Genomic DNA, 115,343 nt, shown 5'->3' with positions numbered 1-115,343 from the left:
GTGTATGTTTTCATTTTCTGTTATTTAAAATGTGGAAGTAAAAAGTTTATTGGTAGCAATATTAGGCATTTCGGACGACAGAAACAAAAAAAAGGAAAGCTATTTCCAAAAAAACATGCAGATTACAATGGAAAAAACATTGCAACCTGCATATAAATCGGGAGAAGCGGGAATTATAAGTTAGCTTCCGTCACTACCTGCCCGTCAAACAGATTGATGATGCGTCCGGCAAATCCGGCATCATGTTGTGAGTGTGTCACCATGACAATCGTAGTGCCTTCCTTATTCAGTTCATTCAGTAGTTCCATTACCTCTTTTCCGTTCTTTGAATCGAGGTTACCGGTAGGCTCATCGGCAAGTATCAGTTTAGGGTTTGATACGACTGCACGGGCGATTGCCACGCGTTGCTGTTGTCCGCCGGACAGTTGTTGCGGGAAGTGCTTGCTGCGGTGCATGATTGCCATACGCTCCATAGCGGTTTCCACCCGGCGCTTGCGTTCGGTGGCAGGAATGCCCATGTAGAGTAGCGGCAGTTCGATGTTCTCGTATACATTCAGCTCATCAATCAGGTTGAAACTTTGGAATACAAAGCCGATGACTCCTTTACGCAAGTTGGTACGTTGGGCTTCTGTATATTTGGATACTTCCGTCCTATTCAAGTAATATTCTCCGGATGTAGGATTGTCCAACAGACCGAGGATATTCAGTAAAGTGGATTTTCCGCAGCCTGAAGGTCCCATGATAGCAACAAACTCCCCTTCTTTCACTTCAATGTTTACGTCGTTCAAAGCCAGAGTCTGTACTTCCTCGGTCTTGAAAATCTTCTGTAAGTTTACTGTCTTAATCATAATGCTTTGTTTTTATGGGTTATAAATATATTATTTCTTACTCGGATTTGATGCAGTCAATCGGATTTGTTTTGTTCAGCAAATAACTTTGCAGACACACTGTGACGGCAGATATTATCCAGACAATACATAGTGGCAATAGAAAGTCCATAACGGTGAAGGGGCTTTATAGGCAAACTGTTCATGCCAATGGTGCATGAGCCAATAGACAATGGGGACAGCTAGAATATATGCAAGCAGAATTTGCAGGCAGAATGGTTTATTCAGCAACAGCACGATTTGTCGGGATGTTGCTCCATGAATCTTGCGAATGCTGATTTCGCGGATACGCTGGCGAGTGGCATACCATGAAATGCCGAATAAGCCGAAGCAGGTCAATATCAAGCCAATCAGAGAATAGGCGATAAGGAGTTTGGAGAGAGACAAGACTTTACCATTGCGTTTCATAAAGTCTTGGTGCATGTCTGTGTATTGAAATATCTCCCCTTCATTCATCTTTTCCCATATTTGGGCTATTTGATGTAGTGTTTCTTGTTTATTGCTTTCAATCAGCTTAATCTGCAGATAGTTGGCACCCGACATTCTCTCTGTAGGTGGAAGGTAAAGTATGACCGGGGTAATTTCATTTTCCAATGAACTGAACGGGAAGTCCTCTAATACACCGCCGATGATGTATAAAGAATCGGCAGACTGGTCAAATTCTTTCAAAGGTTTTCCAATGGCATTTATTCCTGCTGGAATCAGCATTCTGACATAGCTTTCGTTGACCAGTGCAGGATAGGCATATTGTTTTTGCAGTTGTTCGGGAGCGTTGCCGGACAAGAGTTTGAACCCCATCGTTTTTACCAGATTGGCATCACTATACAGCATTAATAGGTAGGAACTTTTTTCCGTACCGTCGGCTTGTTTGATGGATAGCTCACGTATCCATGAATTCAATATGGAGCCTTGTGACAGGGCGATGGACTCTATTCCTTGTACATGTTTCTCCAGCTCTTCTTTAAGTATTGTAGCCGGTGCGGCATTGAAATCTCCTATTTCAATCCGATTTTCGTAACAGTAGGCCCGTTCCTTGATGAGATTGATTTGTTCATTGGCAACGAGAGTAGCGAATATCAGCCCTATAGAAATGGAAAACTGAAGAATGACCAGCAAAGCTATGAAACGTTGTTTCTTTTTACCTCCGTAAAGTGTCTTGTATTCGCTGAATGAGAGTTGTGAAAGTCTATGGCTGATATACCAGGCAGGGACAATGGACATAACTAGTACAAAGAGCACTAACAAGGGTAGCATCTGTAGGCTGAAAAAGAAATGTACGTTTAAATGGGATGCAAATAATCCATTGAAAAAAGACAGACAGTCGTTGATGATGAGTAAAGATAATCCGAATGCCAGCAGCACAGTGAGGAATGCATCACCAAACAGTTGGATGCGGATATCCTTCAAGCTGCTTCCCATCAGTTTCTCCACATGTATCATTTTGAGCTGTTGCAATACACGGCTCAGGCTCATGTTGGTATAGTTGCAGCAGGCTATGATAAGTACCAACAAGGCGGCAGCAAGGCTGATATACAATAATTGCACATTACTTTGATTGATATACGGCAGAGGTTGTTGTGTATCGTAGTCCGGTGTAGTAAAGTAGATGTCGGACAGAGGGTCGACGTAATATTGTGTCTTTTCCGGAATCAAAGTGGGAATCTTGTCGTGGTTGATTTTTTCGGTAAACTGTTGGGCATCGGTATTTGGAATTAGTTTCAGAAACGTCATTCCACCCCAAAAGTCTTTGTTATTCCCGGTAATCATGTCGAATTGGAGCAATGATTGTGACCGTGACTTTAATATGGCTGCCACTTCATAACTTTGGGTATCAGTCATGGTTTTTATTTCCAGCAATTCTCCTAATGGATTTTTATCTCCAAACAGTTTATGTGCAAAAGCTTCACTGAGTGCTACTTTGCCCGGTTGTTCCAATACTTGCTTTAAACTACCGGCAATGGGATGATAGTGGAAGAAATGTTGCAAAGTAGTATCGGCAGATATAAAGGTTATATCGTGGTAAATCTCCCCTCCATATTTACAATATTGTGGAACCAGAGAATTGATACGCAGGTAGTCTTCCACTTCTGCATATTTTTCTTTCAGCATAGGGGGAATATTGGCATCAGCATAGGCCACCTTGCTTCCGTCCTGCATCGGATTATCCTGACGCAGACAGAAAATACGGTTCTTGTCCCGATTGCCACTCTCTATATTGTAATCATGTACATAATAGGTGAACAGCAAGTTTGTACATGCTAGCCCTATAGCCAGACTGACTATAGAAATGAAGAAGAAAACTTTGTTTCTCCACCAACTGCGGGTAATTATTTTTAGGATTGTAAGTATGGTCATAATCTTTAGGTAAATATATTTTCTTATTCGTTTTTAATGACTTCTGCCGGATTTGTCCTTGCTATTTTCAGAATACGGAAAATAATAGTCAGAGTAGTAATGACAGCTACGATTATGAAGATTGAAATCCAAAATAGCGGGCCGTCATTAAAGAATACGATATACATGTTTTTCCATAACTGCAGTATGGTATAACATAAAGGAAATGCCATTGTTGCCGAGAGTACAAGCTGATAAATATACGTACGGGCAAACAATATGATAATCTGTTTCAATCCTGCACCATTTACTTTACGAATTGCCACTTCCTTTTGTCTGCGTTCCGTATCCAGTGTGATTGCCGAATAGACGCCTAATAAAGTGATTATAAGGCTGACAAATGAGAAGAATAAGATTATCCCTTTCATGTTGTTCTCGATGGCTTGCGCTTGGTGAATGTCTTCCTGCAAGGTCGAAATGTGTAATTGTATACTCGGTGGAAGATTCTCTTCCAGCATTTTCTTAACGAAAGCCTCTACTTCTTCTGCTTTTCCGGGTACACACTTCAAATAGCAATGACCTACATAATATTTGAAATCACAAGGCAGAAAGACGAAGCCCTGGCTCTGATTGTAAGTGTCGGCTACAAAATCGGAACAAATGCCGCATACCGTGTAGCTATCTTGATAATTGTACAAGGTGGTTCCCAGTAAATCCTTCTTTATACGTTCTACCAATTTACGGTCTGCTACCATGTCACTATTTGTCTTCAGGACATGCCCGGAGAGAATGGGGATATTCATAAACTCGAAAAAGTTATTAGGAACATTCATTATATTGACTTCAAGGCTACTTTCCCGGTTATCTTTTTCTGTCTGCATGCTTGTTCCCGAAATACCTTTCAGATAATTAATATCTGTCAGCATTTTATCTTTTATATCCGGATGTTGACTGATGCGCTCTATGAGAGCAAGCTTTTCGTCATTTTTCATAAAACGGTAATCCATAGGAATACTGATGATTTCGGACTTTTCTTTTTCTGTCAGTGTGTTGAACAGTGTGGAACCGGTCTTGTTAGCCTGCAAATATAAAGCGACTGTAAAGACTATGAATAACCAACAGATGAAAAATTGGATACCCAAAAGACAATTTCGTATCTTCTGTTTGTGGCGTTTGGATTTGTTCTTGTAAATACTTGACTGGATGGAGGCATGCTTCATCCTCCATACGGTAAACAAGCAGAGTAATAAGCATAGTAAAATAACGCCTGCCATATATTCTATTGTCTGTATCAATAATAGGTCCCGTTCAATGACTAATGTGAAATCAAATAAAGAGAATGAAAGGTAAGGGGTAAATATTTCTATCAGACAGAAAGTCAATAAGAAGGCTATGAACGAAATGATAATGGCTTGGGTAAAAAGTAACCAAAATAGTTTGTTGCCATTACTTCCATTCACTTTACGAATGCCGAACTCGTGCGAACGGTTCAGATAACTCCCCGTCAAAAAATGAAAAAAGTTGAGTAGACCAGTCAGTAGAATCAAAAGGCCGACAATGAATGTGATTCCGGCAAAGTAAGGGGCAACGGATTTCTCCCGAAAAAGTTTTCCGAAATTCGAGGCTGATACGGTATTTTTCTCATTGAATATTGTGTGCTTCAAGTCCATTGCACGGAAACTGGCTTCAAGTTGCGCGGATGTTTTGCCCGGACGAAGAAGAGCAAAAGTAAGTCCACCGGTCATACTGTCTCGTCCATCGAATTGTATAAGTCCTTCGCTGTCGTTCAAGATTAACATATCAATCTTTTGGAGAAAGCTAAGGCTGGTATTCAATGGAATATCTTCTATTATCGCTTGTATGGTATAGATGGTACCTCCTGTTCGTGGTGTGGTATTAGGTGAAGAGAAAAGCCGTTGTGCTAAGGTCATTCGCTTTCCTATCGGATTCTCTCCGAGACCAAATATTTTGTGTGCCAGAGAGCGTGTCAGTATCACGGCATTGGGAGTTTGCGATGCTACAGCCCATGAACCTTGTAATACTTCCGGGGTGAACACGCTATGGTAGGCTGTATCTACTTCCATAGCATATAAATCTTCGTAAGGCAGTTCTTCCTTGTCGATAGTTTCCACATTGTAGCTACGTGGGCGGGGATAGGCAACAAAAGTAAATGCTTCTACTTCTTGGAATTGCAATTGGCGCAGACTCTCAAACAACGTAGCGGGAGTTCCGGAATAAGGTTCTTCTGCTGGAGTGTATAGGTTTATGTCTGCAATGCGTTCCCAGTGGGTAAAGCACTTGTCGGTAGAATTTATATAGCGGCTGCAATATAGGCAGATACTAAAACAAAGTATACCTACCGACAGTCCGATGATAGAGATGATATTCTGTGCCTTGTACTTTAATAGGTTTCTGAATGCTGTTTTAATATAATGTCTTATCATAATAGTATCATTATTGTATTATTCGCTTTTGATTACTTCCGCCGGATTCTGTCGTGCAGCCTTTTTTACTTGATAAACCAATGTTAATATGGAAATTAATGATATGATGATTGCTGCAATAATGAACAACCAACTGCTGATGTTGGCTTTGTAGGCAAAATCTTTCAGATAAATGGTTATTCCCCAATAAGATATAGAAATGGCAATCAAAAATGACATTGCTAATATGATAATGTATTTTTTGAGTAATAACAATAAAATTTCCTTATGTGTAGCGCCATGTACTTTTCGTATAGCTATTTCCCGGTATCTTTGTTGTATGTCAAATAAGGACAATCCAAACAAAGCTATTGAGGATATTAGAATGGCCATAAAGGCGAAAAAGGAATAGGTAATAGTTATTTGCTTGTCTGACTTATAGAGATTCTCAACTTCCTGTTTTGCAAAAGTATAATTGAAGGCTCCATCAGCATTGTCGTTGTGTAGGTTTTCCAGGAAGGCAACGGCATCTTTTTGATGTCCTGGAGCAATTTTAGCTTGCAAAGGAATTTGTGAAAGATATGTTTCACCGTATATAAAAGCTATAGGAAGAACCGGTTGGGATAAATGTCCGCAATAAAAATCTTCGACGATACCTATAATCTGATAAGGGCTCAAATCCCTACGCGGCCATAAAGGTTGTTGGGGTTCCAGCCGGGCATTGATTGCGCTTTCGAGTCCGAAGAGTTGCATGGCTTTTTGATTGAGAATCAGTTTTGCTTCACCTTCATGGTCGATGTCGGCATCCCATAAACGTCCCTGGGATAAACGGAAGCCATGAAATCTTATTTCTTCTTCTGTTATGGGAATGCAATACAATTGTTTGAAATTGGCTTCTCCGAGCTTACGGAAAAGTACCGGAGATTCTGTGAAATATTCATAAGGGGATAAAGAGTAATTCCATGCCGTGAATAAAGGAGAGGCATTCATTGCAGTGGATATATTTTCTTTGGAGGCTTTGCGCAAGGAGGTCTGTTTCAGATATTCTGCTTCAGTGGTAGGCTGTTTGCGTTCATAGCGTTCAAAATGGACTTTAACGATAGAGTCTGTGTCATAGCCTAAATCTATATGAGTCATTTCATACAGTTGTTTGGCGAAGAACATGGAAACAACTATTAGAATGAATGCCACGATATACTGAATACTCAGATAGAGGTTTCTTACAACAGACGATTTTTCACCACTGCCTATTTTCCGTAATGAATGGATAGGCGTGTTGTATTTGAATTTAAAAAACGGATAGATTGAAGCTGTCAATGGCTGTAAAATCAGGATAGCTATGGTTATTCCTATGTCAAATATACCATTAGGTTGTTGAATGACATCAAAATATTTATTTAAGGGAAAGACGGAAATCTCGACAAGGAACCAGGCTATAAATAATGATACAAGTGTCAGACATAAATTCTCGATATATAGTTGGGAGAATAGCTGTGCTGAATTGTTTCCAAAAACCTTCTTTAGTCCGAATTCTTTGCTTCGTTTCAATAATACAACCGTATAAAGACTCATAAAATTGAAGATGCCTACAATTAAAATTAGTACAGCAACAAGTGCCAATAGATGTAGCTGTGGTAAATTCCCCCTTTGCAGCATGTCCTGCCAAACATCAATGGCTGGATGAAAATACACTTCACGCATGGGAAGCAGTTGATACCTGAATTCAACATCCGCAGCACGTGGAGATTGCCGGAACGCTGCATGCCGTGCATTTATCTTCGTAAAGGAAGCCCCTTTATGAATTAATGCCATTTTCATCGGGAAACGGAACTCCCAATCCTTCTGCAATGTTTCAGGAACAAGCAAGTCGAAATGAAGCGAGCGTTTCCCTCTGTCTTTGCCGATAACTCCGGTCACCGTAAGAGGGTCACCGGTAGAGTATTCAATGGTTTTGCCGATAGGATTTATGTTCCCGAATAGTTTCTCACTCAGCTCTTCTGTGATAAAGGCGGTTTGTGGAGACGCCGCCCATGATTCGGCTTTTCCATATTTCATGGGAAAATCAGTCACTATTAGAAACAAGCTGTCTGCTACAATCGTTTCTACATCAATATGTTTTTCTTCCTTTATGATATAGTCTTTATTGAACCATACGAAAGTGGACATCGCTTCTATGTCTGCATCTTCGAGGGGACCTCCGATAACTGCCGTTTTATTGTTGTCATCTTTGTATTCCTGCACCATGATGCCTATCCGGTCTTTGTTGGGACTATAACAATCTACATCATTTTCCTGCTTCACGTAGCGGAATATAATAATGACACAAGCCAAGCTCAGTGCCAGTCCGATAATATTGATTACCGTATATACTTTAAACCTACTTAATGTTCGGATATATAATAGTATGAGTTTCATATTCGTGTCTTTTATTCGTTTTTCATAATGCTTGCCGGATTGATGTTGGCAGCCTTGCGGATTTGCCAGAACAATGTACTCATCGAAATGAATGTAACGACAGTCAGTCCGATAGCAAATATTCCAATTGAAAGAGGGGCCTTTACTGCAAAGTCTCTTGTGTATTCATTGATGGTATAATAAGCAAGAGGAGTTGCTAAAAGGAAAGCGATACCCAACACTACCATATATTTCCGAAAAAGTAAAGAATAAAGGTTATTTAGTTGTGCACCATTAATCTTACGGATGCCGATTTCCCGATAGCGCTGTCTGATGTCAAACAATGAAATGCCAAACAGCCCGAGGCAAGAGATGGCAATGGCTGTACCGGAAAATATGATATAGATAGTAGCGACTTGTTTGTCTTTCTGGTAAATCGCTTTCACGTCGTTTTCCAGCAATGAATATTCGAATGTTTCACTGCCATAAATCCTGTATTCCAAATCACGGAGAAACTTCAGTAAATCGCTTAACCGTCCCGGAGTGTAACTTATCTGAAAAAGATCGCCGCTTTGAATCGGATAGATTTCAAAGATGGTGGGCTGTATGCCGGAACAGAGATGTCCGTTGTAATAATCTTCCACTATGGTTGAGATAGGAATCATAGTCGCGTCCGTGCTATTCCTTTCCTTGTAGTCCTCTATAATCATGGCACCATCTAAATTGTCATAATGCAAAGCCTTTAGTGCCGAACGATTGACGGCAATTGTTTTTCTTCTATCATCTTCATTATCTTTATATTCCGGCATTTCTCCTTCTACGACCTTGATTCCGTATAGTTTAAAGAAATCGGGCGAAACATATTCATGTTTCAATGTCGCCTTTTCTCCTTTGCTATTTTGGTAGGTGACATTGAAGGTAGGCGAAAGTATATTCTCGTAATTGGAGTACCAGCATTCTATGAAAGGGCATTGGGACAAGGCGTTTCCGATTTCTTGTTTACGTTTGCGCTGTGCTTCGCGGGCATCCGGACTTCTGTAAGTATTCATATCGCTGGATTCATATATTAATTTGGCTATCAATATGTTTTCCGTACGGAATCCCGGATTGGTATGGAGTAATACGGACAGTTGCTTGTTGAAGTATAACGAAAGTGTTATCAATAAAAAAGTAAGTATATACTGTACAGATAAGAATATCATGCGAATTCGTACAGAACGAAAGCTTGTACTGATATTGCGGATAGAAACCGTAGGCGGTGTGCAACTGTATTTTATAAAAGGATAGAGTGAGGTCAACAGCGGCAATGCCATTATTATTGTCAACGACAGCCATACATCGAAAGACGTGTATGGGAAAGGAGCGTTGAGCAACCTTGCAATAGGCATGGATATGATTTCTATGATAAACCAGGCTATCAATAGTGCAAGGCAGGCTATCAGAAAATTCTCTGTCCATATCTGGAGAAACAGTGTGCCTCTGCTCAAGCCAAATACTTTCTTAATGCCATACTCTTTGCTGCGCATCATCATGAATATCAGGTAGATGTTTACAAAATTGATGATTCCTACCAATAGCAACAGCGCGCATACGCCCGAAAGGATATAAATATGGGAAGAGTTGCCGGAAGATAACATCGTAGGGCATTCTGCCGATTCTACGATTACATTGTTCCAATAGATGCCGCCCACGGGGATAAAAGAAAATGTATATTGCCTGTTGTCGTACTCCTTGTAATGGGGATTTACCCACCGGGGATGGCTGCCTATTTTATTCATTAGGTCGATGTTGACTCCCGGCATGAATTTGACGAACTCTATGGGGAGGCGTTCCCAACGCTGGGTCAAGAAAGAGGAAAGGACCACGTCAAACTGCAAGGATGTCTTGTTGTGTGGAGCTGCCAGTACGCCCGATATTGTGACATCCTTTCCATTTGTATAGCGCAGTACCTTCCCTATCGGATTTTCTTTTCCGAAGAGCTTTTGGGCATAAGACTCTGTCAACAAAGCCGACTCGGGAGCATTGAGCGAAGAACTTCCTTGAACTACCTGATAAGGAAATAATTGGAAAAAACAACTGTCCGCCACCAATACCCGGGCAGAATAGCGGTTGTGGTCATAAACTACATAGTCTTTTTCCAACAGGATGATTGAAGTCTGCTTGTCAATGTAGCGTTTGTCTATATAGATGCTGTCTTTTGCATGCGAAATATATCCCAAATGTCGATCTCCTTCCATCTCTCTCGCCACTCCATAGACATGTTCCCGGTCTATGCAATGTGTATCTACCGTCAGTTCTCTATGTATATATCGCATCAGCATGATGCAGCAGGCAAGGCTGAAGGCGAGCCCCAGCAAGTTTATAACCGTGTATGATTTTGAGCGTATCAGGAAACGCCAAGCGTATTTCGGTGTTTTCATTATATGTCAAATTTATAATTTTTATGTCTTTTATTCGTTTTTCATAATGCTTGCCGGATTGATGTTGGCAGCCTTGCTGATTTGCCCAATAATAGTCAACAAGGAGATGGCAGTTGTTATGGCTACTGCTACGGCAAACAAGTCGAATGTCAAAGGGGCTTTGTGGGCAAAATCCTGCAAATAGAGGGTAATGGCAATCCATGACAAGGGTATGGATAGCAAAGTGGCGACTCCCATGACCGAGAGATACTTTTTAATGAGTAAGGGATAAATATCCTTTGCTTGCGCACCGTTCACTTTGCGTAAACCTATCTCACGGTAACGTTGCCGAATATCGAACAAGGATATTGACAATAATCCCAATGAAGAGATGAAAATGGCTATTCCGGCAAAGAGCGTATAAATGTTCACCACTTGACGGTCTTCACGATACATCTTTTGGAGTTCATCTTCTATCAGCGTATATTCAAAGTCGGTTCTTCCCGTAGATTCTTCGTATAAGCGGCGCAGGAAATCAATGACTTTGGCTTTATTCTCGTGCTTATACGAGGCTGTAACAGTATAAATTCCGCCTATGCTTGCATCGTGATAATAGATGACAACCGGTTGGATGGATTGTGAAAGGTGCCGAACATTGAAATCCTTTATGACCCCTACTATCTCGCAAGGTGGATTGTAGAAATCCGGTAAGCTGCTTGAGGCGTAGTGTGGTTCTTCAGGTTGCAGCTTGTCTTTGGTGATGTCTTTTATTCCATAGACTCTTTTAGCGGTTTCGTTGATAATTACCTTGAAACTGTTTTTGGTGAACGCTTCATCTATGGAGTCGTTCCATAGGCGCCCCTCTACAAGTTGAAAATCGTATATTGCCATGGAGTGGGTCGTTAAATGTGCAGATAATGCCGGATGGAAACCGTTTTCGGCTCTGTTGAGCGCAAAACTGTCAAAACGGAAGTCGGTGAACAGCAAGTCGTTTCCTCTGCTCCAATGCTCAAACAGAGTGCTTTCACTCATTCGTTTATTGACCAAAGCATTACTTATATATTGTCTTTTTCCTTCATCCAATCCCTCCTCTTTAGTTGTTTTATATAAGCCCAATTTATCGACATACATCCGGCAAGTTATCACATCGTGCGAGCGGAAACCGAGGTCGGCGCAGAGCATATACTCCAACTGCCGTACAAAGAATAGAGAAACGGTTATTATAAAGATGGTTACGACATATTGAAAACACAGTAATATCATGCGTGACCGTGTGGAAAAGCGTGAAGATGCCAGCTCGCGTATGGAGTTGACGGGTCTGCTACATGTGTATTTCAAGAACGGATAAACAGTAGTCAGCAATGGCAATCCTAAAAGTACGATGGCAGAGACCTTCCGGTCAAAGCCGGAGTCTGTTGTGGTAGGTATATAAAGTTCATGGAAAAAGAAAAACCTGGTTATTTCTATTAAAGCCCAGCAAAGGAGTAATGCCAGTCCCGTCAATAAGATGTTCTCGGCATATATTTGCAGGAAAATGTCTGTCCTGCCTGCACCGAACACTTTTTTCACCCCAAACTCTCTTGACCGCTTGGACATGATGACAGTGTAGATGTTGATGAAGTTCAGCAGCCCTATGATACCTACCAGGAAGGCTACTACCATCAATACCCGGACATAGCTTTGGTTGCCATATTGATAGTTCTTGTTTTCTTTTCCGTGGTCTTTATCGTAATATAAATCTTTCAAAGGCAAATACTGATAGCGTACTGTCTCATAAGTGCTCCATTTGCTGCGGGGGTGTTCTTTTGAATACTTTTTATTCAGCAGTGCAATGTCTGTATCCGGTGCCATCAGCATGGCGTATATAGGGTCGAAAAAAAGGAATTCATCCAGTTCATCCGACATAAATATATCCGGCATCCATGATGTCTTGGTATCGGGGTCGTCCACCACTCCTATAATAGTGAATTTATTCCCTTTTGTGTTTTTGAAAGTAGCGCCTATGGCATTCTTCCCTCCCAGCTTCTTCTTCCAAAAAGAACGGGTGATGACAACATCCCTCGGGCGGACTATTCTTCCGCTTCCGGCAATCACCCTATATGGAAAGATTTTGAAGAAGGTGCTGTCTACAGAAAAAGCGTTCGCTGCAATTTCTTGTTCACCGAACAGAACGGGCATATCCGATATTTGATAAATCACCGTAAATTGTTCTACGTCAGGATTCTTTTCCAATCCCGACCGGTAGCCTCCCAAGAAGTTCTCACCACTGCTGGTAGAGGTTTTTATCAGGCAAATGCGTTTATATTCGGGAAAGCATTGGTTCACTGTATTTTCTTGGTGGATATATCGGGCTACGGTGAGTACGCAAGCCAAACTGCACGCCAGTCCCAATACATTGATAAGGGTGTATGCTTTGAATTTCAGCAATGCATTGATGGCTAAGATTATTTGTCTCATAGTGCGTAGTTTTATTTCATTATCAATTCTTCCGCCTCGCCAAAGGTATCATATCCCGTTGTAATTACCCAATCTCCGGGCTGCAAACCTTCCGTAATCTCGTATTGTTGCGGGTTTTGGCGACCGATGCCAAGCGGCACACGCACGGCTTTTGTCCTTGTGGCGTTCAGTTTGTAAATCCATTGTCCGCCGGTACTCTGGTAGAAGTTGCCGCGCGGGATGATGAGCGCCTCTTCCGGCTGGCCTAACTCAATCTGTACCCGGAAGCTCTTGCCTACACGTACGTTGTCGGGCATGTCACCGGTGAAGACGAGGTCTACGTCGAACGTGCGGTCTTTGACTTCGGGAACCACTTTCGTGATGCGCAACGGGTATTTTCTTCCCTGATAATTGATGGTGGCAGGCAATCCGGTGATAATGCGGTCGATGTAGTATTCGCTCAGGGAAGTATGCACTTTATATTGGTCCAGCACCTTGATTTCCGCAATGCTTTCGCCGGAAGCGACCTGCTGTCCCGGAGTCACCTTGACAAAGCTGAGCTGGCCGGCGACGGGAGCTTTCACCACCAGGTTGCCGAGTCGTTCGCAGGCGCGTTCATACTTCTTCCGTTCCCGTTCGCGGTCGTTCTTGATGAGGTCTTTGCGGATGACGGTGACGGCAGAGTCATGACGGAGGCTTTCCCTTTGAAGATGGGCATTTTTCACTTTATAGTTGTATTCGTCCTCGGAAACTTCGAGCTGCGCCTTGCTCTTGATGCCCATGCGGTACTCCTCCTTGTCAAGGGCAAAACTCTTGCGCAGGCGGTTGAGGTCATAATCGGTCTGCAGGGCTTGTTGTTGCAGGTTCAGGCTTTTCTGCTCCATTTCAATTTCTTTTTCGCGGTAGGTGATAAGTTGCTTTTCCCAGTCGTCGCGCTGGTCTTCAATGCTGCGCAGCAGGTCGGGGTTTTCCATGACGAGGATGGTATCTCCTTGCCGGAGCAGGCTCCCCTCCTCTCCTATGATGCGTTCCACGCTTCCGGTTTCACGTGCATTGACCTTGATGGTAAGGATGGGCTGAATCACTCCCTCCACATCTACATATTCCATAAATTTGCCGTTCTTGACTTCGGCTATCTGTATGTTGTCTTGCTCGATGCGCAGTTTGCTGGGACCCAGCGAAAGGGTGACTACATAAATCAGGAAGGTAAGGAAGGTAACGCCTCCCGCCAGATAGTAGCGGTAACGGATGTACCAGGGTTTCTTTTCAAGTTTTATATCCATAATGCAATATTTTATATACTCTTTTTTTACTTTTCAGATACTCCCTTCAGAAGTACTTCTGAATAAGGGTTCCGAGTTTTACTAAAACTTCACCGGAGATTTAGTAAATCGTCACCGGAGTTTTAGTAAATCTCCGGCCAGCTTTTACTAAAACTATTCCACGATTCTATTATTGTATAGATTCTTCATTAGTAACCCTTTCCAAGTCTTCTGCCAGTGGCCTCTCTTTTTCAAAGTCATATAGCGTGATGCTTCTCAGTGTATAGTACAGACTCCAATAGTTGTACAAAGCCGTTATATAGCTTCTCCGGGCCGTATCTTTTTCCGTGATGGATGCATTGAGGTCGAGTACCGAGGACTTTCCGAGCAGATAGAGTTTTCGGGCTACTTCGGCGCGTCGTTGGGCTGTATGGTCTGTGCGGGCGGCTATGTTTACCCGTTGCGCCTGCAGGTTGAATTGCTTTACGAGTTTCCGTACGTTCAAGTCGAAATCCGTCTTGTCCTGCTCTACCTGCGTGTAGACAAGGTCTCGGTTGGAACGGGCCACGCGTACTTGTCCCCTTCCGCGCCCCCAGTCCAGGATGGGGAGGGTAATGCCCAGGCTGACGTACTGCTGGTCCAGTGGATTCCGGTAGGCATCTTTCAGCTTGTCGGCAGTTTGTGTCAAGCCGAAGCGCAGGTAGATGTCTGCCTTCAGTCCGGCATTGGCCTTGGCGCGCGACACGGCACTCTCGCTTTCCACCTTGCGGCGCAGCATGTTCTGTATCTCCGGACTGTTTTCGTTGGCAAGCATCAGTGCGGCATCCAGGTCGATGTGCAGGTCGGGCACGCGGTTGTCTATTCTCACCTTTATAAGGAGGTCTTCTTGGATGCCGAGGTAGGAACGGAGTTCCTGCATGCAGTTTTCCACTTCGATGCGGGCATTCATGCAGTTGGTTTCTTCGGTCAGTTTGTTGAGTTCGAGTTGCAACATTTCGTTTTCGCTGATGGTGCCGATGTTATATCGTCCTTGCGCATATATATATAAGGTGTCTGCATTGGCGTAGTTGGCGTTGGCTATTTCGTAGTTGCTTTGTGCTTTGGCCAGGTTGAAGAACTTCTCTGTGGCATTGGCGGCAACAAGTTCAAGGGTTTCTACGTAGGTTTTCTTGGCTTCGCGATAACGGATAGGTTCGATGCGCCGATCCCACTTCAGGCTGTTGTAGCCAAACAAGGACTGGCTGTATCCGATGTTGACGGGTGAAGTCTGCCAGGAATAAGTGTCGCTGCTGAAAAGGTCGAGACGCTGCGCAGCCGTTTCAATGAAAAAGGTTCCTCCGGTCCACGGCACGTTTTGTGTCAGACTCAGTGTCAGGTCGGTACTCAGCAGGTTCTGCTCTATGAACTTGACGTTGCCATCGCTTTGGGTCACTTTGTTGATGGCACGGTCCAGATAAGGATTGGAAGTAAGCTTGAGCGTCGGCAGGTAGTTGGCACAGTAGTATTTGTAGTTCCAATAAGCGGAACGGAAGCTATGGCGGGCGTTTTGGGCGTCGGGCGACTGCTGGCGGGCCTGCTCGATGGTTTCTTCCAAAGTCAGCTCCAGTGTGTGCTCTTGGGCAACGGCACTCGACATCAGACTGAATGTAATAAGCAATAAAAATATATTCCGGTGCATAGTTGTTTTCTTTACTCTATAAAGTTCAAATTCTATGCCATAAGTATAAGTTATTGTATTATAAGTGTTTGTTGTGGTTCGAAGCTTTCCAAACGTGTGCAGTTGCGCACAAAAATAGTGCGATAATGCACGCACAACACATGGATATTATACTTATCTTTGCCCGTACAAGAGATGTGGGATTGTGTAGGCCTTGCCTGCACGAAAAGAAAACAGATATGGAGCAGTTTGGTAAAATATTGATTGTAGATGATAACGAGGATGTCCTTTTTGCGCTGAACCTTCTTCTCGAACCCTACGCCGAGAAGATAAAAGTGGCAGTGACTCCCGACCGCATCGAGCATTTTATGACCACTTTCCGTCCGGACATTATTCTGTTGGATATGAATTTCAGCCGTGATGCCATCAGTGGTCAGGAAGGTTTCGACAGTTTGAAGCAGATTCTCAGTATCGACCCGCAAGCAGTGGTCATCTTCATGACTGCCTACGCGGATACGGACAAGGCAGTGCGTGCCATCAAAGCGGGGGCTACGGATTTCATTCCCAAGCCGTGGGAGAAGGAAAAATTGTTGGCGACCCTTTCTTCGGGCATGAAGCTGCGTCGTTCGCGGACCGAGATAAATCTGCTGAAGGAGCAGGTGGAAGTTCTGAGCAATGCCACAGCGGGAGGCTCCGAAGAGGTTATTATCGGTGATTCTCTTGTCATGCAGCAAGTCTTCTCTACAGTGGAGAAGTTGCGCGATACGGATGCCAACATACTTATATTGGGTGAGAATGGAACCGGAAAGGATGTGATTGCCCGCCTGCTGTACCGCAATTCTCCCCGCTATGGAAAGCCGTTTGTTACGATAGACCTCGGCAGTATCCCCGAACAGTTGTTCGAAAGCGAGTTGTTCGGCTACGAGAAAGGCGCCTTCACCGATGCACGGAAAGCGAAAGCTGGACGTATGGAAGTGGCAACCGGCGGCACGCTTTTTCTGGACGAGATAGGTAACCTTTCCCTGCCCATGCAGGCCAAATTGCTGACTGCCATCGAAAAGCGTTGTATCAGTCGTTTGGGAAGTACGCAGGCTACGCCCATTGATGTGCGGCTCATCTGCGCCACCAATGCAGACATCCGTCGGCTGGTGGACGAAGGAGACTTCCGCCAAGACCTGCTGTATCGCATCAACACCATCGAGTTGCATATTCCACCTCTGCGGGAACGCGGAAACGACATCCTCCTGCTGGCAGAGTATTTCCTGCAACGGTATGCCCGCAAATATCAGAAAGAGATGCGCGGGCTGACCCGGGAGGCGAAAAACAAGTTGTTGAAATATGCCTGGCCGGGTAATGTACGTGAGTTGCAGCATACAGTGGAACGTGCTGTCATATTGGGAGACGGTTCTCTGCTTCGTCCGGAGAACTTTATGTTCCAAGCTTCTGTTTCCCGTCAGAAGAAGGAAGAAGAAGTCCTCAACTTGGAGCAATTGGAACGGCAGGCTGTGGAACGTGCCATGCGGCTCAGTGAAGGAAATGTGACCCGTGCCGCCGAATACTTGGGCATTACTCGCTTCGCCTTGTACCGGAAACTTGAAAAACTGGGCTTATGAAACGATATTCATTGATTGTGGCACTGCACATCATCGGCATAGCCTTCCTTTCGGTCGGCGTTTATCTGCTGGTGGATGCCGGACTGTGGTTCAGTGCACTGATGGCTTTTTTGATATTGCTGGCGATTGCCGTTCATCTGTACCGCCTGCAGATGATGCAGGTGCGCATGATGCGCCATCTGGCAGAGAGCCTGCGCTATGACGACATGATGCTGTCATTCCGTTCTCCCTACAAGAACCGGTCTATGGAGGATATGGTGGACGAGCTTTCCGAAGCGATGAGGAATTTCCGTACCCGCGTGCTGGAACGCAATGAGATGGAAGCGTGGCAAAAGCTGATACGTGTGCTGACGCACGAAATAATGAATTCAATCACTCCCATCATCTCCCTCTCCGAAACCTTGAGCGAGCGGGAAATGTCGGAAAAGAACTATCCCGTCATGCGGCAGGGAATGCAGACTATCCACCGCCGTAGTAAGGGGTTGTTGGAGTTTGTGGAGAATTACCGGAAGCTGACAAGACTTCCCGCCCCCGTCCGTCGTCCGGTTGCCGTCCGCGAGCTGTTGCAGGATTTGCAGAAGCTGTTTTCGGAAGAGTATATCCGGATAGAGCTTCCGGAGGCCGACCGCATACTCCAGATAGACCGGACACAGATAGAACAAGTACTGATTAATCTGATTAAAAATGCCAAAGAGGCATGTAGCAGGAAAGAGCATCCCCGGATAGAAGTGAAGATGCTACCCGCCCTCTCGTGGCAATGCCTAATCACTGTCAGTGACAATGGTGAAGGCATTCTGCCGGAAGTGCAAGATAAGATTTTTGTACCGTTCTTCACCACCAAGCCTTCCGGTTCGGGCATCGGGCTCAGTTTATGTAAACAAGTGATGAACCGGCATGGAGGGAATATCACGGTGCAGTCTGCTGTGGGAAAAGGGAGTTGCTTTACGCTGCTATTTGGATAAGTGGGAAAGAGGGTATATACAAAAATAAGCTACTGAAAAATCAGTAGCTTATTAATTTCTGTCGGGGTAGCGGGATTCGAACCCACGACCCCCTGCTCCCAAAGCAGGTGCGCTAACCGGACTGCGCTACACCCCGAATACTTTACTTCTGAAAAGCGAGTGCAAAGGTAAAAACAATTCTGATACCAACCAAACATTTAGGCAAGTTTTATGCAATTAAAATTACATTTTCAGATAGAAATCTTTCGTTAAAGCTACATATTCAGGGGTAAACTCATTGTGATTCACCTCAATACAGAGTTTCTCTTCTCTACACTCTTTTGCTTCAAAACCAAAGTTCAGCAATACCCGTCTGCACGGTTTTCCGGGCTTGGTGAAGACTTGCACACGATGCAATGGAAACAACTTATGGTTCCAAGCTGTATCCACAACCGTTTTTTCAGCTTCCGCTGGAATAATGATGCTTACGACTCCTTGCTCTTCAAGCAAAGATGCCGAACGATGAAACAGTAAATCGTAATTCAAATTGCCCGCATGCCGTGCTGTGCACCTTTGTTCGTCAGGACATTTCAACGCATCTATAAAATAGGGAGGATTGGAAACGATGAGGTCAAATCTGTTTTCCGGCTGATAATCTCGGAAATCATGACATATGACCTCTACTCTATCGGCCCATGGAGAGTGAGATACATTTTCTGTGGCTTGTCCGGCTGCAGCCGCATCTATCTCGATTGCAGTAATCCGGGCATGCGGATTCCTTTGCGCTAACTGTAAGGCTATTAATCCGGTACCGGTTCCAACGTCCAGTATACGCTTTGCTTTGTCTGCCGGGGCCCATGCCCCAAGTAGTACACCATCTGTGCCGACCTTCATGGCGCATTTATCATGAAATATGGTAAATTGTTTAAACTTAAAAGATGATTTTGGCATGTTTATCTTCTTTAATTGGGCTCAAAAATAATCAAAGCCTGCATATTTGTCATAAAATTGGCACTGTTTTTGTCTTTTTAAAGGGTGAAGAACGTTTATTTATGAAGAAATAGCTTAACTTTGCAGGCGCTTTATTGGCCTGCCAATATGACATAAACTAAAAAGAAAGAAATGAAGAAAAGAAATTACCTGAGTGATGTCGAAGATAGAAGCGGAAACGCTTTCTCTGTAATTGCTGATTTTGAGGGGAATGAAGAACAATTGATGGACATTGAGGTAGAAGAGGTTTTACCGATATTGCCTCTCCGAAATATGGTATTGTTCCCTGGGGTGTTTATGCCGGTATCTGTAGGAAGAAAATCTTCCCTCAAATTGGTGCGTGAAGCAGAAAAGAAAAATTCTTATATAGCTGTTGTATGCCAAAAGGTGGCTGAAACAGAGACACCTCTGTTTGAGGATTTACATACCATCGGTACAGTTGCCAAGATAGTACGTGTGCTTGAAATGCCAGACCAGACAACTACAGTCATTCTGCAAGGCTCCAAACGTATGGAACTGAAGGAGATTACGGATACGACTCCTTATCTGAAGGGACGGATAGCTACGCTGAATGAAGAACTTCCGGAGAAGAATGACAAGGAATTCCATGCATTGGTAGAGGCGTGTAAAGACTTGACAGTACGCTACATCAAGTCATCCGATATGTTTCCGCAGGATTCGGCATTTGCCATCAAGAACATTACCAATCCAATGTTTTTGGTAGACTTTATCTGTACGAACCTGCCACTCAAGAAAGACGAAAAGATAGAACTGCTCCGTATCGACTCTTTGCGGGCGCGTACCTACCGCCTGCTTGAGATTCTGAATCGTGAAGTGCAGCTTGCCGAAATCAAAGAGTCTATCCAGATGCGTGCACGTGAGGATATAGACCAGCAGCAGCGTGAGTATTTCCTGCAGCAGCAGATTAAAACCATTCAGGATGAGCTGGGTGGCGGCGGTCAAGAGCAGGAAATAGAGGAGATGCGTAAGAAGGCGGAGACCATCAAATGGAATGATGAGGTGAAGGCTACGTTCCTGAAAGAGGTGGATAAGTTGGAACGTACCCATCCCCAGTCTCCCGACTATAGCGTGCAGCTGAACTATCTGCAGACGATGCTTAGTTTGCCGTGGGGCATTTATACGACGGATAATCTGAGCCTTGTCAATGCAGAAAAGACACTAAACAAAGACCATTATGGTTTGGAGAAGGTGAAGGAACGCATTCTGGAACATCTTGCTGTATTAAAGCTGAAAGGCGATATGAAATCACCCATCATCTGCTTGTATGGCCCTCCGGGTGTGGGAAAAACCTCTTTGGGGCGTTCCATTGCTGCCGCCTTGAAGCGTAAGTATATCCGTATGTCGCTGGGAGGCGTGCATGATGAAGCTGAGATTCGCGGTCATCGTAAAACCTATATCGGTGCCATGCCGGGACGGATTATCAAGAATCTGATAAAGGCAGGTTCCTCCAATCCGGTATTTATTCTGGATGAAATAGACAAGGTGAGTGCCGACCGCCAGGGAGACCCCTCCTCTGCCCTCCTCGAAGTGCTCGACCCGGAACAGAACACTACATTCCATGATAACTTTCTGGATGTGGACTATGATTTGTCCAAAGTGATGTTCATCGCTACTGCCAATAATCTGAATACCATCCCCGGACCGTTGCTGGACCGTATGGAGCTGATTGAGGTAAGCGGCTATATCACGGAAGAAAAGATTGAGATTGCCCGCCGCCATCTGGTTCCGAAGGAATTGGAGGCAAACGGTATGAAAAAGAATGATATCAAGATTCCGAAGAACACACTGGAAGCCATTATAGAGAATTATACCCGTGAGAGCGGCGTGCGCGAACTGGAAAAGAAAATCGGAAAGATACTCCGTAAATCTGCACGCCAATATGCTACGGACGGTTATTTTGCGAAGACCGAAATAAAACCGGGAGACTTGTATGAATTCCTGGGTGCACCCGAATATACCCGGGACAAGTATCAGGGTAATGAGTATGCAGGGGTGGTGACCGGTCTGGCGTGGACTGCCGTAGGTGGTGAAATACTTTTCGTGGAAACCAGCCTGAGCCGTGGCAAGGGCGGACGTTTGACATTGACCGGTAATTTGGGTGATGTAATGAAAGAGTCGGCCATGCTGGCACTGGAATACATCAAGGCGCATGCCTCCCTGCTGAATCTTGACGAAGAGATTTTTGATAACTGGAACATCCACGTCCATGTGCCCGAAGGTGCCATTCCGAAGGACGGTCCTTCTGCCGGCATCACGATGGCTACTTCCCTCGCTTCTGCCCTCACCCAGAAAAAGGTGAAGGCAAATCTTGCCATGACAGGCGAAATAACACTCCGTGGCAAGGTACTTCCGGTAGGAGGCATCAAAGAGAAGATACTGGCTGCCAAGCGTGCCGGTATCAAGGAGATTATCTTGAGCGACGAGAACCGCAAGAATATAGAAGAGATACAGGATATATATCTGAAAGGACTGACTTTCCACTATGTGAAAGATATTAAGGAAGTGTTTGCCATTGCGCTGACTGATGAAAAAGTAGCCGATGCCATCGACTTGTCCGTAAAGAAAGAAAAGACCGAAAAGAAAGAGGAATGACATTCGAGTTACAATATACAGACAGCAAGACCAATGCACGTGCCGGACTGATTACTACTGACCACGGGCAGATTGAGACACCTATCTTTATGCCGGTAGGTACAGTGGGAACAGTGAAAGGCGTGCATCTGCCTGAGCTGAAAGAGGATATAAAGGCGCAGATTATATTGGGTAATACCTATCATCTTTATCTGCGTCCGGGACTGGAAGTGATAGAGAAAGCCGGTGGACTGCATAAGTTCAACGGCTTTGACCGTCCTATGCTGACAGACAGCGGCGGTTTCCAGGTATTCTCGTTGTCCGGTATCCGCAAGTTGCGCGAAGAAGGTGCGGAATTCCGTTCACACATCGACGGTAGCAAGCATATCTTTACACCGGAGAAGGTGATGGATATAGAACGGACTATCGGTGCAGACATCATGATGGCCTTTGATGAATGTCCTCCGGGGGATTCGGACTACGAATATGCCAAAAAATCACTGGGATTGACACATCGCTGGCTGGACCGTTGTATCAAGCGTTTCAACGAAACAGAACCGAAATACGGTTATCAGCAATCCTTATTTCCCATTGTGCAGGGGTGCGTCTATCGCGACCTCCGCGAGCAGTCAGCAGAGTTTGTTGCCTCTAAAGGTGCTGACGGTAATGCCATTGGTGGTCTGGCTGTGGGCGAGCCTGTAGACAAGATGTACGAGATGATTGAGCTGGTGAACGGTATTCTTCCCAAAGACAAGCCTCGCTATCTGATGGGAGTCGGGACCCCGGTAAACATTCTAGAGGGCATTGAACGCGGTGTCGATATGTTCGACTGTGTGATGCCTACCCGCAACGGACGCAACGGCATGTTGTTTACCAAGGACGGCATCATGAACATGCGCAACAAAAAATGGGAAATGGATTTCTCTCCCATTGAAGCAGACGGTGCCTCCTACGTAGATACCATGTACAGCAAGGCATACTTGCGCCATCTGTTCCATGCACAAGAGCTGCTTGCCATGCAGATAGCATCTATCCACAACTTGGCTTTCTATCTGTGGCTGGCAGGCGAGGCACGTAAGCATATCATTGCAGGCGACTTTGCTACCTGGAAACCGATGATGGTGAAACGCGTATCGACAAGATTATGAGAAAAATGAACTGGAGGATATGGAAGAATATAAAGCTGCCGAGAGGTAAATTCCTGAAGCGGCTGGACTGGTACATTATTAAGAAGTTCCTGGGTACATATGTCTTTGCCATCGCATTGATTATCTCCATTGCGGTGGTGTTCGACTTCAACGAGAAGATGGACCGCTTCATGTCTCATGAAGCGCCGTGGAATGCTATTGTCTTTGATTATTATCTGAACTTCATCCCCTACTTTGCCAATCTGTTCAGTCCGCTGTTTGTATTTATCGCCGTAATCTTCTTTACTTCCAAACTGGCGGAGAACTCGGAGATTATTGCCATGTTCTCTACGGGAATGAGTTTCAAGCGTATGTTGCGTCCTTATATGGTATCTGCGGCAATCATTGCGGTAGTGACGTTCTGCCTCGGGTCTTATGTCATTCCCAAAGGCAGTGTGACACGTATCAATTTTGAGGACAAGTACTACAAACCCCGTAAGGCGAATACGGCACGGAACATCCAGCTGGAAGTGGATTCGGGGGTAATTGCCTATATCGAACGTTTTGAAGACTACAGCAAGACCGGTTATCGCTTTTCTTTGGACAAGTTCAATGACAAGCAACTGGTCTCCCACCTTACAGCCCGTTCCATTACCTACGACACGACGGCCGTGCATAAGTGGAAAATCAAGGATTATATGATTCGCCAGATGGATGGCATGAAAGAGAGTATCACGAAGGGTGACCGCATAGACACTACCCTTTTTATGGAGCCTGCCGACTTCCTGATTATGAAGAACCAGCAGGAGATGTTGACCAGCCCTCAGCTAAGCGAGTACATCAACAGGCAGCGGCAACGCGGCTTTGCCAACATTAAGGAATTTGAGATAGAGTACCACAAACGCATTGCCATGTCGTTTGCCTCCTTTATCCTGACGCTGATTGGAGTGTCTTTGTCTTCCAAGAAAACGAAAGGTGGAATGGGATTGCATTTAGGTATAGGCTTGGCATTGAGTTTCTCTTATATTCTGTTTCAGACCATTGCTTCCACATTTGCCGTGAACGGCAACATGCCTCCGGTCATCGCTGTGTGGATACCGAATATAATGTATGCCTTCATTGCATTCTATCTATATAGGAAAGCGCCGAAATAAGCATTCTAAACCTCTACTTCAGCTTGCTCAAGTTGAGGTTTGGCGTACTAAAGCAGAGGTTTAGGATGTTTGTCTCTGGAAGCCCATTAAAATAAGAAGCCCCTCCCACTCTTGCGTTGTACAAGTGCGGGAGGGGCTTTTTGTTGTATTCATTTTCCTCTTTTGTTCTGTTCCCTTTTTTGCCGGAAAGAGACGTCGGTTTCTAGGGAACACCCTCACTTTCGTCTTACAGGTTTTTTAAGTTGCTGTTGTATGCACCGGGCATCAGCAAGCTTAATTCAAGTAAGCGGAAAGTTCTGCAGCAGAGATGTTTTTGGCAATAATTACACCATTATCATCTAGTAAATAGTTAGTGAATCCGCGGCCTAAGCGATATTTCTTAAAGAGGCCGGAATATTCGCCTTTAGTTTCCACGAAACAAGTGGGCGTAACTATTTGGTCCTTACGGATGGTTTCTTCAAAGATTGACTGATACTCATCGAATGAAACTGAAACCATCTTCACATTGTTGCGGGCAGTAGAGCGAAGCGCATTGCTCAAACTTGCGTTTTGCATCCGGGACTGCGCGTCGTAACTTGCCCAAAAACTGAGCAATACATACTTTCCTTTCAAGTCTGAAAGTTCGGTTTGGGATTGCTCTGCCGACATGGTTTGGATTTTGAAATCCGGGGCCATGTCACCCACATTCAAACCTCCGGTAGGTTTGTCTTTTTCTACAAAAGAAGTCAAGGAACTTATTAGTAATACAACAAAAATCCATTTTGCATATTTCATGCGGCACGGTTTTGGTTAATACTATCCGGGACTGTCCTTCAACAGTGATTTCTTCCCGGAACATCGTCTTGTCAAAGCCTTGAATAGTGATAAAGACACTGATAATCAAAGCTTTTAATTGTGAAATCGGGTGCAAAGGTAAGTAATTCCTAAACAAACTTCCAAATAAACAAGCATTTTTCTCACTTTTTAGAGGCATATTTTTATGTTATTTAGCATAAATAGCGGGAATTTTCCTTACTTTTGTAGCCTATTATTCTATCAAAAAGATGACTTATGCAACCATTGAACACTGAACTCATCCTGATACGTATTACGGGTGAAGACCGTCCGGGACTGACAGCTTCCGTGACGGAAATTCTGGCGAAATATGATGCTACCATTCTGGATATTGGCCAGGCAGATATTCACAATACTCTTTCGTTGGGCATTTTGTGCAAGACGGAAGAACAACACTCGGGGTTCATTATGAAGGAACTGCTTTTCAAGGCTTCCTCCCTGGGAGTGACTGTCCGTTTCTACCCCATTACTACCAAAGAGTACGAGGATTGGGTGAATATGCAGGGAAAGAACCGCTATATTCTTACTTTATTGGGGCGTAAGTTGTCTGCCCGTCAAATATCTGCCGTTACCCGTATTCTTGCAGAGCAAGGCATGAATATCGATGCCATCAAGCGCCTTACAGGACGTATCCCGCTGGACGAATGCGAATCGCGTACACGCGCCTGCATCGAATTTTCCGTTCGTGGCACTCCGAAAGACCGTATTGCCATGCAAGAACAGTTAATGAAACTGGCAACCGAACTGGAAATGGATTTCTCTTTCCAGTTGGACAATATGTACCGCCGGATGCGCCGCCTCATTTGCTTCGATATGGACTCTACGCTGATTGAAACGGAAGTGATTGATGAATTGGCCATACGTGCAGGTGTGGGCGACCAGGTGAAGGCCATTACCGAACGTGCCATGCGTGGTGAGATAGATTTCATCGAGAGCTTTCGCGAACGAGTGGCTTTGTTGAAAGGATTGGATGAGTCCGTGATGCAGGAGATTGCAGAGAATCTTCCCATTACGGAAGGTGTGGATCGCCTGATGTATGTTTTGAAGAAATACGGTTACAAGATAGCTATTCTTTCGGGAGGGTTTACCTACTTCGGGCAGTACCTCCAGAAGAAGTACGGTATAGACTATGTGTATGCCAACGAGCTGGAAATAGAGGATGGCAAACTGACCGGCCGCTATCTCGGTGATGTAGTCGACGGTAAGCGTAAGGCGGAGTTGCTGCGTTTGATAGCTCAGGTGGAGAAAGTGGATATTGCGCAGACTATTGCTGTGGGCGACGGTGCCAACGACCTGCCCATGCTGGGAATTGCCGGCCTTGGAATCGCTTTCCATGCAAAGCCCAAAGTAGTTGCCAATGCCAAGCAATCCATCAACACCATCGGCTTAGATGGCGTACTTTACTTTCTGGGATTTAAGGATTCATACATTGATATTCCCCGTTGAAGGCAGATGCTTGAAACAAATTTGCAAGCCCTTGAGATAATTATTGTCCCAAGGGCTTATTTTTTTACTGTAAGAGTCTATTTTATAAGTCTTTTTCCTATCTTTGTACGCAAATTTAAAAGAGATACATGAAGTTTTCAGAACTACATTTAAATGGCGATGTGCTGGAGGCACTGGATGCCATGCGCTTTGAAGAGTGCACCCCCATACAAGAAAAATCAATTCCCGTCATACTCGAAGGTCGAGATTTAATAGCAGTGGCACAAACCGGAACGGGAAAAACAGCCGCATATTTGTTGCCTATATTGAACAAGCTTTCAGAGGGCGGACACCCTGCCGATGCCATCAATTGCATTGTCATGGCTCCTACCCGCGAGTTGGCGCAACAGATAGACCAACAGATGGAAGGTTTCTCTTATTTCATGCCGGTTTCCAGCGTGGCTGTGTATGGCGGTAATGACGGAATACTGTTCGAGCAGCAGAAAAGAGGGTTGACACTGGGTGCTGATGTCGTTATTGCTACCCCGGGGCGTTTGATAGCCCATCTTAGCCTTGGTTATGTAGATCTTTCCCGTGTCTCTTATTTTATTTTGGATGAAGCAGACCGGATGCTGGATATGGGATTCTATGATGACATTATGCAGATTGTCAAGTTTCTCCCTAAAGAGCGGCAGACCATTATGTTCTCTGCTACCATGCCTGCCAAGATACAACAGTTGGCTGGCAACATTCTGAACAATCCCGCCGAAGTGAAGTTGGCGGTTTCCAAACCAGCGGAAAAGATTGTGCAGGCAGCCTATGTCTGCTACGAGAATCAGAAGCTGGGCATCATCCGTAGCCTCTTTGCAGAGGAGACGCCGGAACGCGTCATCATCTTTGCTTCTTCCAAACTGAAAGTGAAGGAAGTGACCAAAGCCTTGAAGCAGATGAAACTGAACGTTGGTGAAATGCACTCCGATTTAGAGCAGGCACAGCGCGAAGAAGTGATGTACGAATTCAAGGCAGGACGTATCAATATCCTGGTAGCTACAGATATCGTTGCGAGAGGTATTGATATCGATGACATCCGTCTGGTGATAAACTATGACGTTCCCCACGACAGTGAAGATTATGTGCACCGCATCGGACGTACGGCGCGTGCCAATAATGACGGCGTAGCCATCACTTTCGTTTCCGAAAAGGAGCAGGGGAACTTTAAGAATATCGAAAAATTCCTGGATAGGGACATCTATAAGATACCGGTTCCCGAGGAGCTGGGCGAAGCCCCCGAATACAAGCCGAGAGCATTTGACGGAGGAAGACGGGGCGGCCGTGGAAACGGACGTAAGCCAGGAGGAAACAAGAACGGCCGTAACAACAGTAAAGGTGGAAAGCCCAGAGCCAAACGTCCACAGAATGGCGGCGAGAAGAAATAAACATTGTGGTGAAGAAAAGAAATAGAAAAAGCGGATTTATTCCGCTTTTTCTATGTTCATTGTATTGTCAAAACCAATAATCATATTTACCAAATTGTATACGGAACTTTCGGGTATGCCGAGGGTTGCCTGATAATGGTACCCCTTACTATCCACACCCATGAAATTCATATCGGCAAGAATGGCCTGGTCCAGCATTTCGGCAGGGAATATATCCGCAAACATCTTTTTAGTGATGTCCTGGCCATAAAGCATCTTCTTCCCTTCGTATACACAGATGTGGATTACATTATCATAATACACATTGTCCACACTGATTCCATTTTCAGAATAGGAAGTCTTGAAAACCTTCATCTTTGAGGGGTTGATATATACATATCCCCTATATCTTGTATTCTTGTATGTTACGATACTGTCTTTCTTTATCACTTCCGGAGTAGTAGAAATGACCTCCACTTCTCGACTGGTGAAAACCAAAGAATCTTCCGCATTCTCTGATTTATGCAGTTTAATTACTTCGTCGGCCAGCGAGTGGAACCAGAAGCTGTATTCCGTTTGACGGTCTATCTTATAGGCCACCGGTTCATTGCTGTATATGTAGATTGTATCGTGAACAACCTTGAAAGGTACGGGAGCGCTTTGCGGGTTGGCATAATATACCGTATCCCCTTCGATGCGCATCAACGGCATTTCTGTTTCATCGTTCACCCAGATGCCTTGTAACAGTTGTTTTGCAATGAGGTCTTCCTTTACGGAAACCTCTCCTGTTTGTCTGTTGCTGCATGAGGCCAATGAGACAACAAGTACAATGAGAATCGCACTTCCTTTTATTGTCATAACGTCCCTATTTATTTCTTTTCTTTTTTCTGCAACTTTATTTTCCGATGCAATGATATGTGAAACCTTGTTCTTCCATATCTTTCTTGTCGTAAATGTTACGTCCGTCCAATACCAACGGCTGCTCCATGGTTTTCTTGATGACTGCCCATGAAGGCAGGCGGAATTCTTTCCATTCGGTCACCAGCATCAGTGCATCTGCATCCAGCGCAGCATCATACATATCTGTCGCATAATAAATACTTTCTCCTATGCGACGCCGGCATTCGTTCATGGCAGCCGGGTCGTAGGCACGTACTTTACAACCGGCCTTCAGTAGCTTGTCAATCAATACCAGAGCCGGGGCTTCACGCATGTCATCTGTTTCGGGTTTAAAGGCCAGCCCCCAAATGGCAATGGTCTTTCCCTCCAAATCATTATTGAAATGCTTCTGCAGCTTTTCGAATAAGATGCTCTTCTGTTTCTCGTTCACCTCCTCTACTGCATGGAGTACGCGCATCTTGTAGCCGTTCAGTTCAGCCGTTTTAATCAGTGCCTTTACATCCTTAGGGAAGCATGAACCGCCGTAACCTATCCCCGGATAGAGGAACTTGCGTCCGATACGGGTATCCGAACCGATACCACTGCGCACCATGTTTACATCCGCTCCCACCAATTCGCACAAATTGGCAATGTCGTTCATGAAGCTGATGCGGGTGGCAAGCATGGAGTTAGCTGCATACTTTGTCATTTCTGCAGAAGGGATGTCCATAAAGATGACACGGAAGTTGTTCAGCAGGAATGGTTTGTAGAGCTTGCTCATTATCTTCTTGGCTCGTTCGGACTCTACTCCCACCACTACACGGTCGGGACTCATAAAATCGTTGATAGCATTACCTTCTTTCAGAAACTCGGGATTCGAAGCGACATCGAAGTCAATGTTCATCCCTCTCTTATCAAGTTCTTCTTGAATGGTAGCCCGCACTTTTCTGGCAGTACCTACGGGAACGGTACTTTTGGTTACCACCAACACATATTTCTGCATATTGCGTCCAATGGTGCGGGCAACTTCCAGCACATAGCTCAAGTCGGCACTTCCATCCTCATCGGGTGGTGTACCTACGGCACTGAATACCACTTCCACCTCATTCAGACAACTCTCCAGAGACGTGGTGAATTGCAGGCGTCCTGCTTTCACATTCCGGCTAACCATTTCTTCCAGTCCATTTTCATAGATAGGAATAACACCCTTTTTCAGTGACTCTATCTTTTCACTGTTCGTGTCTACGCAAATAACGTTGACACCGATTTCCGCAAAGCAGGTTCCGGTTACCAAACCGACGTATCCTGTACCGACAATGGCTATTTTCATATTTTATTCATAATAGACCGCATCCTTGAACGATACGGCATGTCCGTCTTTATCTGATAATAGAAGCTGTTCCGTAGCAACGGGCCATTCAATACCGATGGTTTCGTCGTCAAAACGGATGGATGCCTCGGATTGTGGTGCGTATACGTTGTCTACCTTGTATGTAAAGACAGCTTCATCGCTCAGCACCAGAAAACCGTGGGCAAAACCACGCGGAATGAAGAATTGTCTTTTGTTCTCCTCACTTAGCTCCACACTGACATACTTTCCGAAAGTGGGAGAAGATTTTCTTAAGTCGACAGCCACGTCCAGCACTTTTCCCTTAATGACACGTACCAGTTTGGCCTGGCTGCAATCACCCTTCTGGTAATGAAGACCACGTAATACACCGAAAGAGGATTTGGACTCATTGTCCTGGATGAAGTGAACGTTTCCGACATGTGCACGGAACTCTTCTTCCTTAAATGCTTCCATAAAGTATCCGCGGGCATCATGGAATACTTTCGGCTCAATCAGCCATACGCCGTCAATCTCTGTTTGTATGTAGTTCATTTTCTTAAAATGTTTTATGTACTTTCAGTTGGAATCCAAAATTGTCTCCATATATCTCTCCCATATCCAATGCAAGGGACGCGTTGAAGCACCAGCCCTTCCATTTACGGGGAATATAGTAAAACGATGCAAAAGTAGAAAAATTTTCTAATATATCGGGTATTGGACGATGAGGAGTTCCCCAAGTTCTGTTGTGGGACAATTTTGCCACATATCTCCACTCACTGCTGATGTCGCCGCTCCATCCCAGATGCAGGGCCTTAACGCGATTGTACTTGAAACTCATATCGCCATCCTTATTATAGATAGGCGATGCTATCAACGGATTGGCTATCGCCATACCCCAATGTGCCCATCCTGGGTAGTAACCGTTGTTGTAGTAGTTGTCGGCTCCTCCGGTCTTACCTACTACAGAATTTTGCAAACCGTGCAGTGGACCGCTCATATTGGTAGTCTGGAGATATTCGATAACGATTCCGTTGATGGCTTGTCTATGGTTGGATTTATATTCCACACCCCATAAGCCATCCCAACCGTTGAGTTTGGCCATGGCGGAGAAGTCATCAAAATGATTGTCCAGATAGGCGCTGATGGAGAAATCTTCCTTAGGACGATAAGTCATTTTGATATATTCGCTACCCAGAAAATTGCCTTGGAAAGCCAGATGTTCACCTACCGGTCCGTCCTCACGCCCGTGGCCGGGGAAGAATACGCGTACGTAATCCTTCCATCCGTTGCCCAAGTCTCCCGATTCGGAACCTCCAATCTTGTATCCTCCGAATTGGGTGTCGAGGGTCATTCCGAGTTCCAGTTGCCATTTTCCTTTGGGTATACCGATACGCAGGAACCCTTCTTTATGATGGTATTTGATACTCTTGGTGTACCAGTATTTTTCTCCGACTTGCTCCCGCTGGTATTTGTTATCTGTAAACCATCCGTACGAGATTTCTCCTTTCAGGCCTAAACGGGGTAGCAACTGTACATACTCGGGTATGCCTATCTGTACTTGTGGGATGGGACGCGCATTACCCGACCAGGTCATGCCGCCACTGCTCAGCTCTTGATTCAGCAATGGAGAATTCTGTTCCCGGCTTCCGGCAAAGAATCCAAACCACTTGTAACGGATGTCTACGTAAGCCTGCTGTACAATGAAGGAGGTCGTGCTGAATCCGGCTGCTGCAACCAAATCCAGTGCTTCTTCAAACTTCCATTTTCCAAGTTGGTGTTTGTAGGATATTCCTCCACGTATGTAAGTATTGTTGTCGAGCGAAGTGAGTCCTTGCTGGTTGCTGACCTGCCAAAGAGGAGTATTGTCACCGGTATGCAGGGCTGCTCCATATTCTACGAATGAGGACAGCTGCTGTGCCAGCATCGTGTTCTTTCCTATGAACAAGAAAACCATCAGACAGAAAATAATACGCATAATAGTCTTTTGTTAAGTGTTTAGGTTTGTATACTCTTGCGAGGACAATTGTCTTTCTATTCTTGACGAGTATAGTTAAACGGTACAAAAGTAGAAATTTTTCCGGTAAAAATTCCTTCTCTTGCCAAAAAACCTTTTTCAAATACATTTTCAATGTGCAATGTTCATAATTTGTTGATAAGAAAAAAGCTCTGAAACTAGCGTATATCCGATATTTCCGCTACTTTTGTAGCATGATTGAATTAGCACAGCACATAGAAGTATTGTTATTGGAGAACGATTGTGTCATTGTTCCCGGTTTGGGAGGATTTGTAGCTCATTATACTCCGGCAATGAGAGTAGCGGAAGAGAATGTTTTTCTGCCCCCTACCCGTATTATCGGTTTCAATCCTCAACTGAAGATGAATGACGGCTTACTTGTACAATCCTATATGGCTGTCTATGATACTGATTTTTCTGATGCTACGCGGATTGTAGAAAAAGAAGTGGCGCATATATTCACTGCTCTCCATGAAGAAGGTAAGGTGGATTTGCCCAACATTGGCGAATTGCGTTACTCCATTCATGGTATTTATGACTTTGTTCCCTATGACCACAAGATAACCACTCCTTACTTATATGGGTTGGATAGTTTTGAAATGCAGGAACTGGCGGAACTGAAGAAACCGTACATGGAAAAGACCATCCGTTATTCTGTTCCAGTTGTGCCGGAAGACAAAAAGCGAAGGTTTGAGATTAAATTCAACCGTTCCTATTTGTCGAATGCGGTTGCCATGATTGCAGTGGTTGCCTTGTTTTTCTTTTTGTCTACACCGATAGAGAATACGGAAGTGGTTGAAGGAAATTATGCGCAATTACTTCCGAATGAACTTTTTGAGATGATAGAAAAGGAATCCCTTGCCATTAATCCGATTGTTGTTAGCCGGAAGGCCGACACTCCGAAAGCGTCGGCTCAAAAAAACACGGGGCAGAAGGCAAAGAAAAAGGTGGTTCCGGTTGCCGTAAGAGAGGTTAAGGTGGGCCAAGCTAACGCGCAGAATGCTCCGGTTGTTTCTCAGCCTAAGCAGCAGGCGGCAGAAGTGTCCTCTTCAACATCTGTAACAACAAAGAGTGAAATTCAAAAGACCACAGCAGGGACTGTCGCCCCGTCACTTGTCTCTGCACAGAAATACCACGTCATCATTGCCAGTGTAGGTACTGAGAAGGATGCCGAAGCAATGGCAAAGCAACTGATTGAAAAAGGTTACCCTCATGCAAAAGCAATTGTTGGAGATGGTAAAATGCGTGTCAGCATTGAGTCTTGTGGCACAGAAACAGAAGCATATCAGGCATTGAACAGAGTTCGCCAGAATGAAACGTATAAGAACGCTTGGGTATTAAAGAAGTAGAAAGTAATCTACCCTTGCTTTATTTTTTAATTCTTTAATTTTTAACTATCATGAAGCGTATCCGTTGTCCCAAATGTGAGAATTACTTAACATTCGATGAAACCAAGTATACCGAAGGCCAATCACTGGTCTTTGTATGTGACCAGTGTAAGAAGCAGTTCAGTATCCGTTTAGGTAAATCAAAGATGAAAGCCCCTCAAAAGGAAGAACGTCCGGATGAAGCGGAGTTTAAAGAGGCTTTTGGCAGCATCACGGTCATTGAGAACGTGTTTGGTTTTAAGCAGGTACTTCCATTGCAAGAAGGTGACAATATCATAGGCCGGCGTTGCGTGGGGAATGTTATCGATGTGCCGATTGAGACTTCGGATATGAGTATGGACCGGCGTCACTGTATCATTAATGTAAAGCGTAATAAGCAGGGAGTGTTGATTTATACCTTACGCGATGCTCCCAGCCTGACGGGAACTTTCCTTAATAATGAAATTTTGGGTGACAAAGACCGTATTCGCATTGAGGATGGAGCCATTGTAACTATTGGTGCCACTACTTTTATATTGCGGGCAGCAGAGCAGGAAAGCCTTTAGACAAAAAAGAAAACTGTGGCTTAATTATTTCCCATCAAATGTGGTATAAATAAAGCAGACCGTATAAAAACTCCTTTTGTACGGTCTGCTTGTTTAAAATCATAGGAATTAAAGAATACCTTTTACTGTTTCCTGCATGCCTTTTTCTTGGATGGATTTTAAGAAGCAGGTAATCATGTCTGTCAATCCTGGAACGGTATTCAAGTCTCCGTGTTCCCCCCAGATAAGGTCTTTGGCTGCCAATACGCCTTCTGCCACTTTGCGGGTATCCCCCGTTGCCCAAAGGTCTTTCAATAACTGCATGATTTCGGGAGCATCATTCGGGATGATTTCTGTGCCGTCTGCGCGGGTACCTCCTTTGTAGTACGTGATGATGGCAGCCAGTCCCAATACCAGACCTTTCGGCAGTTCTCCTTTACGTTTCAAGTAGGTTTTCAGGCCAGGAAGGTCACGGGTTTGGTATTTAGGGAAAGAGTTCAGCATAATACTGGTTACGGCATGGTCAACAAACGGATTGTTGAAGCGCTCCAATACATCTTCTGCAAACTTTTTCAATTCGTTTTTCGGCAGGTTCAACGTTTCCATCAGCTCGTCAAACATCACTTTATGGATGTATTGTCCGATTATAGGATGCTGGCAGGCATCGCGTACAATATTTACCTCCGACAGATAGGCTACTGGAGACAATACGGTATGAGGTCCATTCAGCAAGGTTACTTTTCTTTCGTGGTAAGGTTCTTCAGAAGGAACAAACAATACATTCAGTCCGGCTTTGTCGGCAGGGAATTCTTCGGCGACTTCTTGCGGAGCCTCGATGACCCATAAATGGAAAATTTCAGCCTGCACTACCAGATTGTCATCGTACTGTATCTTTTCTTTTATAGCGGCAATGTCTTTGCGGGGGAATCCTGGAACGATACGGTCCACCAGTGTTGCATACACACCGCAGGCTTCCTCAAACCAAGCTCTGAACTCATCACCCAATTGCCATAATTCAATGTATTGATAGATTGTCCCCTTCAACTTGTGGCCATTCAGGAAGATGAGTTCGCAAGGGAAGATAATCAGTCCTTTGCTCTTGTCGCCGTTGAATGTCTTGAAGCGGTGATACAACAGCTGTGTCAGTTTGCCCGGATAAGAAGACGCCGGTGTATCTGTCAGCTTACAAGCAGGGTCAAAGGCTATACCTGCTTCCGTCGTGTTGGAAATGACAAAACGCATTTCCGGTTGTTCGGCCAATTTCATGAACTCATCGTTTTGAGTATAGGGGTTTAAGGCACGGCTGATTACATCTATCATAGTCAGACTGTTGATGGTTTCTCCTTTATCCAGACCTTGCAGATTTACATGATAAAGGTCATCCTGGGCATTCAGCATGTCAACCATACCTTTATCAATGGGTTGGACTACTACCACATTGCTGTTGAAATCGGTCTTTTGATTCATGTTATAAATAATCCAATCCACAAATGCGCGAAGGAAATTACCTTCGCCAAACTGGATAATGCGTTCCGGGCGTTGTGCTTTGGGAGCAGTTTCTTTGTTTAATGCTTTCATTTAAAAAATGATTTAAATGGTTGATATGTAATTTTTTAATTATTCAAACTCAAAGTAAAAGTCTATGTTTTCCTTCATCAATATGTCGATGGGCATGTATTTCACTGCAGTGACCGGTCTTTTAAATACCACGTGGTTGCATAAAGTCTTTACGCCACAATAGCCTTGCAGGCTTGGACGTTGACCGATGAGAAAGGTTACTTCACCGGTTTTCAGGAACTCTGTATTTTTGTGTAAAAGGTCATATCCCACAAGTCCTGCCAGCTTCCACCCCTTTTCGTGCAGATAACTTGCCACTTGATAAACACGGGAATTAAAAACAGCTCCCAGTACGGCTTGGGGATGTTCTTTAAAAAAAGCATCCAATATCCGTCTGTTGCCGTCAGTATCTTCCTTGTGCAACACAATGTCATGGATAGTCAAATCCTTATGTTCCTCGGAAAGGTATTGCATGAACCCCTCGAGGCGGCGTTGCATCTGGATTTCTGCCGGATTGTTTTTCTGATTGCTCAGGAATAACACAAGCTCCTGCCCTTTTTCATAGCTACGCATCAGAATCTTGGCAGCAATGTATCCGCTGGTTTTGGAATCTTGTCCGATATAACACAAGGCATGCGTCTGTTCAATATTGAAGTCTATGAATGCATAGGGAATATCCGCTTCCTCCAAATAAGTAGTGAGTTTTATGGTCTCCTCTCGGAAATTCGGGGCAACAAGTACGGCGTCGGCATTTTCCTCCCGGAGCACAGCACATGCTTCTTTATAGGAGGATTTGTCCGCATGCCGATAGTACAGATAGCTAACCCCAACATTGAACGGCCGTAATTCTTGTGCGGCACGGTCAATTCCCGCTGCTACAGCATGCCAATAATCATGTTCTATATAATAAGGTATAATGCAGACAATATGATAGCGCTTTTTAGCCGCCAGCCCGATGGCAAACATATTGGGATGATAATCTATCTCGTCGAGTACTTTCTGGACTTTTTCCCTACTGGAAACGGATACGTCTCCGCGGTTGTGCAGTACGCGGTCTACAGTGCCGGCAGAGACGCCGGCCATGCGTGCTATGTCTTTAATGGTATAGTTCTTGTTTTCCATCTTGAGGTATGCTGCCTAAGGCGGTAAAGGTGAGACGTCTGAAGCTTAAATATTATAAATATTCGCCGCAAAGATACGAATTATTTTGTTTCTCCAAGTAAAATTTCTACTTTTGTGTTCGATAACGGTTAATAAAACTAAAAACAATTATACGACCTATTAGCTTTACAATCAATACTATATAGGTGTAATAAATAGAAAGTAATATTTTTAGATACTTAAAACACAAGAAGATGAAAAACTTTATGGACGGAAACTTTCTGTTGCAAACGGAAACATCACAGAAGTTGTACCACGAGCATGCGGCTAAAATGCCGATTATCGACTATCATTGTCACTTGATTCCTCAAATGGTGGCGGAAGACTATCAGTTTAAGTCACTGACTGAGATTTGGTTGGGAGGTGACCACTACAAGTGGCGTGCCATGCGTACCAATGGTGTGGACGAACGTTTCTGTACCGGTAAGGATACTACAGATTGGGAAAAGTTTGAAAAGTGGGCCGAAACGGTACCTTATACTTTCCGTAATCCGTTGTACCACTGGACCCACCTTGAATTGAAGACCGCTTTTGGAATCGATAAAATTCTCAATCCTCATACGGCCTGTGAAATTTATGATGAATGTAATGAGAAGCTGAAACAGCCTGAATATTCCGCCCGTGGCATGATGCGCCGTTATCACGTGGAAGTGGTTTGTACTACAGATGATCCTATTGATTCCTTGGAATATCATATCAAGACACGCGAGAGCGGTTTTGAAATCAAGATGTTGCCTACTTGGCGTCCGGATAAGGCAATGGCGGTGGAAGTTCCTGCCGATTTTCGCGCATATGTAGAAAAGTTGGCCGAAGTGAGCGATGTGGCTATTTCCTGCTTTGACGATATGGTTGCTGCCTTGCGTAAGCGTCACGATTTTTTCGCGGAACAAGGATGTAAACTGTCTGACCACGGAATTGAAGAATTCTATGCCGAGGATTATACAGGAGCGGAAGTTAAGGCTATCTTTAACAAGGTATATGGCGGTACTGGATTGACGAAGGAGGAAATTCTGAAATTCAAGTCGGCCATGCTGGTTGTGTTCGGCGAAATGGATTGGGAGAAAGGTTGGACACAACAGTTCCATTATGGTGCTATTCGCAACAACAATAGTAAGATGTTCAAACTGTTAGGTCCTGATACCGGTTTTGATTCCATTGGCGAATTTACTACAGCAAAAGCTATGGCTAAATTTCTCGACCGCTTAAACTCCAATGGTAAGCTGACCAAGACTATTCTTTATAATTTGAATCCATGCGCCAACGAAGTCATTGCTACTATGCTGGGTAACTTCCAGGATGGTACGGTTGCCGGTAAGATTCAATTCGGTTCCGGTTGGTGGTTCCTTGACCAGAAGGATGGTATGGAAAAGCAGATGAATGCCCTTTCTGTACTGGGCTTATTGAGCCGATTTGTTGGTATGCTGACCGATTCCCGTTCCTTCCTCTCCTATCCGCGCCATGAATATTTCCGCCGTACATTGTGTAATCTTGTAGGCCGTGATGTAGAAAATGGTGAAATTCCTATTTCCGAGATGGAACGCGTAAACCAGATGATTGAAGATATCAGCTATTATAACGCTAAGAATTTCTTCCAATTCTAAAAAGCAATAGTAAGCTATAAGTTATGCAGTTTCACCCATAACTTATAGCTTATCTAATATTCCTTTGATACTATCCAATCGTATAAAATTGGGATGTCGTATTTCCCCTTCATGTTGCTCGTATGCCCAAGTCACGTGGTATGGTACATGGGCAGCGTATCCCCCAAGTTCCAATACCGGAAGTATGTCTGATTTTACAGAATTACCTATCATCAGGAGTTTTTCAGGCGGACAGCCCAATGTATCAATCAGCCTCTGGTAATCATCGATTTTCTTGTCACTCATAATTTCGATATGATGGAAATATTCTCGCAGTCCGGAAGCTTCTATTTTTCTTTTCTGGTCGAACAAGTCCCCCTTAGTGGCCAACACCAATTTATATTTCCCATGAAGTGACGATATGGTCTCCTTCACGCCTTCCAGTAGTGTAACCGGTTTCTGCAGAAGCTCTTGTCCCCATCCTATTACTTCATCTATAAGATGCATATTCCCGTTTCCGTCTGTCACTTTGCAGATGGTTTCAGTCATACTGAGCATTATGCTCTTCAGCCCATAGCCATACATATGCAGATTCTTCATTTCTGTTTCAAAAAACCTTTGTGATATGGATGAAGCAGGCAGATATTGCCTTAAAAGGTTACAGAATTTGTGCTCGAACTCCTGAATATAAAGTTCGCTTTCCCACAGTGTGTCATCAGCGTCAAAAGCTATAAATTCGATTTTATCTTTCATGAATGGTCGTTTTATAAAAGCGTCCAAAGATACGGAGTATTCTATATAAATGAAAAGATAAATAGTGATAAATGGGAAGTTAATATCTTGTCTGCAACTTATTAATATTGTGTTTGCAGAAAATTAATATCTTGCAAACACGATATTAATTTCCTATTTTTGCATTTATTTTTTCATTTAATACATAAATTTTAATCGTACAAAAGGATGATGACATCACCCCAACCCGCTTCCAAAGGCTTCAGCAGAGCTTTTTGGGTAAGCAGTACAGTAGAACTGTTCGAACGCATGGCATATTATGCTGTATTTATTGTTCTTACCATTTATCTTTCCAATATTTTAGGTTTCAATGATTTTGAGTCAAGCATGATTTCCGGTCTGTTTTCGGGAGGGCTCTATTTGTTGCCTATCTTTACGGGCGCATATGCTGATAAGATAGGTTTCCGAAAGTCGATGATTATTGCTTTCTCACTGCTTTCCATCGGGTATTTGGGCTTGGGATTGCTTCCCACCCTACTGGAAACAGCCGGTCTGGTGGAGTATGGCGAGACAACCCGTTTTTCAGGATTGCCGGATAGTAATGACCGCTGGATGATTGTCCCCGTATTGTTTGTTATCATGGTAGGAGGTTCGTTCATCAAGTCTATCATATCGGGATCGGTGGCTAAGGAAACAACAGAGGCTACCCGTGCTCGCGGCTATTCCATCTTCTATATGATGGTGAATATAGGAGCTTTTACCGGAAAAACGGTGGTCGACCCTCTACGGAATGTTATCGGTGAGCAAGCTTATATTTATATCAATTACTTCTCGGCTACCATGACGGTGCTGGCATTATTGGCTGTCATCTTATTGTATAAATCGGCACATACAGCAGGTGAAGGGAAAAGCATGCGTGAAATTGGGCAAGGTTTTCTGCGTATTATCACTAATTGGCGTTTGTTGATTCTTATCCTCATCGTAACCGGCTTTTGGATGGTGCAGCAACAGCTCTATGCAACTATGCCCAAATATGTCATCCGTATGGCGGGTGAAACAGCCAAACCGGGGTGGATAGCCAATGTAAACCCGTTTGTAGTGGTTTGCTGCGTAAGTTTTATCACCCGGTGGATGGCAAAGCGCACAGCTATTACTTCTATGAATATAGGCATGTTTCTTATTCCGGTATCGGCATTGCTGATGGCATGCGGTAATTTGCTGGGCAACGATATTATTTCCGGCATGAGCAATATTACTTTGATGATGGTGTTTGGTATTGTTGTGCAAGCTTTGGCAGAATGTTTTATCTCACCGCGTTATCTGGAATACTTCTCTTTGCAGGCCCCCAAGGGCGAAGAAGGTATGTACCTCGGTTTCAGTCATCTTCATTCATTCCTCTCTTCTATTTTCGGATTCGGTATTGCGGGGGTGCTTCTGACAAAATATTGTCCTGATCCAGTCTTGTTTGAAACCCGCGAAGCGTGGGAAGCAGCTAGTGTCAATGCACATTATATCTGGTATTATTTCGCTGTTATAGGATTGGTTGCGGCAATAGCATTATTCGTTTTTGCCAAAACTACCGAATTCATCGACAAAAAGAAGAAGGCATAAGGTTTATATATTGCATACTTTTTGTATATTTGCCGTCACTTTTTTTAAAAGCGACGGCTTTTTTGTAATTAAGGAGATTAGGATGAAAGTAAAATTTATAAGCCTTGCCAGTGGAAGCAGCGGTAACTGTTATTATATAGGCACAGAAAAATATGGAATACTCATCGACGCCGGCATTGCAGTACGGACGATAAAAAAAGGACTGAAAGAAGCAGGTATCAGCATGGAAATGATACGTGCGGTATTTGTTACGCATGATCATGCGGACCATATCAAAGCAGTAGGCGGATTGGGTGAGAAACAGAATATTCCTATTTATACAACTGCCCGGATTCATGAGGGTATCAACCGGAGCTATTGCATGACAGAAAAGTTATATTCGTCTGTCCGTTACCTGGAAAAGCAGCAACCCATGCAGTTGGAAGATTTTCATATCGAATCTTTCGAGGTACCTCATGATGGCACGGACAATGTGGGCTATTGCATTGAGATAGACGGAAAAGTGTTTGCCTTTCTTACAGACCTTGGTGAAATTACTCCTACGGCCGCAGAATATATCAGAAAGGCCAATTATCTGATATTGGAAGCCAACTACGATGAGGAAATGTTACGCATGGGTACCTACCCCCAATACCTGAAAGAACGGATTACCAGCCGCACCGGACACATGAGTAATATTGCTACTGCTGAATTTCTTTCGGAAAATATGACGGAACATTTACAGTATATTTGGCTTTGTCATTTGAGCAAGGACAACAATCATCCTGAATTGGCATATAAAACAGTGGAATGGAAATTAAGGGAAAAAGGAATTATCGTAGGAAAGGATGTACAGTTGTGTGCTTTGAAGCGTACTACTCCTTCTGATTTATACGAGTTTGAATAAAAAATCCCATTTCATCGCAAAAAATACACCGTTTTGTTTGCACGAATAAAATAAAAGGACTACTTTTGCACCCGCAAACAAGAAATAAGGAATGCACTCTTAGCTCAGTTGGTAGAGCAACTGACTCTTAATCAGTGGGTCCAGGGTTCGAATCCCTGAGGGTGTACTTAAAAAAGGAACAACTACTGTTGTTCCTTTTTTAATTTGTCTTAACAAGAACATGCTTTGATGGGTATAAGCTCCTCATACGGAATCACTAGTAAATCTATATGGGGATGATACATTATTTTTCGTTAGTCCGCATCATAAATTCTTCAGAAGTTTGTTTTTATACCTTTGCCCTCACCCGCTTTCCGCCTCTTTCGTCACATTCGAAAATATATGTCAGAAAATGAAAGTAGGAAGAAAACTTTTATTTCCTCCTACTCGTATATCTATATTTTGTATATTTGTACACACATCAATGATTTTAAACTAAAAGAAAAACAATATGGATAAAGATTCAAAGCAAGTAGTAGTTCTTCTGACACATCCCAATATAAAAGAGTCGCGAGCTAACAAGGCATTGATGGATGCTATTAGTGACATGGGAGAGGTAGCCATATACAATTTATATGAGATGCGTATGGAAGATGCTTTTAATGCAGAGATATGGAGCACTATCATATCGCATGCATCTGCGCTTGTATTTCAGTTTCCGTTCTATTGGATGTCGGCTCCTTCTTTATTGAAGAGATGGTTGGATGAAGTATTTACTTATCTGGCAAAAACTCCTGCTGTGGCTGGTAAGACATTGATGGTGGTCACTACTGCCGGCTCTGAACATGATGCTTATAGAAGCGGAGGAAGAAATCGTTTTACGGTGGATGAGTTGTTAAGACCTTATCAAGCAAGTGCTGTACATGCTGGAATGATATGGCAAACTCCTCTTGTAGTCTATGGAATGGGGACTTCGGAAGCTAGTAAAAATATAGCAGAAGGGATAAATTGCTATAAGCAAAGAATTGAAGCATTGGTGAAGAAAGACATTTTCAGTGATAATTGGTAATAGTAGGACCATATCGAAATGGAACATTCTTTTTCATTTTTGAATGTTTGTTTTTCTCTTTATCTTTTTCTAAAATACTGATTTTAAGCAATAAATAAAATATTGTATGAATTGGCATATTTCTTGTATTAACTCATACATGAAACTTTATATTATATCAAACAGATTACCCGTTAAGGTTACCAAAGAGGATGAAACGTTCGTGTTTTCACGAAGTGAAGGCGGACTGGCTACCGGTTTGGACTCACTTCAGATTTCCTACGAAAAACATTGGATTGGATGGCCTGGAATATGCGTTGACAACGAAGAAAGTAAAGAGGAAATCACTTCTAGATTGGAAGGAATAAATTTCCACCCAGTATTCTTGTCCGAAATACAGATAAAGAATTATTATGAAGGCTATAGTAATAGTACTATTTGGCCATTATGTCACTACTTTTTTGTTTATACGCTGTATCGGAACTCTTTCTGGCAATCGTATCAGGAAGTGAACCAGTTGTTCTGCGATGCCATTTGCCGCGTGATACGTCCAGGTGACAAGGTGTGGATTCAAGACTATCAGCTAATGCTGCTTCCCGGAATGCTTCGGAAGGTTTACCCGGATTTGAATATCGGATATTTCCATCATATCCCTTTCCCTTCCTATGAACTTTTCCGGATATTACCGGAGCGTGCAGAAATCCTGAAAGGATTATTGGGTGCTGACTTTATAGCTTTCCATACTCATGACTATATGCGGCATTTTATCAGTGCTGTCGAACGGGTATTGCGTATTGACTTTAAACTGGACGAAGCACAACTCGGGAATAGAGTAGTTAGGACCGATGCTCTTCCTATGGGAATCAACTACGGACTGTATCACAATGCTTCTTCCAGACCGGAAGTACGGCGGGCGATAGACCGTACACGGAAATTTTTCGGGAATCATAAGTTGATTCTTTCTGTAGACCGCTTGGATTATAGCAAAGGCATTCTGCACCGTTTATGGGGATTTGCTGCTTTTTTAGAATGTCATCCTGAATATTGTGGAAAAGTTACATTGGCAATGGTCATTGTTCCATCACGTGACCATGTAGATAGTTATGCTGAGCTAAAAACCAAGATTGACGAAGAAATAGGTTCTATAAACGGACAGTATTCTACGATGGACTGGACTCCGGTTTGCTATTTCTATCACGGTTTTTCATTTGAAGAACTGGTGGCAATGTACTATATAGCTGATGTAGCTTTGGTAACTCCACTTCGTGATGGCATGAATTTGGTTGCCAAGGAATATGTAGCCTCGAAAAATAATAATCCGGGTGTTTTGATTTTGAGTGAAATGGCAGGTGCAGCTATTGAGATGACGGATGCATTGTTGATTAACCCCAATGACACTGAGGAGATAAAGCAGGCCATTTGTCGGGCTTTGGAGATGCCCGAACAGGAACAACTGAAACGCTTGCAACACATGCAGAAAATTATTTCCGTACAAACGGTTAATAAGTGGGCGGCAGACTTTGTAAGTGAATGGAGCGATACGTGCCGTAAGAATGAACAGCTTCGTAAGAAAAGGATATCCGCCGGTATTATTGGTGCCATCAAAATGAAATATAACCAGGCTAAGCAACGGCTTATCTTGCTGGATTATGACGGAACGTTGGCGTCGCTCAAGACACGACCGGAAAATGCTAAGCCCACCCCTGAACTCATTGCCACATTGCAGAAGCTGGTTTCCGACCCGGCCAACCATGTTGTTGTGAATAGTGGTCGCGACCATTTTACTTTAGAAAAATGGTTGGGAAATTTACCTATTGCAATGGCTGCGGAACATGGTGCTTTCTATAAGGAAAATGGCATCTGGCACAAAAACATAAACAAAGCGGAATGGAGTTCCGGATTGGTGTCCATCTTGAAGCTTTTTGTCGAAAAGACGCCTCGTTCCCACCTTGAAGTCAAGGAAACGGCTTTGGCATGGCATTACCGGGAAAGTGATGCATGGTTAGGAGCTTTGCGGGCACAGCAACTTATCAATGTGCTGGTTAACATCTGTATACAGCAAAAGCTGCAAATCATACAAGGAGATAAAGTAGTGGAGATTAAGTCTCCCGATTATAATAAAGGTTCCGAAGTGAGACGCCAGTTGGAAAAGAAACATTATGACTTTATCATAGCTATGGGAGATGATACTACGGATGAAGATATGTTCAAAGCTTTGCCGGTGAATGCAGTGACAATCAAGGTGGGATATGTGTCGGAGGCAGCAAGCTATAATATGCCATCACAAACGGAAGTCCTGCCTTTTCTTCAAATTCTGGCGAACAAGAAAGACATGAAACAACCCATTGGCGAGAATGTCAAAACAAGCTTGAAAGGGGTATTCGATTTTTTCAGAGACTTGTTAAAAACAAAATAGTAAAAATGAGTAATTTAAATTATGGGGTAGTAGGCAATTGTCGGACTGCCGCACTTATATCCGAAAAAGGCAGCATAGACTGATTGTGTTTTCCCGATTTTGATTCTCCGTCTATCTTTGCATCACTACTTGATCGGGAAAGAGGAGGAAGTTTTGGATTTGACGTTACAGAAGACTATCATATCTCACAATCTTACGTTCCTCACACTAACATATTGTCTACTTCTTTTTCTTCGAAAGAGGGAGAATTTGTCGTACTTGATTACATGCCTTATTACCGTTCCTGCGAAAATGCCCATTATCTTCCGGCAGAATTGTATCGATATGTGAGGTGGATAAAAGGTAAGCCCCGTTTCAAAGTAAACTATGTCCCTGCTCCCAATTATGCGCAAGGTAAAGTGATTCATAATGTCACTTCTGAATTTATAGAAAGCTATTGTTCTTCTGATAATAAAGATAGACAATATTTGTATTCTTCCCTTCCTTTGCAGAACATCGAACAGAAAAAAGAAATTATATTGGAAAAAGATGAGTTCTTTCTTTTGTCATACAATGAAAAGGTCATTCCGGTGGACATTGAACGGGAAAAAATTGAATATTGCCGTACTTTGGTTTATTGGCTTAATTGGACCAACCGTACTAAGAAATATTCTCTCTATAATGATGTGATAGAAAGAAGCATGCTGGTTTTGAAACTGATGTCTTACTATAACGGAGCCGTACTGGCCGCCCTTACTACCAGTTTGCCCGAATCCGTCGGCGAAGTACGTAATTGGGATTATCGGTTCTGTTGGTTGAGGGATGCCTCCATGTCTATCGAAACTTTGTTCCAGATAGGCCATATAGGAGCAGCAAGACGTTTTATGAAGTTCATACAGTCCACTTTCGTATCCAAGCACGAATCCTATCAGATAATGTACGGCATTCGGGGAGAAAGGCAGCTGACCGAGATTATTCTGGAGCATTTGTCCGGATATAAGAATTCCAAACCAGTACGGATAGGTAATGATGCTTACCATCAAAAGCAGAATGACTCGTTCGGTTATCTGATGGATTTGATTTACCAGTACTATCGGCTGATGCCCGGTACATTAGACGAAATAGAGGATATGTGGGAAATGGTAAAGAGCATTCTTTCCACGGTAATGGAAGATTGGAAGAAACCAGATAAGGGGATATGGGAAATCAGAGGAGAAAGCCGCCATTTTGTTTCATCCAAAGTGATGTGTTGGGTGGCTTTGGACCGTGGTGCAAAGATAGCTTCCATGCTCAATAAATACGGTTATAGTGAACGTTGGCAAAAGGAAGCTGACAAGGTATGGCAGGATGTAATGACATATGGATGGAAGGAAGAACTTCAAAGTTTCTCGCAGACTTATGATAATATGGCAATGGATTCCTCTTTGCTGTTGATGGAACCTTACGGTTTTATTGCAGCAGACGATATCCGATACCATAAGACAGTGAAGGCTGTGAAAAAAGCTCTTTTGCATAAGGGATTGATGTACCGGTATAACAGCGAAGATGATTTCGGGCTTCCTTCCTCGGCTTTTACCATTTGCACTTTTTGGCTGATACGTGCGCTTTTTGTTATCGGAGAAAAGGAAGAAGCCCGTTGTTTGTTTGATGATGTTCTGACATATTCCAATCATTTGGGATTATTCAGTGAGGATATTGATTTTAATACGAAGGAACAACTGGGGAATTTTCCACAAGCTTATTCGCATTTGGCATTAGTCAATACGGCTATTCTGTTTGCAGAAGAAAATAAGAGATTGGCTTTTATCCGGCCGTAACGAGGAGGGGAACTTAATTAATACTGCAAATGGGAGCATTTTGTATTTGTCCTTCTTTCTTTCGTTTTTAATTCCATTGAATGATGATACCTTTCTTTTTTTATGTATTTTTGCATAAATAAAATTTCACTATTTCGGCAGTTGTTTTGTACTCATATCGCTGATATAGTTTAGGAACTCAAAATAAAGGATTATCATGTTACGGAAGATTAGACTGACTTTTGCAATGATTTGCTTTGTACTCATCACCTTGTTGTTCCTTGATTTTACGGGAACGTTGCATGGGTGGTTCGGCTGGTTGGCCAAAATCCAGTTTTTGCCGGCTGTATTGGCGCTAAATGTGGGAGTGATATTGTTTCTTGTAATTCTCACTTTGGTATGCGGGCGTATCTATTGTTCTGTGATTTGCCCCTTAGGGGTATTTCAGGATATACTGGCATGGCTGGGCCGGCAACCTAAAAAACGCAGGAAGCTTCCTTACTCTTATTCTCCGGCCTTATCTTGGCTGCGCTATGGCGTATTGGGTGTGTTTATCATTGCTTTGATTGCCGGAATTGGTTCATTGGCTGCTCTACTTGCACCCTATAGTGCATACGGACGTATTGCCAATAATCTTTTTCAACCTATATGGCAATGGGGCAACAATCTGCTTGCTTATCTGGCTGAACGGGCAGACAGTTATGCCTTTTATGAAACGGATGTATGGTTGAAGAGCCTGCCGACTTTTATTATTGCTGCCGCTACTTTGGCTGTGCTTGTTGTTCTGGCCGGACGCAACGGACGAACCTATTGTAATACGATTTGCCCGGTAGGAACGGTCTTGGGCTTCCTTTCACGTTATTCGCTTTTCCGCATCACAATAGATTCGGAAAAGTGCAACCAATGCAGTCTTTGTTCACGCAACTGCAAGGCAGCCTGCATCAACTTTAAGGAGCATCAGATTGATGCAAGCCGGTGTGTGGTTTGCATGAACTGCATTGAGAAGTGCAAGCATGGAGCCATTTCCTACAAGTATCATCCTTTCGGTAAACCTGCTGCGGGCAAGGCAGATTCGGAACAGATAAACGAAACCCGCCGCAGTTTTTTCACAGCAACGGCTCTGGTTGCAGCCACTTCTGTTTTAAAAGCGCAGGAAAAGAAAGTAGACGGAGGACTGGCAGCCATTGAAGATAAGAAGATTCCTGAGCGAAGCACTCCCCTCACTCCTCCCGGCTCATTGAGTGCCCGCAATATGGCGCAACACTGCACGGCCTGCCAGCTCTGTGTGTCGGCATGTCCCAATCAGGTTCTTCGTCCTTCTGCAGACTTAAGGAAATTGATGCAACCGGAAATGTCATACGAACGCGGCTATTGTAGACCGGAATGTACAAAATGTTCGGAGGTATGTCCTGCAGGGGCTATCCGTCCGATAACCAAAGCTGATAAATCATCCGTTCAGATAGGGCATGCCGTGTGGGTAAAGAAAAATTGCATACCACTGACGGATGGTGTGCAGTGTGGCAACTGTGCACGCCATTGTCCGACGGGAGCCATACAAATGGTGCCGAGTATACCTGAAGACAAGGATTCTCCAAAGATTCCGGTAATCAATGTGGAGCGTTGTATCGGCTGCGGGGCATGTGAGAATCTTTGTCCGGCCCGTCCGTTCAGTGCCATCTATGTGGAAGGACATGAAAGACATCGAATTATATAACAAAGTAGAATTTCTATAAGTATGGAAGAACATCATAAAAACAATATGAACCGTCGTGATTTCTTGAAGATAGTGGGAATTACAACCGCCACATCTACTGCTGCCCTCTATGGATGTGGTTCTAAGGAAGGAAGCAGTGAAGGCAGTAAAGTATTGGGCCCCATTCCGACGGATAAAATGACCTATCGTAGTTTTCCTGGTTTGGGGAGTGACAAAGTTTCTATTTTAGGATATGGCTGTATGCGCTGGCCTACCGTTCCTGCTCCGGATGGAAAAGGGGAAATGATAGACCAGGATGCTGTAAACGAACTGGTGGATTATGCCATTGCCCATGGCGTGAATTATTTCGATACGTCTCCGATGTATGTACAAGGATGGAGTGAGAAGTCTACGGGAATAGCTCTGAAACGCCATCCACGCGAATCGTTCTATCTTGCCACCAAACTATCCAATTTTCATCCTGATACCTGGACTCGCGAGGGTTCCATCGCCATGTACCGTAAGTCGTTCGAGGATATGCAGGTGGACTATATAGACTACTATCTGCTACACATGATTGGTGGCGGTGGCATGGAGCAATTCCGCAAACGCTACATAGACAACGGTATGATTGATTTTCTTGTCAAGGAGCGTGAAGCAGGACGCATCCGCCGTTTGGGATGGTCGTTCCACGGAGATATCGAAGTCTATGACTATGCCTTGCAGATGCATGACCGTGGTGAAGTTCATTGGGACTTTGTACAAATACAGTTGAATTATGTGGACTGGAAACATGCTTCGGGCAGCAACTTCAAGGCAGAGTATCTGTATGACGAGCTGGCCAAGCGTAAGATCCCTGCTGTCATTATGGAGCCTCTGCTGGGTGGGCGGCTCTCCAATGTCCCCGACCATATTGTGGCACGGCTGAAGCAGCGCGAACCCGAACGCAGTGTGGCGTCTTGGGCATTCCGTTATGCCGGTTCTCCCCAGGATGTACTGACAGTGCTGAGCGGCATGACTTATATGGAACATTTGCAGGATAACGTCCGTACTTACTCTCCATTGGTACCACTCACAGAAGAGGAAACTCAGTATCTGTATGATACGGCAGATTTGATGATGGAGTACCCCACCATACCTTGCAACGACTGCAAGTACTGCATGCCTTGCCCGTATGGAATTGACATTCCTGCCATCTTGATACATTACAATAAATGTGTCAATGAAGGAAATGTGCCGGAAAGCAGCCAGGATGAGAATTATCGGAAAGCACGCCGTGCTTTTCTCGTAGGATATGACCGAAGTGTACCCAAACTGAGGCAGGCCGACCATTGTACCGGGTGCAACCAGTGTTCTCCGCATTGCCCGCAAACGATTGATATTCCCAAAGAACTGCATCGTATTGACAAATTTGTAGAACAGTTGAAACAAGAGACTTTATAAAATGGAGAGTATCATTGACATACTGCACAAGGGAGGATACTCTTGTGTTATGAAGAACCGGGAGGAAGTCCGTACTTTCACCCAACGGGGAGTAGCGGATTTGTATGATTTGTACCAGGCAGATTCTGCATTTATGAAGGGGGCTGCCATTGCCGATAAGGTTATAGGGAAAGGTGCCGCTGCTTTGATGGTACTGGGAGGCTTTAAAACGGTCTATGCCGATATAATCAGCACTCCTGCGCTGGCATTGCTGTGCAAAGCAGGAATTGAAACGACTTTTGCCCAAGAGGTTCCCCATATCATTAACCGTGACAAGACCGGCTGGTGCCCGTTGGAGACGGCTTGCATGGAGCTGAATACGGTAGAGGAGATGTATCCGGTGATTCAGAATTTTATATCAAGAATCAGGGCAAAATAGCAACAGCCTGCTCTCTTTCCCTGATTACCTGATGCCTTTCTCTTCCAGCATCTTGAAGTCTTCCTTGAGCATACCGACATCATCCAGTGTGCGGGCTTCATTGTGGTCGTTCAGATAGACTCTGGGTCTTTCGATAAACAGAGCGCTGGTGACAGATAAAGAGTCATTCCGGTATGGGGTCTCCACTCCACCTATTTCCAGCATTGTCTGGAAGAATGAGGCACTGGAAGATACATTCTTCTGCCTATTGGCTTGTGCGGCCTCCAATAACGATGGGTATCTCTGCCGGTAGTTGTCGGACATCCAAATAAAGAATGGCACATGTATCTGATAATAGGAAGGTACCGGTGAGGCATGCAGAAAGAGATGCCGGTTGTCATCGAAAATATCTTCTCCATGGTCTGAAGTGTATATCAGGGCAGAATTGACATGTTGTTCTTGAAGCATATCTATCAGACGAACCAGAAAATTATCCGTGTAGCGGATAGAATTGTCATAGGCATTAATCAGGTTGTCTTTGTATTTCACTTCCGCATCAACGGGCATGTCCGGCAGGAAGAAAGCCTGCTCTGCCGGATAGCGCTCTTTATAATTAAAATGAGAACCGTAAGTGTGGAGAACTATAAATTGCCTGGAAACTCCTTTGCCCAGTTCTTTTGCTACCAGTTTCAACAGTTCGTTATCAGAGGGGTTGTAATTGGAATCCCCCACATCTTCTTTAATGAAATCATACGTGTCGGCTTCTTTGCCGAAGAAGTCTATAAATGAGTGGTTATAGCGCTGGTTCGAGAAAAAGGCGGTCTGGTAACCGGCTTCCTTGAATGCTGTGATAATCCCTTTTTGATAATAGATGGAATCAAAACTGGAAGCACTGACCGGTGACAGCAACATCGGAACACTCTTGTGGGTAGTGTTTGATTCTGTCAGCACATGGCTGAAAGCTGTCAGTCCGCCAATGCCCGACAGTCCCGGGTTAGTCTCCCGTTCGTAGCCGTACAAAGCCCAGTTGCATGCCCGTGAGGTTTCTCCCACCACCATTACATATACTTCCCTTTCATCAGCCTGATGAGTACTTCTAGCATGAAAGGTAAAATCTTTAGAGGTCTTGTGATAATTCCGCGTCTGGGCCGTCCGTTGAAAAGCAAGTGCTATGTTGTAGCATACGTTGGCAGGATACAGTTCGGATTTCGGCTCATACCGGTTATCTGTCAAATAAGCAGTGCCTAAGGATAATATTCCGGCAGACAACACATACAGAGTGCGACGGCGAGCTTGCCGGATGAATGCTTCGGACAGTCTGCGTTTGTGTACAATGGATATGGTTGCCAGAATTAATGCAGGTATATAGAGCACTACCACAATAACGATGGCAGGTATCAGATTGTCCAGCAGTTCCAGCGCCTCGCTCGAATTGGTTGTCACCAGATTCAGAAACATATCCACTGCGATAATGGACTGACCGAAAAGATACAGCAATACAAGCTGGAAGGCTCCGAAGAAGATGAACGGAAATAGCAGCCAGAATGTCCTGCCACAGTTTCTCGACCAAGCCATTACAGCATAATATATAGAAAGGGGTAGCAGGATATTACATATCTTTGCCGTCCATGATATGGGTTCTGTAAAGCATAGCACTACATTGGGCACTATCAGAATGACCAGAAACAGATAGAACAAATGTTCCTGATTGTCGAACCATTTTTTTATGTCTCTAAAAAGCTTCATTGATATTGAATATAAATCCGGTCTGGTGTTTGCCAAAACCTAAATCCAAACGTACGTTTACTCTCTTTTTGAACTCCCAGCGGTAGCCGAAACCATAATTAGGAAGAATATGCCTGGCCTCCAATTCCGAGAAATTCGGGAATATGGTTCCCGCCCCTACCCATACGGCAACTCCATTTCGCTTCCATACATGTTGGCGTAGTTCCAGCTGGACATCCATTGCACACTTGTCACGGTAGCGCCCCTCATAATAGCCACGCATAGAATAGGAACTTCCCAATGTTGCCATCAGTCCCCAGGGCGGATTTCCGTAGTTCAGCAGAGTATGGAACTGGCCTGCCAACACCCCACCCTTCCACACGGACTGGTAATAGCTGGTCGTCAGTTCCGTATTGCTGAATGCATATTTATTTCCCAAAAAGGCCGGACTGAAGCGCTGGTCTATCCGTAGGTAATATCCTTTATAGGCATTTGTCAGAAAATCGCGTGAATCATACAACAAGGAAAACCCCAAGCTCACGTTGGTGCTACGCGCTTTCATTCCTTTCCATAATTCCGGTTTTTCAAAGTCATGTCCATACACGTAATCAAATGTTGTCATCGGACCGATATAAAAGTTACGTGCCATCCGGAACATGAAGTCCACCTTAACCTGCGCCTGAAAGCGATCGTATTCACTCTCATTGTCATCATTGGCTCCATTGTCATATCCTTGTCCCCAGTAAAGGCTTGGGAAAGAATAGAAATACAGATTGTAGTTCAACCGGTATTTGTCTTGGGGAAACAGATGGTTTCCACGTACTCCCAGCAAATAGAATCCCACTGTGGAGACATCCCCATACAGAGAGACATTGGACGGAGGGAGAATACTATCGTTCCGGTCGGTACGGTAGAGTCCTGCCGCCACCAGTCCGATTCCAAATTTGGTGTCACTGGAATAATGAGGCCCGCCTATAATGCTGAAATCAAATTTCTTGTTTTTCTTTTCTTTGTTGGCATCGTTGAAGTAATTCAAAATTTTTCCGAAAAAACTGCGTTTCTTGGGAAGCGAGTCTATCGGATACGTAGAAATTGAGTCCACAGAGTTTTTTGCTTCTGCAAGGTGTGTTTGTGCATGAACAGCCGTTTCTGTAATCAGCATCAATATTGGTAATATCCATTTTGTCAATTTAGTGTCCATTTACTTGTAGAAAACTTCCGTGGCAAAGTTAGTTTTTATGTTCTTCATTACAACAATGTTACTGTTCTTTTTGTTTCCAATTTTTCTCTTTTAATGTTCATTTCTACATTGCATGTGGGGTTCACTCTTTTTAACTACATCATTTATAGAACTTTCCTCGATTTATACTGTTATTTTAATATTACAAAGAACAACATGATATTGAATTATGAAAACAGCAATGGACATTCCCGATAAAGAGGGACAGAAACGACTGGTAATCGTAGGCGGCGGCTTTGGCGGATTAAAGCTGGCACGAAAATTGAAAAGCAACAAGTTTCAGATAGTTTTACTGGATAAGAATAACCATCACATCTTCCAACCGTTACTCTATCAAGTGGCCACAGCAGGTATTGAACCGAGTGCCATATCATTCCCATACCGAAAAATCTTCAAAAAAAGAGAGCATTTCCATATACGTATTTGTGAAGCACAGCAAGTCTTCCCGGAACACAATCTGCTGGAGACTTCCATCGGCACGCTGGCATACGACTATTTGGTCATTGCCACCGGCTGCAACACAAATTATTTTGGAAACGACGGGCTGGAGAAACAGACCATGGCACTAAAGAATACTTCGGAAGCCTTGTTCAACCGAAACCAGATATTGGATAGTTTTGAACAAGCCCAGAACACCGGTAATAAAGAAGAGCGCAGGCGTCTGATGACCTTTGCCATTGTAGGCGGTGGAGCTACGGGAATAGAGTTGGCTGGTGCTTTGGCCGAGATGAGGAAGTTTGTCCTTCCTCAAGACTATCCGGACTTGAATATCAATGAGATGCGTATCATCTTGTTGGATGGCTCTTCCCGGCTCTTGTCTGCTTTTTCAGAAGAGTCTTCCAAAGAAGTGGCCGATTATCTGAAGAAGCGTGATGTGGAAATCAAATTGAACCAACGGGTGATGGGATACGAGAATTATCAATTGGCATTGAATGACGGGACTGCCATCGATACCAAAAATGTATTCTGGGTGGCCGGTGTCAAGGCAAACAGCCTTCAAGGATTGCCTGCCGATGCCTATGGACCGGGAAACCGCTTGAAGGTGGACACTTATAACCGTCTTTCTCAATATCCCAATATTTTCGCTATCGGGGATACGGCCCTTATGATTTCTGAGGAGTATCCCAAAGGACACCCGCAAGTGGTGCAACCAGCCATCCAGCAGGCCCGCAACTTGATAAGGAACTTGCAGCGTGCAGAAACAGGCCTGCCGTTGCAGCCGTTTATATATCAAAACAAAGGCTCCATGGCGACCATTGGCCGCAATCATGCCGTAGTCGAGCTTAAGAAACTGCGTTTTGGCGGTTTTCCGGCATGGGCTGTGTGGCTATTCATCCATTTGATGAGTATTGTGGGTGTAAAGAACCGTCTTTTCATCTTCGTAGACTGGATGTGGAGTTACTTTACCTATGACCCGTCTTTACGGATTATCATCAAACCCTTGAAGCGGGAGTAAACTTTTATTGAGTAATATTTGTTATAGTTCATATACGAACTTAAAAACGAATGAATATGTTAAAACGACTTTTATTTCCTGTCAAACCGGACGGAACGGCAACATCTGCTATACTATTGATTGCAAGAATTGTATTCGGTATATTATTAATGAACCACGGCATCCAGAAGTGGACTAACTTTCAAGAGCTGTCGGCTGTTTTCCCTGACCCGCTGGGTGTAGGCAGTCCGCTGTCTTTAGGACTGGCTATCTTTGGTGAATTGGCATGTTCCATGGCATTCATTATAGGTTTTCTCTATCGTTTGGCTATGATACCAATGGTGTTTACAATGGCTGTTGCCTTTTTTGTAATTCATGGTAATGACCCGTTTGCCACGAAAGAGTTGGCTTTTGTATATCTGGTAGTGTTCATATTGATGTATATCATAGGTCCGGGCAAGTTTGCCGTTGACCGCTGGATAGGAAAAGCTCTTTTCCAAAAGGCTCGTAAATAGACACTTCCGTTTTACTGAAAACAGATTTTAAGCTCAAATAGGATGTATTTTCGTAAAAAATCCTATATTTGCGGATGCTTAAAATAACTCGATGAGCTATAAAGCTAATTAAACACAGTAAAATAAAAAAGAGTGATTATGAAAAAGTTCAATTTGAAGATGGCTGCGACCGTAATGATTTGCGGCTCGTTTCTTTTCAGTTCTTGTATCGGTTCTTTTGGACTGCATAGTAAACTGGTCAGCTGGAATCAAGGTATTGGTACCAAGTTTGTAAACGAACTGGTTTATCTGGCATTCAATATTATCCCGGTATATGGCGTTTGCTATCTGGCCGATGCATTGGTCATCAACTCCATCGAATTCTGGAGTGGTTCAAACCCTATGGCCAGCATTGGTGATGTAAAGAAAGTGAAAGGCGAAAACGGTGACTACCTGGTAGAGACACTTGAAAACGGCTATTCTATCACCAAAGAAGGTGAGACTGCTTCTATGGAACTCATTTACAACAAAGAGTTGAATACTTGGAATGTTGTTGCCGATGGTGTCAGCACAGAATTGCTGCAAATGAACAATGACGGCACTGCACAAATGACCCTTCCGAACGGTGAGGAAATGACAGTGACGCTGGATGCCCAAGGTGTGGCAGCAGCACGTCAAGCGACGATGATTGACAGCTATTACGCTTTTAATTAAAAGTTGAAAATGGAAAGGTGAAAGTTGAAAATGGCTGGGTGCATAGATGCCCAATAACCATTTTCACCTTTCCACTTCCCATTAGAACGGATATCCCACAGCAAAGTGGAAGGCAAAATCGCGGCTGAATTTAGGATGGATAATGGGATAACGGTCTTTTTTCTTCTCATACGCCGGATTGACGGCCTTCATACCCCCGTCGAAACGCAATACAAAGAAATCCAAGTCAAGACGCAATCCTAAACCATATGCCACGGCAATCTGTTTATAGAACTTGTCAAATTCAAACTGACCTCCCGGCTGGTCTTTATAATCCCGTATTGTCCAGATATTCCCGGCATCTACAAAGAGGGCTCCTCTGAATTTCCAGAACAACCGTGTGCGGTATTCAATGCTGGCATCCAGCTTGATGTCTCCCGACTGGTTCATGAAGTTATTATCGCCGGGGAAAGAACCGGGCCCCAAATCACGTACAGACCATCCGCGCACACTGTTGGCGCCGCCGGAGAAGTAGCGCTTCTCAAATGGAAGCATTGTTGCATTGCCGTATGGAATGGCAATACCGGCACCAAAATGAAATGCCAATGAATTGCGGTTGTCAATGATCAGATTCTTGGCAAAGTCAAAATCGCCTTTCAGGTATTGGGCAAAAGGAATGTTCAACAAAGTGTATTCCCCCGATGCATTCTTCTTCATTCCTCCGAGCTTTGCCACAGCATACAACAAGTTACCCGCCGATTCAAAATTGAGGCGGATGGTATAGGAATTTCCGATACCGGAGTTATTCATCAATGCTCTTCCGGCACTGTTGTAGATATAGCTATAGCCGGTGCGGACAATAAAGCGGTCTTCATAATTGTATTTGAGGATGTAGTTCTCGTCTTTCTCCAGATAATCCTCTTTGAATGTCTGGTCTATGCTGGGCATATACAGATAGTTGATGTCCAGCAAATCAATGCGATGCTGCGAACGCTGTTGTTGTACCCCCCATTTGTAGCTCCATCCGGCAGATGCTACAATGCGCGTGAATTCGGGTCTCATCTGGTAGTTATATTGCAATCCGAATTCTGTAGTAGCCCTTATCCTCCGCTTGAAATCGCTGGATACAAAGGGAAACATAAACCGTGGGAAGTTGATGGTTGCTTCCGCACCTAATTCTATGTAGTCTTGATTCAAGGAACTCTGCAAACCGGACACAGCCTCGTATGCCCCACGTAGCTTAAACATGAATGTTTCGGAACCTTTGAACATGTTGCGGTGCTGAAAAGCCACCGAAGCGGCAGCTCCCAAATCGCCGGCAGAGTTTGTGCCTTCCACCTCAAAAGATACGGACTGATGCTTGCCTCTGGTCAGCATCACATAGGCGTTGAGCTTTGCACTGTCACTCTGTTGCACTTCAAAAAAACGGATATTGGTATATTTCAGGGCTTGCAGGCGTCCGTAGTTGGAGTAGGTACGCTGCACGTTCTGCTCGTTATAGAGAGTTCCCGGAGTGATGCGCAGATTGTTGGTCAGCACTTTGGGGCGCAGATAAAGCTTGTCTTTGTAGTAGATGGGAAAGCCTTTGTAATGCAATGAATCATTCACCTCGATGCTGTTCTGGGTGGATGCCTGCAACACATTATAATCGGTAATGAAACTCACTTTATTGATAGTGTATTGCCGGTGATTCTGCGGCGTATCCTCGTTATGCTGTCTGTATGGAGCCAAATGCAGTGTCAAATCTACCAGATAAGAATTACGGACAGTATCCGCAGTATAGGATATGTACTCTTTATTGAACTTGTAATATCCATTCTGAAGCAGTTTGTTTGTGATGCGCTGGCGTTCTGCATCCAGTACATTGACATCAAAATACATGCCTTCGGATAATAAGGTTACTGCGGAATCCTGCCGCATGTATTCCTTTATTTTACTGTCCTGGATATCATATTTCAAGGTACGAACTTTATAGGGCTTGCCGGTTGTCACCTTATAGACCAACTTCATCTTTTTCTTCTTGACTTGGCGTACCGGTTCCACCAGGGCGCCCATATAGCCCATATTCTGCACAGCCTTAGTGATTTCTTCCCTGGTCCGGTTGGTTTCCTCCTCACTGTATATGACCGGGGCATCACCTAATTTCCTCAATGTACGGTTTATCCAGCGTGTAGAGTCCCGTCCGGACCAGTTGTAGACATACAACTGGGTCTTTATCAGGCTGAACCACTTCGCATTGGGATTCTGGCGGATGTACATGGAGAGATTGGATGGTTTTACTTCCTTATTATCAGTATGTATGCGCACTTCATCCAGCAAATACGAGCCGTCCGGCACATATTTGGTAGAAGAACAGGAAGCCAACAAAAGTACGATAGTAGTAAGTATCGCGTAGCGGAAACCTTTATTCATACCGAGTCATTAATTGCGCATAAACAGCTACAAATATACTTGTATTTTTTTGTTCCCGAAATAAAAAACGCCGGAAGAGTGCAGAGTTTTTGATTATATTGAAATAATCACGTATTTTTGTCAAATGATAACATGTGTGTCCTATGGCATTAAGTAAAAATCGCATTAAATATATCCACTCGTTGGAGCAGAAAAAGAACCGGAAGGCCGACAAGGTATTTCTGGCAGAAGGACCTAAACTCGTAGGGGATTTGTTGGGACATTTTCCTTGTCAGTTCTTGCTGGCAACTTCAGAATGGCTTTCCCGGAACCGCCCTCTCTCCACCGTAACGGATGCCACGGAAGTATCGGAGGAGGAACTTTCGCGTGCCAGCCTGCTGAAAACTCCCCAACAAGTGCTGGCTGTGTTCCGGCAGCCGGATGAGGAGACGGATATTTCCGTCATCAGTCACTCCCTCTGTCTGGCTTTGGATGATGTGCAAGACCCCGGTAACCTGGGAACGATTGTCCGCCTTGCTGATTGGTTTGGGATAGAGCATATTTTCTGTTCGCCCAACACGGTGGATATCTATAATCCCAAAACTGTGCAGGCCACGATGGGAGGTATCGCACGCGTCAGACTGCATTATACTCCCCTACCCGAGTTCATCCGCTCACTGAAGGATATTCCCGTTTACGGCACTTTCCTGGACGGAGAGAATATGTACGGACAACCGCTCTCGAAAAATGGGCTGATTGTGATGGGTAATGAAGGAAATGGCATCGGAAAAGAAGTGGAGGCACTCATCAACCGCAAACTATACATACCGAATTATCCCGCCAGCCGTGAGACCTCGGAGTCATTGAACGTGGCTATTGCCACAGCAGTAGTTTGCGCTGAGTTCCGGCGCCAGGCTGCATTGTAGTAAAATCAAAAGGAAAAAACAACCAGGGAATCAAATAAGGCAATTCTTCCTCGATAACCGGAGGGATTGCCGTCAGTATATTGCAGCACGTATCAAAATGAGGATAGTCTGTTTCCACCTCCGTAAGCAAAGCTATGACTCCCGGTAGCCATTCCGTATTCTCCACCTCTTCTGTCAATGGGAAGATACGTGATACACATTGTCCTTCACCTATCTCCACCACATATTGTTTCAGATAGCCATGCCCGGGAAGAAACAGAAAATGGGAAGCGTAGCGTTTCATGCTTTCGGACGGGGACGTATGATTCTGGGAGTCGTGGTATTTTCCTGCTCCTGAATTTCCAGAGGTTTCAATTTCTCAGGTTTTCCGATACTGTCTTTGCGAAGGGAGTCTGTCGCCTGCTGAAGGCTGTCCTTTGGGGCAATGACCAAGCTGTCCGTGGCGTGATAGCGCATCAGTGAGATACGGTCTGCCAGCAAAGGCTGTGGAGTCTCCTGCTGCGGATAATAGATGAACCCGCGTATTTCCTTGATTTCTCCTAAAGTATCGGCAAACAAGGTGAGCGTTTCCACACCTGTGTCTTGTACTTTCCGAATGGCACTGATGACACTGTCATTCTTTTCGTAAAGAACCTGCATCGCCATCAACGGAGCATGTATGCTGTCCGGTGCACCGTTGTGGAAACGGAAGCGCACGCTCCAGCGCAGCGTGTCACGGTCGTGGAAATTGGTGTCTGATGGCAACGTAAACGTTATCTTGTTGTCCAGGGGCATACCCGTCAACTGATAGATATGCTGCCATATCCACACGTCGATACTGTCTCCGGGAAGTGATTCTTTCGGCTTGTTGTCACGCAGGGCAATCAAGTGGTTGATACCGTCTCTCTCGGCTTTCAACCGTACATTCACTTTCTCGTAGATTTTGGTAAGTACTTCCGGGTTACGGGCAAACCAGACCATAGAAGAGTCAAAATCGGCCTGAGTAATGCCATATTTCTTGAAAACCGACTCAATGTATAGCACCCGCTTATAACTTTCGTTATACGGCACTTCTTCACCCATAGCTTTGGCTATGTGATAATCATAAAGCACGTTTTCCATCTTGGCATCCGGAAGGACGGTCTCAGGTCTTTTCACCTTACAAGCCGTCAGACTGAACGCCAGAAGGACTACGCTACACCATTGAATTCGATTTATTCCTTTCATGATTTCTTTATGGCAGCATGATAGGCATCATTGAAGTCCTTGCCGTAGAACAACAGCAAAGCAATGATACCGCAACTGATTGCTGCATCCGCAAAATTGAATATCGGGCTGAAGAAAATGAAATGTTCTCCACCGACAAACGGCATCCATGCGGGCCAGTTTGTATCAATGATGGGGAAATAGAACATATCCACCACCTTGCCATGGAACCACGGGGCATATCCCCCTCCTTCAGGCATGAAGGAGGCTATCTGCGAATGGGTGCTTTCGTTGAACAGCACGCCATAGAACACACTGTCGACAATGTTTCCCAAGGCTCCCGTCAAGACCAAAGACACACAGATGATAAATCCGGTCTTCATGCCTTGCTTCACGAACTTGTACAGAAACCAGCCAATGACCGTGACTGCAGCAATGCGGAACAAGGTCAGGAACAGTTTGGCGAATATTTCCATACCGAAAGCCATACCACTATTCTCGGTAAAGTATATATAGAACCAATCCGTAATCCGGATACTCTCATGCCAGTACATGTGGGTCTTTATCCAAATCTTGATAATTTGGTCTATAACCAATACCGAAAATATGATAAGGCAGGCTATCCGGCCCTTCGTAAAGAATTTACCCATTTTTATTTCTTGCCGTTGTTTTTAGCTTCGATGCTCAAAGTGGCATGGGGCACTGCACGAAGGCGCTCTGCCGGTATCAGTTTGCCGGTTTCGCGGCAAATGCCATATGTTTTGTTCTCAATGCGCACCAAAGCAGCCTGCAATCCTTGGATGAACTTCAACTGGCGTTGGGCCAGACGTGTGGTTTCTTCCTTGGATAAGGTGTTGGCACCTTCTTCCAGTACTTTGTACGTAGGAGATGTATCGTCGGTGTCATTACCGTCTGCACCCGTCAGGCTGGCCTTTAACAGTTCATAGTCACGTTGTGCCAACTCTAACTTCTCCATAATGATAGCGCGGAATTCTTCCAATTCAGCATCTGAGTATCTTGTCTTTTCTGCCATAACTTTTACGTGTTAATCAGGGTTAGTATTTAATTATTCTTTCACTACGCTCACGTACAGCGAGAAATCGTCGAAGTTCAGTTCTGTACCATTTTCTACGTTGTCTGCCAGCGTCAGTGAAGTTCCTAAAACTTGGTTGCGAATATAGTCATTATATTCATTTACCGCATCATCTGTTTGAGGATTTTTTGATAATGTAATCTTTATTTTATCTGTTATCTCAAAACCGCTCGACTTGCGGATATTCTGAATGCGGTTTACCAGCTCGCGTGCAATACCCTCACGGCGCAACTCTTCGGTAACGGTAACTTCCAGAGCCACGGTCAGTTTGCCCTCGTTGGCAACCAGCCATCCCGGAATATCCTCACTGAAGATTTCCACATCTGCCGTTTCAATCACGGCTTCTGCACCGTCCAGATTGAACGTATAAGAGCCTTTCTTCTCCAGCTCGGCAATGGCTTCCTGGGACATTTCCGCCACAGCAGCAGCCACGGCTTTCATCTGCTTACCGAATTTCGGTCCCAGCTTCTTGAAGTCGCATTTCACTTTCTTTACCAGTACACCGGCAGCACCGTCCACAAACTGGATTTCTTTTACATTCACCTCGTTCATGATAAGTGCTTTCACAGCCTCGATGTGTGCACGCTGTTCTTCATCCACTACCGGTATCATGATGCACTGAAGCGGTTGGCGGACTTTGATGTTCACCTTGCGGCGCAATGCCAATACCATGGAAGTGACGTCTTGTGCCATCTGCATGCGGACTTCCAATTCCTTGTCTATCATTTCCTCCTTATATTCGGGGAACTTGGCAAGGTGTACGGAAACCACATTGTCGCGTCCCGTAGCTGCAATCAGGTCGGAATAGAGCATATCAGCATAGAACGGAGCGATGGGTGCCATCAGCTTAGCCACGGTTTCGAGGCATGTATAGAGTGTCTGGAATGCAGAGAGCTTGTCCTGCGTCATACCACCGCCCCAGAAACGTTTGCGGTTCAGGCGGACATACCAGTTGGAGAGGTTGTCGTTCACGAATTCGGAAATGAGACGTCCTGCTTTCGTGGGCTCGTATTCATTGTAGCAGGTATCCACGTTCTTCACCAACGTATTCAGTACAGAGAGAATCCAACGGTCTATCTCAGGGCGTTCTGCCATGGGCACATCGGCTTCTTTGTAGTCAAATTCGTCTACATTGGCATAGAGGGCGAAGAATGAATAGGTGTTATAGAGTGTTCCGAAGAACTTGCGGCGCACCTCTTCCACTCCATCCACGTCGAACTTAAGATTGTCCCACGGAGAAGAGTTGGTGATCATGTACCAGCGCAACGGGTCGGACCCGTATTTCTCGATGGTCGAGAAGGGGTCTACGGCATTGCCCAGACGCTTGGACATCTTGTTACCATTTTTGTCGAGCACCAAGCCGTTGGAAATGACAGCCTTATAAGAAATACTGTCGAACACCATTGTAGCGATGGCGTGCAACGTGAAGAACCAACCGCGTGTCTGGTCCACCCCTTCGGCGATGAAATCGGCAGGATATACCTGGTGGCTATCCAGCAGTTCCTTATTCTCGAACGGATAGTGTATCTGTGCATAAGGCATGGCACCGGAATCGAACCAAACGTCAATCAAGTCCGTTTCGCGTTTCATCGGCTTGCCGTCTTTAGAAACAAGGATGACATCGTCCACGTAAGGACGGTGCAAGTCTATCTTGTCGTAATTCTCTTTGGTATATACACCCGGCTGGAAGCCCTTCTCCTTGTAAGGATTGGACTGCATCAGGCCGGCAGCCACGGATTTCTCTATTTCGTTGTAGAGCTCTTCTACAGACTCGATACATTTTTCCTCGCTATTGTCCTCCGTGCGCCAGATGGGCAGCGGAGTACCCCAATAGCGCGAACGGCTGAGGTTCCAGTCATTCAGGTTTTCCAGCCACTTGCCAAAACGTCCCGTACCGGTGCTTTCCGGCTTCCAGTTGATGGTCTTGTTCAACTCTATCATACGTTCCTTGCAAGCGGTGCTGCGGATGAACCAGCTATCCAGCGGATAGTACAATACGGGTTTGTCCGTACGCCAGCAGTGCGGATAGTTGTGTACATGCTTTTCTATCTTGAATGCCTGGCGGGCGGCTTTCATCATCATGCAGATTTCAATATCCAGCGATTCGGCAGCTTGTGCGGCTTGTTCGTCGTACTTGCCGTCTACAGTGAATTGGGGGTCGTAGGCATTCTTCACCCACTTGCCCTGATAGTCCTTATAGAGGTCTACGTTGACACATGCCTTTACGAAATCCTCGTCCAGTTCGTCAATCAAGAAGAACTTACCGGTGAGGTCTACCATCGGGCGGGTCTCACCCTTCTTGTTTATCATGAACAAGGACGGTATACCTGCAGCGCGTGCCACAAAAGCATCGTCCGCACCAAAGGTCGGGGCAATGTGTACGATACCCGTACCGTCTTCAGTCGTCACATAGTCACCAGAAATTACACGGAAACCTTTGTCGCTGGGAGTCCAGCTACCGTCTTCGGCAACGTCTATCGGCTTCACCCACGGGATGAGCTGTTCGTACTCCATGCCTATCAGGTCCGGGCCTTTATATTCGCCCACCACCTTGAACGGTATCAGCTTATCACCCGGCTTATAGTCCTCTAATGCAATGCCTTCCGCTTTTTTGTTGAAGTGGGTATAGAGCAGCGCCTTTGCCAGGACGACGGTCATTTTCTCGCCGCTATAGCCGTTGTAGGTCTGCACAGCAACGTAGTCTATCTTAGGCCCTACACAGAGCGCGGTATTGCTGGGCAATGTCCACGGAGTGGTAGTCCATGCCAGGAAGTAGGGAGTCCCCCACTCTGCCATTTCCGGCTTCGGGTTCTTTATCTTGAACTGCCCCACCACGGTCGTGTCTTTCACGTCGCGGTAGCATCCGGGCTGGTTCAGCTCGTGCGAGCTGAGTCCCGTACCGGCAGCGGGAGAATACGGCTGTATGGTATATCCTTTATAAAGCAGTCCTTTCTTGTAGAGTTGCTTCAACAGCCACCACAGGGTTTCGATGTAGCGGTTGTCGTAAGTGATGTAGGGGCTCTTCATGTCCACCCAATAGCCCATCTTGTGAGTCAGGTCTTCCCACTCTTTGGTGAACTTCATGACGTCCTTGCGGCAGGCGGCATTGTATTCCGCCACGGAAATGCTCTTGCCAATATCCTCTTTCGTAATGCCGAGCGCCTTTTCCACACCCAGTTCCACGGGCAGTCCATGAGTATCCCATCCGGCCTTACGCTTTACTTGGAACCCCTTCATCGTTTTGTAACGGCAGAAAATGTCCTTAATGGAGCGAGCCATTACGTGGTGAATGCCCGGCATACCATTGGCCGAGGGAGGTCCTTCGAAAAATACGAAAGAAGGACAACCTTCACGTTCTGTCATACTCTTGGCGAAAACCTGGTTTTCGTCCCATTTCTTCAACACTTTTCCGTTCACTTCGGAAAGGTCGAGCTTCGAATATTCGGCAAACTTCTTACCCATCTTGATATTTACTATTTGACAATTTACAATTTACGATTGAAGATACTCTTGATAGGCATTTGGTACGTCAAAAGCTACCTTCTCCATTTTAAGGGTGCAAATTTACAAAAAACTTAAATACAAGAGACTTTTTAAGAACAAAAAAATATGCAGGTACGATTTTAAAAAATATTCGCTCACTCAACACTGTCCCTCTTTTCTCTTTTCCCGAATTAGTACATAGAAGTGCATCTGTAGATGTCCGTTTGGGGCAATGCAGGGTTCCCTAAGCAAAAAACGACAAAAAACGCAGAATTTGCCAAAACCTACCCCCTGAAAACTACGTTGAAAACAACAAATGAGAGGGCTATTTTGCTGAGTTCAACAAATGGTATGTAGAATTCTGCGAATGCTATTGCCGCAATCAGCAATAAGCGTGCAGAGAACAGCATGGGAAAGAATAATAAAGTATTATATTAAAAGAAATAATAACAGCATCATCAGCGGATAGACTTCAACTGTTGCTGCTGTAACTATAATGCAAGGTGAAATAATTAAGGTAATGATTCACCACTCCGAAACAATCCGATGTCTCATCGAAAGAGAGAAAGTAATACATCAGGTTTTCGGGTTCTTTCTTTTGGGTCAGGATTTCGTCCACATAGGCAAGAAAGGCGTTTTTGATGCTGTTATCGTTGTAGTAGTCTGCCAACTTTGCCAGTTTACGTTCTATGGGTTTGTTATGCTGCAATTGCATGGCAGATTTCGAGCGTTCAGGCTTCACATCTCCGGTCAGTCCCCCATCATTATAGTATTGGCGGCGCTCGTCATAGACTTGGCTCAGCAGTTGATAGATTCGGGCGGCAGCCTCGTGATTTATGGCGGAGGCAGGCTTCAGTTGTTCTTCCTTGCTCTTCTTCTGCATAGTGGCGTGGTAGGCAAAGTAGAGGATGAAGTCACGGAAGAGCGTGGTTTGGGGCATGATGATTTCTACCAGGACATCCACGTCGGCAAGTACACTGAAGTCCACGGAGTAATAGCGGACACGTCCACGGGTGACGGAATTGACCTTTATGTCGGTTTTCAAGAAGCCCAAGGCCGAGAATTGCTTAATGATGACTTCCTGCCGGGTACGGCGGATACGGGTTTCTTCCTCTACACGCGCCTGGGAGTAATGGAAAGGCTTGTATTTAAAAGAAATCTGTTTTACTGTAAGCCAGTCGAACAGAATCAGCTCGTCGGGAGCCAGACGGTAGTTAAGTAATCGCAACACATTGATGCAGAGAGGTATTTCGGGAGCAGAGAGAGCTTTCTTGGCCATTGTTTCTGTTTTTTAGAATAAAAGTTTTGTAAAGATACGGATAAACTATGGAATTACCATCCGAAATGCCATACTTCATCGTCCCGGATGCCACACTTCAGCAGCTGAAATGCCACACTCCGTTGTCCGAAACCTATGGCATTCCGGACGATGAAGTGTGGCATTTCGGAGAATAAGGTGTGGCATTGGAGGCAACCGAGTGTGGCATTCGGGAAAGTCATCTTTTCATCTTCACCTCGTACAAATCGCCTCTCCGGTCTTTCAGGTTGCGTACACTGCCGTAGGTATGCAGTTCATTCAGCAAGTCCAGATCCACATCCGACACAAGAATCATTTCGGTATTCGGAGTGGCTTCCGCACGCTTGCCGTCTGTGGGGAAAGCGAAGTCGCAGGGAGTGAACACGCCGGACTGGGCATACTGGATGTCCATGTTGTGCACGCGGGGAAGATTGCCTACACTGCCGGCTATCACTACAAAGCACTCGTTTTCGATGGCACGAGCATGGGCGCACACCTTTACGCGGCTGTAAGCATTCTGCGTATCGGTAAGGAAAGGAACAAAGAGTATCTGCATGCCTTGGTCCGCCATGATGCGGCTCAGTTCGGGGAACTCTACATCGTAGCATATCAGCACGCCTATCTTAGCACAGTCCGTATCGAAAGTTTGGATGGACTTGCCTCCGCTCAGTCCCCAGGACTTTATCTCGTCGGGAGTGACATGTATCTTTTCGTACATTTCATAACTTCCGTCACGTCGGCAGAGGAATCCTACGTTGTATAGCAGCCCGTCTTCCTTAATAAGCGGCATACTGCCCGTAATAATGTTGATGTTATAGCTGATGGCGAGCTTGACGAAACGCTCCCTGATTTCCTCGGTATAGGCCGCCAGCCCGCGGATAGCCTGCGACTCGCCCTCGTTGTTGAATTTTGCCATCAACGGTGCGTTGAAGTATTCGGGAAAAAGGACAAAGTCACTCTTGTAGTCGCTCACGGCATCCACAAAAAATTCCACTTGCTCAAAAAGGTCATCCAGTGTCTTGTAGGTACGCATCTGCCATTGTACCAAGCCTACGCGGACAGTGGTTTTGGGGTTTACATAGTCTTGTGTGGGAGCCTGATAGTAGATATTGTCCCATTGCAGCAGGCAGGCGTAGTGCTTGGACTCCTCATCATTGGGAAGGTAGTTGCGCATCACCTTTCGCACGTGGAAGTCGTTAGAGAGCTGAAAGGTCAGCACCGGGTCGAAGATCTCCTTTTGCTTCACCTTATCTATGTACTCCTTGGGGCGGATTTGATCGGCATATTTGTAGTAGTTGGGGATACGTCCGCCAAACATGATTGCCTTCAGGTTCAATGTCTCGCAAAGTTCCTTGCGGTATTCATACATACGGCGTGCCAGACGCAGGCCACGGTATTGGGGATGGATAAAGACTTCGATGCCGTAAAGTATGTTGCCTTTCGGATTGTGGGTGTTGAAAGTCTCCTTGCCCGTAACCTGGGCGTAAGTGTGGTCGTTCTTCACATCATCGTAGTTCACTATGATGGAAAGCGCACAGCCCACGATTTTCTCGTCAACCACCGTCACAATCTGCCCCTCGGGGAAGATGCGTATCAGTTTTTCTATTTGTTTGTGCGTCCAGAACACATCGCTTCCGTCTGAATAAACGCGCGTAAACGATTGTGCCAACTGGTCATAATCTTCAATCTGCAGATTACGTATCTGCACCTTATTGATTTTCATTGAATCCATAACTTTCTTGCTATTCCTGATTAAAAACAGTGCAAAGGTACGGTTTATCCTTACATGTTATCTTCCCCTCCGAAGATTTTTCTTTCCCATCTTGAACGGATAAGGGAAAAGATACGGAATTGATAACAAAAAGAGGAGGCATTCATCAGGCCTCCTCTTTCCCGTCTTATATGGACAGTTTCAATGACGGTCTTATCTATTGTTTCTTCTATTCTTCCACAGCTTGGTCATGTCTTCCAGTGTCTTGCCTTTCGTTTCGGGAACAAGCTTCCAGACAAACAGAGCAGCCACCACACAGATGATTCCGTATAAGCCATAAGCAAACATGTGCCCGAACTTGTCTCCCATATCTCCCAAACTCATATTGTACATAGGTACGAAGGTGGAAGATACAATGAAATTGAATATCCATTGGAAGGCTACGGCAATGGCTACTGCAGCGCCACGGATGGTATTCGGGAAGATTTCAGCAATCAGTACCCAGCAGATGGGGCCCCAGCTGAACATGAACGAAGCACTGTAGACCATGATGCTGACAACAGCCAACATGGGAGGAAGCCCTGCCACAACGTTGCAAAGAGCTACTCCGAAAGCACCTATCGCCATGCCGATAGACCCCGAGATGAGCAGCGGTTTACGTCCCCATTTCTCGACTGTAAAGACAGCCAGCAACGTGAACAGAATATTGATGATACCCATGATGACGGTTTGAACCATCGGGTTGCCCATTCCCATCGTTTCGAAGATACGCGGTGCGAAATAGAGTACGGCGTTGATACCTACCGCTTGCTGGAATACACTCAGCATGATACCGATAAAGATAACCATCCAGCCATAAGTGAAAAGCTTTTCCGTCTTTTCCTCTGCCGTGGCTTTGATTTGAGACAGAATAACCTTTGCCTGAGCCAAGCCGTTGATACGGCTTAACACCTGGAGTGCCTTATCATCCTTGCCACTCATGGCAAGATAGCGTGGCGTTTCGGGAACAAACAGTACGAGCAACGCAAAGACTCCTGCAGGAACAGCCTCACTGACAAACATCAGACGCCATCCTATCTCTGTGGTCCATGCTGCCGCTTCGGGATTCAGAATCTGGTTGACTCCTTCAATGGCCTTTATCACCGGATTTGAATTCTCGCCCAGAATAAGGAAATTCACGAAGTAAACCACCAACTGGCCGAAGATAATGGCAAACTGATTCCATGATACCAGAGTCCCGCGAATGTTGCTCGGCGCAATTTCCGCAATATACATCGGGCAGATGGCCGATGCCAAACCTACGCCGATTCCTCCCAATACACGGTAGAAATTGAATGCCACGAGCAAGGAATAGGAAGGAACACCATAGTCGAAGAAAAGGAATTCCGGGTAGTAGGAGCCCAATGCCGACAGAAAGAACAAGACGCCGGCTATGAAAAGAGAATTCTTACGTCCCAGATTGGATGCGAAGAATCCCGAAAGAGCACTACCGATGATACATCCGATAAGTGCACTGGAAGAGGTAATGCCGTGAATCGTATCTGTGTAGACAAAATCGGAGGCACCCATAAAAAATGCCTGAAGCCCTTTATCGGCACCGGATATGACTGCTGTATCGTAGCCGAAAAGCAAGCCCCCGATGACGGCTACCAGCACAATAGAGAAGAGGTAGAGTTTACTGCCTTTTTCTGTATAATTCATGATATTAATGATTAATGGTTAATGATTAGCGATTAATGATTAGCGATTAATGATTAATATTGAAACACCTCATGCGCAACCTATTAACCACTAATCACTAAACATTGATCATTATTAGCAGTACATATTCACGATTGCCTCATACAATTCCTGCTTGCCGCTGGTCTGTTTCGGCTCACCGTTGGCTTTTGCGTAAGCTACCAAATCCTCCAGCGTCAGTTTGCCATCTTCAAATTCCTTGCCTTTACCACTGTCGAAGGAAGCATAGCGGTCGGCCAGCATCTTCTTGTAAGGAGACTCTTCAAGCAGTTTGGCTGCACTTTCCAGTGCACGTGCCATCACGTCCATACCGGCGATGTGGGCAATGAAAATGTCTTCCAGGTCGGTGGAGTTGCGACGGGTCTTGGCATCGAAGTTTGTACCGCCATTGCCAAAGCCTCCGTTACGGATGATTTGCATCATTGCCTGGGTCAGTTCGAAGTTGTCAATGGGGAACTGGTCTGTATCCCAGCCGTTCTGGTAGTCACCACGGTTGGCGTCGATGGAGCCGAGCATACCGTTGTCTACGGCTACTGCGAGTTCGTGCTCGAAGGTGTGGCCCGCCAAAGTAGCGTGGTTCACTTCGATGTTCACCTTGAAATCTTTGTCCAGATTGTGAGCCTTCAAGAAGCCGATAACGGTTTCGGTGTCTACATCATACTGGTGTTTTGTAGGTTCCATCGGTTTCGGTTCAATCAAGAAGGTACCTTTGAAGCCGCGGGCACGTGCATAGTCGCGGGCGATGGTCAACATCTGTGCGAGGTGCTCTTTCTCACGCTTCTGGTCTGTATTCAGCAAGGACATGTAGCCTTCGCGACCGCCCCAGAATACATAGTTTGAACCTCCCAGTTCGATGGTAGCGTCGATGGCGTTTTTGATTTGGATGGCGGCACGTGCCACTACATCGAAATCGGGGTTGGTGGCTGCACCATTCATGTAGCGGGCATGGCCGAATACGTTGGCAGTACCCCACAACAGTTTGATGCCGGTTTCTGCTTGTTTCTGCTTGGCATACGCTACGATTTCCTTCAAGTTGGCTTCGTATTCTTCAATGGTCTCGGCTTCTTCGCAGAGGTCTACATCGTGGAAGCAGTAGTATTCGATACCCATTTTCTGCATGAATTCAAAGCCGGCGTCCATTTTGTTCTTGGCAGCCTGAACCTTGTCAGCCTCACCGTTCCAGGGGAATTTCTTTGTTCCGCCACCGAATTGGTCACCACCTTCTGCGCAAAGAGTGTGCCACCATGCCATGGCGAACTTCAGCCATTCGCTCATTTTCTTACCCATGATTACTTTATCGGCATCGTAATAACGGAATGCCATCGGGTTCTTGCTCTCTTTACCTTCGAATTTAATCTTTCCTATTCCGGGAAAATACTCTTTTGTTGCCATAAGAATTTAATGTTTTAATGTGAGAATGTGCCAATGACAGACACATTCATCACGGGGTTAATTATTAATTTATTGTTTTAACGTGCTAACGTTTTAATGTGCACATTAGCACATTACCCAGTGTTTCCAGCGCGCATATGCGTCGGCATAAGCCTGGCGGTCTGCCACTTTCGGCTCTATCACCTCGAGCTTCTCAAGCGTGGCAAATGCTTCGTTGTTGTCCTTGTATATGCCCACACCGATTCCGGCGCCTTTGGCGGCACCTACAGAGCCGTCGGTATCATACAGTTCGATGACAGCTCCCGTCACACCGGCCAATGTCTCGCGGAACAGCGGGCTGAGGAACATATTAGCCTTGCCTGCATGAATTTTCTGCACGGGAATGCCCATTTGTTCCATGATGTCGATTCCATATTTAAAGGAAAAAACGATGCCTTCCTGCGCTGCACGGATGATATGCTGTTTGCCGTGCTGGTTGAAGTTGATGCCATGAATGGAGCAGCCTATTTCCTTGTTCTCCAGCATACGCTCCGCACCGTTTCCAAAGGGCAGGATACTGATACCGGCACTGCCGATGGGAGCTTGCGCCGCCAGCAGATTCATATCGCTGTAGGAGATACCTTCGGGAGCAACGGTGCGTTTTACCCATGAATTGAGAATGCCCGTACCATTGATGCACAGCAGAACACCCAGACGGGTTTGCCCGGCAGCATGGTTGACGTGTGCAAAGGTGTTGACACGTGACTTGGGGTCGTAGTTCACCTCACCGTTCACGCCGTATACCACGCCGGACGTTCCGGCGGTAGAAGCAATTTCACCCGGATTGAATACATTCAGGGAAAGGGCATTGTTGGGCTGGTCGCCGGCACGGTAAGTGATAGGCGTACCTTCTTTCAGACCCAGCTCTGCGGCTGCAGCAGCATTGACACGTCCCTGCTCGGAGAAAGTCGGTTTGATGTCGGCAATCAGAGAGGAGTCGAATCCATAATAGTCCATCAGAAAGTCGGCAACCCGGTTGTTCTTGAAATCCCAGAACATCCCTTCGGACAAACCGGACACCGTGGTACAGATGGTACCGCTCAACTTCATGGCGATATAGTCGCCCGGCAGCATTATCTTATGAATCTTTTCGTAAACGGAAGGCTCATTCTCCTTAATCCAAGCCAGTTTGGAGGCCGTGAAGTTGCCCGGAGAATTCAGCAGATGTGAAAGGCAAGTCTCCTCTCCCAATGTTTCGAAAGCCTTTTGTCCGTAGGGCACGGCTCTGGAGTCGCACCAGATAATGGCAGGACGCAACACCTGCTGGTTTTTATCTACACATACCAAGCCATGCATCTGATAAGAGATACCGATCGCCTTGATGTCTTCTGCGTTTACTCCGGATTCTGCCAATACCGCTTGTGTGGCCAGTTTCAAGTTTTCCCACCAGTTTCCGGGGTCTTGCTCTGCCCAGCCGGGCTTCACTGCGATAATTTCCGCTTCAGTCTTGGGGAAGAAGGCAGACGATACACACTTGCCGCTTTCCGCATTTACCAGACTCGCTTTTACAGACGAGCTGCCGATGTCATAACCTAATAAATACATTTCTATCAATATTAAAATGAAAGTGATATGAAGAATTTACAATCCGGCTACCGTCGGATTTTATTGTATATCTTTTTGTCGAAACGGTAGTAGCGTGCCGCCCGGTGGGCCACGCCCTGCTGTTTTTCTTCCAGGGGGACGACATACTCCATCAAGGCAATTTTTTTATGGAAATTGCGTACGTCGTACTGCTTGTCATACACCAGTTCGTACAAAGTGCGAAGCTGGGATGCGGTGAACTTACGCGGCAACAAGTCGAACAGTGAAGACGGGTTGAACTCGACGTACTGACGGACATAGGTAATGGCTTCCTTGATAATCAGGTTGTGGTCGAATGCCAGAGCCTTTATATCCGGCATGGCTACCCAACTAGCTTGATAATTGTCCAAATCACGGTTCAATGCGCGGTCTATCTTCACCAGGGAAAGATAGGCTATGGTGACAATACGCTCTACCTTGGACTGCATGGCACGTTCCAGCCAATGTACATCTCTGGGGTCCTTCGTACGGTTTTTTGAGCCGAATGCCTTGAATTGCATCAGATTGACGTTCTTCAGCCCCGTCAATTCATTCAACACCCGTTTGGCAGCTTCATCCAAATCCTCATCCATGTAAATCAAACTTCCGGGAAGCTTCATATCATGAAAGATTTCTCCTTCTTCCTCTCCTGCACGCTTAATCAGCAGAACCTTTAGCTGTTCTCCGTCAAAACCAATCACTACACAGTCCACAGAGATATGATTGTTTGCCAACGGCGTTTTTTGTTCTATGTTTTGCATAATATATCTCGTTAAGCGCTGCAAATATAAATAGGTTTTTCTAATTTGCAATAAAGGAAAAGAATATTTTTATAATATTATAAAGCATTATTTTTCAACTGAATACATATCTTACTTTATACAATATCATTTTCAGTTGTTATCGTATGGAATACAATATGTAATTTACAAGAATATACAAGAGGTCTAATTGTAGGAAGTACAATAAGGAGAAAGTGTTTCATTTATAAGTATTTCAGCCTCCGGATACCACAGAAGGCCCAAGCATACATATTGTATTTTAGCTTCCCTCCTTAAAGTAAGGGCATTGCACAAAAAACATCCGTTTGTGCGGTGAATATCAGAAAAACCTCTACCTTTGCAGCACTTTTTATTTAAACACTAAAAAACGAGTAAATATGAAAGCATTTGTATTTCCGGGTCAAGGTGCCCAATTCGTTGGCATGGGAAAGGACCTGTACGAAAATTCGGCATTAGCCAAGGAACTTTTTGAGAAAGCAAATGATATCCTCGGGTATCGTATTACTGATATTATGTTCAACGGAACAGATGAAGACCTGCGCCAGACTAAAGTTACCCAACCTGCCGTGTTCCTTCATTCCGTTATTTCCGCCCTCTGCATGGGCGATGACTTTAAGCCGGAGATGACCGCCGGTCACTCATTGGGCGAGTTCTCTGCCTTGGTTGCTGCCGGTGCACTGAGCTTTGAAGATGGTCTGAAACTGGTGTATGCCCGTGCCATGGCTATGCAAAAGGCTTGCGAGGCACAGCCCTCCACTATGGCAGCCATTATTGCCCTGCCGGATGAAAAGGTTGAGGAAATCTGCGCTCAAGTAAGTGCTGAAGGTGAAGTTTGCGTGGCAGCCAACTATAACTGCCCGGGACAGATTGTAATTTCCGGTTCCATAGAAGGTATCAACAAGGCTTGCGAACTGATGAAGGCTGCAGGTGCAAAGCGTGCTCTGCCGTTGAAGGTAGGCGGTGCGTTCCACTCTCCGCTGATGAACCCTGCCAAAGTTGAACTGGAAGCAGCCATCAATGCAACAGAAATCCATGCTCCGAAGTGCCCCGTATATCAGAATGTAGACGCTATGCCTCATACTGACCCGGTAGAAATCAAGAAGAACCTGGTGGCTCAGCTGACAGCATCGGTACGTTGGACGCAAACAGTGAAGAACATGGTTGCCGATGGTGCTACGGACTTCACAGAGTGCGGTCCTGGTGCAGTGCTGCAAGGTCTTATCAAGAAGATTGCACCGGAAGCTACGGCTCACGGGATTGCATAATTCCTTAAATAGAATATTTTCAAGGCTGTCTTTCTTCAAATAGACAGCCTTTCTTGTTTTAGTAGGCCATTTCCTTTATATTTGCCACTCACAACAAAATGGGATATATGGAAAAGATTACGGAGTTCAGAAATACCTTGGCAGTACCTATTCATAAGTTATCGATAGACTCTCTGGTACAAGAGGTATGCCTCTGCCCCGAGTATTTTGAAGATATATACCGATTGACATACGATGAAAAACAGACGGTGTCATGGCGGGCAATATGGGTATGCGAGAAATTGAGCGAAATCCATCCCGACTGGTTCATCCTACTGTACGATGAAATCATTCAACGGCTGATAGACTGCACGCACGACGGTTCCAAACGTCTCTTATTATCTATACTGTATAATATTCCCATCCCTACTCCAATCTCCGTCGATTTGCTGAATTACTGCCTGGACCACATGCTATCTCCGCAAGAAAGCATAGGAGTGCAAGCCCTTTCCATCAGAATAGCCTATCTGCTTTGCAGGAAGGAGCCGGAACTGCTGCAGGAATTGCAACTGATACTAGAAAATACAGAGCTTGATTTTTATTCAACTGGAGTCAGAACCACTGTTCGGAATACGCTGAAAAAGATACGTGCCACAAAGGGGCGCGAGTAAACAAAAAGTAATCACTGAAATAAAAAGTACGTTCTTTTGTTTTTTATTTCCGATTTTCCCTTACCTTTGTTGCCGTAAAGACAAAGGGGTGCCCCGACGGGCTGAGATTATACCCTCGAACCTGATGCAGTTAGTACTGCCGTAGGAATTGGATATTTCTTTCTTCACTGAACTTGCCGTAAAGACGCTTCTTTGTATTTACTTCCATTGTTTTATTTCTTAATGAACAGAAAAATGAAAGTATTGGTCAACAACAAGGAAGTGAAAACCGGCGCCACTACCCTTTCACAACTTATCGAGGAACTTGCCCTACCGATGCAAGGCATTGCCGTGGCCGTAGACAACCGTATTGTACTTCGCACGGAATGGACAAAATGCATCCTGAGGGAATACATGCCCATCATCATTATCAAAGCAGCTTGCGGAGGGTGAGGAAGATGAAGGACGAGAGACTGAAAAACGGAGGAATGCAGTTCATCACGCACTATACGGAACGATATTCGTATCTGGATGCTGCACGCATGGCTCTTGAGGGCGGTTGCCGCTGGGTGCAACTGCGCATGAAAGACACCCCGGTGGAAACGATAGAACCCGTAGCTTTGGAAGTGCAGGCCCTTTGCCGGCAATACGGTGCCACCTTCATCATTGACGACCATGTGGAACTGGCGCGAAAGCTGCATGCCGACGGCGTGCACCTGGGCAAGAAAGACATGCCCATAGCCGAAGCACGCCGGATTCTGGGCGCGGAGTACATTATAGGCGGCACGGCAAATACCTTTGAGGATGTACTGCAACACTACAAAGCCGGTGCCGACTACATAGGCTGCGGCCCCTTCCGCTACACCACTACCAAGAAGAATCTGAGTCCGATATTGGGACTGGAAGGATATACAGCTATCATCCACCGGATGCAGGAGAAGGATATACACCTTCCGATAGTAGCCATCGGTGGAATAACCATAGCGGATATTCCAGCCGTTATGCAGACGGGGGTAAGCGGGATTGCCCTTTCGGGCACGGTACTGCATGCCGATAGTCCGGCAGATGAAATGAAAAGAATCATTTCTTTAATGGAGAATGAAAAATAAAGAATTAATATATGACGACTGATATGGAAAAATTAGTGATTGCGGGACGTGAGTTCAACTCCCGTCTGTTTTTAGGAACCGGAAAGTTCAATTCCGATGAAGTGATGGAGCAGTCTATCCTGGCATCCGGCACAGAAATGGTGACGGTAGCCATGAAACGCATTGAACTGGACAACAAGGAAGACAATATGCTGGTACACATACAGCATCCCGGTATCCAGCTTCTGCCCAACACCTCCGGCGTGCGCAATGCCGAAGAAGCTGTTTTTGCTGCACAGATGGCGCGTGAAGCTTTCGGCACGAACTGGCTGAAACTGGAGATACACCCCGACCCCCGCTATCTGTTGCCCGATTCTGTAGAGACGCTGAAAGCCACGGAAGAACTGGTCAAGTTAGGATTTGTGGTACTGCCCTATTGCCAGGCCGACCCCACACTGTGCAAGAGGCTGGAAGAAGCCGGTGCCGCCACCGTCATGCCGCTGGGTGCTCCTATCGGTACAAACAAAGGACTACAGACAAGGGATTTCCTGAGAATAATCATTGAGCAAGCCAATATCCCCGTAGTGGTGGATGCCGGTATCGGTGCCCCGAGCCATGCGGCAGAGGCTATGGAAATGGGCGCTTCGGCTTGCCTGGTGAATACAGCCATTGCAGTGGCGGGCGACCCCGTGACCATGGCGGTAGCGTTCAAGCAGGCTGTAGAGGCGGGACGCATGGCATACGAAGCAGGTCTGGGCATACAGGCAGATAATTTTGTTGCGGAAGCCAGCTCACCGCTGACGGCTTTCTTGAATGAAAAATGACAAAACAGGGAGATTTACGATTAGACAATTTACGATTTACGATTGAAGTTACTCATGCAATCATAAACCTACCGGTTGAGAGAGGTTGTTTAACAATACAAACTCCAATCGTAAATCGTAAATTGTCTAATCGTAAATCTCTACATAACAAAACCTAAAGAAAAATGAACCAGAAGATAAAATTCCCCCGTTCCGAGAAAGTATATTTGCCGGGCACCTTGTTTCCCGAATTGCGCGTAGCTATGCGCAAGGTGGAGCAAGTGCCCAGTACGAACTTCGTTGATGGAGAAAAGGTACTTACTCCGAATCCGGAAGTGTATGTGTATGATACCAGCGGACCGTTCAGCGACCCTGCCGTCGAAGTGGATTTGAAGAAAGGGCTGCCCCGTCTGCGCGAGCCGTGGATACTGAAACGCGGCGATGTGGAGCAGCTTTCCGAAATAACGTCGGAGTACGGGCGCATGCGCCGCGACGACCGGTCGCTCGACTCTCTGCGCTTTGAGCATATCACCCTGCCCTACCGCGCCCTTCAAGGAAAATGCTGCACACAGATGTACTATGCCAAACAAGGCATCATCACGCCTGAAATGGAGTATGTGGCGATTCGCGAGAACATGAACTGCGCGGAGCTGGGAATAGAGACGCACATCACACCGGAATTTGTACGCCAGGAGATTGCTGCCGGACGCGCCCTGCTTCCTGCCAACATCAACCATCCCGAAGCAGAGCCGATGATTATAGGCCGTAACTTCCTGGTGAAGATAAATACCAATATCGGAAACTCCGCCACCACCTCGGGCATCGAAGAAGAGGTAGAGAAAGCATTGTGGAGCTGCAAATGGGGCGGCGACACGCTGATGGACCTCTCCACGGGCGAGAACATACACGAAACGCGCGAATGGATTATCCGCAACTGTCCCGTTCCCGTGGGCACTGTCCCCATCTACCAGGCATTGGAGAAAGTGAACGGCAAGGTGGAAGACCTCACCTGGGAAATCTACCGCGACACCTTGATTGAACAATGCGAGCAGGGAGTGGACTACTTCACCATCCATGCCGGTATACGCCGCCATAATGTGCATCTGGCCGAGAAAAGGTTGTGCGGTATCGTGAGCCGTGGCGGCAGCATCATGAGCAAATGGTGCCTGGTGCACGACCGCGAGAGTTTCCTTTACGAACACTTTGATGACATTTGCGACATTCTGGCACAGTATGACGTTGCCATCTCTTTGGGAGACGGGCTGCGTCCGGGGTCTACGCACGATGCCAACGATGAAGCGCAGTTTGCAGAACTCGACACGATGGGCGAGCTTGTGCTGCGTGCTTGGGACAAGAATGTGCAGGCTTTCATCGAAGGTCCCGGCCACGTGCCCATGCACAAGATTAAGGAGAATATGGAGCGCCAGATAGAAAAATGCCACGATGCGCCTTTCTATACGCTCGGCCCCATCGTGACGGATATCGCACCGGGTTACGACCATATTACGTCTGCCATCGGCGCGGCACAGATAGGTTGGCTGGGTACGGCCATGCTCTGTTATGTCACCCCCAAAGAGCATCTGGCACTGCCCGATAAGGAGGATGTGCGTGTAGGTGTCATCACCTATAAGATAGCCGCCCATGCCGCCGACCTGGCAAAAGGGCATCCCGGAGCACAAGTGCGTGACAATGCACTGAGCAAAGCACGTTATGAATTCCGCTGGAAAGACCAGTTTGACTTGTCGCTCGACCCGGAACGTGCGTTCAGCTATTTTCATGCAGGGAAGCATGTGGATGGGGAGTATTGCACGATGTGCGGACCGAACTTCTGTGCGATGCGGTTGTCGAGAGAATTAAAAAAGAAATAAATGGGAATTGATAGAGCACTATGTTTTCAGACGAATTAGAACATATATCCTGGGAGGAAACCACGGCACGCATCCATGCCAAGACAGATGCGGATGTACGCCGTGCCCTCTCCAAAGAACATTGTAATGTAGAGGACTTCATGGCCCTCATCTCACCCACCGCTGCCCCCTATCTGGAGACGATGGCACGATTGAGCAAGAAATACACCGAGGCACGATTCGGGAAAACCATCTCCATGTTCGTGCCTCTTTACATCACGAATTCCTGCACCAACTCTTGCGTGTATTGCGGTTTCCATATCAGCAACCCCATGCCGCGTACCATACTGACGGAAGAAGAAATCGTGAACGAATACAAGGCCATCAAGAAGCTGGCACCTTTCGAGAATTTGCTGTTGGTGACGGGAGAAAATCCGGCCAAAGCAGGCGTGCCCTACATAGCCCGTGCACTGGACCTGGCAAAACCCTACTTCAGCAATCTGAAAATAGAAGTGATGCCCTTAAAAACGGAAGAGTATGCAACGCTGAAAGAACACGGCATGAATGGCGTGATTTGTTTTCAAGAAACCTACCACAAGTCGAATTACAACATCTACCACCCCCGTGGCATGAAGTCCAAATTCGAATGGCGTGTCAATGGTTTCGACCGCATGGGGCAGGCAGGCGTCCATTCCATCGGCATGGGAGTGCTCATCGGTCTGGAGAAAGAATGGCGGACAGACATCACCATGATGGCTTATCACCTGCGCTATCTCCAGAAACATTATTGGCAAACGAAATACAGCGTCAACTTCCCCCGTATGCGTCCTTCGGAGAACGGCGGCTTCCAGCCCAATGTCATCATGAGCGACCGCGAACTGGCACAAGTCACTTTCGCCATGCGCATCTTCGACCATGATGTAGACATCTCCTACTCCACCCGCGAGCCTGCCGATATACGCGACCATATGGCAACACTCGGTGTGACAACCATGAGCGCCGAAAGCAAGACCGAACCGGGAGGATATTACAGCTATCCGCAAACACTGGAACAGTTTCATGTCAGCGACGAGCGCAAGGCTGTGGAAGTGGACAAAGCATTGAAACGCCTGGGGCGCGAACCAGTGTGGAAAGATTGGGATGCGAGTTTTGATTTGAAGGCTTTCAAGAGATGAGTGGCCGAATACAGAACCTTAATAATAATGAACAAATGAACCGATATGCCAGACAAACGTCCCTCCCTGAAATAGGCGAAGCCGGACAAGAGAAACTGCGTAATGCCAAGGTGTTGATAGTCGGTGTGGGAGGATTGGGTTCTCCCATTGCCCTCTATCTGGCGGGAGCAGGAGTCGGAACGCTGGGATTGGTGGACGATGACCAGGTCAGCATCAGTAATCTTCAACGTCAGGTTCTGTATGCTGAAGCTGACCTTGGGCAGCCTAAACCTCTATGTGGCGCCCGTAGAGTGCAGGGGTTGAACAGCGATGTAAACGTGGAAGTATACCCCTTCCGTCTGGACAAGAAGAATGCCGGAGAACTGATAAGGAACTACGATATAGTGGTAGACGGATGCGATAACTTCGCTACCCGCTACTTGCTGAATGACGTATGCAACGCTTGGGGCAAGCCCTACGTTTATGGTGCCATTCAAGGCTTTGAAGGCCAAGTGTCCGTCTTCTGCTACGGTGAGGGTGCAAAAAACTATCGTGACCTCTATCCGGATGAAGAAGGGACACTGCTCATGCCATCTCCGGACAAATCGGTTATCGGCGTAACCCCTGCCATTGTGGGTAGCGTAGAAGCCAATGAAGTGTTGAAACTGATTTGCGGCTACGGTGACCCCTTGGCAGGAAAGCTATGGACGATTGATTTAAGAACCATGCAGTCGTATATTCTCTCATTATAGACAAACATCCATAAAGATATGAAACTGATAGTCATTACCACGCCGCAATTCTTTGAAGGAGAAGCAGCGGCAGTTACCTCCTTATTCCAAAACGGTTTGGAAATACTCCACCTGCGCAAGCCGGGAGCTTCGGCAGAGGAGATGGAGTATTTCCTGCGGCAGTTGCCGATGGAATATATGCCGCGCATTGTCACGCATGAGCAATTCCAGCTGGCATCCGTTTTCGGTCTGAAAGGAATTCATCTGAACGGGCGCAATCCGCAGATACCGTTCGGATATAAGGGACACATCAGTTGTTCCTGCCACTCTCTTGAAGAAGTGTTGAAACATAAATCAGATTGTAGCTATGTGTTCCTCAGTCCCATTTATGACAGTATATCCAAAGAAGGCTACTCTTCCGCTTACTCCTGCGATACCTTGAAGAAAGCACAGCAAGCAGGTATCATCGATTCCAACGTCATGGCATTGGGTGGCATCAGCCTGGAGCATCTTCCGGAAATAGCCGCTTTAGGTTTCGGAGGTGCCGTCCTGCTAGGAGACATCTGGCAGCAAGCGAAGGAAGATTTCATCCCCCACTTCCTCCACCTGAAACAGCTCTCCTCCCCCCCCTCTTTAATTTTTAATTTCTAATTATCTCATGCTTCCCCCTATTATCCTTTCCATTGCCGGTTCCGACTGTTCGGGCGGTGCAGGCATACAAGCAGACATAAAGACCATTTCCGCTTTGGGAGGTTATGCCGCTTCCGTCATCACGGCTGTTACTGCACAAAACACACTGGGAGTACAATCGGTTTATCCGATACCTGCGGATATGGTTAAGGCACAAATCGCCTCTGTTATGGATGATTTAAGGCCGGATGCCGTCAAGATAGGTATGGTATATGATGCCGGTATTGTGACCGCCATTGTCGATTGTCTTCAGACATATACTCCGGAGTGTATAGTCTATGACCCCGTCATGATATCGACCAGCGGACGGCGACTGATGACCGAAGAAACCATACAAGTCATTAAGACGGAACTGTTTCCGCTATGCACCCTCATTACTCCCAACCTGAATGAAGCAAGCCTGCTTTGGGGGCAAACCATTACCGGTACTGTGGAGATGCGACAAGCGGCACAGGAATTATCCTGCAGATACAACACCGCTATTCTCGTCAAAGGCGGACATCTAGAGGATAATGACATGTGCGACGTGCTTTATTGCCGGCAACCTTCTGCCGGGGCTGACATCCTGCCATCCGGATGCATCCTCTATTCCAACCCCAAAATAGAGAGCCGTAACCTGCACGGCACGGGGTGTACCCTTTCCTCTGCCATAGCTACATTTCTTGCCGGTGGCAACAAACTCGATGAAGCGGTCTGCAAGGCTAAAGAGTATATCGGTACTGCGATAAACCGGGGGAAAGACATGAATATAGGGCACGGGAACGGTCCGTTATGGCACTTTCCCTTATAATGCGTTCCGACAAGCCTGCTTCTTAATAGCGTATGCCCAGAATTTTCTTGGCATCGTCTTTCTTGAACAGTGAATCAATGACGTCTAAAATCGCTTCGTAGTTTTCCGGATCTACGATATTGGGAGCGAATATGTTGAGGACTTTCATCTTGTCGTCATCAAAAGTATATAGTGCCATCAAACTGGCACATTGCACACAGTTCAGACTGTTGTTTCGGGCAACAGTTCTCATCATTTCGATTTGATCATCCTTGAAAGGGCGGGACTTCACTTTTTCATAAAAATGCCGGAAGTCTTCGGGGTGCATCCCCCTGACATAAACCGGAGCTGGAGAATCTATCACTACTTCACTGGGAACAACCGGCAACGTACGTGGCTCTCCGGAGAATGAGTCCATTGCAACGACTCTCCCACCTTCAAAAGTCACGACAATCTGAGTTCGGGTGATATTACTTTTACTGGACAGCACTCTGGAATATTCCCATTCTTCTATATCCCGGTCGAAGCGGCGATACTCTGGAGTTCCCAATATCTTGGTGACCTCCTGCCTGCTCATCCCCTTCTGGATACTGTTCAACACATCTACCTTAGCATCATAAAACAAGCTGGAACAACTGCTGAATCCCATCGTCATTACCAGTCCCGCAATAATTAGTCTGATTGTTTTCATCTTATCGAGTTTTTAGTTGCCACAAAGGTAGGCAGAAACATGGATAGACCTCTTATTATCCCCCTATTTGTCAAAAGGGATTTCCCTACTTTTTTTAGCCATATACCTATTAATATGGAAATAATCCGTTATTTTTGCAGATACTATCACTATAAACAGGTAAAACACATGGAAAAAGCAAAAGTATACTACTCTGACTTGCGTACTTCCCCTACATCCAATCTTTTGGATAAAATGGAACGCTTGCTGAAACGGGCAGGCATCGAGCAACTCCCTTTGAAGGATAGCTTTGCTGCCATCAAAATCCATTTCGGCGAACCCGGCAATCTGGCATACTTGCGTCCCAATTATGCAGCTCGAATGGCAACCCTGCTCCGCAGCCTGGGAGCCAAACCTTTCCTGACGGACTGCAACACACTGTATTCCGGTCGTCGCGCCAATGCCGTAGACCACTTGCAAAGCGCGATGGAGAATGGGTTCAACCCCATTTCGGCCCAGTGCCAGGTCATCATCGGCGACGGACTGAAGGGAACGGACTACCGCGAAATCCCTCTGAACGGAGAATATTGTCCGGCACCCAAAATCGGTACAGCGATAGCCGACGCCGATATTGTAATCAGTATGAACCACTTCAAGGGACACGAACAAGCCGGCTTCGGCGGTGCTTTGAAGAATCTGGGCATGGGATGTGCCAGTGTAGGCGGAAAGCTGGAACTGCACTGCGCCTCGCAACCCAAGATTGACGTAGAAAGCTGCATAGGCTGCAACATCTGCGTGAAGCACTGCGCACACGACGCTGTGCACCTCAATACCAGCCGCAAGGCAGAAATAGACTACACCAAATGCGTAGGTTGCGGACAGTGCGTAGCCCTCTGCCAGCACGACGGTGCCGTGATGGGAGCCGAAGATACCTCCGAGCGCCTGAACTACAAGATTGCGGAATATGCCCTCGCTGTCGTTATGGGCAAGCCCCATTTCCACATCAGCTTCATCATGAACGTATCTCCCGAATGCGACTGCTGGAACCACAACGATGCCGCCATCGTGCCCGACCTCGGCATTCTGGCTTCGGCAGACCCGGTTGCACTGGACAAGGCATGTGCAGATATGGTCATCCAAGCCCCGATACTGCATGGTAACAATTGCCTTGCCACGGCACACGAGCACGACGACTTGTGTGGATGCGACAAGTTCCACTTGATGCACCCCGACACGGACTGGCTTGCCGGATTGCGCCATGCCGAGAAAATAGGATTGGGAACCATGGAATATGAATTGGTGAAGATTTGATTAAACCTTTTCAGTTTTAAACAGTCATAATAAAAATAGATTTATCAACTATAATATTATACAAATGGAAACATCTGCAAAACTTTATTCTTTGCCTTTCGGCAACGTAAAGACCTATCTATTCGTCCTGCTGTTCGTGGCAGGAAACATCGCCTTGCCGCAACTCTGCCATCTGGTCCCAGCAGGCGGTCCGACGTTGCTTCCCATCTATTTCTTTACACTGATAGCTGCTTATAAATATGGTTTCAAGGTAGGTCTGCTGACGGCTCTCTTGTCTCCGGTCATCAATCATCTGCTTTTTGCCATGCCTGCAGCAGCCGTGTTGCCGGCCATACTTATAAAGTCCGGTCTGCTGGCCGGAACCGCCGCTCTTGCTGCACGCTATGCCAAGAATATCTCTTTATTGGCATTGCTGGGTGTAATCCTCTCCTATCAAATTATCGGTACGGCCTTTGAATGGGCACTGTGCGGTAATTTCTTTTTGGCAGTGCAAGATTTCCGTATGGGCATTCCGGGCATGCTGATTCAGTGGTTTGGAGGATATGCACTGCTGAAAGCAATCGCAAAGAAATAAACGTATATTCTCAAACAGTATCCCTTAATCCTAAAACTTTGTTCGCACACTGCGGATACATATCCCCAGTTTGCGGATGTCTATCCCAAGGCTTGGGATAGACATCCGCAAACCATAAACAAAGTTTTTTCTTAACTGATAAAAACTTTTTCCCTAACTAAGAAAAACTTTCTCCTTAATAGAGAAGACTTTTCTCTTAATACTTTGAACTTTTTTCCGCTATTTTCCTTTCTCCCTACAATAAAATCATTAATTTCGTGCCGAACAATATATCATATTTTCAACATGGAAGTAGTAACGAACAACTGGTTCACTAAAAAATATCCAATAGGTTTTGCCTTAAGCGGCGGTTTCATCAAAGGCTTTGCCCATTTGGGTGCCATGCAATCCTTATTGGAACATGACATAAAGCCCAATATACTTTCCGGAGTCAGCGCCGGAGCCTTGGCCGGGGTATTCTACGCCGACGGCAATGAACCGCATAAAGTTCTTGACTACTTTGCCGGGCACAAGTTTCAGGACCTGACCAAACTGGTGATTCCCAAAGTCGGATTGTTTGAATTGGGAGAATTCATCGATTTCCTGAAAAGCAATCTGAAATCCAAGAAACTGGAAGAACTGCAAATCCCTCTGATTATTACAGCTACTGACCTGGACCACGGACGTCTGGTACATTTCCATAAAGGGGACATCGCCGAACGCGTAGCAGCTTCGTGTTGCATGCCGGTATTGTTTGCCCCGGTCAATATAGACGGCACCCATTACGTGGACGGAGGCCTGCTGATGAACCTGCCTGTCTCTACCCTCCGCCGTATATGCGAAAAAGTGATTGCCGTGAATGTCAGTCCTCTGATGGCAACCAAGTATAAAATGAACATTGTGAGCATTGCCTTACGTTCCTATAATTTTATGTTCCGCTCCAACTCTTTTCCTGAACGCGAGAAGGCTGATTTGCTGATAGAACCTTATAACTTGGAAGGATACAGCAATACAGAGCTGGAAAAGGCGGAGGAGATATTCATGCAGGGATATAATACGACCAATGATATATTGGAACGCCTGCTCATTGACAAAGGCAGCATTTGGAAAGAATAAAATAACCATTCTATAACATAGAAAACAAAGAAATGAACGACGAAAACAAATTGATTATTTATCAAGTGTTCACCCGACTATTCGGAAACAACAATAACCACTGCATCAATAATGGCAGCATCACTGAAAATGGATGCGGCAAGATGGCCGACTTTACAGCCAAGGCGTTGGGAGAAATCAAGAAGCTTGGCGCTACACATATATGGTACACGGGCATCATCGAGCATGCTACGCAAACTGACTACCGCCGTCACAATATCCAACCCGACCATCCGGCCATAGTGAAAGGTAAAGCCGGATCTCCCTATGCCATCAAGGACTACTATGATGTCGACCCGGATCTCGCCAAGGACGTACCGGAGCGTATGAGAGAGTTTGAGAATCTGGTGCAGCGCACTCACCGTAGCGGTCTGAAGGTTATCATAGATTTTGTTCCCAACCACGTAGCCCGTCAATATCACTCGGATGCCCAGCCGGATGGCACTTCACAACTGGGTTCAAACGATGATACCAATTATGCGTTCAGCCCATATAATAACTTCTATTATATCCCGAAATCGGAACTGCATGGCCAATTTGACATGAAAGGTGCAGCCGCCGAACCTTATAGGGAGTTTCCGGCAAAAGCTACCGGAAACAACCGTTTTGATGCTTATCCAAACATCACCGATTGGTACGAAACTATAAAGTTGAATTATGGAGTGGATTACCAGAACGGCGGGACTTGCCATTTCGACCCCATTCCCGACACATGGACCAAGATGCTGGATATCATGCTGTTCTGGGCGGGAAAGAACATAGACGGTTTCCGTTGCGATATGGCCGAGATGGTTCCCGTAGAGTTCTGGGAATGGGCAATTCCGCAGGTCAAGGAACAATATCCCTCTCTGCTGTTTATAGCCGAAGTCTACAACCCGGGAGAATACAAGAATTACTTGTTCCGTGGCAAGTTTGATTATTTATACGACAAAGTAGGACTTTATGATACCTTGCGGGCTGTTACTTGCGGGTATGAATCGGCAACTGCCATCACCCGCTCTTGGCAAAGTCTGGGAGGTATAGAAAAACGCATGCTGAACTTTCTGGAAAACCATGACGAGCAACGTATCGCTTCCGACTTTTTTGCCAGTAACCCACGCAAGGCGATTCCGGCACTCATTGTGTCAGCTTGCATGAACACCAATCCGATGATGATTTATTTCGGTCAGGAGTTTGGTGAGCTGGGCATGGATAGTGAAGGTTTCAGCGGCCGGGACGGACGTACAACCATCTTTGACTATTGGAGTGTAGATACTATCCGCCGTTGGCGCAATGGCGGCAAGTTCGACGGCAAGATGCTGACGGAGGACCAGAAACACCTATACAGCATTTATAAACGGCTACTGACTCTTTGCAATGAAGAAAAGGCCATCTCTCAGGGGGCTTTCTTCGATTTGATGTATGCCAATGTCAACGGATGGCGCTTTAATGAACATAAGCAATATACATTCCTGCGCAAATTTGAGAGAGACCTGCTGCTGTTCGTCGTGAACTTCGACCATATCTCGGCAGACCTTGCCATAAATATTCCTTCTCATGCTTTTGACTTCCTGCAAATACCGCAGATGGACCAGTACAAAGCTACGGAGCTGCTCAGCGGAAAAGAAGAAAACATAAGTCTGCTTCCCTATAAGGCTACTAATGTGGCCGTCGAAGGATATGGAGGAAAGATACTTAAGATAAAGCTATAACGGAGTCACAACTCTGGTGATTTATTAGATTTGGCACTGATTATGCAGAACAACACGGATTTCTTAATCGCTTCGTGGTTTTCCGCATAATCAGTGCCAAGTCTTTATTTGTTCTCTTCCATATATTCCTTCAGCCGATATAGCCGCGTGATGGCAGGATTATAAAAATCATCAGGATAATGTGCATCTATGTCACTCAGGTTAGCTTGCACAAAACGTTTCACATCCACTATGTTCTCAGCATCAGACAATGTTACACTTTGAGGGAAAGATGTGCTCTTTGCCCAATCTATCAGCGCTTTAACGCTATCTTCATCAAATTTATATTCGGCCATATTCTACATATTTTCTTGCAAAGATAGTGCAAACCGGATGCAGAATAAAATGACCCACCCATTTTTTATGCTAAAGTTATCCTCATCTGCATGAACAAAATTCCAATTTGTTGTGTTATATAAATGTGTTTTTCATAGTATTAGATATAAGATTAATTAAAAGAGACGTACCCGCTTGTGATAAGTAAGTACATCAAAAACAGAAGCGTCTGTTTGATTGATAAATGTGTAAGGAGCATCGGTTTACCAGAGCCGATGCTTTTTTTTACCCTTCTTTGTAGCATGTTAGAAATATTATCCGTAAATTTGGCAGATAATAAGGAAAGAATATGATATGAATATCCCTGTTATATTTCAATTTTTGAAAGAACTGTCTGCAAACAACAATCGTGAATGGTTCAATTCTCACCGGGAACAGTATGAAGTCGCCCGCAGCGAGTTTGAAAACTTGCTTACAGTAATTATCTCCCGTATCTCTTTATTTGATGAAAGCATCCGTGGTATAGAAGCAAAGGACTGTACATACCGTATTTATCGTGATACACGCTTTTCCGAAGATAAAACTCCCTACAAGACACATCTGGGAGGATATATCAATGCGAAAGGAAAGAAATCCGACCATTGTGGCTATTACGTGCATCTGGAACCGGGAAACTGCTTGTTGGCCGGTGGAAGTTATTGTCCTCCCCCGCCCTTGTTAAGAGCTCTGCGACAAGCGGTATACGACAATATAGATGAATTTCGCAGTATAGTGGAAGATCCTGCTTTCAAGCAATACTTTCCCGTCATCGGAGAGAATTTTCTAAAAACAGCTCCAAAAGGATTTCCAAAGGACTATCCCTATCTGAAATACCTTCAGTGTAAAGAGTATACGGTTGCCTGCTGCCAGCCGGACAGCTTCTTTCTTGCTCCAGACTTTTTGGATCGTACAGACGACATCTTCAAGCAGATGAAGCGTTTTTCTGATTTTGTGAATTACACCATAGACGACTTTGAATAATTTACCTATATAACTAACTTAAAACATTTGAATTATGGTTATAGACAGACTTGAAAACATAGAAAAATATACTTTGCTGCATCCTCTATTTGAGCAGGCCATTGATTTTTTAAAATCACATGACTTGCACTCTTTGGAAATCGGCAAGACCGAACTGAAAGGAAAGGACTTGCTGGTCAACGTGGCGCAGACAAACCCAAAAGAAAAAGAAAATGCCAAACTGGAAACCCATAAAGACTATATTGACATTCAAATACCCTTGTCCGGTACGGAGATAATGGGTTATACCGCCGCCCAAGACTGCCTTCCGGTTGATGCTCCTTACAATGCGGAAAAAGACATCACTTTTTTTGAAGGACTGGCGGAGGACTATATTGCAGTGAAGCCCGGAATGTTTGCTATCTTTTTCCCTCAGGACGGGCATGCTCCGGGTATTACCCCTGACGGTGTAAAAAAAATAATTGTGAAAGTTAAAGCGTAAATTTATCAAATATCCAAAACTCATCCTCTTTATGGAAACATTGAATTTAATCAAGAATGACCCATGGCTGGAACCTTTTGCCGATGCCATCAACGGACGTCATCAACATGCCATAGACAAAGAATCGGAATTGACCAACAAAGGAAAACTAACCTTGTCTGATTTTGCATCCGGATACCTCTATTTCGGCCTGCATCGTACTGACGATGGTTGGGTTTTCCGTGAATGGGCGCCTAACGCAACCCAAATCTTTATGGTCGGAACTTTTAACGATTGGAAAGAAGAAAAAAAATATAGCTTGAAGCGTAAAGCAAACGGTAATTGGGAAATCAAGCTTCCTGCTGATGCCGTGAAACACGGTGACTTGTACAAGCTGATGGTACATTGGGACGGTGGTTGCGGTGAACGCATTCCTGCATGGGCTACACGTGTCGTACAAGACGAACAGACTAAAATATTCAGTGCCCAGGTTTGGGCTCCGGAGAAACCCTATAAAATGAAAAAGCGGGTTTTCAAGCCATCTACAGATCCTTTATTGATATATGAATGCCATATCGGTATGTCTCAGCAGGAGGAAAAGGTCGGTAGCTATAAGGAATTTCAGGAAAAGATTCTTCCACGTATCGCCCAAGAAGGCTACAACTGCATACAGATTATGGCTATCCAGGAACATCCCTATTATGGTAGCTTCGGATACCATGTTTCCAGTTTCTTTGCCGCTTCTTCCCGTTTTGGTACTCCGGAAGAACTGAAAGAACTGATTGATACAGCCCATAGCATGGGGATTGCCGTTATCATGGATATTGTCCATTCACACGCTGTGAAGAATGAAGTCGAAGGCTTGGGTAACTTTGCCGGTGATCCTAATCAATATTTCTATCCCGGTGGACGTCGGGAACATCCGGCTTGGGATTCGCTTTGCTTTGATTACGGCAAGAACGAAGTTATTCACTTCCTGCTGTCTAACTGTAAATTCTGGCTGGAAGAATATCATTTCGACGGCTTCCGCTTTGACGGAGTAACCTCCATGTTATATTATAGTCATGGTTTGGGAGAAGCATTCTGTAATTATGGAGATTACTTCAACGGACATCAAGACGACAATGCCATTTGTTATCTGACACTTGCCAACCGGCTTATCCATCAGGTCAATGCCAAAGCCATCACCATTGCCGAAGAAGTATCGGGAATGCCCGGACTGGCGGCAAAATATGAAGATGGCGGCTACGGATTTGATTACCGTATGGCCATGAATATTCCCGATTATTGGATTAAGACAATCAAGGAGAAAATAGATGAAGACTGGAAGCCATCCAGCATGTTCTGGGAAGTGACCAACCGCCGCAAAGATGAAAAGACCATCTCCTATGCGGAAAGCCATGACCAAGCCTTGGTGGGCGATAAAACCATCATTTTCCGCTTGATTGATGCGGATATGTACTGGCACATGCAGAAAGGAGACGAGAACTATACCGTAAATCGAGGCATTTCTCTCCATAAAATGATACGTTTACTGACTGCGACTACTATCAATGGCGGTTATCTTAACTTTATGGGCAATGAATTCGGACATCCGGAATGGATTGACTTCCCCCGTGAAGGTAACGGTTGGTCTTGTAAATATGCCCGCCGCCAATGGAATTTGGTGGACAACAAGAATCTGGCATATCATTATATGGGTGACTTTGATGCTGCCATGTTGGGAGTTGTAAAAAGCATAAAGAACTTCCAGGCTACTCCGGTCCAAGAAATATGGCATAATGACGGTGACCAGGTATTGGCCTATATGCGCAAGGACTTGATTTTTGTATTCAACTTCAACCCTAAGCAGTCTTTTACTGATTACGGTTTCTTGGTTCCTGCCGGAACTTATGAAGTTATTTTGAATACAGATAATCCAGATTATGGCGGTAATGGTTTGACGGATGATACCATCAAACATTTTACCATTCACGACCCGCTTTACAAAAAAGACAAGAAGGAGTGGCTGAAGCTTTACATACCGGCACGTACAGCTGTTGTACTGAGAAGAGCTAAATAGTCATTTCATAACACAAAAAAGAGGCAGATATCTGAATTGATATTTGCCTCTTTTTTTATATAGGAGTCTTTTATTTCAATTGACTGTCGATGAAGTTCAACATCGTTTTTGCATTATCCATCATCTTCTTTTGAGCTGGTTTGTCCGCAGAGAGCAATGGAATAAGTTTATCCAAATATTCTTTGGCTTCCTTGAATTCAACTTTTGCTTTTTCTACATCTGTTTTCATGGTATTGGCACCCTTACTATAATACAAAGAACCCAGACTGTTAAGTGCATTTACATTATCTGCTTGGATAGCTATGGCTTGTTTAAATGCTTCTTCGGCTGCATCCATCTTTTTGGCTTTCTGCGCCATGATACCTTGATTTACGTAATAAGTGGCATACAATTTAGTCAATGTCTTATTACCGGGATTTGCTTCCAGCCCTTCCTTTAAAGTGGCAACATACTCATCATTTTTCTTCAAATCTTTCAAAGCACCGGCTTTACCTATATAAGCATTTGCCAGGTTATACTTTTTCTGTACAGCAATATCAAAATACTTCAAAGCTTCGGCAGGTTTCTTTATCTTATCGGCACAAACGCCACAGTTATATGCAATTACGGAATCTTGGTTGTTTGTTTGTGTCAGATAAGTACTAAATTTTGTGTAAGCTTCCTGGTAATTTTTAGCTTCAAGAGCAGCCTTACCATCGTTGACCAACTGGGCAGGGTCAGCATTCTGCGCAAAGAAATTCGTAGCTGCACAACATAGTGCAATAGATAAGATTAATTTTTTCATATGCTTTAATTCATTTAAAAGTTGATTCCCAAAGTTAGTTTACAATGGTATAGAAGCAAAACCTTTTTACTTTTTTTGAGGTTTTTAGCATAGTCGTAACAAGTGTTATTTTACGTAAAAGCAAATATCCGGATATGTGTGTTGGACTTTGTCACATATGTTACACTTATACTTAGAATATCATATTATCTTTGCCACAAAAAAAGATTATGGAACAATTACATGCACATGAAGTCCTTCACATGATGGAAGGTAATAGTTATACTGAGTTATCATTGAGAGAAGCCATTATCCAAAAATTCAGCGAGCAGCAGCGTTTTTTCACCTGCTCTGCCAACAATATGGATGTAGATACCCTGATAGAATTTCTTAAAAGAAAAGGAAAATTTATACCCGCCAATGGTGGATTTACAGTGGACATGACTAAAGTTTGCAATCACTGATGAGGAATATTAATTCCTTCTTCTGTTAAATTGAATATTATTTATGTTAATAGTTAACGGAAATAATATTCTACTAAACCATGTTATAATATCCGCTGATTACCCGCTAAAATTTGGATATCTCCTGCAAGTACGTATCTTTGTACTGTGTTTTTCATAGTATTAGATTTAAGGTTAATAAAAAAGATTGGCTGTCTGGGATAGATAGCCTTTTTTTATGTCTAAATGTCATCTTTCCCCTTTTTAGTTATAGTTTTATTCTATCTTTGTAGGTCAGATAATCCACGCAGCATTAATAGAATAAACTGAATATGGGAAAACGCTTTATTTTTATCTTGATGGCATGCTCATTATTGAGTATAGCTACTGTTGTGCATGCACAGCATATTGACAAGCAAACATATACTTTTGCCATCAAAAAGGCTGATACTCTGAAACTGGACAAGTATGTAATGATTGATCAAATACAAGGGACACAATCAAAGCCCGTCATTCTTTTTGCATTTGGGGGAGGTTTCAAAGGCGGGAGAAGAGATAATCCCGATTACATTTCTTATTTTCATTTTTGGGCACGAGCCGGCTATGTGGTAGTATCAACAGATTACCGTACCCAATTAAAGGATATAGATAAATCGGAGTATTCGGACTTGCAAGGATTCTCTTCTGCCCTGCAACAAGCAATCACTTGTGCTGTAGAAGATTTTGGTGATGCTACAAATTATATAATTGAGCATAGTGTAGAATGGCAAATAAATCCTGCACAAATTATAGCTTGCGGTTCGAGTGCAGGTGCGATAACTGCCCTTCAAGCAGAGTATGAGATTTGCAATCAAACGGCTTTTGCGGACAGATTACCTGCCAATTTCAATTATGCAGGGGTCATTTCCTTTTCTGGAGCAATCTGTGCCAATGGTATTCCAAAATGGATAATGTCCCCTTGTCCTCTTATGTTGTTCCATGGTGATGCCGACAGCACGGTTCCTTTTACTAAGGCAGTAGTAGAGGAAATGGGGCTATGGGGCTCAAACTTTATCTGTATGCAACTGAAAGAAAAAGAGACAGCATACTATTTCTATATAGCGGAAGGTATAGGACATTCCCTATCCTATTCTCCTATGAAGGATAATCGTCATGACATCCTGAGCTTCCTAAACCGGTTGGTACTTGGTAAAGAAAAACGTTGCATTACGACTGTAGAGAAGAATCCGGAAATATCTAGATATAAGAGTGATTTTACAATAGAAGATTATATCCGTGAAAATATGCGTTAATTCCTATCTTTATATCCTTTCCAGAGTTTTTGTTTCTCCACCAATCAATTATCTTTGCACATTATTATTCTATAAAAACAAATCTTTAATTCTATAAATTATGTTGGTACGTATTATCAGTATGGTCATAGCCGGAGTTATTATAGTATATCTAGTCCGTTGGATTGATAATTTTTTCTCCAGGTATCGCAAATAAATCTTGCCTGCAATGTAAACCAAATACTCCAATTTGTTTCCCATTACAACCTATGCTGACAAAATGCGGACATTTTCTAATTCTAAAACAAGAAAACCGCAAAAGCTTTTTATTAGCCATTTGCGGTTTTTTCCTTGTGATTCCGTTGCGATTCGGAATATAAAATACTATAAAACCAATACATATAACATTATATTAAAAATCAGAGTTATATAAAAATATTATATTGCATACCATTGCATTATGTTGTGCAATATTTGAACTGAGTTGTGCAATTTATGTATATTTGCACAACCGATATAACAGAGAATATATGACTACAGTAAAAGCATTTATAAGAACTGGGAAGAAAGATAAAGAGGTAAATGTCAGATTTCGATTATCTGATGGACGCAATGTACAGTTATTCCACAAATCAGATATTATGGTCTCTCCTACTCTTTGGGATGCCAAGACTGAAAAATACAAGGCTAAAAGTATTATAAAGTTAGACATAAGAACATCATTTAACACATCTATTGAAGAACGGAAGAATCTAATTTTATCCATTTATGGGAGCAACAAAGAATTAACCAGTGAAAAACTGGAAATCTTAATAGACCAGCACTTACATCCTGAAAAATACAACATCAGCAGTGAAGAGGAATCCATGTGTAGTATGTTCCAACGCTATGTTGACGGATGGCTAAATGCAGGTGTAATAGGTCCCGGCAGAAAGAAACATTACGATGTAGTGATAAGGGAACTGACTCGATTCCTCATTATCAATGGCATTGACGGGTTGCCGGTCAATAAATTCAACAAGGAACATATTCTAAATTTTCGTGATTTTCTACGCAGAGAATACACTCTGGTTGAAAAATTTCCAGAACTGTACGCAGAAATGAATAAGCGGAATACGCCATCAAAGGAAAGAAGCCAGAATACAATTGCTGAGAAACTTTTATTGTTACAAGCATTTATGGTGGAGCTTGAAAGTAATGATGTTATTCCCGTATCTCCTTTCCGCAAGATAGGAAAAGAAAAAGAGTCCATTATGAAGCAACAATATGACGAGCCTTTCTTTCTCACCAAAACAGAATTCAATGAAGTTGTCCACAAAGAATGTCCCGAAACATTGCAGCGAGTAAAAGATGTATTCGTTGTTCAATGTTGTTTCGGTTGCCGTATAGGTGATTTCAGACGATTCACTTTTGATAATATCAGCATTGAAGAAGGAATACCTTACATTCATTATTTACCTCAAAAAACACACAAGGATGGACTTATACGCACTGAGATAAAAACTCCCATCATTCGTATTGCTTATGATATTATTATGAAGTATAAAGGTAGGCTACCAAGCAATGCTTTGTTACCCTATTATCCTGATGGCAATGGTGAAACCGGGTACAATTATCAAATAAAAAAACTACTTGAATACTGTGAGATTAGCCGGAAAGTGGCAATGTTTAGTGCGGCATTGGAAACAAATGAGTACAAATCCATATATGAGATTGCAAGCAGTAAACTTGCCCGTAAAACTCATGTAGATTTAATGAATAAAGTTCAGATAGATAAATACGCAGCAGGACTTCATGCAAAAGGCAGTGGAGCCGTAGACAGATATACTGGATTAGGTATAAAAGAACGTTTTATTTTAATGTGTGCGGCTTTTGGCTGTAACCAGTATGAAGTTGACAATGATTTATCTGTAATGGAATAGGCTCACTTAGTATCTCATATTGATACTCTGTTATTTGACACCATCCCCGTAGTTGAGCAGCTACGGGGATTTTTTACTGAAAAAGAAGCGATTCATTCAACTGTCCTTTCCACAATCTCCATCACTACATGGCTTGACTCCAACCAGAGCCAATACCACAACCAAAGCATAATCCCACCCAACCAAACAAAAGCCACATCAATATAGTACAAATTTAATATCCTGCTAACCAATACGCATAAGAGTTCTCCGCAAAGCACATAGGCAGCAACCATAGTAACAAGCTGGTCATTGGCAACAGTTATCAAAACCAGAATGCCTATAACGGGAAGAAGGGAAATACAATCAATTAGAAGTTGTTGTTTGTCATTCATAATACAATAGGGATTAGAATACAAATATAAACATTATTTTGTATAAAACAACCCTCTATAATAGGAATTTCTGACGAAAAAGAAACGAACTATTATTACAATATAAACAAAAAGAGCGACTATTCAGCCGCCCCTTTCGCATTAACGAGATAGACATAAAAGCATCTCGAATCATCTCTGTAGATGGATGCCGAACCACTACAGAGTTTCCATTCATTCTACAGTTTCTCCTTTTTCATTCAGAAGTACCGTTACTTCTTCAGTGGATTGATTTTCCTCGGTGATGGTCAACACAACCTTATAAATCTTACCGGTTTCTTTCTCGGAAATGAAAGCCTCCTTTATTACAGCCCCCTCATAGTCCTTAGCCAAGACATTCATAACTGCCTGAGGCAAGTCTTTTACTTCCACTTTTGTGAACTCATCCTGAGGATTTTGCAGAGTTTGCTCTACAGACTGTGTTCCAGAAACCACGTAAGCAAATGCTACTGAACTGCCTAATCCCATAACCATTGCTAATGCTACCAATACTTTTTTCATAATCGTAAGTTTTAAGTAAATAAATATAGTTTTTGTATTAACTATAGGACAAACGATATGCCATGATGTACATCAGCACATAATACATTATACATCAGCATATTATAAAAACAAGAAGGAATAATTATGTGTGGAAATATGTGGAACTGAGTACCACACATGGGGAATAATTACACAATATGGATTACTTAATTCCTGGGAAATGGAACAAGGCAGCTGAATAAGCTGCCCCTTCTATAAAACAGTCAACAAACAGACATTCACTAATCAAATGACATAAACATAAGCATAAATAACCCGGCTAAAGCCATAGCAAATGCAATTACCATACAAAACTCTTTTTTCATAACTAATAATTTGGTTAAACACATATTTCCATCGCACGTTCAACAACGCACTCTTGTCTCCGACAAAACCTCAGCCGCATAAAAGCTGAGGTCCAGCATGTTCCTTTCAATATATACAATCAATTAGAGCACACAATGTTGGAACATTCTGTAAATCCAGTATAAAGAAACTGCAATGGCTGAAAGAAGGACTATACTAACACTATATACCGGATTCTACAATAAAGACAACTGCTTTTCTGAAATTCCCTACGTGACTTGAGGGAATTTTTATAAAAGGAAGGGCCCAAATGAAAAAAATCCCGACGAAAGCCGGGATATGTCACACACAATAGATATGAATTAATGCTGCTTAATATCGCAGATATTCGCATTAACATACATGGACGTATCGATGATGTGTTCCGCCTCACTTAGCATCACCTCCTTGGGTAACTGGGTTGTTTGTGCCCATTCGATTATTGCCTTGACGGATTCCTCGTCGTAAGCATATTTACTTTCTTGTGGCATGGCTGATGTAATATATAATAGTTATTTAAGCAATTCGTTTAAGAGTAATTCTTTTGTATCGTATGATTCTATAGATGGAATTTCATCGGGTAATCTACCATTAACAGCTTTTATTAAAAGATTCTTTTTAAATAAGTATTCAACTTGTTCAGATGGAGAATTCCCATACACATAATTATACTCTTTACCATCATAATATACTTCTGCCCAAATGGGATAGCTATTACTTTTAATAAACATTTCTGTGTTATCTTCAGATGGACTGACCTTTTTTGAGTCTCGTATAAAAAATTCATTTTCAAATTCCGCAGTACATTTACAAACATTCATTCTTTGCATATCACCATTCTTGTAGGCATATGCTATTCCTATAATATCATTAGGCTTTCTAATTTTATAAACTAATGAGATTACCTTATTTTCAACAAGAACCTCTTTACGCATGGTATATAAACTTTTTTCATAATATTCTGTTTTGTAAAATCTAACACATTTTACCTGACAGTTTTTGTACAATTTTTCCACACGAAAGAAGGGTATTTCTATTTCAGACATAATCATTAAATCATATATTCTTATCCTAAATTGTCATTTTTCAACTTGCTGTCTTACAAAAATAAATAGAAAATATTTTCAGAAACTTCTATTTATTCTGCATTTTTAAGAGCTTGTTCCCTTTCAAATAGAAGATGCTCATATTTGTCACACTCATCATTAAAAAACTTTTCTGCCAGGCCAAAAGCTCCTCCCCAAGTTATATCACAAAAAGTCGTGGTAATAAAATTGCTTATAATATGAACTCTATTATGCCAATAAATAGCCTTGCATCCCCATAAGTCCAATTTGAATTTGTGAATCTTTGAATTAGGTAAAATTAGAACCGAACATCTTACAACTACACGATTTCCTTTTTTAGCATCTTCTTGTCCATTACGTTTGATAATACACCGAAAAGGAGGACGTATTATCTCTATCTCACCAATGGGGCGTTCAGTTATTATATTTCCCTCTGTATCTCTAACAATTTTCCGAATCATAATATTAATGATTAAAGCCAGTACAAAAAATACAAATCAAAGAAAAAGTAGCAAACAAAACTTTTGAAAAAAATCCCGGCAGTAGTCGGGATATGTCATACACAATAGGTATGAATTATTACTAAAATCAGAAAATAAAAGAAAAAACAACTTATTGAACAATTTCCAATTTTACAAAGAATCTCTTACATATCTACACATTTTATCGTTGCTTAGGACATTCATAGTATATCGCCATAGCAATATATTGATCATCACTCATATCAACAACTTGAATGATTTTTTCAATTCTATTTAATAGCAAAAAACGATTAACCATTTTTTCAACTTCTATAAAAGAAGTACCAGATATTATTTTACACTGTATCATAGCCATCATATTTTAAACAAACTCATTCTTTTTTTTTGAATAAATAGCATCTTCTTTATCAGAATACATATCAGACTGAACTAAGCGAATATACGCGCTCATTCTTGGATCAGTAAACCTATATACACCTTTTGTTAACCTCCTCAAAATTTTATCATTTGAGTTAGAAACAAGTTTACTCAAATATTGGTTCAATCGTTGCTGAGTGATTACCTCTTCAAAAATCAAGTTATACACAAATCTTATGTCTTTACTCCTTATAAATTCATCATAACATAAAGCTGTAGCATATAAAACTTTCCGATAAACAACCATTGTTGAAGATGATTTTACTGTTTCATCATACGATTGACGCAAAGAATTCTCACAATCACTTATAGACTTCTCAATAGCATCATTTACTATCTCTATATCTATTGCGGCAATTTCATTCACAATAGCTACTTCAGATGCTTTCAAGGCTATTAAATGAGTAAAATGAGGATATCCAGAACTTAATCTACAAATACGAAATTTAGCATCTCGTGTAAAAGTTAGGTTCAATTTAGCTGCTCCTGTATTTATAATATCAACCAATTCTCTCTGTGACATTTTTGATAGTTTGATTTCTTTTAGGCATCTCTGTACAGAAGGATGTCCTGCTGTTAATTCTTCTGCAGATTCTGCTATACCTACTACAAAAACCTTAAAAGAAGAATTAGAATCACTTAATAACTTAATTAATTCTGCTATTTTATGTTTATCATCACTATCTTTTATAGAATCAAACTCATCAATGAGCAGAAGAATATTAAAATCTTTAATTTTATTACATACCCACGAAGGAGATTGTATCTTGTCTGCAAGTCCAATACGCTCCGTACATTCCGTATATCCAAACCCATTGAATGTAACACTACTTGTATTATTCTTTGTTGAAATAGAAATATCAACTCCACATTTAAGTAAAACATCTTCAAATATAGTAGAAAACGAATCTGATTTAGAACAACGTTTAACAACAAGTTCTTTTCCTGCAATTTTTATGAGCTTATTAGACGCAATATTAGCAAGTGAACTTTTCCCAACACCTCTTTCTCCAAATAATAAAACATGTTGACCTGGTGTATTTAATGTGGACAATATTTGTTGCACTTCATTAATCCTACCTCTAAATAGGTTTTCTTGATTAATAGGAGTATGTGGGGTAAATACATTACGTACTCCACTATTCTTTAACCTTCGTTCATCTTCATAAAAAGTTTCTTCTGAATCACACATTTTTAATCTAAACAGAGTTATTTTTGAATACCTATTGGCAAAGATACTAAAAATTAAGTATAAATTATATGATATAGATTAATTTTTCAATTTCACCATTGCCATAAATTATAGCTCACTCCAGCCCCGACATAAAAAACACCCGGATAGCCATACCCTGCCTGCAACCCTAATCCCCAACGCTTCTTCTTCGACTTGATGGGAACCGGATGATAGATATCATTCGTCACCGTCTGATACACAGTCTTCGGATACACCACCATACTATCCAGCCGAGGGTCTACATATCCACTTACCACAGCCCGATACGAGCTGTCTCTATATATCACTTGCTTACGATGAAGCAAGGTATCACCTATCCGTGTCGTATCATCCGGCACGAAACGCCAGAACACAGCCATAGGTACAGAGATAAGCATCGTATCTACCTTGACAACCGTCTTTATCTTCGTCTCTACACGCACTTCTGCCGGAGGCTGTTCATGCGGACGGAACCAAGCCGCCACACAAGCAATTGCCAGCAATACAATTAATATCCATGGTAACTTTTTCATTCCTCGAACCTTAAATCGTTAATCCGATTCATCCACCCCCGTTTGAATTTATTGTTCGCCGGACGCTTGCGGCATATATCCTCGATGAAGTCGAACCGTGCAATCTTAATCATGTCGAACAACTCACGCGGGTTCCTGGCATTCACCGCAGCAATGGTCTTGGGTCCTACTATGCCATCCACAGTAACACCAAGCAAGCGTTGAGGTATCTTTATTCCGTGTGCACCGGATGCCCACACCCAATCGACAAGGATATTCGCCACAGACTGGCTCGTTATCAAATCGGCTTTCCATCTGTCCCAATAATGCGGCTTGAGCACCCGTTTAACGACATCCTCACGGGTAAGCAGATGCAGGTCATCCACGTCTATATCACCGTCACCGTCCTTGTCGTAGCCGCATGACTTCCACGTACCGATAGTCACCCCCATATTCGTAGCACCTCCAAGGTCTGCCGGGTCATTCACGAAACCGCCTTCCCATTTTAGGATAAACGGTGCAAGTTGATTCACATTCGCCATTTCAATTTTCCTCCTTATTCAATTAATACCCGTTTTGCGGTTCTCTATCACCGCACTTCTTTCTCTCACACCGTTTAAGCGCCAGTTCCAGTTTCAGGTCAGAATTAGTCTCCTTCAGTGTAAACAATTCATCCTGCACCTTACGGAGCCGGTCAGTCTGTTCCACAAACCGCTGTTCCTTCTCCGAAAGCTGCTTCTGCAGGAACTCGTTGTACTCCCGTAATGCCTTGAACTCCTCGACATCAGCATGCGCGTCCTCAATACGCGCGTTGGTCTTACGGGACATCCACCACTTGATAAGCTGCTTTATGCCCTCGATACCACCGAGGGCGGTCATCAACATAATCCAATCATTCACTCCCATTCCTTCAAGTCTAACAGTTGATACAAATTATAAACACTCCCACATAAGCACAAGCAAACGCAGCCAACTCTGCCCAGAACAGCCATTTCCGGTATTTCAATATGAAAAGTCCGGCAATCGGGAATGCAATGGTCGGCAGATACCACATCCCGGCAAAACATACCCAGAGAATTGTGGCCAACCCCGAGGCGACAGTACCCACATAGTGAACTTTACTTTGGAACTCCTCTTTGAACAGCGGTGCCGTCCCTACGAACATCAGCCCTCCACAAGCCAGGAAAGCAAGAAACTGAAAGCTCTCATTGGAGCAATCAATCCATACCGGTATAAGCAGCATGGCAGGAACAACCATCGCCGCCTGAAACAGCCACGCCGGGCGGTTCCGTTTCTTCAGTTGATAGTAGGTGTCAGAGAGAGACCAGGGCACTCCGCACACTCTCACCGCATACATTATGTACATAGTGAGCAAAAACAGCGACATAAAATATAAGTAAATCATAAGCCATCAATTTAAAGGTTGAACACTAATTTTTCAGGATAACCGGAAGTGTAATCATACGCTCCGACCTCCTCTTTCGTAGCAAGTCCCATAACCGCGGCCAGATGTTCCTGCGTGGCATTATAGCATTCCAGGGCATACAGTTCCAGTGCGGCCAGCATCTGCAAGGCAAGAGGAATGGGGATTACATACTTCACGGTATCATACCACAGCACGGTTGTCTCCTTGCCCGCAGCCTGCTCAATAGTGATTGAGTTTGCCAGTCCTACCCGCGTATCCTTGTCAAGCCACATCCGCTTGCCGCCAAACGTAAAGGAATTCACGGCATCGGACCCGTCGTAAACAGCAATTTCATTGACCTTCGCGCTCTTCACACCCTCCAAAGTCGGCTCATAGGGAGGGATTAATTCACATTCAAGAATTTCCTTTGCAGACGCTGCCGGATGGGTTTCATAAAATGCTTTTTGTTCCGCATTCAACGGTACCCAGGCTCCATTCAGGTAATCCTCATAGGTTGTACCCACTTCATAGTTTCCGTCCAGTTCAAAATCAAGACGGACAACTTTCTCCTCTGAATAAATATGTATATATTGCATTATTGTTAAAGCCTATTTTTATTCATTATGATAAATCGGTAATTCGCTCTAATACCTGATGTAAGCGGTGCTGTATTTATTTCAGTAAATGAGCCCAAATAATCCGAAGATTTGAACATACGATACGGAGAAGAACTTTCCTGTGCTATCGCATACTTTCCGTCAGACGACAGCCCCAAAGCAAAGCTATTGCCAATAACGGAATGTTTCAATGCCCAGGTTTTTCCGTAATCAGCGGATATACGTGCACCGGAATAAGAGTACCCCCCCTCTATAACCATATATTTCCCGTCATAGGATACAGCCAATGTACGGGCAGAGAAACTCGAATCGGTAATTTTAGTCCACGTCTTCCCATAATCCCCGGAATAATAGGCATAGTATAACTTTGATGAACTCTCCCTGTTGCAGCAACACAACATGTATTTGCCGTCACCGGAAATGGCAATCTTTGTGATAGGCCCCCTGAATATTTCACTGCTGAAAGTTTCTCCATAATCGAAAGATATAAACAGCTCATGGGTAGTATAATAGGGAGAATTTGACGCATATGCCACTACGTATCTGCCGGAATGGGACATTTCCACCCCCATGAGAGGCACGGTATTGTCTTTTAATCCATTAGAGACCCGCCATGTTTTCCCATAATCCCCGGAAAGCATCAAATCATATTTGTTATTGCTATTCTGACACACAATAGCGACCAGATTCCCCCTGCCGTTGCAGGCTATCGAGTACACGGAATAGCAATTATCAGGCTTGAAAGGTTCTGCCGTCTCCAGAAAATCCGTAGAACGCAATAATCCCACATTTGCCATATAGCACGAGCAATAGATATGCCTGCCGTCTCCGGACATGGCTATCCTCGTTCTATCGTTGCTGAAAAAGTATTCGTTTACATTAGGAAGGTCGGAAGGTTGTCTTCTGGTCCATGTCATCCCACAATCCTTGGAAATATCTATTAAGGCTCTACTGTCGGAGAATGCAATCACATACTGACCGTCCTTTATATTATTGCTTCGTCTTTTTAATACACTCATAAACCTTAGTCCCTTGTTTTTACGGATATTGAATAGGCGCCAGCGGCATAGCACCAGATACTAATCTCAAAGATATCTCCAGCGGAAACACTGATTGAAGTACCGGACATCGAAGTGAACGCGCCGGTATTGGGTATCGGCTGTGTGAATGCCGCCGATGCGACGCAGCGGATATACAAGTCATTGCCCACTGACATTCCGGAAGCAAGGCTGATGTTCGTGGCAGAACCCAACCTTGCAGTGATACTTCTCTTGGAAATTGGCAGGGAGGCCAGTGTCGTGACCGTATTCGCACCGGTGACTGTCGGGTCACCGACACCTTGCGGCCCTTGTGGTCCTTGCGCACCAGTCGCCCCTTTAGGTCCAGTAGCTCCGGTAGCACCCGTAGCGCCTTTTGCTCCGGTAGCACCCTTCAGGTTCTTGAAAGCAAAGGAAAAGGTTCTGGCCAATGCGGTACCACCGAGAGAAACGGTCACGGAGGGCGTACCGATGTTGGCGTCAACCGTAGCAGTAGCACCAGTAATACTGGCACTTGCACCTGCTGCACCCGTGGCACCGGTAGCGCCTTTTGCACCCGTATCACCTTTGTCTCCTTTATCGCCCTTTGGACCTTGTATTCCTTGTGCACCAGTGGCGCCTTTTGCACCAGCAGGACCGGTAGCACCAGTATCACCTTTTACTCCTTGCGGTCCTGTGGCACCGGTATCACCTTTCATGCCCTGTGGACCTTGTACGCCTTGAGGACCTTGCGCTCCCGTATCCCCCTTCTCGCCTTTATCGCCCTTTGGACCTTGCAATTGTCCTTGACTTTGCCAATCACCGTTATACCAGGCATAATATGTATAAGGCAATGTAGTTCCAACGGAATAGAAACCAGTGATGTTTGCCCCGTCAGGTACAGCAGTCTTTAAGGCATCAAGCGTATCGTAACGTCCAAGAAGGGTGAATGTATCTCCCGGCTTGCCTTTCACATAGATATCCGTCTTAACGTATTCTTTAGCGCTCTTATCCCATTGGTATACATAGTGGTCTGCACCGATGTAGGTAGGATGTTCTGCCGTATCAGTAGCATTCGCAGTAGCCGTCTCCGATTCCTGCTTGAGGGCAGCAAATTCAGTGACACGGGTACTTTCAGCATTTACGCGTCCGGTTTCGGCTGTTTGGCGGTTAGTTTCCGCACTATTACGTGTATCCTCAGCAGTGCTTCGGGTATTCTCAGCAGTAACGCGCTTACCTTCTGCTGTAGCACGACTGGTTTCAGCATTGACACGACCCGTTTCGGCTGTCTGTCGGGTTGACTCTGCGTTGGCCCGCACTGTCTCAGCATTTTTACGTTCCTCCTCGGCGCTGACACGTTTACCTTCGGCAGTAACACGGCCGGTTTCGGCAGTTGCCCGTCCGGTCTCAGACGTCTGTCGGACCGCTTCAGCTTTGCCTCGCTCTGTCTCTGCCGTTTTCCTGAGACCTTCGGCTGTCACACGTTCCTTTTCGGCATTGATACGCGTAGTTTCAGCAGATGCGCGGGTACTTTCAGATGAAGCACGCTTTGTCTCAGCCGTTTCACGGGATTTCTCAGCTTCCTTGCGTGCGTTCTCCACTATGACACGCTCCGCTTCGGCTTTGCGCACTTCCTCAGCAGCTTCCTCAGCAGGGGCAGACAGCAACTCAAGCGGTGCCTCGACCACCGATTCTTCCATACCGGCAAGACGGAGGGCGGGCAGGCTCACGATATCGGCCAGCGAATCGACAATCTCCACATCGCCCACACCTTGGGAGCCGACAAGAAGGGCTTTCTTCACCTCCTCTACAAGCTGGTTGAACTGATTTGATTCCAATACCATAATTTTCAGAATTGATTTAAGATGGCTGGATGACGTTCAGTTGGTTAATTACCGCACGTTTCACGGCAGCTATGAGCCGCGAGTTCTTCACCACAAGTTCAAGAGCCTTGCAATACTGTTCCGGGATTTCCACCGCATCTTTCGAGTAGTAGATTTCCCGTGCCAGGTCTTCAAAGCCTATATCCAGAAGGATACTTCCGTTGTACATCATTTCATTGCCGACCGTTTCGGCTACGTCGAAGGTCTGCTTGGCGCCTTCGAATGAGGTCTGGGCCTCGATTTTCTTAAAGTTGATTTTCATACTTTTTATTTTAATTATTCTATATACTCATCCATGACAGATACCAATTCCCCAAAACCCGTTTTATCACATGCCATTCACGCCCGTTGATATTCGTCCTGGAAGAGTTCGCGAACGTACCGGAAGGAAAACTGATGGTATTCCCGTTCGGCATTATCCATATCTCATGCCCGTCAGAAGAGGACGGAAGGGATATAGTACAGTTGCCGTAAAAAAGCAGTGTGTGGTCGGTCGCCTTAATGCTGTACCTTGTAACCGAAGAGAGTATCACGTCAGTATTCCGGTATACACCTTGCGTCTTCAGCGGCCCGGCAATTTCCAGAGTCCCGGAGGACGGAGCATACATCTTCCCCACTATCACATCACCACCGAAATAGCTCTCGCCGGAAGATACGTGTATGACCCTATTGCGCCCCGGAATGGTTGCAGAGATGGTTACCACCCCTTTGACTGTGCCCGCTTCCATAGTCTGGTAGGGCCTTATCAGGATGCTATTGGCTCCTCCGTCCGACGCTATCGCATGCAGATAGTAGCTCTTGCTGAGTTCGAATTGCGTGGTTCCGTCGGTAAGGTCGGTCACGAACGCTTTAGGATTGGTGGATATGCCATTACCGTGCAGGTACAGATAGTCACCTATCCGGCCGCCGGAGGCGTTTATCGTACCATTGGCAGTAATGTCGTTAAGGACGGCATTCGTACCGGAGATATTGCCTTTCAGAATAAGGTTGTTCGCGGTAATGTCGTTCAATACAGCATCCGCGCCTGAAATGTTCCCCGTCAAGGTAAGATTGTTGGCCGTAATGTCATTCAACACGGCATCACGGCCCGTTATGCTCCCTTTCAAGGTGAGGTTATTGGCAGTAATGTCATTCAGGGCAGCATCCGCACCGGATATGTCACCCTTCAATATGAGATTACTGGCCGTAATATCATTCAGTGTGGCATCGGTGCCCGATATGATTCCCGTCAATGTCAGGTTGTTGGCCACGACATCATTAAGTATGGCGTCAATTCCTGAAATATTGCCTTTCAAAGTAAGGTTGTTCGCGGTAATGTCATTGAGGAAAAGGTTACCGCCCGCATCGACCACAAACCGCCCGTTGATAATGGTCTTGCCGGTAAAGTTTATCCGGTCGGCCTGAATCGTGGCATTGGATATGATATCCCCCGCTTCATCCTGCGTTATGAAGGAGCTGATTTGAGCACGCCTAACGATATCACCGTTGGGGTCGACCTTTTCCGCAAACATGGTGGCAATATTGCCTTCTGTAACTAGACCGGCTTTGTCGATATTGGTTATGTTGCCTTTGGAATCAAAGGTTATCTTCTGCACGAACTGGTCTATACGGCTGGCTGTCTGGCTAATGGCTGAGGTATGCTGTTCCACGGTACCCTTCAGGCTGTTTGTGGCACTCACCATGCTTTCTATCTTCTCGGCCGTCACATGGAAGCCGCCTGCATGGGCGGACATCCTGCCATCCAGGTCAGAGACAGACGCACTGAAGTCTGCACGAAGCTCGCGGGCCGATATGCCGATGGCAGACTTGTATGCTTCGGTGATTCCCGTCCCAAGGTCTGCAAGACCGGACGTGAATTCAGCTTTTAGGCCACGGGCGGAGATGTCGATGGCAGAGGTGTATTCTTGCGTTATACGACTCTCAGTATTCGTCAGGTCCTCTGTGAACTTCGCTTCGAGGTTGCGCGCAGTCAGCAGGAATTCACTGTGATACTCTTCAAGCTTACCTGACGTGCTTCTGATTTCGTCAAGGTTCGCCTGAATCTTCTTGTCTGTAAGTTCGAAGCGCATATTGAATTCCTCGCGCAGGTCGGCAAGAGCATCATCGGTTAGCGTCAGTGCATACAAGTACATGTCACCGGTGAAGGACATATAGAAATTACCGGTACCGTTCCACTTGCCGGTTATTTCCATCTGTTTGAATTCGGTACCGGGATATAGGTCCTTAGAAAAGGAAATCGGGGTGTATTCCTCAAAACCTTCTTTCTTCTCATCCTTGAAATGGAAGGCAAGAGTACCGGGGCGTTTCACTAAATATTTGAAAGAGATAGTGAACTGCCGGGGGCGCTTGAGTTCGTCGAAAGTCTCGAAATCCGGATGGCGGTAAAAGTCTGAATTGACCTGCTCGATATAGCTGTTCTTAAGGCGTAGCACATTCTTTGCGCGTTCGCTTACTATATCGGCGAAAGATTCCTTGTTCGCATAGAAGTTACTGTTGAAGTACAGTAGCCGGCCGTCAACTCGGAAGATGCGTATGTTGCTGCTACCGGTCCAGTACTGCATGTCAGCGGCAAAAGACGCATTGTTCAAGTAGTTGTTCAGGGCATTGATTTCATCACGCACGGATGAGATTTCAGACTTGATAAGTCCTTCAATGACAGTGAACATTGTCAGGATGTCCTCACCGGCCATCGTAAGGAATCGCCCTTTGATTTCTACTCCACCTTCCGGAGTGTACTTGATGTAAGTGCTTTCATCACGGGCACCGATATAGGAAGTACCGTACACCTTCATGTAGGCGTGCCCGGTGGATTTGTCAACACCGAAGGAGATTACATCTTTCTCCGTTAGGTTGAAGTCGTCAATGCCGGTGTAGAAAGTAATGGACGGGGATGTCTCGTTGGTAGACGATAGCACGATTGCGCTTTGAAGGTCTACATCTGTACGGTGCCCCAATCCTATAATATCATCACCTGCTTGTGGAGCATCGCTACCTTCATCACAGATGGTCTTGGATAAGTCAATATAGTCACGTCCCACAGCCATGACCTCACGCCAATAGTAGCGGTTGGAGGCGTTCAGGGTAGTCCCTTCGACGATGTTGCACTCCTTTGCTTGCGCCAGCGAGCCTACACTAAATTCGTTGGCTATCGCTTCACCTTCCTGCTCGGCAAGGAAATAGCAGCGGTAGGCATCTTCCAGTTCCTCCACGCGGATGCACTTCATACCGGCATGGGTGATTATCTGTTCACCGCCTACATGGGTGGCTTTCTTAACCTGCAGTTCTTCAAAGACGGCCTTTATCTTCACATACAGACGGTCAACGACAGCTTGGGAAGTACCGTCTTCACGGACGGTAATACCACTGCCATTCTTGCCAATCAAAAGGCCTTTTAAGAATGTGATAACCTCCTCCGCTACGTCGCTTGCATCCTTTCTCAAGAACATTCTTAGGGTACGTAAAGCAGAGAATACATTGAAGTTGCTTGCGGCCGTAGCGTCGTTGGTCTTGATGACATAGATGTTGCTTCCTCCCGAACCGGTGAAGGTCTGTCCCTTAAAAGTCAACTCTTCGACTTGCGTTTCAATATCGGAAAGGCGGGAATAGGCGGTGCTTTCGCCAATCGTATACTGCGGGGAATCGTAAGGCTTGTCGAGGTTGATTTCAAAGCCGATGACACGGGACAAGCGCCCGTCCTTGAAGTAGGCAGGATTGACAAGGTTGATGCGCTGTCCTATGTCAAAGCTGTGATTTATTTGGTCTTTGTGTACCCAGATGGAGTTGAGCGTAGCCGTATAGGTGCCGTCGTCGATGCAGGTCTTTGCCACGTACTTCTTTGCAGTGGCAAGCAGTTCCTCTTCGGCAGCAGCCACCAGCCCAAGTTCGGTTATCTTCTCGGCATTCCAACCAGACAGTACATACTTGTCACCTTTTGAAGGGAACAACACTTCATCCGGCAAGGAACGGCCGTAGTCTTCATTCTGTACAATCTCCCAAAGCTGGGCATCAGGATTCCATGTGCCGTCGTCGTTCTTTTCGGTCAAACCAAGAGGATTAAAAGCTACGCCGAACTCCATGCCGTTGAGCTTACCGGACTCGAACTTGATTTTGAGTTCCTGACCCTCAAGAATGTATTCCTTCGAGAAGCTTATTCCGGTATCAGTAAAACGGTAGAAGGTAGCTTTAGTATTCGTGCCATCCTCGTTGTTCACCTCACTTTCATAAGAGCTTACATCGGTAATCTCCCCTACCCGCTTCGGATATATGTCGTCGAATACAACAACTGCTTCGATAGCTTCCAAATCGCTCAACCCCTCGCGGGCGTCTACGTATGGAGTACCTGCCGGAAGCATAAGGCGCTTCTGAACGATGCCATTAACGACGGCACTCTGGTCTATCGGGCGATAGTTGGTAGGGATGTTGCGCGTTGAACCGAACGCATAGATTCTTGTGGCATAAGTACCTTTGCTGTCGCTTCTACTGATGTCTTTAGCCTCCTTCCCAAGCTCAATCGTGACGGCATCCGAGAACTCACAGCGTCCGAAGTTGATTACATGGTCCGTTACCCAACAGTCACAGCCCCATTTCTCTGCCATGCTAAACATGGCGTCAATGAGGTTCATGTTCTCATAAGTCATCAGCTTTGATGAGTTCTCTACACTGCTGTCAATGGAAAACGTGAAATCCTTTCCTCCATAAGTATAACCAAGAGCTTTCAAATTGCGAAGGAATACACCCATCTGGACATCCAGTGAAGCGGTAAGGGACCAGGACGCTTCCAGTCCTCCGTACTCCGGGGTGTACTTGAATATCTTTGTTTTCCACTTGAAATAGTAAGCGTCAAAACGAAGTTCATAGGAGTAGCCTCCGTTCTTGTAGGTCGGATAGGGAATATCTACAATCTGATAGATTTTTGCTAATTTACCGCCCATGGAGGCATCGAGTACCCCACGCAGGTCAACGTAATCACCTACTTGGAAATCGACTGGGGACAGAGTATTAAAAGGTAGTACGACATAGTCCTCTTTCATTAAAGAGAACTTGCCTTTTGCACCGGGATTGATACCAGTTGAAAAGCAGGTATTGCCTTGTATGTCCTTAATATCTATCATATAAACAAAGGTCGGACATAAAAAAAAGAAGCCCTAAAAATTAGAGCTTCCATACACGACAATGAATTTAATGTCGTAAATTTCTAGCCTACAACACGGTTAGATGGATTATACTCACAGAATTTGGCTGATATTTTCCCAAATGTTCGGTCTAAGCTTTGGGCATAAGCAACGCTCTTTCCTAAATATAGCAAATGATAAATATCACTACTGTTCTCAGGAATCTGAATATCAATTTTACCTTTGTAAAGTTCTTCATAAAAAGCTGTTCTCTTTGCCTGATAATCGGCAGGAGAATCACCTTCTACTGTAAAAACAAGAGTTAACTCACGCTCATCAAGCTTGGGGTTATCCATAAGAACTTGTTTCCCATGTTCCAAGCGTGATTTATTCTCTATAAACTCTTTCAGAGGTACCGGTGCTCCCAGTACATCAAGAAAGTTATCTCCCATTCTAACACCCCACTCTTTTAGGGCTTCTCTTCCGTTTATTATTAATTCTGCCATAACTATTATAGATTCTTTATATCCTGCTTGATATCATTTGTATTATCGAGTATTCGCGGACTATTCTTGGCAAGAATAACAGAGTTTTCAAGTATATCTCTACGGTCCATGTTACCTTCTACTTGGAATGTTCTCATTTCATCTACGATTCTTTCCATATTGGAGACTTTATCGGTCAATGCCTTTATGTCCTCTGTCGGGAAAACAATATGTACCTGCGACTGATAGCCGCTCGCTATTGTCTCTTTGGCTCTATCTGCGAAATTAGGAGTTCCAGATAACAAAGTTGGGACATCCTCGCTTCTAAGATTGAGCAATGAAAGTTTGCCATTGATGGATGAAAGTAAACCGGTCTGTTGAATGGACTGGTTCTTTATTTCTTCCCCGGCAACCTGCAAAGCTGTAAAACGTCCGTTAAGTTCTTCGCCGGTATCTTGTGACATGGCTTCAAAACCCTTACTACTCGCCTGCTGTGAAAACATGGTTCCAAAGAACTGGTTGATGGCATCAACTTCTTTCTTCATGTCGTCAACCATCGTCTGTTTCATGGAGTCGAGGAGCTGCTTTTCTTCGGAAGTCAGGTCGTCATCTCCCATGGCCTTTTTCCACTCATTGTACCACTTCTGCATCTGTGGTTTGAAGTTCTCCACATACATGGCCTTAATCAAAGCCTTGCGCATGTATTCGCTCATGTCATCGGAAATATCCTCCGCTGTGGCCTCTATATCGTACAAGGAATTCAGAATACCATCAGAGAACGACTCCCATTCCTGCTCAGCTTCATTACGGGCGTTCTCCGCTTCCTGGGCGGCTTCTTCCGCACGGTTGATGGCTCCCGTATCAAGAGTGGGGAAAAGCTTGTTAGCCGCATCCACAATGTCGACACCGGCTTTCTGAATTTCGGCTATCATCTTGTCCAGAGTCTTGCGCTCGGCCGTATCAATGGCACCGTCTTTCATAAATTCGGTATATTTGTCATACCAGGCCTGAATCTGAGGCTGGAGCTGGGCAGTAAACATGGAATCCACCAAGGCATTGCGCATATATTGATAGATATTGTCGGCTATGTCCTCGGCGGTAGCTTCTGCGTCATAGAGCACACTCTTGATACTGTCGGAGAAAGAGTTGAACGCTTTCCTTACCTCCTCTCCAGAGTCTTTCCACGCGTCACTGATTTCCCCGGCAGCATCGGCAACCTCCTTGCTCAATTCGTCAATGTCATTCTTGATATTGGCACGTTCTTCATCGGTTACAAGTCCATCCTCCGAGTATTCCTTCCATTTCTCCCAGATAGCTTTGATACGTGGTTCATATTGCTCGATATACATGGATTCGATAAGTTCCTTGCGCATGGATTCGGAGATATTCTTGGCAACGGCTTCGGCTGTTACCTCGGCATTGGTAAGAGAGTTCAATATGCCATCGGAGAAGGACTTGAATTCCTCTTCAAGTTCCTTCTTCATGTTACTCTCAGTAATGCCAAGAGTATCAGAAAGAATGTCTTTGGCGGCTACGATGTCATTAGCCAACTTTTCAGCTTCGCTTCTCAGTGTATTACGTTCAGCATCGGTTATATCGCCGTCAGACATGGCTTTCTGAACCCGTTTATAAAACTCTTCTATCTGTGGTTGGAAGGTATCGGCAAACATCTTCTCAACCATTTGTTGACGGATGTACTCGAAGATATTGTCTGTTATGTCTTCGGCGGTGGCTTCGATGGAAGACATGGCAGACTTGACGTTATCAACAAACGACTGCAGGTCTTCGGCGTTCTTCAGCTTGTCAGCAAACAAACTATTAACGTCCTCTACGCCCTTCATCATCTGCTCAATGTATTGGTCAATCCGAGAGCCGATTTGTACCATGTCACTCTCGGACAATCCGTCTTTGGAAAGCCCTTCAAAGGTCTTGTACAACTCTTCCATCTTGCTCTTGTACTCCTTTTCATACAGAGCGTTAATCATTGCTTGACGGAAGTAATCATAGATATTGTCAGAAACATCCTTGGCTGTCACATCAAGGGAAGTAAGAGAATCCTGCATGCTACCGATGAAGTTCTCATAATTATCCGTGCTACTGTCGATATCCTCTTTGGTCCATCCGAAAATTTCCGCAAGCTTGTCACGTTCGGCAAGTGCGGAACCGGCGATTGCGTCATACTGCTTCCGAAGAGCCTCCATCTCCTCCTTCGTAATGCCTCCTTGGTCTTTATTGGCCTGGGCAAAGGCATCGTACCACGTTTGAAGGTCCTCGGTAAATTTGTTTCCTACCATTGTGGTAAGTACAGCACGCTGCATATATTCGCTGAAACTGTCAGAAAAGTCTTTCGCGGAACTGCCCATATCCATGAGAGTATCCACAAAACTGTCGAAAACGCTATCGAACGTTGTCTGTGTCAGTTGTTCACTAATCTGGTTCTGAATATCCTCAATCCTTTCCTCTCCATCTATAATGCCGTTCAAATATTCTTGCACGTCACCGTCCATCTTCGCCCAGAAGGCAGGAGCTTCGGATTTAAGTTTCTCCAATTGCTCAACAGTGAGGTCAAACAGTCCGGTCATTCTTCCGGTCCCGATAAACTCTTTGGCGGCATTGACTGACATGTCGAGTGCGTCGGCAATGTCCTGCCAGTCGCTTGACGAGGTGTTCTTTGCCATCCGCTTGCCAATGGAATGGGAACCTGCGGATGCACCGGAATTAAGGCGCTCTTTTCCCAGTAGGCGATATGCCTCAATTTGCTTTTCAACAAGGCCAAGCGCCTCTTCTCCTACCTTGTCTACCTCCATGCCGTAGGAAATGCTGATGTATTCCTGCTTCTTGTCTATCAGTTCATCCCATATCTCATTGAGCCTGGTGTACTCCTCAACCATCTCGTTATAATGGGAATAATCGGCACCGAACATCCCGTCCAATGCGGACACTACAGAGGAAATTCCAGAAACCGCACTCATTGCGCCTCCGACAATATCACCCGACATGATTTGCCCGACCCCGGATGCCGTTTGTCCTAAGCCGCCAAGCGCATCAATGGCACTTGTTATCTTACTGTCGTCAAATCCGAATATGTCGGCGATACTTGAGCCAAACTCATTCAATGCAGGGGCAAAAGACGTCACAGTATTTCCTATATCGGTGATTCCTTGACCGATTTTCTTGGAATCGTTGCCACCCTTTTTTATGGCTTCTATCCCTTTCTCCAAGTCAGAGACGAAAGCCTGCCACGGTGATTTGCCTTTCAGCTCATCCTTTAGCCCTCTGATTGCATCTGTTACGTCCTTTATGGAGATTTCACCCTTTTCTATCTTTTCAATGTCCTTATCAGTGAATCCGAGTGCTTTCAATTCGTCAAGTGTAACATTTGTTCCGTCACTTTCCTTTGTACCAGACATGTACTTGACAAGTGTTTCATACTTATCAATGATGGACTGAATAGCGGAAACGGACTTATTGCTGGTATCTTCAAAGAGGTCTGCCATCGCCTTTGTGGAGTGACCGAACTGTTCATCAAGCTGTTCAAGAGCCTTGTTCTTTTGGGCTACCTTGGAAGCGTACTCCGGGCTGTCGGTTTGCAGTTTGACTATCTCGTCATTGTATTTCTGTACAAGGTTCTTGCGCTTCTCCTGATAGTTTCCGTACTCAATGAAGTATTCCTGCCATGCTTTTTTGTCGGCTTCAAGTTTGGCTTCACTAGTGTCCACTAAAAATTTTTTGGTCACTAGTCGGTTAAAAATTAAATA

Annotated in this window: 94 protein-coding genes, 2 tRNA genes, 2 pseudogenes and 1 riboswitch (1 of these 99 running past the window's edge); of the genes and pseudogenes, 44 read left to right on the top strand and 54 right to left on the bottom strand. The window is 44.7% G+C overall.

From position 1 onward, the window contains the following. From DW947_RS07055 to DW947_RS07015, 9 genes and pseudogenes are all read right to left on the bottom strand, one after another. On the bottom strand, positions 1-14 hold the beginning of the coding sequence (locus tag DW947_RS07055) for a RyR domain-containing protein (protein ID WP_008664544.1). The gene continues 274 nt to the left of window position 1, outside the view; the window shows 14 of its 288 coding nt (coding positions 1-14); it begins with the start codon at positions 12-14; its stop codon lies off the left edge, out of view. A gap of 159 nt (positions 15-173) precedes the next feature. Next, positions 174-848 carry an ABC transporter ATP-binding protein gene (locus DW947_RS07050; RefSeq protein ID WP_117990467.1) on the bottom strand — a complete coding sequence of 225 codons (675 nt, stop codon included), beginning with the start codon at positions 846-848 and terminating at the stop codon, positions 174-176. Positions 849-885: 37 nt separating this feature from the next. Next, positions 886-3,242: pseudogene (locus DW947_RS07045) on the bottom strand (ABC transporter permease). A gap of 23 nt (positions 3,243-3,265) precedes the next feature. Further along, positions 3,266-5,665 (bottom strand): ABC transporter permease, encoded by a 2,400-nt coding sequence (locus tag DW947_RS07040; protein ID WP_119958474.1) that lies wholly within the window; start codon positions 5,663-5,665, stop codon positions 3,266-3,268. A gap of 18 nt (positions 5,666-5,683) precedes the next feature. Beyond that, positions 5,684-8,059: an ABC transporter permease gene (locus DW947_RS07035; RefSeq protein ID WP_057281058.1), complete on the bottom strand. Its 2,376-nt coding sequence runs from the start codon at positions 8,057-8,059 to the stop codon at positions 5,684-5,686. 11 nt (positions 8,060-8,070) lie between these two features. Continuing rightward, positions 8,071-10,458 carry an ABC transporter permease gene (locus DW947_RS07030; RefSeq protein WP_057281059.1) on the bottom strand — a complete coding sequence of 796 codons (2,388 nt, stop codon included), beginning with the start codon at positions 10,456-10,458 and terminating at the stop codon, positions 8,071-8,073. A 30-nt stretch (positions 10,459-10,488) separates the two neighbouring features. After that, positions 10,489-12,894, bottom strand: a complete 2,406-nt coding sequence (locus tag DW947_RS07025) for an ABC transporter permease (RefSeq protein ID WP_057089398.1) — start codon at positions 12,892-12,894, stop codon at positions 10,489-10,491. An 11-nt stretch (positions 12,895-12,905) separates the two neighbouring features. Continuing rightward, positions 12,906-14,156, bottom strand: coding sequence for an efflux RND transporter periplasmic adaptor subunit (locus DW947_RS07020; RefSeq protein WP_119958473.1), 1,251 nt, complete (start codon positions 14,154-14,156; stop codon positions 12,906-12,908). Positions 14,157-14,325: 169 nt separating this feature from the next. After that, on the bottom strand, positions 14,326-15,813 hold the full coding sequence (locus DW947_RS07015) for a TolC family protein (RefSeq protein ID WP_009038402.1): 1,488 nt from the start codon (positions 15,811-15,813) through the stop codon (positions 14,326-14,328). Between the two features lie 218 nt (positions 15,814-16,031). Here DW947_RS07015 and DW947_RS07010 point away from each other — a divergent pair, with 218 nt between their 5' ends. Both DW947_RS07010 and DW947_RS07005 read left to right on the top strand, forming a co-directional pair. Beyond that, positions 16,032-17,405, top strand: a complete 1,374-nt coding sequence (locus DW947_RS07010) for a sigma-54-dependent transcriptional regulator (RefSeq protein WP_035448543.1) — start codon at positions 16,032-16,034, stop codon at positions 17,403-17,405. Beyond that, positions 17,402-18,367, top strand: coding sequence for a sensor histidine kinase (locus DW947_RS07005; protein ID WP_005837150.1), 966 nt, complete (start codon positions 17,402-17,404; stop codon positions 18,365-18,367). The genes DW947_RS07010 and DW947_RS07005 overlap by 4 nt, the downstream gene beginning before the upstream one ends. Before the next feature lie 61 nt (positions 18,368-18,428). Here DW947_RS07005 and DW947_RS07000 read toward each other — a convergent pair. Both DW947_RS07000 and DW947_RS06995 read right to left on the bottom strand, forming a co-directional pair. Then, positions 18,429-18,503 (bottom strand) — tRNA-Pro (locus tag DW947_RS07000). An 86-nt stretch (positions 18,504-18,589) separates the two neighbouring features. Beyond that, entirely contained in the window at positions 18,590-19,297 is a 708-nt protein-coding gene (locus DW947_RS06995; RefSeq protein ID WP_005825467.1) for a tRNA1(Val) (adenine(37)-N6)-methyltransferase, read from the bottom strand. Between the two features lie 171 nt (positions 19,298-19,468). On the opposite strand from DW947_RS06995, the gene lon reads away from it, so the two are divergent. From lon to DW947_RS06980, 3 genes are read left to right on the top strand one after another with little or no spacing between them, the layout of a single operon-like run. Beyond that, a complete protein-coding gene (lon, locus tag DW947_RS06990) occupies positions 19,469-21,949 on the top strand; it encodes an endopeptidase La (RefSeq protein WP_005825468.1) in 2,481 nt (826 codons plus the stop codon). Beyond that, positions 21,946-23,076, top strand: coding sequence for a tRNA guanosine(34) transglycosylase Tgt (tgt, locus tag DW947_RS06985; protein WP_005825470.1), 1,131 nt, complete (start codon positions 21,946-21,948; stop codon positions 23,074-23,076). The genes lon and tgt overlap by 4 nt, the downstream gene beginning before the upstream one ends. Continuing rightward, positions 23,073-24,209 (top strand): LptF/LptG family permease, encoded by a 1,137-nt coding sequence (locus tag DW947_RS06980; RefSeq protein WP_005825471.1) that lies wholly within the window; start codon positions 23,073-23,075, stop codon positions 24,207-24,209. Before tgt ends, DW947_RS06980 begins: the two co-directional genes overlap by 4 nt. A gap of 273 nt (positions 24,210-24,482) precedes the next feature. On the opposite strand, the gene DW947_RS06975 is transcribed toward DW947_RS06980, so the two are convergent. Beyond that, positions 24,483-24,983, bottom strand: coding sequence for a thioredoxin-like domain-containing protein (locus DW947_RS06975; protein ID WP_005825473.1), 501 nt, complete (start codon positions 24,981-24,983; stop codon positions 24,483-24,485). A 276-nt stretch (positions 24,984-25,259) separates the two neighbouring features. On the opposite strand from DW947_RS06975, the gene serB reads away from it, so the two are divergent. Both serB and DW947_RS06960 read left to right on the top strand, forming a co-directional pair. Further along, entirely contained in the window at positions 25,260-26,489 is a 1,230-nt protein-coding gene (gene serB, locus DW947_RS06965) for a phosphoserine phosphatase SerB (protein WP_005837143.1), read from the top strand. A gap of 128 nt (positions 26,490-26,617) precedes the next feature. Further along, on the top strand, positions 26,618-27,904 hold the full coding sequence (locus DW947_RS06960) for a DEAD/DEAH box helicase (protein WP_044467634.1): 1,287 nt from the start codon (positions 26,618-26,620) through the stop codon (positions 27,902-27,904). A gap of 36 nt (positions 27,905-27,940) precedes the next feature. Here DW947_RS06960 and DW947_RS06955 read toward each other — a convergent pair whose 3' ends face one another. The 4 genes from DW947_RS06955 to DW947_RS06940 are packed head-to-tail and all read right to left on the bottom strand — an operon-like array spanning position 27,941 to position 32,067. After that, entirely contained in the window at positions 27,941-28,741 is an 801-nt protein-coding gene (locus DW947_RS06955; RefSeq protein WP_005837141.1) for a DUF4738 domain-containing protein, read from the bottom strand. Between the two features lie 37 nt (positions 28,742-28,778). Further along, the gene (locus DW947_RS06950) at positions 28,779-30,092 is read right to left on the bottom strand and encodes a UDP-glucose dehydrogenase family protein (RefSeq protein WP_117962498.1); all 1,314 of its coding nucleotides are present in this window, start codon (positions 30,090-30,092) and stop codon (positions 28,779-28,781) included. Positions 30,093-30,095: 3 nt separating this feature from the next. Continuing rightward, a complete protein-coding gene (rfbC, locus tag DW947_RS06945; RefSeq protein ID WP_005825481.1) occupies positions 30,096-30,644 on the bottom strand; it encodes a dTDP-4-dehydrorhamnose 3,5-epimerase in 549 nt (182 codons plus the stop codon). 4 nt (positions 30,645-30,648) lie between these two features. Next, positions 30,649-32,067 (bottom strand): capsule assembly Wzi family protein, encoded by a 1,419-nt coding sequence (locus tag DW947_RS06940; RefSeq protein ID WP_005837139.1) that lies wholly within the window; start codon positions 32,065-32,067, stop codon positions 30,649-30,651. Between the two features lie 233 nt (positions 32,068-32,300). On the opposite strand from DW947_RS06940, the gene DW947_RS06935 reads away from it, so the two are divergent. Continuing rightward, positions 32,301-33,455: an SPOR domain-containing protein gene (locus tag DW947_RS06935; RefSeq protein ID WP_005825483.1), complete on the top strand. Its 1,155-nt coding sequence runs from the start codon at positions 32,301-32,303 to the stop codon at positions 33,453-33,455. A 50-nt stretch (positions 33,456-33,505) separates the two neighbouring features. Then, a complete protein-coding gene (locus DW947_RS06930; RefSeq protein WP_005825486.1) occupies positions 33,506-34,039 on the top strand; it encodes an FHA domain-containing protein in 534 nt (177 codons plus the stop codon). Between the two features lie 108 nt (positions 34,040-34,147). Here DW947_RS06930 and DW947_RS06925 read toward each other — a convergent pair whose 3' ends face one another. Continuing rightward, a complete protein-coding gene (locus DW947_RS06925) occupies positions 34,148-35,596 on the bottom strand; it encodes a tagaturonate reductase (RefSeq protein WP_057281119.1) in 1,449 nt (482 codons plus the stop codon). Between the two features lie 39 nt (positions 35,597-35,635). Further along, positions 35,636-36,697 (bottom strand): substrate-binding domain-containing protein, encoded by a 1,062-nt coding sequence (locus tag DW947_RS06920; protein ID WP_044467637.1) that lies wholly within the window; start codon positions 36,695-36,697, stop codon positions 35,636-35,638. A gap of 233 nt (positions 36,698-36,930) precedes the next feature. On the opposite strand from DW947_RS06920, the gene uxaC reads away from it, so the two are divergent. Further along, a complete protein-coding gene (gene uxaC / locus DW947_RS06915) occupies positions 36,931-38,337 on the top strand; it encodes a glucuronate isomerase (RefSeq protein ID WP_044468856.1) in 1,407 nt (468 codons plus the stop codon). A 42-nt stretch (positions 38,338-38,379) separates the two neighbouring features. Here the strand turns inward: uxaC and DW947_RS06910 are convergent, their stop codons facing one another. Then, positions 38,380-39,069, bottom strand: a complete 690-nt coding sequence (locus DW947_RS06910) for an HAD family hydrolase (protein WP_044468857.1) — start codon at positions 39,067-39,069, stop codon at positions 38,380-38,382. Positions 39,070-39,276: 207 nt separating this feature from the next. Here DW947_RS06910 and DW947_RS06905 point away from each other — a divergent pair, with 207 nt between their 5' ends. The 9 genes and pseudogenes from DW947_RS06905 to DW947_RS06865 all read left to right on the top strand — a co-directional run bounded on the left by DW947_RS06905 (position 39,277) and on the right by DW947_RS06865 (position 50,317). After that, positions 39,277-40,659: an MFS transporter gene (locus DW947_RS06905; protein WP_057281121.1), complete on the top strand. Its 1,383-nt coding sequence runs from the start codon at positions 39,277-39,279 to the stop codon at positions 40,657-40,659. 82 nt (positions 40,660-40,741) lie between these two features. Next, positions 40,742-41,545 (top strand): MBL fold metallo-hydrolase, encoded by an 804-nt coding sequence (locus tag DW947_RS06900; protein WP_025835841.1) that lies wholly within the window; start codon positions 40,742-40,744, stop codon positions 41,543-41,545. 93 nt (positions 41,546-41,638) lie between these two features. After that, positions 41,639-41,711 (top strand) — tRNA-Lys (locus tag DW947_RS06895). Between the two features lie 324 nt (positions 41,712-42,035). Continuing rightward, the gene (locus DW947_RS06890; RefSeq protein ID WP_005825500.1) at positions 42,036-42,593 is read left to right on the top strand and encodes an NAD(P)H-dependent oxidoreductase; all 558 of its coding nucleotides are present in this window, start codon (positions 42,036-42,038) and stop codon (positions 42,591-42,593) included. A 139-nt stretch (positions 42,594-42,732) separates the two neighbouring features. After that, the gene (locus DW947_RS06885; protein ID WP_035458035.1) at positions 42,733-44,988 is read left to right on the top strand and encodes a bifunctional alpha,alpha-trehalose-phosphate synthase (UDP-forming)/trehalose-phosphatase; all 2,256 of its coding nucleotides are present in this window, start codon (positions 42,733-42,735) and stop codon (positions 44,986-44,988) included. Positions 44,989-44,993: 5 nt separating this feature from the next. After that, positions 44,994-46,784 (top strand): annotated as a pseudogene (locus tag DW947_RS06880) (glycoside hydrolase family 15 protein). A 196-nt stretch (positions 46,785-46,980) separates the two neighbouring features. Further along, positions 46,981-48,477 carry a 4Fe-4S binding protein gene (locus DW947_RS06875; RefSeq protein ID WP_009038428.1) on the top strand — a complete coding sequence of 499 codons (1,497 nt, stop codon included), beginning with the start codon at positions 46,981-46,983 and terminating at the stop codon, positions 48,475-48,477. A 21-nt stretch (positions 48,478-48,498) separates the two neighbouring features. Further along, positions 48,499-49,899, top strand: a complete 1,401-nt coding sequence (locus tag DW947_RS06870) for an aldo/keto reductase (RefSeq protein ID WP_117962496.1) — start codon at positions 48,499-48,501, stop codon at positions 49,897-49,899. 1 nt (position 49,900) lies between these two features. Next, positions 49,901-50,317: a DUF1893 domain-containing protein gene (locus DW947_RS06865; protein WP_117962494.1), complete on the top strand. Its 417-nt coding sequence runs from the start codon at positions 49,901-49,903 to the stop codon at positions 50,315-50,317. Positions 50,318-50,341: 24 nt separating this feature from the next. Here DW947_RS06865 and DW947_RS06860 read toward each other — a convergent pair whose 3' ends face one another. After that, positions 50,342-52,042, bottom strand: coding sequence for a lipid A phosphoethanolamine transferase (locus tag DW947_RS06860; protein ID WP_005837124.1), 1,701 nt, complete (start codon positions 52,040-52,042; stop codon positions 50,342-50,344). Continuing rightward, positions 52,029-53,222 (bottom strand): BamA/TamA family outer membrane protein, encoded by a 1,194-nt coding sequence (locus DW947_RS06855; RefSeq protein ID WP_117962492.1) that lies wholly within the window; start codon positions 53,220-53,222, stop codon positions 52,029-52,031. The genes DW947_RS06860 and DW947_RS06855 overlap by 14 nt, the downstream gene beginning before the upstream one ends. Before the next feature lie 208 nt (positions 53,223-53,430). Here DW947_RS06855 and DW947_RS06850 point away from each other — a divergent pair, with 208 nt between their 5' ends. The 3 genes from DW947_RS06850 (at position 53,431) to DW947_RS06840 (ending at position 55,904) form a co-directional block, all read left to right on the top strand. Continuing rightward, positions 53,431-54,717, top strand: a complete 1,287-nt coding sequence (locus tag DW947_RS06850) for an NAD(P)/FAD-dependent oxidoreductase (protein WP_008664590.1) — start codon at positions 53,431-53,433, stop codon at positions 54,715-54,717. A gap of 56 nt (positions 54,718-54,773) precedes the next feature. Then, positions 54,774-55,211 carry a DoxX family protein gene (locus DW947_RS06845; RefSeq protein WP_044468852.1) on the top strand — a complete coding sequence of 146 codons (438 nt, stop codon included), beginning with the start codon at positions 54,774-54,776 and terminating at the stop codon, positions 55,209-55,211. A 138-nt stretch (positions 55,212-55,349) separates the two neighbouring features. Continuing rightward, positions 55,350-55,904 (top strand): DUF3332 domain-containing protein, encoded by a 555-nt coding sequence (locus DW947_RS06840; RefSeq protein ID WP_005825518.1) that lies wholly within the window; start codon positions 55,350-55,352, stop codon positions 55,902-55,904. Positions 55,905-55,985: 81 nt separating this feature from the next. Here the strand turns inward: DW947_RS06840 and DW947_RS06835 are convergent, their stop codons facing one another. Further along, positions 55,986-58,295, bottom strand: a complete 2,310-nt coding sequence (locus tag DW947_RS06835; protein WP_117962490.1) for a BamA/TamA family outer membrane protein — start codon at positions 58,293-58,295, stop codon at positions 55,986-55,988. A gap of 143 nt (positions 58,296-58,438) precedes the next feature. On the opposite strand from DW947_RS06835, the gene DW947_RS06830 reads away from it, so the two are divergent. After that, a complete protein-coding gene (locus DW947_RS06830) occupies positions 58,439-59,200 on the top strand; it encodes an RNA methyltransferase (RefSeq protein ID WP_005837117.1) in 762 nt (253 codons plus the stop codon). On the opposite strand, the gene DW947_RS06825 is transcribed toward DW947_RS06830, so the two are convergent. From DW947_RS06825 to DW947_RS06800, 6 genes are all read right to left on the bottom strand, one after another. After that, positions 59,148-59,483 (bottom strand): hypothetical protein, encoded by a 336-nt coding sequence (locus DW947_RS06825; RefSeq protein ID WP_005837115.1) that lies wholly within the window; start codon positions 59,481-59,483, stop codon positions 59,148-59,150. The genes DW947_RS06830 and DW947_RS06825 overlap by 53 nt on opposite strands. Further along, positions 59,480-60,406 carry a DUF4296 domain-containing protein gene (locus tag DW947_RS06820; protein ID WP_117962488.1) on the bottom strand — a complete coding sequence of 309 codons (927 nt, stop codon included), beginning with the start codon at positions 60,404-60,406 and terminating at the stop codon, positions 59,480-59,482. The genes DW947_RS06825 and DW947_RS06820 overlap by 4 nt, the downstream gene beginning before the upstream one ends. After that, complete coding sequence (locus DW947_RS06815; RefSeq protein WP_005825525.1) at positions 60,403-61,035, bottom strand: lipoprotein signal peptidase; 633 nt, start codon at positions 61,033-61,035, stop codon at positions 60,403-60,405. Before DW947_RS06815 ends, DW947_RS06820 begins: the two co-directional genes overlap by 4 nt. Before the next feature lie 2 nt (positions 61,036-61,037). After that, positions 61,038-61,418, bottom strand: a complete 381-nt coding sequence (locus DW947_RS06810; protein WP_004290962.1) for a TraR/DksA family transcriptional regulator — start codon at positions 61,416-61,418, stop codon at positions 61,038-61,040. 33 nt (positions 61,419-61,451) lie between these two features. Beyond that, positions 61,452-64,940: an isoleucine--tRNA ligase gene (gene ileS, locus DW947_RS06805; RefSeq protein ID WP_117962486.1), complete on the bottom strand. Its 3,489-nt coding sequence runs from the start codon at positions 64,938-64,940 to the stop codon at positions 61,452-61,454. A 493-nt stretch (positions 64,941-65,433) separates the two neighbouring features. Next, positions 65,434-66,240, bottom strand: coding sequence for a hypothetical protein (locus DW947_RS06800; protein WP_005825533.1), 807 nt, complete (start codon positions 66,238-66,240; stop codon positions 65,434-65,436). A 47-nt stretch (positions 66,241-66,287) separates the two neighbouring features. Between DW947_RS06800 and DW947_RS21980 the strand changes: the two genes are divergently transcribed. Next, positions 66,288-66,416, top strand: a complete 129-nt coding sequence (locus DW947_RS21980; RefSeq protein WP_005837113.1) for a hypothetical protein — start codon at positions 66,288-66,290, stop codon at positions 66,414-66,416. 41 nt (positions 66,417-66,457) lie between these two features. On the opposite strand, the gene DW947_RS06795 is transcribed toward DW947_RS21980, so the two are convergent. From DW947_RS06795 to DW947_RS06775, 5 genes are all read right to left on the bottom strand, one after another. After that, a complete protein-coding gene (locus DW947_RS06795) occupies positions 66,458-67,990 on the bottom strand; it encodes a carbon-nitrogen hydrolase family protein (RefSeq protein WP_117962484.1) in 1,533 nt (510 codons plus the stop codon). Positions 67,991-68,182: 192 nt separating this feature from the next. Further along, positions 68,183-69,670, bottom strand: a complete 1,488-nt coding sequence (xylE, locus tag DW947_RS06790) for a D-xylose transporter XylE (protein ID WP_005825537.1) — start codon at positions 69,668-69,670, stop codon at positions 68,183-68,185. A gap of 114 nt (positions 69,671-69,784) precedes the next feature. Next, a complete protein-coding gene (gene xylA, locus DW947_RS06785) occupies positions 69,785-71,101 on the bottom strand; it encodes a xylose isomerase (protein ID WP_005825539.1) in 1,317 nt (438 codons plus the stop codon). 105 nt (positions 71,102-71,206) lie between these two features. Further along, on the bottom strand, positions 71,207-72,685 hold the full coding sequence (locus tag DW947_RS06780) for a xylulokinase (protein ID WP_005825540.1): 1,479 nt from the start codon (positions 72,683-72,685) through the stop codon (positions 71,207-71,209). Between the two features lie 47 nt (positions 72,686-72,732). Beyond that, entirely contained in the window at positions 72,733-73,464 is a 732-nt protein-coding gene (locus DW947_RS06775; RefSeq protein WP_005825541.1) for an NUDIX hydrolase, read from the bottom strand. Positions 73,465-73,862: 398 nt separating this feature from the next. On the opposite strand from DW947_RS06775, the gene fabD reads away from it, so the two are divergent. From fabD to thiD, 10 genes are all read left to right on the top strand, one after another. Beyond that, positions 73,863-74,750: an ACP S-malonyltransferase gene (gene fabD, locus DW947_RS06765; protein ID WP_005825542.1), complete on the top strand. Its 888-nt coding sequence runs from the start codon at positions 73,863-73,865 to the stop codon at positions 74,748-74,750. A 107-nt stretch (positions 74,751-74,857) separates the two neighbouring features. Next, positions 74,858-75,400, top strand: coding sequence for a hypothetical protein (locus tag DW947_RS06760; RefSeq protein ID WP_044467742.1), 543 nt, complete (start codon positions 74,858-74,860; stop codon positions 75,398-75,400). A 74-nt stretch (positions 75,401-75,474) separates the two neighbouring features. Next, a riboswitch (TPP riboswitch) is annotated at positions 75,475-75,565 on the top strand. A gap of 69 nt (positions 75,566-75,634) precedes the next feature. Then, a complete protein-coding gene (gene thiS, locus DW947_RS06755) occupies positions 75,635-75,832 on the top strand; it encodes a sulfur carrier protein ThiS (RefSeq protein WP_005837106.1) in 198 nt (65 codons plus the stop codon). 5 nt (positions 75,833-75,837) lie between these two features. After that, positions 75,838-76,488, top strand: a complete 651-nt coding sequence (locus DW947_RS06750) for a thiamine phosphate synthase (RefSeq protein ID WP_117962482.1) — start codon at positions 75,838-75,840, stop codon at positions 76,486-76,488. Positions 76,489-76,511: 23 nt separating this feature from the next. Next, positions 76,512-77,291, top strand: a complete 780-nt coding sequence (locus DW947_RS06745) for a thiazole synthase (protein ID WP_035448505.1) — start codon at positions 76,512-76,514, stop codon at positions 77,289-77,291. A 164-nt stretch (positions 77,292-77,455) separates the two neighbouring features. Continuing rightward, on the top strand, positions 77,456-79,138 hold the full coding sequence (thiC, locus tag DW947_RS06740; RefSeq protein WP_008664608.1) for a phosphomethylpyrimidine synthase ThiC: 1,683 nt from the start codon (positions 77,456-77,458) through the stop codon (positions 79,136-79,138). Between the two features lie 20 nt (positions 79,139-79,158). Further along, positions 79,159-80,292, top strand: a complete 1,134-nt coding sequence (gene thiH / locus DW947_RS06735; RefSeq protein WP_057087566.1) for a 2-iminoacetate synthase ThiH — start codon at positions 79,159-79,161, stop codon at positions 80,290-80,292. 35 nt (positions 80,293-80,327) lie between these two features. Next, the gene (locus tag DW947_RS06730) at positions 80,328-81,023 is read left to right on the top strand and encodes a HesA/MoeB/ThiF family protein (protein WP_117962480.1); all 696 of its coding nucleotides are present in this window, start codon (positions 80,328-80,330) and stop codon (positions 81,021-81,023) included. 18 nt (positions 81,024-81,041) lie between these two features. Next, positions 81,042-81,653, top strand: a complete 612-nt coding sequence (locus tag DW947_RS06725; protein WP_117962478.1) for a thiamine phosphate synthase — start codon at positions 81,042-81,044, stop codon at positions 81,651-81,653. 7 nt (positions 81,654-81,660) lie between these two features. After that, positions 81,661-82,482 carry a bifunctional hydroxymethylpyrimidine kinase/phosphomethylpyrimidine kinase gene (gene thiD, locus DW947_RS06720; protein WP_117962476.1) on the top strand — a complete coding sequence of 274 codons (822 nt, stop codon included), beginning with the start codon at positions 81,661-81,663 and terminating at the stop codon, positions 82,480-82,482. A gap of 22 nt (positions 82,483-82,504) precedes the next feature. Here the strand turns inward: thiD and DW947_RS06715 are convergent, their stop codons facing one another. After that, positions 82,505-83,152 carry a DUF4476 domain-containing protein gene (locus tag DW947_RS06715; RefSeq protein ID WP_117962474.1) on the bottom strand — a complete coding sequence of 216 codons (648 nt, stop codon included), beginning with the start codon at positions 83,150-83,152 and terminating at the stop codon, positions 82,505-82,507. Between the two features lie 168 nt (positions 83,153-83,320). Here DW947_RS06715 and DW947_RS06710 point away from each other — a divergent pair, with 168 nt between their 5' ends. The 4 genes from DW947_RS06710 (at position 83,321) to DW947_RS06695 (ending at position 87,841) form a co-directional block, all read left to right on the top strand. Then, the gene (locus DW947_RS06710; protein WP_005837094.1) at positions 83,321-84,442 is read left to right on the top strand and encodes a DUF362 domain-containing protein; all 1,122 of its coding nucleotides are present in this window, start codon (positions 83,321-83,323) and stop codon (positions 84,440-84,442) included. A gap of 64 nt (positions 84,443-84,506) precedes the next feature. Next, complete coding sequence (locus tag DW947_RS06705) at positions 84,507-85,016, top strand: hypothetical protein (protein ID WP_035448493.1); 510 nt, start codon at positions 84,507-84,509, stop codon at positions 85,014-85,016. Between the two features lie 285 nt (positions 85,017-85,301). Next, the gene (locus DW947_RS06700) at positions 85,302-86,111 is read left to right on the top strand and encodes a patatin-like phospholipase family protein (RefSeq protein ID WP_005825568.1); all 810 of its coding nucleotides are present in this window, start codon (positions 85,302-85,304) and stop codon (positions 86,109-86,111) included. Between the two features lie 32 nt (positions 86,112-86,143). Beyond that, on the top strand, positions 86,144-87,841 hold the full coding sequence (locus DW947_RS06695; protein ID WP_005825570.1) for an alpha-amylase family protein: 1,698 nt from the start codon (positions 86,144-86,146) through the stop codon (positions 87,839-87,841). A gap of 104 nt (positions 87,842-87,945) precedes the next feature. Here DW947_RS06695 and DW947_RS06690 read toward each other — a convergent pair whose 3' ends face one another. After that, the gene (locus DW947_RS06690; RefSeq protein WP_005825572.1) at positions 87,946-88,176 is read right to left on the bottom strand and encodes a DUF6965 family protein; all 231 of its coding nucleotides are present in this window, start codon (positions 88,174-88,176) and stop codon (positions 87,946-87,948) included. A 334-nt stretch (positions 88,177-88,510) separates the two neighbouring features. On the opposite strand from DW947_RS06690, the gene DW947_RS06685 reads away from it, so the two are divergent. The 3 genes from DW947_RS06685 to DW947_RS06675 are packed head-to-tail and all read left to right on the top strand — an operon-like array spanning position 88,511 to position 91,698. Beyond that, positions 88,511-89,176 (top strand): DUF2461 domain-containing protein, encoded by a 666-nt coding sequence (locus DW947_RS06685; RefSeq protein ID WP_005825574.1) that lies wholly within the window; start codon positions 88,511-88,513, stop codon positions 89,174-89,176. A 34-nt stretch (positions 89,177-89,210) separates the two neighbouring features. Next, positions 89,211-89,657, top strand: coding sequence for a YhcH/YjgK/YiaL family protein (locus DW947_RS06680; protein ID WP_005825575.1), 447 nt, complete (start codon positions 89,211-89,213; stop codon positions 89,655-89,657). Positions 89,658-89,688: 31 nt separating this feature from the next. Next, on the top strand, positions 89,689-91,698 hold the full coding sequence (locus tag DW947_RS06675; protein ID WP_117962472.1) for an alpha amylase C-terminal domain-containing protein: 2,010 nt from the start codon (positions 89,689-89,691) through the stop codon (positions 91,696-91,698). A 70-nt stretch (positions 91,699-91,768) separates the two neighbouring features. Here the strand turns inward: DW947_RS06675 and DW947_RS06670 are convergent, their stop codons facing one another. Then, positions 91,769-92,482 carry a hypothetical protein gene (locus DW947_RS06670; RefSeq protein ID WP_008664631.1) on the bottom strand — a complete coding sequence of 238 codons (714 nt, stop codon included), beginning with the start codon at positions 92,480-92,482 and terminating at the stop codon, positions 91,769-91,771. Between the two features lie 209 nt (positions 92,483-92,691). Here DW947_RS06670 and DW947_RS06665 point away from each other — a divergent pair, with 209 nt between their 5' ends. From DW947_RS06665 to DW947_RS06655, 3 genes are all read left to right on the top strand, one after another. After that, a complete protein-coding gene (locus DW947_RS06665; RefSeq protein WP_117962470.1) occupies positions 92,692-92,925 on the top strand; it encodes a YecH family metal-binding protein in 234 nt (77 codons plus the stop codon). 311 nt (positions 92,926-93,236) lie between these two features. Continuing rightward, complete coding sequence (locus DW947_RS06660) at positions 93,237-94,196, top strand: alpha/beta hydrolase family protein (RefSeq protein ID WP_016273733.1); 960 nt, start codon at positions 93,237-93,239, stop codon at positions 94,194-94,196. A 509-nt stretch (positions 94,197-94,705) separates the two neighbouring features. Next, a complete protein-coding gene (locus DW947_RS06655; protein ID WP_118940854.1) occupies positions 94,706-96,097 on the top strand; it encodes an integrase in 1,392 nt (463 codons plus the stop codon). A gap of 92 nt (positions 96,098-96,189) precedes the next feature. Here the strand turns inward: DW947_RS06655 and DW947_RS06650 are convergent, their stop codons facing one another. The 18 genes from DW947_RS06650 to DW947_RS06575 form a co-directional block, all read right to left on the bottom strand. Beyond that, entirely contained in the window at positions 96,190-96,471 is a 282-nt protein-coding gene (locus tag DW947_RS06650) for a hypothetical protein (RefSeq protein WP_005837084.1), read from the bottom strand. 213 nt (positions 96,472-96,684) lie between these two features. Further along, a complete protein-coding gene (locus DW947_RS06645; RefSeq protein WP_118940855.1) occupies positions 96,685-97,011 on the bottom strand; it encodes a hypothetical protein in 327 nt (108 codons plus the stop codon). A 689-nt stretch (positions 97,012-97,700) separates the two neighbouring features. Next, positions 97,701-97,868 carry a DUF6965 family protein gene (locus DW947_RS21550; protein ID WP_159461938.1) on the bottom strand — a complete coding sequence of 56 codons (168 nt, stop codon included), beginning with the start codon at positions 97,866-97,868 and terminating at the stop codon, positions 97,701-97,703. 21 nt (positions 97,869-97,889) lie between these two features. Next, a complete protein-coding gene (locus DW947_RS06640; protein WP_133303604.1) occupies positions 97,890-98,423 on the bottom strand; it encodes a hypothetical protein in 534 nt (177 codons plus the stop codon). A gap of 92 nt (positions 98,424-98,515) precedes the next feature. Further along, positions 98,516-98,905 carry a hypothetical protein gene (locus DW947_RS06635; RefSeq protein ID WP_098032690.1) on the bottom strand — a complete coding sequence of 130 codons (390 nt, stop codon included), beginning with the start codon at positions 98,903-98,905 and terminating at the stop codon, positions 98,516-98,518. 202 nt (positions 98,906-99,107) lie between these two features. Then, positions 99,108-99,284 (bottom strand): hypothetical protein, encoded by a 177-nt coding sequence (locus DW947_RS21545; protein ID WP_159461937.1) that lies wholly within the window; start codon positions 99,282-99,284, stop codon positions 99,108-99,110. Between the two features lie 3 nt (positions 99,285-99,287). Further along, positions 99,288-100,535 carry an AAA family ATPase gene (locus DW947_RS06630; protein WP_098032689.1) on the bottom strand — a complete coding sequence of 416 codons (1,248 nt, stop codon included), beginning with the start codon at positions 100,533-100,535 and terminating at the stop codon, positions 99,288-99,290. A gap of 92 nt (positions 100,536-100,627) precedes the next feature. Then, positions 100,628-101,089: a DUF6808 domain-containing protein gene (locus DW947_RS06625; RefSeq protein WP_118940857.1), complete on the bottom strand. Its 462-nt coding sequence runs from the start codon at positions 101,087-101,089 to the stop codon at positions 100,628-100,630. Next, positions 101,086-101,610, bottom strand: a complete 525-nt coding sequence (locus tag DW947_RS06620) for a glycoside hydrolase family 108 protein (protein ID WP_118940858.1) — start codon at positions 101,608-101,610, stop codon at positions 101,086-101,088. Before DW947_RS06620 ends, DW947_RS06625 begins: the two co-directional genes overlap by 4 nt. A gap of 22 nt (positions 101,611-101,632) precedes the next feature. After that, a complete protein-coding gene (locus DW947_RS06615) occupies positions 101,633-101,974 on the bottom strand; it encodes a hypothetical protein (protein ID WP_118940859.1) in 342 nt (113 codons plus the stop codon). A 10-nt stretch (positions 101,975-101,984) separates the two neighbouring features. Then, complete coding sequence (locus DW947_RS06610) at positions 101,985-102,473, bottom strand: hypothetical protein (protein WP_118132162.1); 489 nt, start codon at positions 102,471-102,473, stop codon at positions 101,985-101,987. Between the two features lie 11 nt (positions 102,474-102,484). Then, the gene (locus DW947_RS06605; protein ID WP_118940860.1) at positions 102,485-103,069 is read right to left on the bottom strand and encodes a DUF4376 domain-containing protein; all 585 of its coding nucleotides are present in this window, start codon (positions 103,067-103,069) and stop codon (positions 102,485-102,487) included. 5 nt (positions 103,070-103,074) lie between these two features. After that, a complete protein-coding gene (locus DW947_RS06600) occupies positions 103,075-104,109 on the bottom strand; it encodes a sialidase family protein (protein WP_118940861.1) in 1,035 nt (344 codons plus the stop codon). Positions 104,110-104,114: 5 nt separating this feature from the next. Continuing rightward, on the bottom strand, positions 104,115-105,950 hold the full coding sequence (locus DW947_RS06595; RefSeq protein WP_118940862.1) for a hypothetical protein: 1,836 nt from the start codon (positions 105,948-105,950) through the stop codon (positions 104,115-104,117). Between the two features lie 16 nt (positions 105,951-105,966). Beyond that, a complete protein-coding gene (locus tag DW947_RS06590) occupies positions 105,967-106,251 on the bottom strand; it encodes a hypothetical protein (RefSeq protein ID WP_008664647.1) in 285 nt (94 codons plus the stop codon). Between the two features lie 19 nt (positions 106,252-106,270). Further along, entirely contained in the window at positions 106,271-111,100 is a 4,830-nt protein-coding gene (locus tag DW947_RS06585) for an S-layer family protein (RefSeq protein ID WP_118940863.1), read from the bottom strand. An 83-nt stretch (positions 111,101-111,183) separates the two neighbouring features. After that, the gene (locus tag DW947_RS06580) at positions 111,184-111,606 is read right to left on the bottom strand and encodes a hypothetical protein (protein WP_118940864.1); all 423 of its coding nucleotides are present in this window, start codon (positions 111,604-111,606) and stop codon (positions 111,184-111,186) included. 5 nt (positions 111,607-111,611) lie between these two features. Beyond that, positions 111,612-115,304 carry a hypothetical protein gene (locus DW947_RS06575; RefSeq protein ID WP_133303603.1) on the bottom strand — a complete coding sequence of 1,231 codons (3,693 nt, stop codon included), beginning with the start codon at positions 115,302-115,304 and terminating at the stop codon, positions 111,612-111,614. Positions 115,305-115,343: the final 39 nt, after the last annotated feature.

Source organism: Bacteroides sp. AM44-19, from assembly GCF_003603395.1.
Classification (GTDB): Bacteria; Bacteroidota; Bacteroidia; order Bacteroidales; family Bacteroidaceae; genus Bacteroides; species Bacteroides uniformis.
This window is presented reverse-complemented; position numbering and strand designations above follow the sequence as displayed.

What these genes read in the sequence shown, in the direction of transcription:
- DW947_RS07050 (WP_117990467.1), bottom strand. Translation starts at nt 848, where the DNA reads ATGATTAAGACAGTAAACTTACAGAAGATTTTCAAGACCGAGGAAGTA.
- DW947_RS07040 (WP_119958474.1), bottom strand. Translation starts at nt 5,665, where the DNA reads ATGATAAGACATTATATTAAAACAGCATTCAGAAACCTATTAAAGTAC.
- DW947_RS07035 (WP_057281058.1), bottom strand. Translation starts at nt 8,059, where the DNA reads ATGAAACTCATACTATTATATATCCGAACATTAAGTAGGTTTAAAGTA.
- DW947_RS07030 (WP_057281059.1), bottom strand. Translation starts at nt 10,458, where the DNA reads ATGAAAACACCGAAATACGCTTGGCGTTTCCTGATACGCTCAAAATCA.
- DW947_RS07025 (WP_057089398.1), bottom strand. Translation starts at nt 12,894, where the DNA reads ATGAGACAAATAATCTTAGCCATCAATGCATTGCTGAAATTCAAAGCA.
- DW947_RS07020 (WP_119958473.1), bottom strand. Translation starts at nt 14,156, where the DNA reads ATGGATATAAAACTTGAAAAGAAACCCTGGTACATCCGTTACCGCTAC.
- DW947_RS07015 (WP_009038402.1), bottom strand. Translation starts at nt 15,813, where the DNA reads ATGCACCGGAATATATTTTTATTGCTTATTACATTCAGTCTGATGTCG.
- DW947_RS07010 (WP_035448543.1), top strand. Translation starts at nt 16,032, where the DNA reads ATGGAGCAGTTTGGTAAAATATTGATTGTAGATGATAACGAGGATGTC.
- DW947_RS07005 (WP_005837150.1), top strand. Translation starts at nt 17,402, where the DNA reads ATGAAACGATATTCATTGATTGTGGCACTGCACATCATCGGCATAGCC.
- DW947_RS06995 (WP_005825467.1), bottom strand. Translation starts at nt 19,297, where the DNA reads ATGCCAAAATCATCTTTTAAGTTTAAACAATTTACCATATTTCATGAT.
- lon (WP_005825468.1), top strand. Translation starts at nt 19,469, where the DNA reads ATGAAGAAAAGAAATTACCTGAGTGATGTCGAAGATAGAAGCGGAAAC.
- tgt (WP_005825470.1), top strand. Translation starts at nt 21,946, where the DNA reads ATGACATTCGAGTTACAATATACAGACAGCAAGACCAATGCACGTGCC.
- DW947_RS06980 (WP_005825471.1), top strand. Translation starts at nt 23,073, where the DNA reads ATGAGAAAAATGAACTGGAGGATATGGAAGAATATAAAGCTGCCGAGA.
- DW947_RS06975 (WP_005825473.1), bottom strand. Translation starts at nt 24,983, where the DNA reads ATGAAATATGCAAAATGGATTTTTGTTGTATTACTAATAAGTTCCTTG.
- serB (WP_005837143.1), top strand. Translation starts at nt 25,260, where the DNA reads ATGCAACCATTGAACACTGAACTCATCCTGATACGTATTACGGGTGAA.
- DW947_RS06960 (WP_044467634.1), top strand. Translation starts at nt 26,618, where the DNA reads ATGAAGTTTTCAGAACTACATTTAAATGGCGATGTGCTGGAGGCACTG.
- DW947_RS06955 (WP_005837141.1), bottom strand. Translation starts at nt 28,741, where the DNA reads ATGACAATAAAAGGAAGTGCGATTCTCATTGTACTTGTTGTCTCATTG.
- DW947_RS06950 (WP_117962498.1), bottom strand. Translation starts at nt 30,092, where the DNA reads ATGAAAATAGCCATTGTCGGTACAGGATACGTCGGTTTGGTAACCGGA.
- rfbC (WP_005825481.1), bottom strand. Translation starts at nt 30,644, where the DNA reads ATGAACTACATACAAACAGAGATTGACGGCGTATGGCTGATTGAGCCG.
- DW947_RS06940 (WP_005837139.1), bottom strand. Translation starts at nt 32,067, where the DNA reads ATGCGTATTATTTTCTGTCTGATGGTTTTCTTGTTCATAGGAAAGAAC.
- DW947_RS06935 (WP_005825483.1), top strand. Translation starts at nt 32,301, where the DNA reads ATGATTGAATTAGCACAGCACATAGAAGTATTGTTATTGGAGAACGAT.
- DW947_RS06930 (WP_005825486.1), top strand. Translation starts at nt 33,506, where the DNA reads ATGAAGCGTATCCGTTGTCCCAAATGTGAGAATTACTTAACATTCGAT.
- DW947_RS06925 (WP_057281119.1), bottom strand. Translation starts at nt 35,596, where the DNA reads ATGAAAGCATTAAACAAAGAAACTGCTCCCAAAGCACAACGCCCGGAA.
- DW947_RS06920 (WP_044467637.1), bottom strand. Translation starts at nt 36,697, where the DNA reads ATGGAAAACAAGAACTATACCATTAAAGACATAGCACGCATGGCCGGC.
- uxaC (WP_044468856.1), top strand. Translation starts at nt 36,931, where the DNA reads ATGAAAAACTTTATGGACGGAAACTTTCTGTTGCAAACGGAAACATCA.
- DW947_RS06910 (WP_044468857.1), bottom strand. Translation starts at nt 39,069, where the DNA reads ATGAAAGATAAAATCGAATTTATAGCTTTTGACGCTGATGACACACTG.
- DW947_RS06905 (WP_057281121.1), top strand. Translation starts at nt 39,277, where the DNA reads ATGATGACATCACCCCAACCCGCTTCCAAAGGCTTCAGCAGAGCTTTT.
- DW947_RS06900 (WP_025835841.1), top strand. Translation starts at nt 40,742, where the DNA reads ATGAAAGTAAAATTTATAAGCCTTGCCAGTGGAAGCAGCGGTAACTGT.
- DW947_RS06890 (WP_005825500.1), top strand. Translation starts at nt 42,036, where the DNA reads ATGGATAAAGATTCAAAGCAAGTAGTAGTTCTTCTGACACATCCCAAT.
- DW947_RS06885 (WP_035458035.1), top strand. Translation starts at nt 42,733, where the DNA reads ATGAAACTTTATATTATATCAAACAGATTACCCGTTAAGGTTACCAAA.
- DW947_RS06875 (WP_009038428.1), top strand. Translation starts at nt 46,981, where the DNA reads ATGTTACGGAAGATTAGACTGACTTTTGCAATGATTTGCTTTGTACTC.
- DW947_RS06870 (WP_117962496.1), top strand. Translation starts at nt 48,499, where the DNA reads ATGGAAGAACATCATAAAAACAATATGAACCGTCGTGATTTCTTGAAG.
- DW947_RS06865 (WP_117962494.1), top strand. Translation starts at nt 49,901, where the DNA reads ATGGAGAGTATCATTGACATACTGCACAAGGGAGGATACTCTTGTGTT.
- DW947_RS06860 (WP_005837124.1), bottom strand. Translation starts at nt 52,042, where the DNA reads ATGAAGCTTTTTAGAGACATAAAAAAATGGTTCGACAATCAGGAACAT.
- DW947_RS06855 (WP_117962492.1), bottom strand. Translation starts at nt 53,222, where the DNA reads ATGGACACTAAATTGACAAAATGGATATTACCAATATTGATGCTGATT.
- DW947_RS06850 (WP_008664590.1), top strand. Translation starts at nt 53,431, where the DNA reads ATGAAAACAGCAATGGACATTCCCGATAAAGAGGGACAGAAACGACTG.
- DW947_RS06845 (WP_044468852.1), top strand. Translation starts at nt 54,774, where the DNA reads ATGTTAAAACGACTTTTATTTCCTGTCAAACCGGACGGAACGGCAACA.
- DW947_RS06840 (WP_005825518.1), top strand. Translation starts at nt 55,350, where the DNA reads ATGAAAAAGTTCAATTTGAAGATGGCTGCGACCGTAATGATTTGCGGC.
- DW947_RS06835 (WP_117962490.1), bottom strand. Translation starts at nt 58,295, where the DNA reads ATGAATAAAGGTTTCCGCTACGCGATACTTACTACTATCGTACTTTTG.
- DW947_RS06830 (WP_005837117.1), top strand. Translation starts at nt 58,439, where the DNA reads ATGGCATTAAGTAAAAATCGCATTAAATATATCCACTCGTTGGAGCAG.
- DW947_RS06825 (WP_005837115.1), bottom strand. Translation starts at nt 59,483, where the DNA reads ATGAAACGCTACGCTTCCCATTTTCTGTTTCTTCCCGGGCATGGCTAT.
- DW947_RS06820 (WP_117962488.1), bottom strand. Translation starts at nt 60,406, where the DNA reads ATGAAAGGAATAAATCGAATTCAATGGTGTAGCGTAGTCCTTCTGGCG.
- DW947_RS06815 (WP_005825525.1), bottom strand. Translation starts at nt 61,035, where the DNA reads ATGGGTAAATTCTTTACGAAGGGCCGGATAGCCTGCCTTATCATATTT.
- DW947_RS06810 (WP_004290962.1), bottom strand. Translation starts at nt 61,418, where the DNA reads ATGGCAGAAAAGACAAGATACTCAGATGCTGAATTGGAAGAATTCCGC.
- ileS (WP_117962486.1), bottom strand. Translation starts at nt 64,940, where the DNA reads ATGGGTAAGAAGTTTGCCGAATATTCGAAGCTCGACCTTTCCGAAGTG.
- DW947_RS06800 (WP_005825533.1), bottom strand. Translation starts at nt 66,240, where the DNA reads ATGGCCAAGAAAGCTCTCTCTGCTCCCGAAATACCTCTCTGCATCAAT.
- DW947_RS21980 (WP_005837113.1), top strand. Translation starts at nt 66,288, where the DNA reads ATGGAATTACCATCCGAAATGCCATACTTCATCGTCCCGGATGCCACA.
- DW947_RS06795 (WP_117962484.1), bottom strand. Translation starts at nt 67,990, where the DNA reads ATGGATTCAATGAAAATCAATAAGGTGCAGATACGTAATCTGCAGATT.
- xylE (WP_005825537.1), bottom strand. Translation starts at nt 69,670, where the DNA reads ATGAATTATACAGAAAAAGGCAGTAAACTCTACCTCTTCTCTATTGTG.
- xylA (WP_005825539.1), bottom strand. Translation starts at nt 71,101, where the DNA reads ATGGCAACAAAAGAGTATTTTCCCGGAATAGGAAAGATTAAATTCGAA.
- DW947_RS06780 (WP_005825540.1), bottom strand. Translation starts at nt 72,685, where the DNA reads ATGTATTTATTAGGTTATGACATCGGCAGCTCGTCTGTAAAAGCGAGT.
- DW947_RS06775 (WP_005825541.1), bottom strand. Translation starts at nt 73,464, where the DNA reads ATGCAAAACATAGAACAAAAAACGCCGTTGGCAAACAATCATATCTCT.
- fabD (WP_005825542.1), top strand. Translation starts at nt 73,863, where the DNA reads ATGAAAGCATTTGTATTTCCGGGTCAAGGTGCCCAATTCGTTGGCATG.
- DW947_RS06760 (WP_044467742.1), top strand. Translation starts at nt 74,858, where the DNA reads ATGGAAAAGATTACGGAGTTCAGAAATACCTTGGCAGTACCTATTCAT.
- thiS (WP_005837106.1), top strand. Translation starts at nt 75,635, where the DNA reads ATGAAAGTATTGGTCAACAACAAGGAAGTGAAAACCGGCGCCACTACC.
- DW947_RS06750 (WP_117962482.1), top strand. Translation starts at nt 75,838, where the DNA reads ATGAAGGACGAGAGACTGAAAAACGGAGGAATGCAGTTCATCACGCAC.
- DW947_RS06745 (WP_035448505.1), top strand. Translation starts at nt 76,512, where the DNA reads ATGGAAAAATTAGTGATTGCGGGACGTGAGTTCAACTCCCGTCTGTTT.
- thiC (WP_008664608.1), top strand. Translation starts at nt 77,456, where the DNA reads ATGAACCAGAAGATAAAATTCCCCCGTTCCGAGAAAGTATATTTGCCG.
- thiH (WP_057087566.1), top strand. Translation starts at nt 79,159, where the DNA reads ATGTTTTCAGACGAATTAGAACATATATCCTGGGAGGAAACCACGGCA.
- DW947_RS06730 (WP_117962480.1), top strand. Translation starts at nt 80,328, where the DNA reads ATGAACCGATATGCCAGACAAACGTCCCTCCCTGAAATAGGCGAAGCC.
- DW947_RS06725 (WP_117962478.1), top strand. Translation starts at nt 81,042, where the DNA reads ATGAAACTGATAGTCATTACCACGCCGCAATTCTTTGAAGGAGAAGCA.
- thiD (WP_117962476.1), top strand. Translation starts at nt 81,661, where the DNA reads ATGCTTCCCCCTATTATCCTTTCCATTGCCGGTTCCGACTGTTCGGGC.
- DW947_RS06715 (WP_117962474.1), bottom strand. Translation starts at nt 83,152, where the DNA reads ATGAAAACAATCAGACTAATTATTGCGGGACTGGTAATGACGATGGGA.
- DW947_RS06710 (WP_005837094.1), top strand. Translation starts at nt 83,321, where the DNA reads ATGGAAAAAGCAAAAGTATACTACTCTGACTTGCGTACTTCCCCTACA.
- DW947_RS06705 (WP_035448493.1), top strand. Translation starts at nt 84,507, where the DNA reads ATGGAAACATCTGCAAAACTTTATTCTTTGCCTTTCGGCAACGTAAAG.
- DW947_RS06700 (WP_005825568.1), top strand. Translation starts at nt 85,302, where the DNA reads ATGGAAGTAGTAACGAACAACTGGTTCACTAAAAAATATCCAATAGGT.
- DW947_RS06695 (WP_005825570.1), top strand. Translation starts at nt 86,144, where the DNA reads ATGAACGACGAAAACAAATTGATTATTTATCAAGTGTTCACCCGACTA.
- DW947_RS06690 (WP_005825572.1), bottom strand. Translation starts at nt 88,176, where the DNA reads ATGGCCGAATATAAATTTGATGAAGATAGCGTTAAAGCGCTGATAGAT.
- DW947_RS06685 (WP_005825574.1), top strand. Translation starts at nt 88,511, where the DNA reads ATGAATATCCCTGTTATATTTCAATTTTTGAAAGAACTGTCTGCAAAC.
- DW947_RS06680 (WP_005825575.1), top strand. Translation starts at nt 89,211, where the DNA reads ATGGTTATAGACAGACTTGAAAACATAGAAAAATATACTTTGCTGCAT.
- DW947_RS06675 (WP_117962472.1), top strand. Translation starts at nt 89,689, where the DNA reads ATGGAAACATTGAATTTAATCAAGAATGACCCATGGCTGGAACCTTTT.
- DW947_RS06670 (WP_008664631.1), bottom strand. Translation starts at nt 92,482, where the DNA reads ATGAAAAAATTAATCTTATCTATTGCACTATGTTGTGCAGCTACGAAT.
- DW947_RS06665 (WP_117962470.1), top strand. Translation starts at nt 92,692, where the DNA reads ATGGAACAATTACATGCACATGAAGTCCTTCACATGATGGAAGGTAAT.
- DW947_RS06660 (WP_016273733.1), top strand. Translation starts at nt 93,237, where the DNA reads ATGGGAAAACGCTTTATTTTTATCTTGATGGCATGCTCATTATTGAGT.
- DW947_RS06655 (WP_118940854.1), top strand. Translation starts at nt 94,706, where the DNA reads ATGACTACAGTAAAAGCATTTATAAGAACTGGGAAGAAAGATAAAGAG.
- DW947_RS06650 (WP_005837084.1), bottom strand. Translation starts at nt 96,471, where the DNA reads ATGAATGACAAACAACAACTTCTAATTGATTGTATTTCCCTTCTTCCC.
- DW947_RS06645 (WP_118940855.1), bottom strand. Translation starts at nt 97,011, where the DNA reads ATGAAAAAAGTATTGGTAGCATTAGCAATGGTTATGGGATTAGGCAGT.
- DW947_RS21550 (WP_159461938.1), bottom strand. Translation starts at nt 97,868, where the DNA reads ATGCCACAAGAAAGTAAATATGCTTACGACGAGGAATCCGTCAAGGCA.
- DW947_RS06640 (WP_133303604.1), bottom strand. Translation starts at nt 98,423, where the DNA reads ATGTCTGAAATAGAAATACCCTTCTTTCGTGTGGAAAAATTGTACAAA.
- DW947_RS06635 (WP_098032690.1), bottom strand. Translation starts at nt 98,905, where the DNA reads ATGATTCGGAAAATTGTTAGAGATACAGAGGGAAATATAATAACTGAA.
- DW947_RS21545 (WP_159461937.1), bottom strand. Translation starts at nt 99,284, where the DNA reads ATGATGGCTATGATACAGTGTAAAATAATATCTGGTACTTCTTTTATA.
- DW947_RS06630 (WP_098032689.1), bottom strand. Translation starts at nt 100,535, where the DNA reads ATGTGTGATTCAGAAGAAACTTTTTATGAAGATGAACGAAGGTTAAAG.
- DW947_RS06625 (WP_118940857.1), bottom strand. Translation starts at nt 101,089, where the DNA reads ATGAAAAAGTTACCATGGATATTAATTGTATTGCTGGCAATTGCTTGT.
- DW947_RS06620 (WP_118940858.1), bottom strand. Translation starts at nt 101,610, where the DNA reads ATGGCGAATGTGAATCAACTTGCACCGTTTATCCTAAAATGGGAAGGC.
- DW947_RS06615 (WP_118940859.1), bottom strand. Translation starts at nt 101,974, where the DNA reads ATGGGAGTGAATGATTGGATTATGTTGATGACCGCCCTCGGTGGTATC.
- DW947_RS06610 (WP_118132162.1), bottom strand. Translation starts at nt 102,473, where the DNA reads ATGATTTACTTATATTTTATGTCGCTGTTTTTGCTCACTATGTACATA.
- DW947_RS06605 (WP_118940860.1), bottom strand. Translation starts at nt 103,069, where the DNA reads ATGCAATATATACATATTTATTCAGAGGAGAAAGTTGTCCGTCTTGAT.
- DW947_RS06600 (WP_118940861.1), bottom strand. Translation starts at nt 104,109, where the DNA reads ATGAGTGTATTAAAAAGACGAAGCAATAATATAAAGGACGGTCAGTAT.
- DW947_RS06595 (WP_118940862.1), bottom strand. Translation starts at nt 105,950, where the DNA reads ATGGTATTGGAATCAAATCAGTTCAACCAGCTTGTAGAGGAGGTGAAG.
- DW947_RS06590 (WP_008664647.1), bottom strand. Translation starts at nt 106,251, where the DNA reads ATGAAAATCAACTTTAAGAAAATCGAGGCCCAGACCTCATTCGAAGGC.
- DW947_RS06585 (WP_118940863.1), bottom strand. Translation starts at nt 111,100, where the DNA reads ATGATAGATATTAAGGACATACAAGGCAATACCTGCTTTTCAACTGGT.
- DW947_RS06580 (WP_118940864.1), bottom strand. Translation starts at nt 111,606, where the DNA reads ATGGCAGAATTAATAATAAACGGAAGAGAAGCCCTAAAAGAGTGGGGT.